At 73.6% G+C, this 115,343-nt stretch carries 96 protein-coding genes, 1 tRNA gene and 1 pseudogene (2 of these 98 running past the window's edge); 49 read left to right on the forward strand and 49 right to left on the reverse strand.

The window, feature by feature from the left end:
- Nucleotides 1-865, reverse strand: partial view of a serine/threonine-protein kinase gene (locus tag JOE68_RS18300; RefSeq protein ID WP_204843531.1) — the 5' portion only. It extends 662 nt beyond the left edge of the window; the window shows 865 of its 1,527 coding nt (coding positions 1-865); it begins with the start codon at nucleotides 863-865; its stop codon lies beyond the left edge, outside the window.
- 28 nt (nucleotides 866-893) lie between these two features.
- Complete coding sequence (locus JOE68_RS18305; RefSeq protein WP_204843532.1) at nucleotides 894-1,463, reverse strand: HhH-GPD-type base excision DNA repair protein; 570 nt, start codon at nucleotides 1,461-1,463, stop codon at nucleotides 894-896.
- A 165-nt stretch (nucleotides 1,464-1,628) separates the two neighbouring features.
- Between JOE68_RS18305 and JOE68_RS18310 the strand changes: the two genes are divergently transcribed.
- Together JOE68_RS18310 and JOE68_RS18315 are read left to right on the forward strand one after the other, a co-directional pair.
- Nucleotides 1,629-2,678: a type IV toxin-antitoxin system AbiEi family antitoxin gene (locus tag JOE68_RS18310; protein ID WP_204843533.1), complete on the forward strand. Its 1,050-nt coding sequence runs from the start codon at nucleotides 1,629-1,631 to the stop codon at nucleotides 2,676-2,678.
- Nucleotides 2,644-3,465 carry a nucleotidyl transferase AbiEii/AbiGii toxin family protein gene (locus JOE68_RS18315; RefSeq protein ID WP_204843534.1) on the forward strand — a complete coding sequence of 274 codons (822 nt, stop codon included), beginning with the start codon at nucleotides 2,644-2,646 and terminating at the stop codon, nucleotides 3,463-3,465. Before JOE68_RS18310 ends, JOE68_RS18315 begins: the two co-directional genes overlap by 35 nt.
- A gap of 45 nt (nucleotides 3,466-3,510) precedes the next feature.
- On the opposite strand, the gene JOE68_RS18320 is transcribed toward JOE68_RS18315, so the two are convergent.
- Together JOE68_RS18320 and JOE68_RS18325 are read right to left on the reverse strand one after the other, a co-directional pair.
- The gene (locus JOE68_RS18320) at nucleotides 3,511-3,843 is read right to left on the reverse strand and encodes a hypothetical protein (RefSeq protein WP_204843535.1); all 333 of its coding nucleotides are present in this window, start codon (nucleotides 3,841-3,843) and stop codon (nucleotides 3,511-3,513) included.
- 149 nt (nucleotides 3,844-3,992) lie between these two features.
- The gene (locus tag JOE68_RS18325; RefSeq protein ID WP_204843536.1) at nucleotides 3,993-5,096 is read right to left on the reverse strand and encodes a J domain-containing protein; all 1,104 of its coding nucleotides are present in this window, start codon (nucleotides 5,094-5,096) and stop codon (nucleotides 3,993-3,995) included.
- A gap of 146 nt (nucleotides 5,097-5,242) precedes the next feature.
- On the opposite strand from JOE68_RS18325, the gene JOE68_RS18330 reads away from it, so the two are divergent.
- A tRNA-OTHER gene (locus tag JOE68_RS18330) sits at nucleotides 5,243-5,316 on the forward strand.
- A 53-nt stretch (nucleotides 5,317-5,369) separates the two neighbouring features.
- Nucleotides 5,370-5,627, forward strand: coding sequence for a metallothionein (locus tag JOE68_RS18335; RefSeq protein WP_204843537.1), 258 nt, complete (start codon nucleotides 5,370-5,372; stop codon nucleotides 5,625-5,627).
- Here JOE68_RS18335 and JOE68_RS18340 read toward each other — a convergent pair.
- Both JOE68_RS18340 and JOE68_RS18345 read right to left on the reverse strand, forming a co-directional pair.
- Entirely contained in the window at nucleotides 5,624-6,109 is a 486-nt protein-coding gene (locus JOE68_RS18340) for a hypothetical protein (RefSeq protein ID WP_204843538.1), read from the reverse strand. The two genes, JOE68_RS18335 and JOE68_RS18340, sit on opposite strands and share 4 nt — an antisense overlap.
- Nucleotides 6,110-6,310: 201 nt before the next feature.
- Nucleotides 6,311-7,117 (reverse strand): metal-dependent hydrolase, encoded by an 807-nt coding sequence (locus JOE68_RS18345; protein WP_204843539.1) that lies wholly within the window; start codon nucleotides 7,115-7,117, stop codon nucleotides 6,311-6,313.
- A 137-nt stretch (nucleotides 7,118-7,254) separates the two neighbouring features.
- Here JOE68_RS18345 and JOE68_RS18350 point away from each other — a divergent pair, with 137 nt between their 5' ends.
- The 13 genes from JOE68_RS18350 to yhjD all read left to right on the forward strand — a co-directional run bounded on the left by JOE68_RS18350 (nucleotide 7,255) and on the right by yhjD (nucleotide 18,809).
- Nucleotides 7,255-8,475, forward strand: coding sequence for an NADP-dependent isocitrate dehydrogenase (locus JOE68_RS18350; RefSeq protein ID WP_204843540.1), 1,221 nt, complete (start codon nucleotides 7,255-7,257; stop codon nucleotides 8,473-8,475).
- A 290-nt stretch (nucleotides 8,476-8,765) separates the two neighbouring features.
- Entirely contained in the window at nucleotides 8,766-9,080 is a 315-nt protein-coding gene (locus tag JOE68_RS18355; RefSeq protein WP_204843541.1) for an SH3 domain-containing protein, read from the forward strand.
- Nucleotides 9,081-9,151: 71 nt separating this feature from the next.
- Entirely contained in the window at nucleotides 9,152-10,468 is a 1,317-nt protein-coding gene (locus JOE68_RS18360) for a cytochrome P450 (protein ID WP_204843542.1), read from the forward strand.
- 8 nt (nucleotides 10,469-10,476) lie between these two features.
- Nucleotides 10,477-10,698: a hypothetical protein gene (locus JOE68_RS18365; RefSeq protein WP_204843543.1), complete on the forward strand. Its 222-nt coding sequence runs from the start codon at nucleotides 10,477-10,479 to the stop codon at nucleotides 10,696-10,698.
- An 11-nt stretch (nucleotides 10,699-10,709) separates the two neighbouring features.
- Entirely contained in the window at nucleotides 10,710-11,531 is an 822-nt protein-coding gene (locus JOE68_RS18370; RefSeq protein ID WP_204843544.1) for an exodeoxyribonuclease III, read from the forward strand.
- Between the two features lie 16 nt (nucleotides 11,532-11,547).
- On the forward strand, nucleotides 11,548-11,856 hold the full coding sequence (locus tag JOE68_RS18375; RefSeq protein ID WP_204843545.1) for a nucleotidyltransferase family protein: 309 nt from the start codon (nucleotides 11,548-11,550) through the stop codon (nucleotides 11,854-11,856).
- Nucleotides 11,846-12,193, forward strand: coding sequence for a HepT-like ribonuclease domain-containing protein (locus JOE68_RS18380; protein WP_204843546.1), 348 nt, complete (start codon nucleotides 11,846-11,848; stop codon nucleotides 12,191-12,193). The genes JOE68_RS18375 and JOE68_RS18380 overlap by 11 nt, the downstream gene beginning before the upstream one ends.
- A 196-nt stretch (nucleotides 12,194-12,389) precedes the next feature.
- A complete protein-coding gene (locus JOE68_RS18390; RefSeq protein WP_204843547.1) occupies nucleotides 12,390-12,686 on the forward strand; it encodes a hypothetical protein in 297 nt (98 codons plus the stop codon).
- Between the two features lie 120 nt (nucleotides 12,687-12,806).
- A complete protein-coding gene (locus JOE68_RS18395) occupies nucleotides 12,807-13,115 on the forward strand; it encodes a hypothetical protein (RefSeq protein WP_204843548.1) in 309 nt (102 codons plus the stop codon).
- Between the two features lie 59 nt (nucleotides 13,116-13,174).
- Entirely contained in the window at nucleotides 13,175-15,730 is a 2,556-nt protein-coding gene (locus JOE68_RS18400) for a bifunctional FO biosynthesis protein CofGH (RefSeq protein WP_204843549.1), read from the forward strand.
- 125 nt (nucleotides 15,731-15,855) lie between these two features.
- Nucleotides 15,856-16,224, forward strand: a complete 369-nt coding sequence (locus JOE68_RS18405) for a hypothetical protein (protein ID WP_204843550.1) — start codon at nucleotides 15,856-15,858, stop codon at nucleotides 16,222-16,224.
- A 292-nt stretch (nucleotides 16,225-16,516) separates the two neighbouring features.
- Entirely contained in the window at nucleotides 16,517-17,575 is a 1,059-nt protein-coding gene (trpS, locus tag JOE68_RS18410) for a tryptophan--tRNA ligase (RefSeq protein WP_307819735.1), read from the forward strand.
- Between the two features lie 262 nt (nucleotides 17,576-17,837).
- Nucleotides 17,838-18,809 carry an inner membrane protein YhjD gene (gene yhjD / locus JOE68_RS18415; RefSeq protein ID WP_204846165.1) on the forward strand — a complete coding sequence of 324 codons (972 nt, stop codon included), beginning with the start codon at nucleotides 17,838-17,840 and terminating at the stop codon, nucleotides 18,807-18,809.
- Between the two features lie 7 nt (nucleotides 18,810-18,816).
- Here yhjD and JOE68_RS18420 read toward each other — a convergent pair whose 3' ends face one another.
- A complete protein-coding gene (locus JOE68_RS18420) occupies nucleotides 18,817-20,007 on the reverse strand; it encodes a D-alanyl-D-alanine carboxypeptidase family protein (protein ID WP_307819736.1) in 1,191 nt (396 codons plus the stop codon).
- Between the two features lie 181 nt (nucleotides 20,008-20,188).
- Here JOE68_RS18420 and JOE68_RS18425 point away from each other — a divergent pair, with 181 nt between their 5' ends.
- Complete coding sequence (locus JOE68_RS18425) at nucleotides 20,189-20,416, forward strand: SCO4848 family membrane protein (RefSeq protein WP_204843552.1); 228 nt, start codon at nucleotides 20,189-20,191, stop codon at nucleotides 20,414-20,416.
- 27 nt (nucleotides 20,417-20,443) lie between these two features.
- Entirely contained in the window at nucleotides 20,444-20,791 is a 348-nt protein-coding gene (locus JOE68_RS18430; RefSeq protein ID WP_204843553.1) for a hypothetical protein, read from the forward strand.
- A gap of 33 nt (nucleotides 20,792-20,824) precedes the next feature.
- On the opposite strand, the gene JOE68_RS18435 is transcribed toward JOE68_RS18430, so the two are convergent.
- From JOE68_RS18435 to JOE68_RS18485, 11 genes are all read right to left on the reverse strand, one after another.
- Nucleotides 20,825-22,291, reverse strand: coding sequence for a hypothetical protein (locus JOE68_RS18435; RefSeq protein ID WP_204843554.1), 1,467 nt, complete (start codon nucleotides 22,289-22,291; stop codon nucleotides 20,825-20,827).
- Nucleotides 22,291-23,592 (reverse strand): KGGVGR-motif variant AAA ATPase, encoded by a 1,302-nt coding sequence (locus JOE68_RS18440; RefSeq protein ID WP_204843555.1) that lies wholly within the window; start codon nucleotides 23,590-23,592, stop codon nucleotides 22,291-22,293. Before JOE68_RS18440 ends, JOE68_RS18435 begins: the two co-directional genes overlap by 1 nt.
- On the reverse strand, nucleotides 23,589-24,032 hold the full coding sequence (locus JOE68_RS18445; protein WP_204843556.1) for a hypothetical protein: 444 nt from the start codon (nucleotides 24,030-24,032) through the stop codon (nucleotides 23,589-23,591). The genes JOE68_RS18440 and JOE68_RS18445 overlap by 4 nt, the downstream gene beginning before the upstream one ends.
- Before the next feature lie 186 nt (nucleotides 24,033-24,218).
- Nucleotides 24,219-25,001 (reverse strand): succinate dehydrogenase iron-sulfur subunit, encoded by a 783-nt coding sequence (locus tag JOE68_RS18450; protein ID WP_204843557.1) that lies wholly within the window; start codon nucleotides 24,999-25,001, stop codon nucleotides 24,219-24,221.
- A complete protein-coding gene (gene sdhA, locus JOE68_RS18455; protein ID WP_204843558.1) occupies nucleotides 25,001-26,752 on the reverse strand; it encodes a succinate dehydrogenase flavoprotein subunit in 1,752 nt (583 codons plus the stop codon). Before sdhA ends, JOE68_RS18450 begins: the two co-directional genes overlap by 1 nt.
- Nucleotides 26,753-26,775: 23 nt before the next feature.
- A complete protein-coding gene (locus JOE68_RS18460; protein WP_204843559.1) occupies nucleotides 26,776-27,186 on the reverse strand; it encodes a succinate dehydrogenase hydrophobic membrane anchor subunit in 411 nt (136 codons plus the stop codon).
- A gap of 2 nt (nucleotides 27,187-27,188) precedes the next feature.
- Nucleotides 27,189-27,611 carry a succinate dehydrogenase, cytochrome b556 subunit gene (gene sdhC / locus JOE68_RS18465; RefSeq protein WP_204843560.1) on the reverse strand — a complete coding sequence of 141 codons (423 nt, stop codon included), beginning with the start codon at nucleotides 27,609-27,611 and terminating at the stop codon, nucleotides 27,189-27,191.
- A gap of 383 nt (nucleotides 27,612-27,994) precedes the next feature.
- Nucleotides 27,995-29,263, reverse strand: a complete 1,269-nt coding sequence (locus JOE68_RS31880; protein WP_307819737.1) for a toxin glutamine deamidase domain-containing protein — start codon at nucleotides 29,261-29,263, stop codon at nucleotides 27,995-27,997.
- 40 nt (nucleotides 29,264-29,303) lie between these two features.
- Nucleotides 29,304-48,491, reverse strand: coding sequence for a toxin glutamine deamidase domain-containing protein (locus tag JOE68_RS18475; protein ID WP_204843561.1), 19,188 nt, complete (start codon nucleotides 48,489-48,491; stop codon nucleotides 29,304-29,306).
- Between the two features lie 174 nt (nucleotides 48,492-48,665).
- The gene (locus JOE68_RS18480; RefSeq protein ID WP_204843562.1) at nucleotides 48,666-50,330 is read right to left on the reverse strand and encodes a WXG100 family type VII secretion target; all 1,665 of its coding nucleotides are present in this window, start codon (nucleotides 50,328-50,330) and stop codon (nucleotides 48,666-48,668) included.
- Nucleotides 50,331-50,347: 17 nt separating this feature from the next.
- Nucleotides 50,348-50,842, reverse strand: coding sequence for a YbaB/EbfC family nucleoid-associated protein (locus JOE68_RS18485; protein ID WP_204843563.1), 495 nt, complete (start codon nucleotides 50,840-50,842; stop codon nucleotides 50,348-50,350).
- A 452-nt stretch (nucleotides 50,843-51,294) separates the two neighbouring features.
- Here JOE68_RS18485 and JOE68_RS18490 point away from each other — a divergent pair, with 452 nt between their 5' ends.
- From JOE68_RS18490 to JOE68_RS18515, 6 genes are all read left to right on the forward strand, one after another.
- On the forward strand, nucleotides 51,295-52,428 hold the full coding sequence (locus tag JOE68_RS18490) for a BMP family lipoprotein (protein WP_204843564.1): 1,134 nt from the start codon (nucleotides 51,295-51,297) through the stop codon (nucleotides 52,426-52,428).
- A 97-nt stretch (nucleotides 52,429-52,525) separates the two neighbouring features.
- Nucleotides 52,526-54,082, forward strand: coding sequence for an ABC transporter ATP-binding protein (locus JOE68_RS18495; protein WP_204843565.1), 1,557 nt, complete (start codon nucleotides 52,526-52,528; stop codon nucleotides 54,080-54,082).
- A complete protein-coding gene (locus tag JOE68_RS18500; RefSeq protein ID WP_204843566.1) occupies nucleotides 54,082-55,149 on the forward strand; it encodes an ABC transporter permease in 1,068 nt (355 codons plus the stop codon). Before JOE68_RS18495 ends, JOE68_RS18500 begins: the two co-directional genes overlap by 1 nt.
- The gene (locus tag JOE68_RS18505; RefSeq protein ID WP_204843567.1) at nucleotides 55,146-56,411 is read left to right on the forward strand and encodes an ABC transporter permease; all 1,266 of its coding nucleotides are present in this window, start codon (nucleotides 55,146-55,148) and stop codon (nucleotides 56,409-56,411) included. The genes JOE68_RS18500 and JOE68_RS18505 overlap by 4 nt, the downstream gene beginning before the upstream one ends.
- The gene (locus JOE68_RS18510; protein ID WP_204843568.1) at nucleotides 56,404-56,787 is read left to right on the forward strand and encodes a cytidine deaminase; all 384 of its coding nucleotides are present in this window, start codon (nucleotides 56,404-56,406) and stop codon (nucleotides 56,785-56,787) included. Before JOE68_RS18505 ends, JOE68_RS18510 begins: the two co-directional genes overlap by 8 nt.
- Complete coding sequence (locus tag JOE68_RS18515; protein ID WP_204843569.1) at nucleotides 56,784-58,055, forward strand: thymidine phosphorylase; 1,272 nt, start codon at nucleotides 56,784-56,786, stop codon at nucleotides 58,053-58,055. The genes JOE68_RS18510 and JOE68_RS18515 overlap by 4 nt, the downstream gene beginning before the upstream one ends.
- A 254-nt stretch (nucleotides 58,056-58,309) precedes the next feature.
- On the opposite strand, the gene JOE68_RS18520 is transcribed toward JOE68_RS18515, so the two are convergent.
- Nucleotides 58,310-59,566, reverse strand: coding sequence for a hypothetical protein (locus tag JOE68_RS18520; protein WP_372443361.1), 1,257 nt, complete (start codon nucleotides 59,564-59,566; stop codon nucleotides 58,310-58,312).
- A gap of 415 nt (nucleotides 59,567-59,981) precedes the next feature.
- Here JOE68_RS18520 and JOE68_RS18525 point away from each other — a divergent pair, with 415 nt between their 5' ends.
- Nucleotides 59,982-61,046, forward strand: a complete 1,065-nt coding sequence (locus JOE68_RS18525; protein WP_204843571.1) for an adenosine deaminase — start codon at nucleotides 59,982-59,984, stop codon at nucleotides 61,044-61,046.
- Between the two features lie 732 nt (nucleotides 61,047-61,778).
- Here the strand turns inward: JOE68_RS18525 and JOE68_RS18530 are convergent.
- The 5 genes from JOE68_RS18530 to JOE68_RS18550 all read right to left on the reverse strand — a co-directional run bounded on the left by JOE68_RS18530 (nucleotide 61,779) and on the right by JOE68_RS18550 (nucleotide 65,689).
- Nucleotides 61,779-62,990 carry a SatS C-terminal domain-containing protein gene (locus tag JOE68_RS18530; protein ID WP_204843572.1) on the reverse strand — a complete coding sequence of 404 codons (1,212 nt, stop codon included), beginning with the start codon at nucleotides 62,988-62,990 and terminating at the stop codon, nucleotides 61,779-61,781.
- Between the two features lie 65 nt (nucleotides 62,991-63,055).
- Nucleotides 63,056-63,811 carry a YbaB/EbfC family nucleoid-associated protein gene (locus JOE68_RS18535; RefSeq protein WP_204843573.1) on the reverse strand — a complete coding sequence of 252 codons (756 nt, stop codon included), beginning with the start codon at nucleotides 63,809-63,811 and terminating at the stop codon, nucleotides 63,056-63,058.
- Complete coding sequence (locus JOE68_RS18540) at nucleotides 63,808-64,182, reverse strand: hypothetical protein (RefSeq protein ID WP_307819738.1); 375 nt, start codon at nucleotides 64,180-64,182, stop codon at nucleotides 63,808-63,810. The genes JOE68_RS18535 and JOE68_RS18540 overlap by 4 nt, the downstream gene beginning before the upstream one ends.
- 4 nt (nucleotides 64,183-64,186) lie before the next feature.
- A complete protein-coding gene (locus JOE68_RS18545) occupies nucleotides 64,187-65,362 on the reverse strand; it encodes a C40 family peptidase (protein WP_204843574.1) in 1,176 nt (391 codons plus the stop codon).
- A gap of 3 nt (nucleotides 65,363-65,365) precedes the next feature.
- A complete protein-coding gene (locus JOE68_RS18550; RefSeq protein ID WP_204843575.1) occupies nucleotides 65,366-65,689 on the reverse strand; it encodes a hypothetical protein in 324 nt (107 codons plus the stop codon).
- A 128-nt stretch (nucleotides 65,690-65,817) separates the two neighbouring features.
- Here JOE68_RS18550 and JOE68_RS18555 point away from each other — a divergent pair, with 128 nt between their 5' ends.
- Both JOE68_RS18555 and JOE68_RS18560 read left to right on the forward strand, forming a co-directional pair.
- Nucleotides 65,818-66,384 (forward strand): SMI1/KNR4 family protein, encoded by a 567-nt coding sequence (locus JOE68_RS18555; RefSeq protein WP_204843576.1) that lies wholly within the window; start codon nucleotides 65,818-65,820, stop codon nucleotides 66,382-66,384.
- A 726-nt stretch (nucleotides 66,385-67,110) separates the two neighbouring features.
- On the forward strand, nucleotides 67,111-67,962 hold the full coding sequence (locus JOE68_RS18560; RefSeq protein ID WP_204843577.1) for a carbohydrate kinase family protein: 852 nt from the start codon (nucleotides 67,111-67,113) through the stop codon (nucleotides 67,960-67,962).
- A 5-nt stretch (nucleotides 67,963-67,967) separates the two neighbouring features.
- On the opposite strand, the gene JOE68_RS18565 is transcribed toward JOE68_RS18560, so the two are convergent.
- From JOE68_RS18565 to JOE68_RS18590, 6 genes are all read right to left on the reverse strand, one after another.
- Nucleotides 67,968-68,858 carry an aldehyde dehydrogenase family protein gene (locus JOE68_RS18565; RefSeq protein ID WP_204843578.1) on the reverse strand — a complete coding sequence of 297 codons (891 nt, stop codon included), beginning with the start codon at nucleotides 68,856-68,858 and terminating at the stop codon, nucleotides 67,968-67,970.
- On the reverse strand, nucleotides 68,851-70,278 hold the full coding sequence (locus JOE68_RS18570) for an aldehyde dehydrogenase family protein (RefSeq protein ID WP_204843579.1): 1,428 nt from the start codon (nucleotides 70,276-70,278) through the stop codon (nucleotides 68,851-68,853). Before JOE68_RS18570 ends, JOE68_RS18565 begins: the two co-directional genes overlap by 8 nt.
- Before the next feature lies 1 nt (nucleotide 70,279).
- Nucleotides 70,280-71,245: a deoxyribose-phosphate aldolase gene (gene deoC / locus JOE68_RS18575; RefSeq protein ID WP_204843580.1), complete on the reverse strand. Its 966-nt coding sequence runs from the start codon at nucleotides 71,243-71,245 to the stop codon at nucleotides 70,280-70,282.
- A 93-nt stretch (nucleotides 71,246-71,338) separates the two neighbouring features.
- Entirely contained in the window at nucleotides 71,339-71,989 is a 651-nt protein-coding gene (locus tag JOE68_RS18580) for a DUF1707 SHOCT-like domain-containing protein (RefSeq protein WP_204843581.1), read from the reverse strand.
- A gap of 54 nt (nucleotides 71,990-72,043) precedes the next feature.
- Entirely contained in the window at nucleotides 72,044-72,196 is a 153-nt protein-coding gene (locus JOE68_RS18585; RefSeq protein ID WP_204843582.1) for a DUF397 domain-containing protein, read from the reverse strand.
- 17 nt (nucleotides 72,197-72,213) lie between these two features.
- Nucleotides 72,214-73,050: a helix-turn-helix domain-containing protein gene (locus JOE68_RS18590; RefSeq protein WP_204843583.1), complete on the reverse strand. Its 837-nt coding sequence runs from the start codon at nucleotides 73,048-73,050 to the stop codon at nucleotides 72,214-72,216.
- 96 nt (nucleotides 73,051-73,146) lie between these two features.
- Between JOE68_RS18590 and JOE68_RS18595 the strand changes: the two genes are divergently transcribed.
- From JOE68_RS18595 to JOE68_RS18615, 5 genes are all read left to right on the forward strand, one after another.
- Nucleotides 73,147-73,350, forward strand: coding sequence for a hypothetical protein (locus JOE68_RS18595; protein ID WP_204843584.1), 204 nt, complete (start codon nucleotides 73,147-73,149; stop codon nucleotides 73,348-73,350).
- Between the two features lie 123 nt (nucleotides 73,351-73,473).
- Nucleotides 73,474-74,097, forward strand: a complete 624-nt coding sequence (gene upp / locus JOE68_RS18600) for a uracil phosphoribosyltransferase (protein WP_204843585.1) — start codon at nucleotides 73,474-73,476, stop codon at nucleotides 74,095-74,097.
- Between the two features lie 308 nt (nucleotides 74,098-74,405).
- Nucleotides 74,406-74,897, forward strand: a complete 492-nt coding sequence (locus tag JOE68_RS18605; protein WP_204840485.1) for a winged helix-turn-helix domain-containing protein — start codon at nucleotides 74,406-74,408, stop codon at nucleotides 74,895-74,897.
- A complete protein-coding gene (locus JOE68_RS18610) occupies nucleotides 74,876-75,487 on the forward strand; it encodes a transposase (RefSeq protein ID WP_307819415.1) in 612 nt (203 codons plus the stop codon). The genes JOE68_RS18605 and JOE68_RS18610 overlap by 22 nt, the downstream gene beginning before the upstream one ends.
- A gap of 155 nt (nucleotides 75,488-75,642) precedes the next feature.
- Nucleotides 75,643-78,291, forward strand: a complete 2,649-nt coding sequence (locus JOE68_RS18615) for an ATP-binding protein (protein WP_204843586.1) — start codon at nucleotides 75,643-75,645, stop codon at nucleotides 78,289-78,291.
- Between the two features lie 55 nt (nucleotides 78,292-78,346).
- Here the strand turns inward: JOE68_RS18615 and JOE68_RS18620 are convergent, their stop codons facing one another.
- Nucleotides 78,347-79,195, reverse strand: coding sequence for an SDR family oxidoreductase (locus tag JOE68_RS18620; protein WP_204843587.1), 849 nt, complete (start codon nucleotides 79,193-79,195; stop codon nucleotides 78,347-78,349).
- A 219-nt stretch (nucleotides 79,196-79,414) separates the two neighbouring features.
- On the opposite strand from JOE68_RS18620, the gene JOE68_RS18625 reads away from it, so the two are divergent.
- Nucleotides 79,415-80,695, forward strand: coding sequence for a glycoside hydrolase family 18 protein (locus JOE68_RS18625; RefSeq protein WP_204843588.1), 1,281 nt, complete (start codon nucleotides 79,415-79,417; stop codon nucleotides 80,693-80,695).
- Nucleotides 80,696-80,760: 65 nt separating this feature from the next.
- On the opposite strand, the gene JOE68_RS18630 is transcribed toward JOE68_RS18625, so the two are convergent.
- Nucleotides 80,761-81,354, reverse strand: a complete 594-nt coding sequence (locus tag JOE68_RS18630; protein ID WP_204843589.1) for a TetR/AcrR family transcriptional regulator — start codon at nucleotides 81,352-81,354, stop codon at nucleotides 80,761-80,763.
- Nucleotides 81,355-81,428: 74 nt separating this feature from the next.
- Between JOE68_RS18630 and JOE68_RS18635 the strand changes: the two genes are divergently transcribed.
- The 3 genes from JOE68_RS18635 (at nucleotide 81,429) to JOE68_RS18645 (ending at nucleotide 83,569) form a co-directional block, all read left to right on the forward strand.
- The gene (locus JOE68_RS18635; RefSeq protein ID WP_015105038.1) at nucleotides 81,429-81,635 is read left to right on the forward strand and encodes a type II toxin-antitoxin system VapB family antitoxin; all 207 of its coding nucleotides are present in this window, start codon (nucleotides 81,429-81,431) and stop codon (nucleotides 81,633-81,635) included.
- 381 nt (nucleotides 81,636-82,016) lie between these two features.
- On the forward strand, nucleotides 82,017-82,400 hold the full coding sequence (locus JOE68_RS18640) for a type II toxin-antitoxin system death-on-curing family toxin (RefSeq protein WP_204843590.1): 384 nt from the start codon (nucleotides 82,017-82,019) through the stop codon (nucleotides 82,398-82,400).
- Between the two features lie 194 nt (nucleotides 82,401-82,594).
- Complete coding sequence (locus JOE68_RS18645) at nucleotides 82,595-83,569, forward strand: aldo/keto reductase (protein WP_204843591.1); 975 nt, start codon at nucleotides 82,595-82,597, stop codon at nucleotides 83,567-83,569.
- A gap of 10 nt (nucleotides 83,570-83,579) precedes the next feature.
- Here JOE68_RS18645 and JOE68_RS18650 read toward each other — a convergent pair whose 3' ends face one another.
- Both JOE68_RS18650 and JOE68_RS18655 read right to left on the reverse strand, forming a co-directional pair.
- Nucleotides 83,580-84,038 carry a TM2 domain-containing protein gene (locus tag JOE68_RS18650; RefSeq protein ID WP_204843592.1) on the reverse strand — a complete coding sequence of 153 codons (459 nt, stop codon included), beginning with the start codon at nucleotides 84,036-84,038 and terminating at the stop codon, nucleotides 83,580-83,582.
- Between the two features lie 72 nt (nucleotides 84,039-84,110).
- Nucleotides 84,111-84,251, reverse strand: a complete 141-nt coding sequence (locus JOE68_RS18655; RefSeq protein WP_346039112.1) for a hypothetical protein — start codon at nucleotides 84,249-84,251, stop codon at nucleotides 84,111-84,113.
- A 306-nt stretch (nucleotides 84,252-84,557) separates the two neighbouring features.
- Between JOE68_RS18655 and JOE68_RS18660 the strand changes: the two genes are divergently transcribed.
- Nucleotides 84,558-84,857: a hypothetical protein gene (locus tag JOE68_RS18660; RefSeq protein WP_239562282.1), complete on the forward strand. Its 300-nt coding sequence runs from the start codon at nucleotides 84,558-84,560 to the stop codon at nucleotides 84,855-84,857.
- A 58-nt stretch (nucleotides 84,858-84,915) separates the two neighbouring features.
- Here JOE68_RS18660 and JOE68_RS18665 read toward each other — a convergent pair whose 3' ends face one another.
- The 3 genes from JOE68_RS18665 to JOE68_RS18675 all read right to left on the reverse strand — a co-directional run bounded on the left by JOE68_RS18665 (nucleotide 84,916) and on the right by JOE68_RS18675 (nucleotide 89,139).
- Nucleotides 84,916-86,529 (reverse strand): phospho-sugar mutase, encoded by a 1,614-nt coding sequence (locus JOE68_RS18665; RefSeq protein ID WP_204843594.1) that lies wholly within the window; start codon nucleotides 86,527-86,529, stop codon nucleotides 84,916-84,918.
- The gene (locus JOE68_RS18670) at nucleotides 86,526-87,329 is read right to left on the reverse strand and encodes a purine-nucleoside phosphorylase (protein WP_346039113.1); all 804 of its coding nucleotides are present in this window, start codon (nucleotides 87,327-87,329) and stop codon (nucleotides 86,526-86,528) included. The genes JOE68_RS18665 and JOE68_RS18670 overlap by 4 nt, the downstream gene beginning before the upstream one ends.
- 76 nt (nucleotides 87,330-87,405) lie before the next feature.
- Nucleotides 87,406-89,139: a serine/threonine-protein kinase gene (locus JOE68_RS18675; protein ID WP_204843595.1), complete on the reverse strand. Its 1,734-nt coding sequence runs from the start codon at nucleotides 89,137-89,139 to the stop codon at nucleotides 87,406-87,408.
- Nucleotides 89,140-89,230: 91 nt separating this feature from the next.
- On the opposite strand from JOE68_RS18675, the gene JOE68_RS18680 reads away from it, so the two are divergent.
- The 6 genes and pseudogenes from JOE68_RS18680 to JOE68_RS18705 all read left to right on the forward strand — a co-directional run bounded on the left by JOE68_RS18680 (nucleotide 89,231) and on the right by JOE68_RS18705 (nucleotide 97,390).
- Entirely contained in the window at nucleotides 89,231-91,003 is a 1,773-nt protein-coding gene (locus tag JOE68_RS18680) for a methylmalonyl-CoA mutase family protein (RefSeq protein WP_204846169.1), read from the forward strand.
- Nucleotides 91,000-93,171: pseudogene (gene scpA / locus JOE68_RS18685) on the forward strand (methylmalonyl-CoA mutase); the annotation flags it as partial. The gene JOE68_RS18680 and the pseudogene scpA, both read left to right, overlap by 4 nt.
- 217 nt (nucleotides 93,172-93,388) lie before the next feature.
- On the forward strand, nucleotides 93,389-94,402 hold the full coding sequence (gene meaB / locus JOE68_RS18690; RefSeq protein WP_204843596.1) for a methylmalonyl Co-A mutase-associated GTPase MeaB: 1,014 nt from the start codon (nucleotides 93,389-93,391) through the stop codon (nucleotides 94,400-94,402).
- A 40-nt stretch (nucleotides 94,403-94,442) separates the two neighbouring features.
- On the forward strand, nucleotides 94,443-94,745 hold the full coding sequence (locus tag JOE68_RS18695) for a hypothetical protein (RefSeq protein ID WP_204843597.1): 303 nt from the start codon (nucleotides 94,443-94,445) through the stop codon (nucleotides 94,743-94,745).
- A 210-nt stretch (nucleotides 94,746-94,955) separates the two neighbouring features.
- Nucleotides 94,956-96,122: a M20 family metallopeptidase gene (locus JOE68_RS18700; protein ID WP_204843598.1), complete on the forward strand. Its 1,167-nt coding sequence runs from the start codon at nucleotides 94,956-94,958 to the stop codon at nucleotides 96,120-96,122.
- The gene (locus JOE68_RS18705) at nucleotides 96,119-97,390 is read left to right on the forward strand and encodes an amidohydrolase (protein ID WP_204843599.1); all 1,272 of its coding nucleotides are present in this window, start codon (nucleotides 96,119-96,121) and stop codon (nucleotides 97,388-97,390) included. The genes JOE68_RS18700 and JOE68_RS18705 overlap by 4 nt, the downstream gene beginning before the upstream one ends.
- Nucleotides 97,391-97,990: 600 nt before the next feature.
- Here the strand turns inward: JOE68_RS18705 and JOE68_RS18710 are convergent.
- Nucleotides 97,991-99,727 (reverse strand): glycerol-3-phosphate dehydrogenase/oxidase, encoded by a 1,737-nt coding sequence (locus tag JOE68_RS18710; protein WP_204843600.1) that lies wholly within the window; start codon nucleotides 99,725-99,727, stop codon nucleotides 97,991-97,993.
- Nucleotides 99,728-99,896: 169 nt separating this feature from the next.
- Between JOE68_RS18710 and JOE68_RS18715 the strand changes: the two genes are divergently transcribed.
- Both JOE68_RS18715 and glpK read left to right on the forward strand, forming a co-directional pair.
- A complete protein-coding gene (locus JOE68_RS18715) occupies nucleotides 99,897-100,637 on the forward strand; it encodes an MIP/aquaporin family protein (protein WP_204843601.1) in 741 nt (246 codons plus the stop codon).
- A 32-nt stretch (nucleotides 100,638-100,669) separates the two neighbouring features.
- Nucleotides 100,670-102,178: a glycerol kinase GlpK gene (gene glpK / locus JOE68_RS18720; protein ID WP_204843602.1), complete on the forward strand. Its 1,509-nt coding sequence runs from the start codon at nucleotides 100,670-100,672 to the stop codon at nucleotides 102,176-102,178.
- Nucleotides 102,179-102,830: 652 nt separating this feature from the next.
- Here the strand turns inward: glpK and JOE68_RS18725 are convergent.
- Nucleotides 102,831-104,234: an NAD(P)H-quinone dehydrogenase gene (locus tag JOE68_RS18725; RefSeq protein ID WP_204843603.1), complete on the reverse strand. Its 1,404-nt coding sequence runs from the start codon at nucleotides 104,232-104,234 to the stop codon at nucleotides 102,831-102,833.
- 116 nt (nucleotides 104,235-104,350) lie between these two features.
- Here JOE68_RS18725 and JOE68_RS18730 point away from each other — a divergent pair, with 116 nt between their 5' ends.
- Both JOE68_RS18730 and JOE68_RS18735 read left to right on the forward strand, forming a co-directional pair.
- Nucleotides 104,351-104,800, forward strand: coding sequence for a gamma-glutamylcyclotransferase family protein (locus JOE68_RS18730; protein WP_184689715.1), 450 nt, complete (start codon nucleotides 104,351-104,353; stop codon nucleotides 104,798-104,800).
- 202 nt (nucleotides 104,801-105,002) lie between these two features.
- Nucleotides 105,003-107,183, forward strand: coding sequence for an ATP-binding protein (locus JOE68_RS18735; protein ID WP_204843604.1), 2,181 nt, complete (start codon nucleotides 105,003-105,005; stop codon nucleotides 107,181-107,183).
- Nucleotides 107,184-107,325: 142 nt separating this feature from the next.
- On the opposite strand, the gene JOE68_RS18740 is transcribed toward JOE68_RS18735, so the two are convergent.
- From JOE68_RS18740 to JOE68_RS18780, 9 genes are all read right to left on the reverse strand, one after another.
- On the reverse strand, nucleotides 107,326-108,126 hold the full coding sequence (locus JOE68_RS18740; protein ID WP_204843605.1) for an ESX secretion-associated protein EspG: 801 nt from the start codon (nucleotides 108,124-108,126) through the stop codon (nucleotides 107,326-107,328).
- Nucleotides 108,126-109,418 carry a PPE domain-containing protein gene (locus JOE68_RS18745; protein WP_204843606.1) on the reverse strand — a complete coding sequence of 431 codons (1,293 nt, stop codon included), beginning with the start codon at nucleotides 109,416-109,418 and terminating at the stop codon, nucleotides 108,126-108,128. The genes JOE68_RS18740 and JOE68_RS18745 overlap by 1 nt, the downstream gene beginning before the upstream one ends.
- A gap of 26 nt (nucleotides 109,419-109,444) precedes the next feature.
- Nucleotides 109,445-109,753, reverse strand: coding sequence for a transcriptional regulator (locus JOE68_RS18750; protein ID WP_307819739.1), 309 nt, complete (start codon nucleotides 109,751-109,753; stop codon nucleotides 109,445-109,447).
- Between the two features lie 191 nt (nucleotides 109,754-109,944).
- Nucleotides 109,945-110,529: a DUF3558 domain-containing protein gene (locus JOE68_RS18755; protein WP_239562284.1), complete on the reverse strand. Its 585-nt coding sequence runs from the start codon at nucleotides 110,527-110,529 to the stop codon at nucleotides 109,945-109,947.
- Between the two features lie 6 nt (nucleotides 110,530-110,535).
- Nucleotides 110,536-110,976 carry a GNAT family N-acetyltransferase gene (locus JOE68_RS18760; RefSeq protein WP_204843608.1) on the reverse strand — a complete coding sequence of 147 codons (441 nt, stop codon included), beginning with the start codon at nucleotides 110,974-110,976 and terminating at the stop codon, nucleotides 110,536-110,538.
- Nucleotides 110,977-111,157: 181 nt separating this feature from the next.
- Entirely contained in the window at nucleotides 111,158-111,403 is a 246-nt protein-coding gene (locus JOE68_RS18765; RefSeq protein ID WP_204843609.1) for a hypothetical protein, read from the reverse strand.
- On the reverse strand, nucleotides 111,396-111,989 hold the full coding sequence (locus JOE68_RS18770; RefSeq protein WP_204843610.1) for an HAD family hydrolase: 594 nt from the start codon (nucleotides 111,987-111,989) through the stop codon (nucleotides 111,396-111,398). Before JOE68_RS18770 ends, JOE68_RS18765 begins: the two co-directional genes overlap by 8 nt.
- Nucleotides 111,986-112,378: a DUF1707 SHOCT-like domain-containing protein gene (locus JOE68_RS18775; protein ID WP_204843611.1), complete on the reverse strand. Its 393-nt coding sequence runs from the start codon at nucleotides 112,376-112,378 to the stop codon at nucleotides 111,986-111,988. Before JOE68_RS18775 ends, JOE68_RS18770 begins: the two co-directional genes overlap by 4 nt.
- 10 nt (nucleotides 112,379-112,388) lie before the next feature.
- Nucleotides 112,389-114,152: an acetyl/propionyl/methylcrotonyl-CoA carboxylase subunit alpha gene (locus tag JOE68_RS18780; RefSeq protein WP_204843612.1), complete on the reverse strand. Its 1,764-nt coding sequence runs from the start codon at nucleotides 114,150-114,152 to the stop codon at nucleotides 112,389-112,391.
- 119 nt (nucleotides 114,153-114,271) lie between these two features.
- On the opposite strand from JOE68_RS18780, the gene JOE68_RS18785 reads away from it, so the two are divergent.
- Nucleotides 114,272-114,943, forward strand: coding sequence for a hypothetical protein (locus tag JOE68_RS18785; RefSeq protein ID WP_204843613.1), 672 nt, complete (start codon nucleotides 114,272-114,274; stop codon nucleotides 114,941-114,943).
- A 93-nt stretch (nucleotides 114,944-115,036) separates the two neighbouring features.
- Here JOE68_RS18785 and JOE68_RS18790 read toward each other — a convergent pair whose 3' ends face one another.
- A protein-coding gene (locus JOE68_RS18790) for a dicarboxylate/amino acid:cation symporter (RefSeq protein WP_204843614.1) crosses the window boundary here: on the reverse strand, nucleotides 115,037-115,343 show its final stretch. It continues 1,013 nt past the right edge of the window; 307 of the gene's 1,320 nt are visible here — the last part of the coding sequence; its start codon lies off the right edge, out of view; it ends in the stop codon at nucleotides 115,037-115,039.

The raw sequence follows: 115,343 nt of genomic DNA on the forward strand, positions 1-115,343 counted from the left end.
GGCCGGGGTTCGGGTCCGGGCTCCGATCGGGGAAGAACGCGAGCGGGGCGGGCGCGGGGGCGCCTCCGGCGATTCCCCTCAACTCGTCGCGCAGCCGGGCGGCGGAGGGCGTCCGGTAGGCGATGTCCGGGGTGAGCGCGCGGACCAGCGCCTCGTGCAGGTCGAGCGGCGTCCCGGCCACCGGGGGAACCGGCGACCGCAGCACCTCGCCGAGGTGGTCGAACGACTCCACCGGCCACGGCACGGGCCGCGGTGGGCGGCCCGCCAGCAGGTCGTACAGGGTGGCGGCGAGCGCGTAGACGTCGGCGGCGGGCGTCGGTCGGGCCATCGCGAACGCCTCGGGCGGCGCGTAGCTGGGGCTGAGGGCGTCCCGCGTGACCGTGGAGCCGCCCTCGGCGTCCAGCAGGGCGGCCAGCCCGAAGTCGGCGAGCTTCACCGTGCCGTAGCGGTCGAGCAGGATGTTGCCGGGCTTGATGTCGCGGTGCAGCACGCCCTCCGCGTGCGCGGCGGCCAGCGCGTCGGCGAGCTGGACCCCGAGCTGCCGCACCCGCTCGGCCGGCAGCGGCCCGTCACGCCGGACGAGGTCGGCCAGCGACCCGCCCGTGCACAGCTCCATCACCAGGTACGGGGTGCCCTGCGGGGTGAAGTCGGCGTCGTGCACGGACACGACGTGCGGGTGCCCGGACAACCGCGCGGCGGCGTGCGCCTCCCGCAGGAACCGTCGCCGGTCCCGCTCGGTCTGCAGCACCCGGTTGTCGACCTTGACGGCGACGTCCCGGCCGAGCTGGACCTGCCGCGCGCGGTAGACGGTGGCGAACCCGCCCTGACCCAACGGCGTGAGATCGGCCAACCCCGGCAGCTGCACGCCGGGACTCTAACCCGGACGTCCGACATCACCCCCGCGCAGCCTTGGCGGCCTTCTTGAACGCCCGCACCTCCGCCAGCGAGGCCGGGTCGCGGACATCGGCCACGCTCCGTCGCGCCCCGTCCTCCCCGTAAGCGCCGGCCGCCTCCCGCCAGCCCTCGGGCCGCACGCCGAGCTGCTTGCCGAGCAGGGCGAGGAAGATCCGGGCCTTCTGGTCCCCGAACCCGGGCAACGCCTCGAGCCGCCCCAACACCTCCGCACCGCCCGGCTGCCCCCGCGTCCAGATGCCGGCCGGGTCGCCGTCGTAGTGCTCGACCAGGTAGCGGGCGAGGTCCTGGAGCCGCTTGGCCATCGAGCCGGGGAAGCGGTGCACGGCGGGCTTGTCGGCCACGACGGCGGCGAACTCGGCGGCGTCCGCCTCGGCAACCCGGTACACACTGAGCCCACCCATCCGGTCGGCGATGTCCTTCGGCCCCCGGAACGCCTTCTCCATCGGGATCTGCTGGTCGAGTGCCATGCCAAAGAGCAAGGCCAGGGGGTTGGTGGACAGCAGGTCGTCGGCGTCCGGGTCCTGGGCGAGGCACAGCTTGGGGTTCACGGGCGGAAGGGTTGCACACGGCTGTGGCACCGAGACGGACAGCACGCAGGGGACGGGGCTGTCGGCATGAGGTGGGGATGTGACTTGCCTCTCTACTCCCTGTAGTCACCGGACTCTGAGCAGGCAAATCTTGCGGCGCACCGTCGTAGCGTTCAATATTGGTGCATGTTCAGCACAGATGAACATGGCGGAATTTTGAACGAACGTGTCCGCTTGGTCGAGCTGGGGGAGTGGCTGCGCCCCCTTGGCCTCGAGGTCGACGTGCGGCCGGGCGAGCACGCGGTGGGCCAGGGGGTTGACGCGATAGCCCGTGTCAGTCGAGCGTCGGGCGCGGCCCGGACGTACGCCGTTGTGATCAAGCGAGCTGTGCCGTCCGAACTCGCGACGGCCCTCCACCCGCACGCTTCGCTGCCCACACTGGTCATCGCGCGCTCGATCACCGAGCAGGCCGCGGGTCTGCTGCGCGAGCGGGGCATCGATTACGTCGACGAAGCGGGCAATGCCCACATCGCCTGGGATGACGTGCTGATCGACATCCGAGGACGCCGCAAGAGGAGTGGGCGCGGTAGCGCTTCCTCGTCGCGCGGGAGCAAGGCGTTCAGCCGCGCGGGTCTGCAGGTCGGGTTCGTCCTGCTCAGTTGGCCTTCGATGGCTGGGAAGCCGCTGCGCGAACTCGCGAGCGCCAGCAGGGTCTCGCTCGGCACGGCCCAAGCGGTGGTCCACGACCTTACCGGGGCTGGGTACCTGTACGAGGTGGCGGGTGAACGCAGGTTGGGAAGGGCTGGGGAACTGCTCAACAGGTGGTCGGAAGCTTATTCGACCAGGCTCTCGCCAACGCTGTCCCTCGGCGACTTCGATGCCTCCGACATCTCGTGGTGGCGAAGTTCGGAAGACGAGTTGACGCGGTTCGACGTCCAGGTGGGTGGTGAAACCGGTGCGAGTGTCCTCGACCCGCACCTGGTGCCGGCCGGCCTCACCCTCTACGCCGATGAGCGACCGCGATCCCTGATCGGCAGGCACCGGCTGGCGCGTGCCGAACAAGCGGGCAACGTCCACGTGAGAAGACGGTTCTGGACAATGGCGCGGCAGACGTGGATCGTGCCGCCCACGTTGATCTACGCTGACCTCCTTGCCTCTGGCGACCCTCGCCAACGTGAGCACGCGGACAGGATCAGGACCAGTGACGATCGACTTGCGGGCCTCGACCGACTATGAGGTCTGGCGCGCGGCCAAGGTGCTGGCGCGAATCGATGAAGTGGCTCGCGAAGCCCGGGTCGATTACCTGGTCGTTGGGGCGACCGCCCGCTCGCTGATCTCGATCGACCTGTTGGGGCGACGTCCCGAGCGCCAGACCAGGGACATCGACATCGCAGCCGAGGTCGATTCCTGGGCTGAATTCGACAGCCTGGTCCGGAAACTCGACCGATACGACAACAGCGTGCACAGGTTCATCGTCGAGGGTACTGAGGTCGATGTGGTGCCCTACGGTGGCATCGAACAAGAGGACCGGAAGATCCTGTGGCCCGATGACCACGCGATGAACGTCCTCGGTTTTCGCGAAGCAGTTCGCACTGCGCAGACGGTGCTGTTGCCGGGTGGAATCATCAAGATCCCATCGATCCCCGCTCTCGCACTCCTGAAGACCTTGGCTTGGGCGGATCGCCACTACAGCGACACGCGTGACGCGCTCGATCTGGCGACGGTGATCGATTGGTACTCGTCCGGAAGGTACCAGGAGCAACTCTACGGCGAGGATCTCCACGTGCTCGAAAGGTTCGACTACGACCCGCCGTCGGCAGGGGCCTGGGTCCTGGGATCACGAATACCGGCTTTGCTCGACAGCGGCGGCATCGCCGAGTTGCTCCGCATCCTGGACGACGACGAGTTGATGGGGAAGTTGACCAGGGACATGAAGTCACCTCGTGCCGGACGCGTGCTCCAGGCCATGAGCCAGGGTGTTCGCGATGCCATCGGCGAGGCCAAGCGGGCACCATCCACGTGATCGGCAACTCGCACCGGCTGGGATGGGCTTGAGGTCGAGGGGTGCTCAGGCTTGCCCCACGAAAGCGGCTTTGTCGGCTCCGTCGAGTCGGCCTACGGCGGCCGTCTGGGCCGTCACGGTGGCGACGAGTGCGAGCACGCAGAGCGTCACCCCGATCGCGGCGAGTGTTTTTCTGGTGCCGAAAAGCGCGATGACGCCGAGCACGAGCCCGACGCCCGCGATGATGGCGGTCAGGTTGTTGAAGAAGGCGATCGATGAGCCGACGAGCCCCACGACGCCCAGGATGGACGCGGTCCACGCCAGGGCGCCGAACCGGCTCTGCCCCACCGGGGCGCGGGTGGGCGCCTGTTGCTGGTGAGCGCCTTGCGGATAAGTCATGGCGCACGTCCTCGGATTCGATGTGCCGGAACACCGAGACTGCGCCCCCGATTGCGGGTGGTGGCCTCAATTCACTCGTTCGAGTGGTGACCGGTAACGTGCGAAAACTTCGGCGCGATAACGCGCCCGGCCCGCCCCGGGTGAGTGGATCAGCGGGTCACCGGGACGACCTGGGCGAGCAGCAGGCGGTAAGCCTCGCGGTCCACGGTGGCCGGGTCCTCGGACAGCCAGTCGCCGATCTCCGCCACGAACTGAGCCGGCGTCATCGGCGGGACCAGGGTGTCGGCCGGCTGGTCGGTGGTGATCTCGCCCGACCTGCTCGGGTAGACCAGCAGGGCGGAGCGGATGTCGAGCCACGGCAGGAGTTGCCGGTACGCCGCCAGCGTCCGGTGCAGGCGCGTGCCGCCGCCGCGGAACGGGTGGCCGTTGCGCCACAGGACGCCGTCGTCCCCCGCCGCGTAGTGGCCGGGCAGCCACGACTTCGACTCGACCAGCACCAGCCGCCGCCCGCACAGGACGGCGTGGTCCACGTCGGCGAAGACCGAACCCGGCCAGGCCAGGCCGTGGAACACGCGCGCGCCCGGCAGGCGGGTCAGGTAGCGGCCGAGCAGGTCCGCGGTCAGGCGCTCGCACACCCGGTCGTCGGTGGCGCCGTGGACGACCTCCGCGTCCACCTCGGCGGCGAAGCGGCGGTCCTCCCGCACGGCCCCGAGGTAGCGGCGCACCAGGCGGAACGCCACCGCCGCCGCGGCGGCCACCACCAGCAGCCACAGCGCCAGGGTCAGCGGGGTGAAGTCCACCGCCACCACCGGCAGCAGGAGGAAGAACCAGCCGCACAGGGCGGCCAGCGCCGGGGCGTGGCCGGGGCCCGCCGCCGGCGCGTAGCGCACCCGCTGGGCCACGTCGACCAGGTGCCACCACGGCACGTCGTCGGGGTCGACGACCGGCTTCGGGGGCACGAAGTCGGGGTCCTCGCCGAAGTTGCGCAGCCGGCCGGTCCGGCCGGTGCGCCGCGGGCGGGACGGGGCGGTGGGCGACTGGGGCCGGGTGAACGACCAGCCGCGGTCGTAGTCGCGGCGCCGCGACGGGTCGCGGAGGGTGTCGTAAGCCTCCTGGAGCACCCGGAACGTCAGCGACGAGCCGCCCGCGTCGGGGTGCATGACCTTGGCCAGCGAGCGGTACGCGGACTTGATCTCCGCGGGGGACGCGTCGCGGCCCACCCCGAGCAACTCGTAGTAGTCGACCCCGCGCACGCGGAGACCTTAGCGGCACGGCCCGCCGTGATCGGTTCGGCACCGGTTAGGCACTGTTTTCCGGGGCGTGCTCCTGGTTAGGGTGGGCGGAGCCCGGCGGGCGGCGCACCCCTCGCCGCGCCGGAGGAGCCCCGCCCGGCTCCGGAGGACCTGTAGCGCAGTGGTTGACGCGCCCCCGACCCGTCGGGGGAGGACGCCGGTTCGAATCCGGCCTGGTCCGCCGCACCCCGCCCCCGAGTTGCCGGGCGCCCGGGGGTGTCGCACGCTGCGCGCATGGCGACCTGTGACGTCTGCGGCAACGACTACTGGATGGCGTTCGAGGTGCGCACCGTCGGCGGCGGGGTGCACACGTTCGACAGCTTCGAGTGCGCGATCCAGCGACTGGCGCCCCGGTGCGAGCGCTGCGACTGCCGGATCCTCGGGCACGGCGTGGAGGTGGAGGGGCGGTTCTTCTGCTGCGCCCACTGCGCCCGCAACGCCGAGCGGCTCGGCGACCAGATCCGCGACACCGTCGGCGCCCACCCCGACTAGCGCGGCGGGCAGGTGAGGACCAGTCGGCCGCCGACGAAGGACGGCTGCAGGTCGCCCCGCGCGTCCACGCTCTTGAGTCCGGGCGGCAGGACCTCCTCGATCGCGCTGAACGCCAGGACGTCCGACACCCCGTGCCTGCCCCGCAGGGACCGCTGCCCCGGGAAGCGCAGGGCCCGGCCCTCCCGGCGGTCCCGGTGGGCGAGCGCGGCCCGCAGCGCCCCGCGCGTGAGGTGCTCCGGACCCGCCAGCCGCTGCAGCCTGCCGTTGTGCACGGCGACGCCGTAGCCGCGTTCCAGCAGCGTCGAGAGGGTGTTCTCGGACGGGGCGTCGGTGAGGCGGAAGGACATCGCGTGGCGGTCCTCCACCACGTGCACGCACACCACGTGCGCGTGGAACAGCAGCGACTCGTACAGGGCCACGGCTGCCACGTCCGCCGCGCGCGGGTCCTCGTGCCCCGCGTTCAGGCCGAGCCAGGTTGTCATCGCACGTCCACGAAAGTCGATGCCGATCCCTTCCGCGAGGTCGGAACGAGCCTGCCGCGCCGGCCCCGGCTCCCGGCGAGGCTAGTCCGATCGGGTGAGATTCGGGTAGCCATCGGCTGTCGGTTTTCCGAAATCGCGGTGCGCCGGGGCGCGGGTAGCCCGAACGGACCACACCCGAAGGGACAACCCGAACCGGCGGCCCTAGCCGGGCAGCAGGTCGATGCCCCCCAGGAACGGCAGCGCGCCGGCCTGCTGGAGGGCCGCCGCGGACAGCCACACCGACAGCAGCGTGATCAGCGGCCCCACCACCGTCATCTCCACCTTGCCGCCGGTCTGCATCCGCAGGACCTTGGGCGGGGCGACGGGGAACCAGGTCTTGCCCGCCAGCGGGATCGGCCACAGGATCGGGCAGCCCTGCTCGGTGATCGCGTCGCCGAGGTAGTGCGCCACGCACCCGACGCCCACCGCCACCCCGCACGCCGCCGCGCTCGCCGCGGTCTGGGCCGTCCACGCCAGGCACACGCCGGTGATCACGGCGGAGACCACCGTGATCAGCAGGGCGTCCTTCTTCGGGCACCAGTCGTTCATGATCCCGCGCACGGCCAGGCCCGCGAACACGAACATCAGCACCGGCAGCGCCCACTTCTGCGACTGCTGCACGACGGCGGTCGTGCCCACGGCGGCGGCCACGGCGAACGCCAGGGTGTGGGTCAGGCCCCGGTGCCCGCCGTCGCGGTTGGAGTCCTTGCGGGTGCGCGTGGTGCGGTAGACGAACGAGCTGATGGAGTTGATCAGGGCCGACGCGCCCCCGCTGATCGGCCCGAACGTGCGCGAGATCGTCGACGACGGGTGGTCGAGGTCGGGCAGCAGCGCCGCACCGGTCGCCAGCACCGCCCCGACGGCCCAGCTCTGCGGCGTGAGCTGGCCGATGGGGTGGTGGTCGGCGAGCGCGGTCACCGCCGCCCAGGCCAGCAAACCGCTCATGGCGTGCGTCGGTCCGGTCGACACGGTGCCCCCCTCCAAGATCGTGAGTGGAGGCTAAGGCATTGTGACCCCGTTCCCATTTGAGTCGGGTGGGTCACCTGCAGCCGGACATAGCAGTACGCTTGTCTTGCTTGCACTGTCGCGAGAGGAGCGCCCTGAGTATGGGCAAGATCAAGGTTCAGGGGACCGTCGTCGAACTCGACGGCGACGAGATGACCCGGATCATCTGGCAGTTCATCAAGGACAAGCTGATCCACCCGTACCTGGACGTCAACCTGGAGTACTACGACCTGGGCATCGAGCACCGGGACGCCACCGACGACCAGGTGACCGTCGACTCGGCGCACGCCATCAAGAAGCACGGCGTGGGCGTCAAGTGCGCGACCATCACGCCCGACGAGGCCCGGGTCGAGGAGTTCGGCCTGAAGAAGATGTGGGTCTCGCCGAACGGCACGATCCGCAACATCCTCGGCGGCGTGGTGTTCCGCGAGCCGATCATCATCTCGAACATCCCGCGGCTGGTGCCGGGCTGGTCCAAGCCGATCATCATCGGCCGCCACGCCCACGGCGACCAGTACAAGGCCACCAACTTCAAGGTGCCGGGCGCGGGCGAGCTGACCATCACGTTCACGCCCGAGGACGGCTCCGAGCCGATCCAGCACGTCGTGGCCAACTACGGCCCCGACGGCGGCGTGGCGCTGGGCATGTACAACTTCAACAAGTCCATCGAAGACTTCGCGCGCGCCTCGTTCTCCTACGGGTTGCAGCGGAACTACCCGGTGTACATGTCCACCAAGAACACGATCCTCAAGGCTTACGACGGCGCGTTCAAGGACATCTTCCAGGCGGTCTTCGAGTCCGAGTTCAAGGACAAGTTCGACGCCGCCGGCCTCACCTACGAGCACCGCCTGATCGACGACATGGTCGCGGCGGCGCTGAAGTGGGAGGGCGGCTACGTCTGGGCGTGCAAGAACTACGACGGCGACGTCCAGTCCGACACGGTGGCGCAGGGCTTCGGCTCGCTGGGCCTGATGACGTCGGTCCTGATGACGCCGGACGGCCGGACCGTCGAGGCGGAGGCGGCGCACGGCACCGTGACCCGCCACTTCCGCCAGCACCAGGCCGGCAAGCCGACCTCCACCAACCCGATCGCGTCGATCTACGCGTGGACCGGTGGCCTGAAGCACCGCGGCAAGCTGGACGGCACGCCCGAGGTGACCGGCTTCGCGGAGACGCTGGAGAAGGTCATCATCGAGACCGTCGAGAGCGGCCGGATGACCAAGGACCTGGCCCTGCTCGTCGGGCCGGACCAGGAGTGGCTGACCACCGAGGACTTCCTCGGCACGCTGGACGAGAACCTGCAGAAGCGCATGGCCGGCTGACACCGGGGCTCGTTCGCCGGAGGGGACCGCTCGGGGGCGGTCCCCTCCGCCGTCTCCCGGGTCCGCCTCCCGGCGCCACCTTCCGGGCACGTCTTCCGGGTCCGTCTTCCGGGTCCGTCTCCCGGGTCCGTCTCCCGGGTCCGCCTCCCGGGGGCCGCGCGCGTGACCCGCGGGCAGCCGCGGTCACCCGTTCGGTTCCCCTGCGGAGTGGAATCGGCCCGGCGGCGCCCGCCGCGCCCGCCCGCCGCGCTATATCTGCACCTCGGGAGCGGTTTTCCGGGAGGCGTGGCATGTTCGGTATTCCTGTGCGCGGGTTGGTCGTGGTGGGCGTGCTGGCGGCGGCCGGCGTGCTCTACGCCGCGAACGGCGGCAAGCCGATGGGCGCCGGGCAGTTCGCGCCCGGGGGGTGCGAGGTCACCGTGACGGCCGACGTCCTCAACGTGCGGGCCGGGCCGGCGGACACCCAGCCGATCGTCTCGACCCTGCGGCGGGACGCGGTGGTCAAGGCCGACCGGACGGTGCAGAACGGGTTCCGGCTGCTCGCCGACGGGAACTGGGTGAACGACGACTTCGTCGAGCCGACCTCGACCAGTGACTGCGGGTGACCGCCGGTGACGGGCGCGGGTCGCTCGGGGAGCGGTGTCGCCGCACGGGCCCGCGGTGCCACGGTGGCAGCGTGGACCGCTTACCCCCGCAGGTGTCCGGCGCGCTGCCCGTGCTGGGACACGTGGTCGAGTTCGTCCGCGAACCGGTCCGGCTGATCGAGCGCGGCCACCGGGAGGTCGGGGAGGTGTTCTCCGTCCGCCTGCCCGGCCGGCGGGCGGTCGTGCTGCTGGGGTCGCGGCACAACCGGTTCTTCTTCGCCGAGACCGACCGGAAGCTGTCGATCCGCACCGCCTACCCGTTCTTCGAGCGCATGTTCTCGCCCGAGTTCTACTTCTTCGCCGGCCCGGAGGAGTACCGGCGGCAGCGCGAGATCGTCGTGCCGCGCTTCCAGGGGCGGCAGCTCGACGGCTACGTGGAGGTCATGCGGGAGGAGACCGCCGCGTTCGAGGACCACCTCGGCGAGTCGGGCGAGTTCGACCTGACCGCGGAGTTCGGCCCGCTCGTCCTGCGCATCGCGGCGCACTGCTTCCTCGGCCCCGACTTCGGCGCCCGGATGGACCGGGACTTCTTCGCCGAGTTCCGCCGGTTCTCCGCCGGCATGAACCCCGCCGCGCCGCAGGGGCTCCCGCTGCCGTCGGTGATCCGCAGCAACCGGGCCCGCGACCGGCTGCGCGCCGCGCTCGGCGGCATGATCCGGCAGCGCCGGGCGAACCCCGTCACGCCGCCCGACTTCCTTCAGACCCTCGCCGGGGCGACCTACGCCGACGGCGCCCCCGTGCCGGACCCGGTGCTGGTCAACATGATCCTGCTGTTCACGTGGGCCGGCCACGAGACCACGACCGGGCACGTGTCGTGGGCGCTGGTCGACCTGCTGAGCCACCCCGAGCACGTCGAACGGGTGCGGGCGGAGATCGGCCCGCTGGACCTCGCGGGCGTGAAGCGCCTGGCGCACCTGGACGACTGCCTGCACGAGACCGAGCGCCTGCACCCGGTCGCGCACGTGCTGGTGCGCCAGGCGGCGGAGGAGTTCGAGGTCGACGGCCACGTCGTCCCGGAGGGCACGATGGTGGTCGCCGCGCCGTCGGTGTCCCACCGGCTGCCCGCGGAGCACGCGCGGCCGGACGAGTTCCGGCCCGACCGGTTCACCGAGGGCCGGGAGGGCAGGCTGGAGCGCCAGGCCCTGATCGGCTTCGGCGGCGGCCTGCACCGCTGCACGGGCGTGCACTTCGCGTACCTGGAGATGAAGGTGGTCCTGGCGCGGCTGCTGGACCGCTACGACTTCACGCTGCTCGACCGCGACCCGAAGCCCGTGCCGGGCGCGCACACCAAGTGGCCGGCCTCCCCGTGCCGGGTCCGGTACGCCAGGCGGGCGCCTGCGGTGGTGTGATGGTCCCCATGTTCTTCAGGTGGCGCTCCTGGCGTCGGGACGCGGTGACGACGTGCGCGTGCGAGCCCGAGTGGCCGGGGCTGCGGGCCGAGCTGGACGGCCACGAGGTGCGCGGCGTGCCGTCGCCGGACGGCGACAGCCCGATGGTGGCGATGCTGGGCCTCCGAGCGCGGTGCGCAGGCTGCGGGGCGCACTACCCGCACGGCTGGGCCGTCGCCGACCGCCACTAGGCTGTCCCGCCGTGCTCACCGTGTCGACCGTCAACGTCAACGGCCTGCGCGCCGCCGCCAGGAAGGGCTACCTGGAGTGGCTGGCCGCGACGCCCGCCGACGTGGTGTGCCTGCAGGAGGTCCGCGCCGAGCCGGGGCAGCTGGCCGAGGAGGTGCGCTCGCCGGAGGGCTGGCACGTGGCGCACGCGCACTCGGAGGTCAAGGGGCGCAACGGCGTCGCCGTGCTGACCCGGCAGGCGCCCGGGGCGGTCCGGGTCGGCTTCGGCGCGCCCGAGTTCGAGCGCTCCGGGCGGTACGTGGAGGTGGAGCTGCCGTCGGTGGTAGTGGCGAGCCTGTACCTGCCCAGCGGTGACGCGGGCACGCCCCGGCAGGACGAGAAGGAGCGGTTCATGGCCGCGTTCCTGCCGTACCTGGTGGAGCTGCGGGAGAAGGCGGCGGCCGACGGGCGCGAGGTCGTGGTGTGCGGCGACTGGAACATCGCGCACCGCGAGGCGGACCTGAAGGCGTGGAGGACCAACCGGAACTCCGCGGGGTTCCTGCCGTCGGAACGGGCCTGGCTGTCGCAGGTGTACTCGTCCGGGTACGTGGACGTCGTGCGCGCGCTGCACCCGGACGTCGAGGGGCCGTACACGTGGTGGTCCTACCGGGGGAAGGCGTTCGACAACGACTCGGGGTGGCGGATCGACCTGGTCTGCGCGACCGAGGGCATCGCGGCCAGGGCGACCAGCGCGGTGGTCGAGCGCGCGGCCACCTACGCCGAGCGCTGGTCCGACCACGCGCCGGTGACGGTGGGCTTCGACTGGCCGGCGGGCGTGGATCCGGCACAATCGTGACCGGGAGGTGGGGACCGTGCACGAGGTGATCGCGGCCAGGCTGCCCGAGGTGGAGGAGCTGTGCCGGGCGCTGGGCGTCCGCCGCCTCGACGTGTTCGGCTCCGCCGTCGGCGACTCGTTCGACCCGGTGTCGAGCGACGTGGACGTCCTGGTGGAGTTCGACGCCCGGCCGGGCTTCGACCACTTCGGCAGCTACTTCGCCCTGAAGGAGGGGCTGGAGCGGATCTTCGGTCGGCCGGTCGACCTGGTGAGCGGTTCCGGCATCCGCAACCCGTACTTCCGGCGGCGCGTGATGGAGACCAGGGAACAGCTGTATGCGGCCTGACCCCCGCGCTTACCTCTGGGACGCGTCGTACGCGGTCGGCCTGCTGCGCCAGTTCAGCGCGGGCAAGTCGGCCGCCGACTACGAGTCGGACGCCATGCTCAGGTCGGCGGTCGAGCGGCAGTTCGAGATCATCGGCGAAGCGCTGAACCAGCTCCGGAAGGCGGACGCCGAACTCGCGTCGGCGATCCCGGACGTCAACCGGATCATCGCGTTCCGCAACATCCTGATCCACGGGTATGCGTCAGTCGACGACGCCCTGGTGTGGCAGACACTCACCGACAAGGTGCCCGAGTTGGAGCGGGTCCTCCGCCGACTGCTCGATCAGACGGAGGACTGATGGGACCGACAACGCAGTCGCCGGTGATCGATCGGCGGTGGTCGAGCGCGCGGCCACCTACGCCGAGCGCTGGTCCGACCACGCGCCGGTGACGGTGGGCTTCGACTGGCCGGCGGGCGCGGGTCGGTCCTGACGGTGGTGGGGCGCCGGTCCTGCGGCCGGCGCTGGGTGAGCGGAGGGTTCTTCGGTGGTTGTCGTGGAGCGTTGTCCCCGGTGCGACCTGTTGGTCGGCCAGTGCGAGCACACCCGCGCCGCGCCGGTGCGGCGCGCCGCCGGCCACGACCTGGTCCTGGTCAGCCCGGCGCAACTCGCGCACCTGCCCGGGTGCTTCCACAACGACGAGGAGGACTTCTCCCGCAACTGGGGCGAGATCACCGGCGACCCGAACGCGTGGGAGCGGATCGGCAACGGCATCCCGGTCCCGGTCAACGGGGGCGCCGACCGGCGGTTGGTCGCGAAGGGGCGCTGCAAGGACTGCGTCGGCCGCGGCTGAGGTCCGCCGGGGCGCCCTCGCCGACCCCGCCGACGCGGCGGCGACGCCCCCGTCGCGCTGCTCCAGCGGTTCCCGAACGTCGTCTCCCGGGTCGACGGCCACACCCGCGAGAACCGGATCGTGCCGCACGGCGCCGGCGACCGGGCCTTCCGGGAGATCGACACCGCCGCCCACGTCGACCACCCGCAGCACGCCCGGGTCATCGGGCCGGCAGACAACGGCGACGGCACGCTGTCGCTGCTCACCACCCTGGTGGAGGGCGACGCGCCGCACGCCGCGGACTACGACGACCGCACGCCGCGCGGCCTGGCGTCGCCGGCCGGGGAGCCCGCGTTCGACGACCCGCACGCCGACCTGGGCGCGGTGGGCGCCCCCACCGACCGCAACGCGGAACCGGTGGTGGCAGGGCGCTCGCCCGCCCTCGCCTGATCGTGCGACATGTCACTCCCGACAACAGCGCGGAATCCCCGCCGCCTACTGTCGTTGACGTGGCAGTGGACATCCCGATCACCCCGCCCGAACCCCGCCCGAGCCCGGCCTCGACGAGGCGGGCGCTGCGCCGCGCCGCCGACGGCGCGGTCCTGGACGCCACCGAGGCCGCCGTGCTGCTGCACGCTCGCGGTGACGACCTGGAGGCCCTGCTGGCGGTCGCGGGCCGGGTGCGCGACGCCCACCTGCTGGCCGAGGGCCGTCCCGGCGTGGTGACCTACAGCCGCAACGCGTTCATCCCGCTGACCCGGCTGTGCCGCGACCGCTGCCACTACTGCACGTTCGCGACCGTCCCGCACCGGCTGCCGGCGGCGTTCCTGGAGCGCGACGAGGTGCTGGACATCGCGCGCCGCGCCGCCGCCCAGGGGTGCAAGGAGGCCCTGTTCACGCTCGGCGACCGCCCCGAGGAGCGCTGGCCCCAGGCCCGGGAGTGGCTGGAGGCGCGCGGGTACTCCTCGACGCTGGACTACGTCCGCGCCTGCGCCATCGCCGTCCTGGAGGAGACCGGCCTGCTGCCGCACCTCAACCCCGGCGTGCTGAGCTGGGAGGAGCTGCAGCGGCTGCGGCCGGTGGCGGCCAGCATGGGCATGATGCTGGAGACCACCGCCGAGCGGCTGTGGAGCGAGCGGGGCGGCCCCCACCACGGCAGCCCGGACAAGGAGCCGGCCGTCCGGCTGCGGGTGCTCACCGACGCGGGCCGGGTGAACGTCCCGTTCACCACCGGCATCCTGATCGGGATCGGCGAGACGCTCGCCGAGCGCGCCGAGAGCCTGCTCGCCCTGCGCGGCGTGGCCCGGCAGTACGGGCACGTGCAGGAGGTGATCGTCCAGAACTTCCGCGCCAAGCCGGACACCGCCATGCGCGGGATGCCCGACGCCGACCTGCGCGAGCTGGCCGCCACGATCGCCGTCGCCCGCCTGGTGCTGCCCCCGTCCACCAGCGTCCAGGCCCCGCCGAACCTGGTCGGCGACGAGTTCGGGCTGATGCTGCGCGCCGGGGTCGACGACTGGGGCGGCGTGTCGCCGGTGACCCCCGACCACGTCAACCCCGAGCGCCCGTGGCCGCGGGTCGACCGCCTCGCCGAGGTCACCGCCGCCGCCGGGTTCGAGCTGCGCGAGCGCCTGGCGGTCTACCCGCGCTACGTCCGCTCGGCGCCCGGCCAGTGGCTCGACACCCGGCTGGCCGCCCACGTCGGCGCGCTGGCCCGGCCCGACGGGCTGGCCGACCCGGACGCGCCCGCGGTGGGCCGCGAGTGGCAGGAGCCCGACGGCGGCCTGGACACCTACGGCCGCGCCGATCTGCACACCGCCGTCGACACCGAGGGCCGCACCGGCGACCGGCGGGGCGACTTCGACTCCGTCTACGGCGACTGGGGCTCGCTGACCGTCCCGAAGGCCCTCGAGCGGCTGCCCGAGGACACCGCCCGCGCGCTGCGGCTGGCCGCCGACGACCCGGCGGCCCTGCTGGGCGACACCGACGCCGCCATGGCCCTGCTGACCGCCGACGGCGAGGCGCTGGAGGCGGTGGTCCGGCTGGCTGACGACCTGCGCGCGGACGTGGTGGGCGACGACGTCACCTACGTCGTCAACCGCAACATCAACTTCTCCAACGTCTGCTACGTGGGCTGCCGGTTCTGCGCGTTCGCCCAGCGCGAGCGCGACGCCGACGCGTTCCGGCTGGGCATCGACGAGGTGGCCGACCGCGCGCAGGAGGCGTGGGACGCGGGCGCCACCGAGGTCTGCATGCAGGGCGGCATCGACCCCAAGCTGCCGGTCACCTACTACGCCGACGTCGTGCGGGCGATCAAGGCCAGGGTGCCCGGGATGCACGTCCACGCGTTCAGCCCCATGGAGGTCGTCAGCGCGGCGGCCAAGGCGGGCGTGGGCGTGCGGGAGTGGCTGACCGAGCTGAAGCAGGCCGGCCTGGACACCATCCCGGGCACGGCGGCGGAGATCCTCGACGACGACGTCCGCTGGGTGCTCACCAAGGGCAAGCTGCCCGCCGCCACCTGGCTGGAGGTCGTCGCCACCGCGCACGAGGTGGGCCTGCGGTCCTCGTCCACCATGATGTACGGCCACGTCGACCACCCCGCCCACTGGCTCGGGCACTTCCGGGCCCTGGCGGCGCTGCAGGACCGGACGGGCGGGCTGACCGAGTTCGTCGGCCTGCCGTTCGTGCACCGCAACGCCCCCATCTACCTCGCGGGCGTGGCCCGGCCGGGACCGACGCGGCGGGACAACCGGGCCGTCCACGCGTTCGCCCGGCTGGCGCTGCACGGCCGGGTCGACAACATCCAGTGCTCCTGGGTCAAGCTCGGCGACGAGGGCACCGCCGAGGTGCTCAACGGCGGCGCGAACGACCTGGGCGGGACGCTGATGGAGGAGACCATCAGCCGCATGGCGGGCTCCGAGCACGGCTCCGCGCGGACCGTCCGGCAGCTGCACGCCACCGCCGCCCTGGCCGGGCGGCCGGCGCGCCAGCGGACTACGACGTACGGCCGGGTCGAGGCGGCCGGACGCACCCCCGTGGATGAGCCCGTCGTCCGACGCGGATAGTCTGCCGCCGGTCGCGTTTTCACCCGAACTCCGCGCCGGAGCCCAACAGCTTCGGTAGGTTCGCGGCCGTCCGTCAACAGGGTTCACCCGCAGCGGTGACGCGGTGGTGGTGAGGAGGCTCGGCTGTGCGCGGTCGCAGTGCAGCGCTGGGTGTCGTCGTGGGCACGGCTTCGGCCCTGGCCACGGCAGGGGTGGCGAGCGCGGGCACCGGCGCGGTCGCCGCGGGCGCGTCGGCGGTCGAGGCGCCGGTCGGCGTCGCCGCCGTGGCGCTCGGCGCGGTCGGCCTCGTCGCGGGGCTGGTCCGCCGCCGCCGGGCGGCCGTCGCGCGGGCCCGGACCGAGGCGGAGGCCGCGGCGCTGCCCGAGGCGGGCCCGCTGGCCGAGGCCGCCGCGACGCTCACCGGCGCCGCCGCCACGCTGACCGAGGCGGCCACGACGCTGACCGAGGCCGCCGCCGCGCAGGCCGCGACCCGGCCCGCCGCCACCGGCGCCTGACCCGGCCCGCCCACGCTCACCCCGGCGCGAGGCCGCCCGGCGGGCGCGCTCGGCCCCGGCCCGCTGCCGCCGGCGCGCTCGACCCCGGCCCGTTGGCACCGGCGCGCACGGCCCCGGCCCGCTGCCGCCGGCGCGCTCGACCCCGATCCGCTGCCACGAGCGCGTCCGGCCCCGGTCCGCCCCGCTCGTTCGCGAGCCGCCCCACCAGCGCGCTCCGCGAGGCCGCGGTCGCGGGCGCGGCTTGATCCGGGGCCGCTCCACCGGCTCCCGACCCGCCTGGGACAATCTGGCCGTGGCAGCCGAGAACACCGCCCAGAACACCGCCGGGAGCACCACCGGGGCCGGCGACGCGCCGGCGGGCCGTCCCAGGGTCCTGTCCGGCATCCAGCCGACGGCGGGCTCGTTCCACCTCGGCAACTACCTCGGCGCGCTGCGGCAGTGGGTGGCCCTCCAGGAGACCCACGACGCGTTCTACTGCGTGGTCGACCTGCACGCCATCACCGTCGAGCAGGACCCGAAGGTCCTGCGGCAGAACACCCGCGCGTCGGTGGCGCAGCTGCTGGCGCTGGGCATCGACCCGGACCACGCCACGCTGTTCGTGCAGAGCCACGTGCCCGAGCACGCCCAGCTCGCCTGGGTGCTCCAGTGCCTGACCGGGTTCGGCGAGGCCGGCCGGATGACCCAGTTCAAGGACAAGTCCGCGCGGCAGGAGACCCAGGTCGGCGTCGGCCTGTTCACCTACCCGATCCTGCAGGCCGCGGACATCCTGCTGTACCAGGCGCACCACGTGCCGGTCGGCGAGGACCAGCGCCAGCACCTGGAGCTGACCCGCGACCTCGCGCAGCGCTTCAACTCCCGCTACGGCCGGACGTTCCGGCTGCCCGAGGTCTACATCGTCAAGGACACGGCCAAGATCTACGACCTGCAGGACCCGACGTCGAAGATGAGCAAGTCCGTGCCGGCCGGCGTGGTGGAGCTGCTGGAGGACCCCAAGCGGGGTGCGAAGAAGATCCGGTCGGCGGTGACCGACACCGGCCGCGAGATCACCTACGACCCGGCGGCCAAGGCCGGGGTCAGCAACCTGCTGGTGATCTACTCGGCGCTGTCCGGGCGGACCGTGGACGAGCTGGTGGCCGCGTACGAGGGCAAGGGCTACGGGGACCTGAAGAAGGACCTCGGCGAGGTCTACATCGACTTCGTGACGCCGGTGCAGGAGCGCGTCCGGCAGTACCTGGCCGACCCGGCCGAGCTGGACAAGGTGCTCGCCCGCGGCGCGGAGCGGGCCCGCGAGGTGGCGGCCAGGACGCTGGCGCGGGCCTACGACCGCATCGGGTTCCTGCCCGCGGGCTGATCGCTCACCCCGTCGAGTGGCGGGTGATCATCGGACGCCTTAACGTTTCCCCGTGGCGGAACAGCCGGGGCGCGGGTCCGGGTCCGAGCGCGCGCACCACCCGAACGGGGTGGGACTCGCGGAGAGGCCCTCCGGGGCGCCGGAGCGGGCCGGGAAGGCCGCCCAGAGGGGTGCAGTCCAGAGGGGTGCAGTCCCGAGGAGCGCCGGCGGGAAGTCCGCGCAAGACCCCGCCGGGGAGCCGGCGGAGTCCAAGCTCGACCGGCTGCGCCGCGAGCGCCCCTGGCTGGACCACCTGCTCCGCGCGGCCCAGCGCTACAGCGAGCAGTACGGCGCGCACTACGCCGCCGCGGTCACCTACTTCAGCGTCCTGTCGCTGGTCCCGATGCTGATGATCGGGTTCGCCGTCGCCGGTTTCGTGCTGTCCTCGCAGCCGGGGCTGCTCGACGAGCTGAAGGGCGGCATCGCCGAGGCCGTGCCGGGCTCGCTGGGCGCCACCATCAACGAGGTGGTCAACAAGGCCATCGAGTCCAAGGGCACCGTCGGCGTGTTCGGCCTGCTCGGCGCGGCCTACTCGGGCCTGGGGTGGATGAGCAACCTGCGCGACGCGCTGACCGCGCAGTGGGGCCACGCCAAGGCGGACCTGCCGTTCCTCAAGACGGCGCTGAAGGACCTGCTGGCGCTGGTGAGCCTCGGGCTGGCGCTGGTGGTCTCGTTCGGCCTGACCGCCCTGGGCAGCGGGTTCGCGAACCTGGTGCTGGAGTTCGTCGGCCTGGACGGCGCGTGGTGGGCCGAGGCGCTGCTCAAGCTCGGCACGATCGTCCTGGCGCTGGTGGCGAACTGGCTGGTGTTCCTGTGGGTCCTGGCGAAGCTGCCGCGCAAGCCCGTCGGGTGGCGCAGCGCGGTGAAGGGCGCCGCCGCCGCCGCGCTCGGGTTCGAGGTGCTCAAGCTGGCCGGGACGATCTACCTGTCGACCGTGACGACCTCGCCGGCCGGCGCGGCGTTCGGCCCGGTGATCGGCGTGCTGGTGTTCGCGAACCTGGTGGCGCAGTTCCTGCTGTTCATCACGGCGTGGACGGCCACCGCGCGGGAGAACCTGCTCCGGGACCTGCCCGCGCCGCCGCCGCCGGCGGTGATCCGACCGGTCGTGGAGGTCCACCGGGCGCCCAGCCCCCGCGCCGCCGCCGGTCTGGTCGGCGCGGGGCTGCTGCTGGGCGCGTTGTTCCGGCGGCGCTGACGCGGCTTCAGTCGGTCTGCTGGGCCGCCTTGGCGGCCTGCGCCGCCTGCACTGCCTGCGCCGCGCGGGCCGCCCGCGCGGCCTTGGCCCGCCGGTTCCGCAGGTACATCACGAACGCCAGCACCAGCCCCAGGCCGGCCACCGCCGTGATGGGGCCGCCGACGTTGCCGAACGCCGCCGACATGGCGGTGTCGCCGGTGCCCCGTGACTCGGCCACCTCGCCCACCGCCGCGCTCGTGGGCGTCGGCTTGGTCTCCACGGTCTTCTTCTTCGCCTGCGGCGCGCCGTCCACCAGCCGGCCCACGGGCTCCACGTCGGGCAGCGCGAAGCCGTAGTCCAGCAGGTTCGCCGCCTGGTCGGTCATCCGCACCGGCTGCTGCTGGCCGCGCAGCAGCACCACGACCAGCCGCCGCCCGTTGCGCTGCGCCGCGCCGACGTAGGTGTGCTGGGCGTCGTCGGTGAACCCGGACTTGCCGCCCAGCGCGCCGTCGTAGGTGCTGAGCAACCGGTTGTCGTTGACCAGGGGCACCGTGCCGACGCCGTTCGCGGCCGGGAAGTCGACGCGCTGCGTCACGACCGCCTTGGCGAAGTCCGGGTACTTCATCGCCGCCCGGAAGATCAGCGCCACGTCGTAGGCCGACGTGCTGGTGCCCGGCGCGTCCAGCCCGGACGGCGTCACCGCGCGGGTGTCCAGGGCGCCGAGCTCCATCGCCAGCGCGTTCATCTTGCGGATCGCGCTGGGCAGGCCGCCCAGCCGCCGCGCCAGCGCGTGGGCCACGTCGTTGCCCGACGCCATGACCAGCGCCTGGAGCAGCTGCTCGACGGTGTACTCCGCGCCTTCGCGCAGGCCCACGCACGTGCACTCCTGCGCGAGGTCGTCGGCGGTCGCCGTGACGGTCGCGTCGGGGGCCAGCTCCTTCGCCACGACCATCGCCAGCAGCACCTTGATCACCGACGCGGGCCGCTGGCGGCCGTGCGGGTCGTAGGCCGCGAGCACCGCCCCGGAGTCCATGTCGGCGATCAGCCAGCTGCGGGCCGAGATGTCGTCGGGCAGCTTCCGGGCGTTGGCGGGCAGCACGAGGCCGCACTCGCCGAGCCGGTCGCCGCCGATCGGGTTCTCCGGCACCTCCAGCGGTGAGGGCGGCTTGGCGCCGGGCGGGACCTCTTCGGACGTGTCGACCGCCGGGGGAGGTGACACCCGGTTGTCGCACGGCGCCGGCTGAGCCCGTGCGGCCGAGGCACCGAACACAGCGGTGGCCATCAGCGTGCAGGCAGCCAGCACGAGGGCGACGGGCCGTCGGGACGCGGGGGAACGCACCCACCCAGGCTAACCACCCCGGTTGAGTGACGTGCACCCGCCACGTCCGATACTGCACCCCGTGAAGCTCTCCCGTGGCGCGTCCCTGTTCCTGATGGCCTTCGGGGTGTGGTCCTGGGTGATCTGGCCTACCTTCCTGCGCAACATCTGGAAGGACCCCCGTTCGTGGGACGCCGGCCCGACCGCGTTCTTCACCGTGCACCTGGTGCTCGTCGTCGCTTCCCTCACGTTCGGCACGGTCATCGGCGTGCTGGGCGTGCGCGGCTTCCTGGCAAGCCGCCGCAAGTAACCCACCACACCCCTTGGAGGCCCCGCTGTGGAGTTCGTGCGCCTGTTGCTGGTGTTCCTGCACCTGCTCGGCATGGGAATGCTCGTCGCCATGTTCTTCGTCCAGAACCGGGTGGGCCGCGACGGGCCGTTGAACAAGGGCTGGCTGCACGGCGCGGCGCTGCAGCTGCTGACCGGTGTGGCGCTGGTCGGCCTGGCGCCGCTGACCGACAAGGAGTACGACCACGTCAAGATCGGGGTGAAGCTGCTGGTGGTCGTGCTGATCGCGGGCCTGGTGGCGGCGAACCTGAACAAGTCGAAGGTCGCGTCCTGGCTGACGCCGACCCTGGCGGGCCTGGTGGTCCTCAACGTCGGCGTCGCGGTCTTCTGGACCTGAGGTACCGGTGGGTGGCCGCTGCCCGGCGGCCACCTACGGCCGGATTCGCGGCACGCCGCCCTTGCGCCCGAGGTCGAACGCGATCCGATAGACGTCCGGCAGGTCCAGCTTCCCGTTGGCCCGCCTGCTCATGACGCCCAACTCGATCAGCTCTCCGATCAGCGCCGAGTAGTCGGTCGTCAGCGGGCCGGTGGGTGCAGCCATCTTCTCGGCGTCGTTCTGGGCAGTCGACTCCGACAGGCGGTCGAGCTCGTCGCGCAGGTCCCGCTCGGTCCACCGCTGGATGACCTCGGCCTGTTCGATGGGAACCTGGAGGCCCGCCAGCGGCTCGATCGCCGTGGACACCCAGGGGATGTCCTCGCGAATCTCCGTCACACGGATCCCCGAGGCCGTCTGCACACCCTGTCGGATGCCGTCCCAGTGCAGTGCGGTCGCATGAGCGTGGTACTTCTCCCGCGTCACCTCCGTTGCGGTGGTCAGAGCGCTGAGGAAGCTCCTCGGGCTGACCTGGCCCAGGCCGTCGGTGAGGTGGTTGGGCAGCCAGGTGTAGGTGATGCCCTTGCGGTGGTCTTTGCCCATGTAAGGGCCGGCGATGTCGGCGAACAGCTTCCGCTGCTCCTCGTGGTCGGCGATCAGGGACCGCGCCGGTGTGTTTCGCAGGGGGTTCCGGTTCCACTGCCCAGTCGACCTGGTCGACTCGATGAACATCTCGGACAGCGGGGTGCCGCTGTTGCCGAGCTGGTGGAACAGCAGACCGTACAGACTGGTCGGCGACCAGGTCAGGTCGGCCGCGTTGGCGGTCAGCTTGGAGGCGTCGGGGAAGTTCAGCTTGACGCTGTCGAACATGTCATGGCGGATGAAGACCTTGGCGCGCAGGTTGCGGGTCCGGGTACGCAGGTCGAGGGCCACCTTGAGGATGCCTCCCACCAACCGGTCGGCGATGTCCCGTCTGCTGTGCAACCGGTCGAGAGCGTCGAACAGGAACAGCACCGTGAACCCCCTGGCGCCGGCTTCCTCGTCCGCCTTCGCCAGGGCGCGTTCCACCGGCTCGGGGTTGTCCAACACCCACTGCACGCGGTCCGACCAGTCCGCCAGTCGGCTGGTCTCGGCGTAACCGAACGAATGCAGCACCACGGCGGTCCAGATGTCCTCGGTGTGCTGGAACCTCGTGACGAGGTGCCCCAGCGTGCGCTGACTGGGGTACTTGCCGGGAACCAGTTCGGTGCCGTAACCCGCGCGCGGTTCGATCGCGTTGAGCCTCGTGAGGTGGTACTCCTCCGCGGCCAGTCGCCTCAGCGCGTCGTCCTGGAGCGCCTTGAACCAGACGGTCTTCCCAACTCCTCGGCCGCCCTGCACGACGGTCGCGTCCGGGTCCAGCGCACGGCGGTGCGTGGTCGGTGTGAACAGCGTGCGGACATCGGGTTCTATGGTGTCCGAGTCGACTGCGTGCGAAAGTGCGGTCGACAGGAGGTCGCGGTACTCGTGCGGGCTCAGCCCCATCAGAAGTCCTGTCCGATCAGCAGTTCGGTCGCACCGAGCAGGAAGTTCCGGTAGGAAGCCATGACGAGCGGCTGTTCGTGCCAGTCCGCGTGCAGTGCGGGGTCGAGCCCCACCAGGTCCGAGTTGAAGAGAATCGGCAGCGGGAAGTGGGGTGCCTCGGAATCCTGTGGCGCGAAGTTGAACGAATCCAGGTCGTCCGCGTCGGTGTTGTCGTCGTAGAGGGTTTCCGCGAAGCACTGCTGGGCGTTGTCGCGGAACCTCTCCAGGTGTTCGGTGGGGTCGACCGACGGGACCATGGACGCCACCATCCGCAACCTGCGGCGGAGTTTGTCCAAGCTCTCCGGCGGCAAGTTCCTCTGCCACTGGCGGAACAGAATTCTGTAACCCTCCCAGGTGTGCGGGTTGTCCACGGCGAACAACAGGCTCAGGTCGCTGAGCCGGGTTATCGCGACAGCGGCGATGTCGTGGATGCCCGCCCTGCTGTCCAAGAGCACGACATCGGGGCGGCGGCTCCGCCGGGCGACCTCCTCTTCACACGCGATGATTGCCTGGTCGAGTCGGTCACCGAATCGCCGGGCATTGCCGTGGACATCGGGTGGCAGGTCGCTGTAGACGCGGTTCAGCTTCGCCAAGTAGTCGTAACCCGGGGCGGGGCGGCCGCTCGCCGGTGCCACCCAGACTTCCCCGTTGCCGGCACCGGCGACCACTCTGCTCTGGCTCACCAGTTCCAGGTCGTCCGCGTTGTTCACCGCTGCCTCGACCAGGTGGTCCACCAGGCCGTGCGGAGGGGAGTTCTCGAGTTGTTGCAGGAGCGCGCTGACCCCCGGCGACTCCAAGTCCAGGTCGACGACGAGGACGCACTTTCCGAGTTCTGCGACGTGCTTGGCCAGCAGCATCGTCGCGGTCGACCGGCCAACGCCACCTTTGAACCCGTAAAGCGTCGTGCGCCGGCCGGGTGGTGCGCCCCCGAGGCGTGCCCAATCGGCTCCCACCACGCTGCGTTCCAGCACGGCCAGCCGGCCGGCCCCGTCAACCGGTTCACGGTGCACGAAGAGGTCCGGTGACTCCAGGATCGATCCCGGGTCGAAGAGATCGCCGGCGCGGACCACCGGCGTGTGCCCGACGAACGCGCCCACCGCGCTGCGAAACCGGTCGGCTGTGTCGGCTGGGAATTCCCCGTCCACCACGAGGGTCAACCGACCGACCAGGTCGCGGATCAGGATGACGTCCACGCCGGTCCGGCAGATCTGCTCGGCGACCACTTGGGCGCGTTCCCGAGCCTGGTCGAAGTGGACGGTCACGGGAGCACTCCATCGATGACCGCCTGCTCGTGGACCGCGATGACGCGAGCAGCTTCGGCAATGTGGTCGGCAGCCCGGTTCGAGGTGATGTGGGCGCCGTCGCTGTACCGCTCGGAAACCTCCCACTCGGAGAATGGGTTCGCCGTCAGGATCAGCGCGCTGAACTGCGCGCCCGACCGGCCGTCAGCCGCGAGTGCGATCTGACCCCACAACTCCGGCAGGTGTCCGAGTGGTTTGGTGGCCGCCGGGTGGCCGGGAAAGCCTTTTGCGTTGACTGCGCCGCCCAGGAAACCGACGAGGATGGCCTTCAGGCCGCACTCAGCCGCTACTCCGGCGAGGTGGTCGGCGTTGCCGTGCCTTCCGACCCGGGCCAGCACCTCCGCATCGGCGTGATGACGCTTTGCGGCCGCTCCGAATGCGGTCCAAGGTGCTCCCGACACCGCCACAGACTACAGCCGACGTCGGACGGCGCAACGTATCGGACACGAGACCTGCCGCTGCCGCATTCACCGGTGTCCGGTGGGATCCGCAAGGAGGTGAAGCGGCCCGGGAAGCCGCCCGCCGAGGGTCGGAACGACGGAGGAGGGCGGGGCCGCCGGCCCCGCCCTCCTCCGTCGTTCGCCGGGTCAGACGCGCTTGAACAGCAGCGCGCGCTTGACCTCCTGGATGGCCTTGGTGACCTGGATGCCGCGCGGGCAGGCGTCGGTGCAGTTGAACGTGGTCCGGCAGCGCCACACGCCGTCGACGTCGTTGAGGATGTCCAGCCGCTCCTCCGCGCCCTCGTCGCGCGAGTCGAAGATGAAGCGGTGGGCGTTGACGATCGACGCCGGGCCGAAGTACGAGCCCTCGGTCCAGTACACCGGGCACGAGGTGGTGCAGCAGGCGCACAGGATGCACTTCGTGGTGTCGTCGAAGCGCTCGCGGTCGGCCACCGACTGCACGCGCTCGCGGGTCGGCTCGTTGCCGTAGGTGATCAGGTACGGCTTGACCGCCCGGAACGCCTCGAAGAACGGCTCCATGTCGACCAGCAGGTCCTTGTTCACCGGCAGGCCCTTGATCGGCTCGACGGTGATCGTGGTCTGCTTGCCGCCGGCGGCCAGCAGGTCCTTGAGCAGCACCTTGCAGGCCAGGCGGTTCACGCCGTTGATGCGCATCGCGTCCGAGCCGCAGATGCCGTGCGCGCACGACCGGCGGAACGTGAGCGTCCCGTCCAGGTACCACTTCACGTAGTGCAGCAGGTTCAGCACGCGGTCCGACGGCAGGGCCGGGATCTCGAACGAGTCCCAGCGCGGCTCGTCGTCGACCTCCGGGTTGAACCGGCGGACCTTCAGGGTGACGGTGATCGCGCCGTCCGGCACCGGGGGCTGCGAGCCCCGCGAACCCGTCGACGCTTCAGCGGTAGCGGTCATCAGTACTTGCGCTCCATCGGCTGGTACCGGGTGAACGTCACGGGCTTGTAGTCCAGGCGGATGTCCGCAGACAGGCCCTCACCCTGCTTGTAGTACATGCTGTGGCGCATGAAGTTGGTGTCGTCGCGGTTGGGGTAGTCCTCGCGGGCGTGACCGCCGCGGGACTCCTTGCGCGCCAGCGCGCCGACGACCAGGACCTCGGCCAGTTCCAGCAGGAAGCCCAGCTCCACGGCTTCCAGGAGGTCGGTGTTGAACCGCTTCCCCTTGTCCTGCACGGTGATCCGCTGGTAGCGCTCCTTGAGCGCCTGCACGTCGTGCAGGGCCTGCTTGAGCGTGTCCTCGGTGCGGTACACCGACGCGTTGGCGTCCATCGTGGCCTGCAGCTCGGTGCGGATGTCCGCCACGCGCTCCTGGCCGTGCTCGGACAGCACCAGCGCGACCTGCGCCTCGACCTGCGCGGCCGGGTTCTCCGGCAGCTCGACGTGCTCGTGGGAGTTGGCGTACTCCGCGGCGGCGATGCCGGCGCGGCGGCCGAACACGTTGATGTCCAGCAGCGAGTTGGTGCCCAGGCGGTTCGCGCCGTGCACCGACACGCAGGCGCACTCGCCCGCCGCGTACAGGCCGGGCAGGACGTGGTCGTTGTCCCGCAGCACCTCGCCGTGCACGTTGGTCGGGATGCCGCCCATCGCGTAGTGCGCGGTCGGGTACACCGGCACCGGCTCCTTCACCGGGTCGACCGCCAGGTACGTGCGGGCGAACTCGGTGATGTCCGGGAGCTTGGTCTCCAGCACCTCGGCGCCCAGGTGCGTGCAGTCCAGCAGCACGTAGTCCTTGTTCGGGCCGGCGCCGCGGCCCTCCAGCACCTCCAGCGCCATCGACCGGGCCACGATGTCGCGCGGCGCCAGGTCCTTGATGGTGGGGGCGTAGCGCTCCATGAACCGCTCGCCGGAGGCGTTGCGCAGGATCGCGCCCTCGCCGCGCGCGCCCTCGGTGAGCAGGATGCCCAGGCCCGCGAGACCGGTCGGGTGGAACTGGTAGAACTCCATGTCCTCCAGCGGCAGGCCCTTGCGGAACACGATGCCCATGCCGTCGCCGGTCAGCGTGTGGGCGTTCGACGTGGTCTTGAAGACCTTGCCGAAACCGCCGGTGGCGAACACGACGGACTTGGCCTGGAAGACGTGGATCTCGCCGGTGGCCAGCTCGTAGGCCACCGCGCCGGTGCACACCGGGCCGTCGGCGGTCTCGGTCAGGCAGATGTCGAGCACGTAGAACTCGTTGAAGAACTCGATGCCGTGCTTGACGCAGTTCTGGTAGAGCGTCTGGAGGATCATGTGGCCGGTGCGGTCGGCCGCGTAGCAGGCCCGGCGCACGGCGGCCTCGCCGTGGTTGCGGGTGTGGCCGCCGAACCGCCGCTGGTCGATCCTGCCCTCGGGCGTGCGGTTGAACGGCAGGCCCATCTTCTCCAGGTCGAGGACCGCGTCGATGGCCTCCTTCGCCATGATCTCGGCGGCGTCCTGGTCGACCAGGTAGTCGCCGCCCTTGATCGTGTCGAAGGTGTGCCACTCCCAGTTGTCCTCCTCCACGTTCGCCAGCGCGGCGCACATGCCGCCCTGCGCGGCGCCCGTGTGGGAACGCGTGGGGTAGAGCTTGGTGAGGACCGCCGTGCGGGCGCGCTGGCCGGACTCGATCGCCGCGCGCATCCCGGCGCCGCCTGCGCCGATGATCACGACGTCGTACTTGTGGAACTGCATGTCGGACTACTCCCCGCAGCGGGTCAGGAGGTGATGTTCGGGTCGAAGGTGAAGATCACGTACGTGCCGAGGGCGATGATCAGCACCATCGACGCGTAGAGCAGCACCTTGAGCCAGAACCGGGTGGCGTCCTTGCGGGCGTAGTCGTTGATGACCGTGCGCAGGCCGTTGCCGCCGTGGATCTGCGCCAGCCACAGCATCGCCAGGTCCCAGAACTGCCAGAACGGCGAGGCCCAGCGGCCCGCCACGAACCCGAAGTTGATGCGGTGCACGCCGCCGTCGAGGATGTTCATGATGAACAGGTGCCCGAGCACCAGCACCACCAGCGCCACACCGGAGATGCGCATGAACAGCCAGCTGTACAGCTCGCCGTTGCCGCGCCGGGCGGCGGGGCGGCGGGGGGAGCGGGGCTTGTCGAGGATCAGCTCGCTCATGGTCAGTGACCCCCGAACATGTCGGACACCGTGCGGACCATCATGAAGTAGGTGCCCGGGATCATCACGGCGACCCAGACGCCCAGGATCGCCCAGAGCATCTGCCGCTGGTACTTCGTGCCCTTGGACCAGAAGTCGACGAGCATCACGCGGATGCCGTTGAGCGCGTGGTAGAGCACGGCGCCGACGAGGCCGACCTCGAACAGGTTGACGATCGGGTTCTTGTAGGTCTCGATGACCTTGTCGTACGCGTCCGGTGACACGCGCACCAGGGCGGTGTCCAGGACGTGCGCGAACAGGAAGAAGAACGTCAACACACCGGTGATGCGGTGGGCGACCCAGGACCACATGCCCAGATCGCCACGGTAGAGCGTGCCGCCTCCTCGGGAGGTGCCCGACCGCTCGGTTGCGGTGGTGCCGGCCATGCGCAACGGCCTCCAGCGTCAGTGGTGGACTGGTCTCCCCGTGCTGAAGGGGACCTTGACCCTCGGATGCTAGACCCGCGTGGTACGCACGACCCAATGGCCGCGTGCGTCTGTGAGCGATAGAACAGTGCTGGATTGCCCCTCCTCCGCCGGGGCGGCTCGGTCGCCGGGAGTCGGCAGGTCGGGTCCGATTTCCCTTCGATCCAAAAGCGTGATCGAAGGGAAATGGGACCCGACCTCCCGACGCGACCTCGCGGGGGGCGCGTGCAAGGGGGCTGGATTGATTCAGGGGTGGGATTGGCTGGATTGATTCAGGTGGGTAGGGGAGAAGGGGGAGGTCCACCCGTTCGGGTGGGGTGGGCGGGGGTCGTCAGCGCGCGGGGTCATTGGTAGTGGATGACGTGCAGGGCCAGCACGCCCTCGTCGGACGGGGTGGGCGGGGTGTCGGTCGTGCCGTCGGCCAGTTCCAGGCCGTCCTCGGCGCGGCGGGCGTTGAGGAGGTGGCCGACGCTCTCGCGGGCCCGCCGGTCGTGGCGGCGGATCCAGATCAGGGCCGCCGAGCCGACCGGGAGGCCGGCGAACTCGGCGAAGACCTCGGTCCAGCGCGTGTGGGTGGAGGTGCCGGTCACCCGGCCGAGCCGGGCGAGGGTGGGGGCGAACCAGGACGCCGGGCCCGGCGCGGGCGGTGGCGGGAGGTCGGTCGCGCCCGCGTCCCAGCGGGCCAGCCACCGCCACGGGTCGGCGTTGGGCAGGGCGAACGGCGCCTCGGCGGGGTGCTTGGGCACCACCAGGGCGGCGTCGAGCAGCTGGTCGTGGAAGTCGCCGGAGGCCAGGTAGGCGCGGGTGGTGCAGGCGAACAGCCAGCCGCGCTCCAGCTCGTCGGCCGGCCCGGGGGAGACCAGCACCACCTCCTCGCCGTAGGCCCCGGCGAGGTGCCGCTCGGCCCGGCGGACGGCGCTGCCCAGGTCGGCCGGCTCCGGGGCGGGGCGCGGGCGGTGGAACCTGGCCAGCACCAGGCCGCTCACGGTGGCCGTCTCCAGGTCGGCGGGCGCGCCGGTCATGCCGTCCAGCACGGCCACCCGGCCGTCGTCGTCGTGGTGCGCGTAGAGCAGGTGGCCGGTGACCTCGACGCCGGCCAGCTCGCGGCGCACCCAGACCACGCCCCTGGTGTCCGGGCCGCCGTCGCGGACGGCGGCGAGCACCTCGTCCCAGCCGCCGCAGGCCGCGACCTCGGCCTGCGGGAAGTGGCCGGCGCGCAGCCGGTCCCACCAGCCGGGGCGCTCGTCGGCGGGCTGCCAGGGCAGCGCGGACGCCGGGGCGCGGTCCACCGCCGCGTCGGCGGCGACCACGCAGTTGCGGGCGTTGACCCGCCACACCCAGTCCCGCTCGGCCGGGGCGCGCCAGTCGCCGGGGTGCTCCTCGCCGATGCCCAGGTCGCCGAACGGGCGGTCGTTGGGCAGCGGGTAGGGCGCGTCGCCGTTGGCCGGCACCGCGATCGCGCCGGCCAGCATGGGTTCGGCCGCGCCCCGGAAGCGGCAGCCGAACACCGCCAGGCGCGGTGTCTCCAGCAGGGCGTACCGGGTCGGCTCGGCCGAACCGCCGCCGTAGGCCCGGTCGAGCCACTGCTGGGCGACGTCCCGTGTCCGTGTCACGCGCACCTCGTGGGTTCGAGTCATGGTTGTGCTTACCCGCTCAGGGCGCCCGGGTCGCAGGCGGTGTCCAGGCGGGTACGGGGATGGGTGGGGTCGCCCCGGCGGGCGTCCCTGTGGGTGCTGCGGTGGGCGCCGTGGTGGGCGGCAGGTTGGGCAGGCCGGGCAGGTTCGGCAGCGGGATCAGCTCGATCTTCGCGGCGGTCCGCTCCAGCTTCGCCGGTCGGTGGCTCTGGGCGTCGAAGAAGGTGATGCCCCGGCCGTCGTTCCAGGCGTTGAACACGTGGCCGCTGCCGTCGGTGCGGGTGATGCCCACACCGACGTGCCTGCCCGGTTCGGCGGCCAGGTGGTCGACCACGTGGTGGTAGTTGGGCACCACCCGGAAGTTGGCGTTGAACGTCTGCTCCAGGTAGCTGCCCGGCGCGGGGCCGGGCAGCGGGGGCGCGGCCACCGGCCTGCCGTGCAGCGTCTCGTGGGTGGCGATGACGCAGTTCGTGCAGTTGACGTTGTGGCCGGGGACGCCCGCCTCGAACGGCTTGCGGTTGACCGCGGCGAGACCGGGGTAGGCGTCGTCGGCCCACTTCGCGGCGGTCGCGTCGTCGGCGAACGCGCCGTGGTGCCGGGTGCCGGGCGGCAGCCACTCGCGCAGCCCGGCGTCGTGCGCGAGGTCCAGGCGGTGGTCGACGAACCGCTTCGACACGGTGCGCACCACCTCCTGCCCGGTGGCGGTCTCCCGTTCCACCCGCTCGCGCTCCTGCCGCTGCCGGTCGGCCAGTTCCTGCTCGGCCGCGCGGCGGTGGGCGTCCCGCTCGGCCGCCAGGTGCTGCAGGAACGCCACCCGCTCGTCCTGCTGGCGGACCAGGAACCGCTGCTCCTCGGCCCGCGCCTCCCGCTCCAGCCGGTCGCGCGCCTCGGCCTCCACCCGCTGCCGCTCGGCCGCCAGGTCGCCGTCGAGCTGCCGGAGGGCGTTGTCCCGGGTGGCGGCCTGGTGGGCGAGCAGCGAGTTCCAGGCCGCGTTCGGGTCGAACGAGCCCGGCGCGCGGGCGAGCCGGTCGCGGATCTGCGCCTCGGCCTGCCGGCGCTCCAGGTCCTGGTCGAGCGTCAGCTGCTCGACCAGCCGCTGCCGGCGCGGCGACTGGGCGAACACCAGCTCCTGGGCCAGTCGGTCCAGCTCGGCGCGCTGCACCCCGGCGAGCCGGGCCCGCTCGGCGGCGAGGGCCCGGTCCTGATCGGCGGTGAAGGCGCGCTCGGCCTCGCGGTGCTCCCGCTCCAACCGGGTCCGGATGGCCTCCACCCCGGCCACGTGGTCGGCGTACTGCCGCAGCTCCAGCTCCCGCAGCTTCTCCTCCCACGCGGCCCGCTGCGCCTCGGCCAGGTGGTTGCTCTCGGCGGTCTGCTCGGCGAGCAGCTTGGCCGACAGGTCGGCGGCGGCCCTGTCCCGCTCGGCTTTGCGCTGGTCGGGGCTGATCGGCGCCGGCGGTGCCGCGGGTGCCGCCGGCGTGGCCGGTGCCGCGGGTGCCGGCGGTGCTGCGGGTGCCGGCGGCGTGGCCGCCGGCGCCGGCGCGGGGGTGGTGGGGGCGGCGGCCGGCGCGCCGAACGTCCCGGTGGTCGGCGTCCCGCCGTCGGCCGGTGTCACGACGATGACCGGTGGGGCGGCCGTGGTCGACGTCGGGGTCTCGGCGGGCGGGGTCCCGGCGGTGACCGGTGCGGGGGGTGGGGCTTCGGCGGTGACCGGCGTCGGCGGGGTTTCGGGAGCGACCGGTGCGGGTGGTGCTTCGGCGGTGGTCGGTGTGGGGGGTGTTTCGGCGGTGGTCGGTGTGGGTGGGGTGCTGGGCGGGTTCGGGGCCGGGGCGAACTCCCCGATCAGGCGGTCGGCGGTCTTCTTCGCGTCCCACCAGGTCCGCTGCGCGGTGTCGGCCGCGGTCTGCCTGTCGCGCAGGTCCGCCTTGGCCGCTTCGATCAGCGCGGGGAACCCGGCCGCCGCGGCGCGGGCGTCTTCCAGCTGCTGCCGCACGTCCGCCAGGGTCGCCGCCGAGCGCGCGGCCCTGGCCCGTGCCGCCCGCTCCTGCGCGCGCTCGTGCTCCAGGCGTGGCTCCACCTCGGCGCGGGTGGTCTCCAGCCGCCGGGTGAGCCGGTCGATGCCGTCCGCGTGTTCCCGGGCGGTCCGCCGCGCGTCGTCCAGCGCGGTGGCGGCGTCCCGGGCCCGGCGCCGCTCGGGCACGAGGTCCGCGTCGATCTCGGCCAGCCGCGCCGTCACCTGGTCCAGCTCGGCGGTCAGCGGGGCGGTCCGCGCGGCGAGGTCGCCGCCGGGGGTGCTCTCCGCCGGGGTGTTGTCCGCCGGGGTGTTGTCCGCCGGGGTGTCGGACGCGGTGTCGGACGCGGTGTCGAGTGCGGGTCCGGACGTGGGGCCGGGTGCGGGTCCGGACGTGGGGCCGGGCGCGGGTCCGGACGTGGTGCCGGGTGCGGTGTCGGGTGCGGCCCGGTGGCTGCCGGCTGCGCGGATCACGGCGTCGCGGATCTCGGCGTCGTGGATCTCGGCCAGCCGCTCCCGGAGCCGCCGGCTCCGCTCGGCGAGGTCCGCGGACTCGGCTTCCAGCAGCTCGACGGCGGACCGGGTGTCGCGGGCCGTGCCCTCCAGGCCGGGCAGGAGGCCCTCGGTGTGGGACCGGGCCTGGCCCAGCGCGTCGATCCGCGGGGGCAGGTCGGTCAGCGCGGGGTGCGCGGCCAGGACGGCGTCGTGCCGCCGGCGGGCGGCTGCGACGTCGCCCTGCGCGGCCCCCAGGTCCGCCTGCGCCCGGCCTTCCCGGTCCGCCAGGCGGGCGACGTCCTGCTGCGCCGCGACCTGGTCGATGAGCAGCCGCTGGGCGTGGTGCCGGGCGCGGTCGGCGAGGGCCTGCGCGTCCCGCCAGGTCTTCGCGGCGGCCTGCACGGCGTCCTGCGCGGCGGCCAGGTCGGCGTCGACGGTGCGGCCGAGCACCGGCTCCAGGTCGGCCACCGGCATCCGCAGGTCCGCCGACCTCGGCACCCGGAGGTCGAAGGTGACCTCCCTGCCGTCGACCTCCGCGACGAACCGGTACTCGACGTCGAACTCGACCAGCGCGGTCCGGCCGGACGGCTTGAGGTTCTGCGCGGTGCCGCTGGTGGGCCGGCCCGCGCCGGTGGTGGAGTCCTCGGCGGAGTGCTTCCACTCGGGGCCGGTGGAGGCCGAGTTGACCGAGCGCGGCAGGTCCGGCTCGCCCTGGCCGTCCACCGCCTTGCGGTTGTAGCCGAAGGCGGGCAGGCCGACCGTGACGTCGCCGGAGTCGGAGTGCTTGACCTCGGTCCCGGTGGTCTGCGTCCTCGAGGTGGGGTTCTCCAGCTTCACGCCGTCGGTCAGCGAGTCGAGCCGCGGGTCGAGCAGCCGCGCGTACACCTTGAGGTTCGCGCGCTGGGCGTTGACCAGCGCCGCTTCGTGCAGGCCCGGCACCTCCAGCGGGCCCGTGGTCATGCCCGGCAGCATCGACTGGAGGGTCTCCGAGCTGAGCGCGGCCAGCAGGGCGTTCCGCGCCCCGGTGCCCTTGCCGGTGAGCCCCTTGCGCGCGCCCGCCTCGGCGAGCGCCCGCAGCGCCGCCTCCCGGACGGCCTCCGCGCCGCGCATCCCCTCCACGGACGCGCCGGGCGGCACGGCGACCGGGCGGGCGGGTGGCGTCGCAGGGGCCGCGGCCGGGACCTCCGGCGCGGCTTGGGCCCCCGGCGCGGTGGGGGCCTGCGGCGTGGTCGGGGTCTGCGGCGCGGTGGGGGTCTGCGGCGCGGTGGGGGTCTGCGGCGCGGTGGGGGTCTGCGGCGCGGGCGGGACCTCGGGGGCGACGGGTGCGGTGGTGGTCGGCGGGGTGGGCGCGGGGGTCCCGCCCACGGGCGGGGCGGGGCGCTGCCAGGCCCGCACGTCCCCGGCGTCCGGGCGGGGCACGGGCGTCGGCTCCCGGTAGGGCTGCCGGGCGTCGGCGTCGGTCCCCGTCTCGACCCGCACGTTGTCGGCGTGCAGGCGGACGGTCATCGGGGACTTGTCCGCGCTGGACGCCTCGGCGACCTTCCGCGTCCCCTTCTCCACCACCAGCTCGAACCCGATCGGCACGCGGTAGCGCACGGCGGGACCGGTGGCGGTGTGCTTGTGGCCGAACTGCTCGACCGAGGCGCCGGTGGTCGTCCTGCTCCGCCCGTGGCCCAGCGCCGCGCCGGCGGAGCCGCCGACCGAGGGCGACCCGCCGTCCTTCACGTCCGGCAGGTGCAGCCCCAGGGCCTTGGCCCCGGCGCCGACCGACCAGCCCTTGGTGGACGACTCGGTGCTCTTCGCGGAGCCGGTGAGGATGTGCTCGATGTCGTGGCCGTCGTTGACCGCGCCGAGGAACTCCGGCGAGCCGGCCTTCGCCTTGAGGGTCACCTGGTAGGTGTCCTTGCCCATCAGCGCGCCCGGCTGGTGCAGCAGCAGCGGCACGCCGCCGTCCAGGGCGCTGTCGATGAGCGCCTTCACGCTGGTGGGCGAGGTGAGGTCGACCAGCCGCCGCAGGTTGCGCATCGAGTCCTTCAGCACCGACCCCGGGACGAGGCCGGGGCCGACCCTGCCCTTGGTGTCGGCGTTGACCTTCCCGACGAGGTCGGTGACGACGGCGGACAGGTCCGGCACGTCCTCCACCAGGCTCAGGCCCAGCGAACTCGGCTGGTCCGGGGTGAGCCGCTTCGGCGGGAGCATCCGGTCGGGCGCCGGCGCGGGGGCCACCCCGACGTCCTGCAGCAGCCCCATGTCGCGCGCCATCTGCTCGCTGACCCGGACGAACACGCCGCCCTCCAGCCGCACGCCCGCCGCCTCGGCCCGCGGCGTGCCCGGGACCACGGCGTTGCCGGACCTGGTCTCGCCGACCACCGTGAACGTCGCGTCCAGCCGCACCAGCGCGGTCCGCTCGCCGGCCGGCCGGACCAGCTTGCGGTCGACGTTGCCGCCGATCTCGGTGGCCTTGGCCGAGGACTCCGACCAGGGCGTGACCTTGGCGTTGGCGGTGAACGAGCCGGCCCCGCGCGGGGTGTTGCCGTCGGGCTTGCCGCTGAGGCCGGCGGCGGCGGTGAACTCCACCGACGTGCCCTCGGCGTCGCTCCCGCCGGCCTTGAAGCCGCCGCCGGTCCACACCTCGGTGGGCGTGGTGTCCGAGAGGGACACCAGTTCGGCCCGGTCGAAGCGCACGGCGACGCCGACCGCGCCGGTCCGGTCGGTGACCCGGCGGTCGAACCGCAGGCCGTCCTCGACGAGGCCGTTCTCGTGCATCCGGCGCAGGTTGGCCTTCAGGCCCTCCGGGCTGAACAGCTGGTCGATCCGGTTGCGCGAGACCGTGCCGGGCACGGTCAGCGACGAGTCCCGGCCCGCGGCCCGGGTCAGCACCTCGATCGCCCGGTCCCGCAGCGCCGACGAGTGCGCCACGGCCTCGACGTGCAGCCAGTCGTAGGAGTCGGGGCGGCTGGAGATCGGGAACCGCGGGGCCGCGGCGTCCGGCCCGACCACCGCGGGCGCGGCGCCGGGGACCGCGGGGGCGGTCTTCTTCAGCAGCGAGTCGATCGTGGTCGGGGGCACGTCGACGGACACCGGGGCCTCGGGCTCGAAACCGGTCGTGCCCACGGGCAGGGTCGAGCCGTCCGGGACCCACAGGTGGACCTCGCCGGTGATCGGCTCGACGGTCCGCACGGCCTTCGGGTCGGTCCCCGGGGCAGCCGCGCCGCCGGCGGCGGGCGATCCGGTCCGCACGACCGTCTTCGCGTCCGGGACCTGCAGCTGCGGCGCGCCCGGCAGGACCCGCTGCACCCACGTGCGCGGCCGGCTGAACCGGGTGACCTCGATCTCGAACCGGATGTCGTGCGCGAAGACCTGCGCCTTCGCGTCGCCGACGTTGAGCGCCACGTCGTTGACGGTCGGGCCCGCGGCGGTCTTCACCGACGAGGTCCACGACTTCTTCACGCCCGCGCTCGCGGTGGGCGTCAGGATCGCGCCGCCGGGCTTCTTGAGGTTGGGCCCGCCGCGCACCTCGAGGCCGAGGCTGCTGCCCTTCGCGGTGGTCGTGGCGCTGTCCAGCTTGGGCGCGGCCGACGACAGGGAGCGGACCTGGCGGTTGTCCGCCTCGCCGAGGTGCGTCGGCCCGGCCAGCGTCGCCTTGACGGTGACGTTGACGAAGTCGTTGTGCACCAGGCCGCGGCGCTTGAGCTGCACCTGCACGCCCGGCCCGAGCAGGCTGTCCAGCTTCGCCCGCAGCGCCGTCGGCGACAGCTCCGCGTCCAGCCTGCGCTGGTTGTCCGCCTGCTCCGCCGCGTCGGCGTGGTTCCTGCCGCTGGAGATCGGGTGGCCGGCGGCCCCCCACGTCGGCAGGAACCCGGCGAAGCCCGGCAGGTCCCGGAGGGCGTCCTCCACCTGCGCCCGCACCCGGTCGGCGTTGGCGAGCCGGCCGACGCGGACGTTGCCCGCGGCCAGGCCGGCGGACAGGTAGGGCGGTTCGACGCGGGTGCCGCCGGTGCCCGGCCTGACGACGTCCTGCTGCGTGCCGGGCGGCACCGGCAGGCCGTGGGCGGCGGCCTCCGGCAGGCCCAGCCGCACGTACGCGACGACCTCCTGCTTGACCGTCGTCGGCCGGTCGCCGGGCGCGACCGCGCCGTCCGCCTTCGCGGGCGGGGCGAACGGCGTGCGCACCTCGACCTCGACACCGACCCGGTACAGCCCGGTGTTCCCGCCGACCTGCACACCCGCCCGGTTGACCGTCGTGACGCCGGCGGACGAGCTGTCGGTCGTCTTCCGCGACACCGAGCCGGTGACGCCACCGGTCACGACCATCGGGCCGGGGGTGCCGACGCCGCCGCCTACCGCGCCGCCGACCTCGACGCCCTTGCCGGTCGAGGAGGTGACGCCGGTGTTCGCGGTGGCGGTGTCGTGCAGCCGGAACTGGGCGCTGCCGTGCACGCCGACCAGTTCGGCGTCCACCAGCTTCGCCCTCATCTGCACGGTCGCGCCGTAGCTCGCGTTGGGGCTGGCCAGGAGGGGCGAGGTGACCCAGCCGTTGAGCAGCACGTGCAGGTTGTCGCGGATGGAGGTGGGGCTGAGGAAGTCCCGCAGGTCGGTGCGGCCGTCCGCGCCCGGCTTGACCACCGAGGGGTGCAGGCCCGCGGCGACCGCCCGGAACAGCGCGTCGCCGTCGACGTCCGAGACCGCCTCGGGCACCAGGAACTCCACCGCCGCGCCGGCCTCCCGCAGGTCGGTCTTCCGGCCGAGCGCGTTGTCGGTGTGCGTGAGCCTGCTCAGGTCGTCGGGGACCTGGAGGGAGGCGGTGTGCGGGTCGCCCGGATCGGCCGGCACCTCGTGGGAGGTGGTCGTGCCGGTCCGCGGGTCGGTGAGGGTGAGGGTGTAGGAGACCGGGACGTCGTACCCGGTGGAGGCGTTGCCGCCGCGCACCTCCCGGTCGTCCGCGGCGGACGAGGTGCTGTTCGCGGAGGTGGCCGGGGTGGAGGTCCGGCCCTTCACGCCGACCGTCAGGTAGGCGCCGCCGCCTTGGCTCACCGTCCCGCCGAAGGCCAGTTCGTTGTCGGTGGACAGGTTCGTGGTGGTGGAGGCGGTCGCGCCGCTGTCGACGCGGCTGTCGACCTTGGCGGGTGACGCGACGCCGGGCGCGGTGACCTGGCCGAGCCGGGCCTGGACGGTGGCGTCGTACCAGCGGTTGCCGACCCTGACCTGGAACGTGCGGCCGTCGCCGAGGAACGACTCGAAGTTCGCGCCCAGCTGGTGGCCGATGCGGTCGACGCCCACGGGCGTCGCGCCGTCGACCTTCGGCAGCAGCCCGGTGATCGCCCCCACCACGTGCTCCACGCCTCGCACGCCGGTGACCGCGATGGTGCCCAGGGCCTTGTTCTCCTGGAAGAACGCGGGCAGGGGGACGTTCGGCAGGACCCCCTGCGGAGCGGTGTTCGGCTCGGGTGCGGGTGCGGTCGCGTCGGTGGCCGTCTCGACCGCCGTTTCGACCGCCGGGGCGGGGGCCGGGGTGGGGTTGATGGTGGCGTCGGTCGGCGTGGTGGGGGTGGCGGTGTTGTCGGTCGGTGGGGTGGTGCCGGTGGCGGTGTCGGTCGGCGGGGTGGTGCCGGTGGCGGTCGGTGGGGCGGGGGTGGTGGTGCTGTTGTCGGTCGGTGGAGCGGGGCGGGTTGCCGGGGCGTCGGGTCCCGGGGCGTCGGCGGACCGGCCGGTCGCGGCGCCGACCGGGGTCGGGGGAGCCTGGCGCGGCGAGTTCGGGTCGTTCAGCGTGGCGTGGTCGCCGTCGGGCACCATGACCTGGCTGTCGGTGGTGCGCTCGATCAGCCACAGGTGCCGCGGCTTCAGCTCCGGGTCGCGGTGCACCCCGGCGCCCATCAGGCCGTTGTCGGGCACCACCAGGTTGGCCGGCGCGTGCCCGGCCGGGAGGCGCCTGCCGTCGCTGTTGAACACGCGGGCGCCCGGTCCCGCCTTGTCCCGGTACTCGTCGGGCAGGCCGAAGTAGTGCGCGACCTCGTGGGCGAGCACGTTCGGCGAGGTCCGCCCGCCCCAGTGGAGCTGGTCGGCGGTGGCGGAACCGGTCACCTCGACCGTGGTGTGCGCGTCCTTCGGGTCGTCGACGAACTCGACCCGGGCGTGGAACTGGTCCCCGGAGGGCAGCCGGTGACCCCGGTTCAGCAACCGGTCGACGCCCTCGACGGCCTTGCGCCGCACGTCGGCCAGGTCGGACGCCGACGCGCCGGCGCCCTGCTCCAGGTGCACCCGCAGCGTGTACTCCTTCACCCACCGCCCCGGCTCGACCTCCATCCGGCGCACGTCGTGCCGGATCAGCCCGGTCACCGAGTCGAGGCGGCCCGGGGTGCTCGACCGCCGCACGTCGGCGACCTCGGTGTCCACCGTGCGCACGGGCGCCTTGTCCCGCACCGACTCCCACTGCGACGCGGGCTTCGGGTCCTGCGGCGCGAACCAGTCCGCGGTGTCGGCGGTGCTGTGCCGCCACGACGGGTCGTCCGCGACGGCGAGCCGCGAGGGACCCGGCCGCTGCGCCTCCGCGGTGCCCGGCGCCGGTCGCGTCGCCGGGTCCGGGCGCAGCTCGGCGCGCAGGAGGTCGACGTACTGCCGGGTCACCTTCTGCGCCTGCTGGACCGCGGCGATCTCCTGCTTGTCGAGCACGTAGGTCTTGTCGCCCGGCGCGCGGTACCCGGTCAGCTTCTCCATGGTGGTGGGCAGGCGGAAGGTGTCCTTCTCGACGCCGTAGTGCCCGTGCAGCTTCTGCCGGAGCCCCTGCAGGTCCTCGACGGTCCTGCGCAGGTCCTGGGCCTGCCCGGGGCTCAGCGTGCCCTTCTGCTCCAGGACGTCGATGCGCCCGGCGGTGCTGTTCTGGTTGGTGATCAGCTCCGCCACGGCCAGCCACCTGGTGCCCAGGGTGAGCGGGCGCAGGAAGGCGTCCTTGAGGTTGGTCTCGCCCTTCGGGTTGACGACGGGGTCGGCGGTGTGGAGGAGCGCGCTGCCCGCCTGCCTCGCCTCGGCGGTCCTGTCCTGGAAGGCGTAGGTCTCGCGGAACCGGTCGAAGACCGGGGAGTCCGCGGAGTTGTCGGCGTTGGCGAGGCCGTCGACCGGGACCAGCCTGGAGTCGTAGACGACGCCGTAGTTCGGGAACGACGGGTCCGACGGCGGGTCGCGGTGCGGGTCGTCCGGGTCCGGCTCGGTCCGGAGGTTGTTCGCGGCCAGCTCGTCGGGCCGCGCGGTCCGGTCGGTCCGGAGCCAGAGCGCGTCCGGCTCGAACAGCACCTTGGCCGCGGGGTCGCCCAGCCGGTGCTGGAGGTCGGCGCGGGCGAACTCGATCAGGTCGGTGGTCAGGTCCTGCAGCAGCAGCAGGTGGTGGTGGTCGACCGAGCCCCGGTCGACGTCGCCGATCACCGCGAAGTCCAGGTCGCTGGCCGGGGCCGGCTCCGCCCGGCCGTAGCCGCCCAGCGCCACCACGGCCCACGGGCGCGCCGGCGTGCCGACCAGCCCGGTGGCGATCCGGACCGCGTCGGCGACGACGCTGTCCGCGCGCCTGACCACCAGGTCGGTCGCCTCGGCGGTCGTCAGCCCGGTGTCGGCCCGCGACTCGCGGCGGAACAGGTCCATCCGCTCGGCGAGGTCGCCCGTGCTGTCGAGGGTGTCCGCCAGGCGGCGCTCGAAGACGCGGGCCGCCAGCTCCCGGGCGGCCCCGTCGCGGGCGGTCGCCGGGTCCTGCCCGTTCAGCCGCTCGGCGAGGTCCGCCACGGCGGGGTCGTCCGGGATCGTGGCCGCGATCCGGCTCGCGAGCGCTCCACCGGTGTCCCCGGCGAGCCTGTCGCCGAGCGCCTCCACGGCGCGGTCGAGCAGCCGCTGCTGCTTGGGGGAGTACCGGTCCCCCAAGCCCGCGCGGTCGGAGAAGGACGGGGTGTCCGGGGCGGGGCGGGTCCGCGGGGTCGGGTCGGCCGCCGGTGGGGCGGGGTCCGGTTCGGGCGCGGGTGGCGCCGGCCGGGTGGCCGGGGTCGGGACCTGCGGGGTGCCGTCCTGCGGGGTGGTGCCTTGCGGGGTGGTGCCTTGCGGGGTGGTGGTGTCGGCCGTGGTGGTGTCGGCGGTGGCGCCGGCCGGGCTGGGGGCCTGCGTGGTGGTGCCGGCCGGGCTGGGGATCTGCGGAGTGGTGTCGGCCGGGCTGGGGCTCTGGGGTGTGGTGCCGGCCGGGCTGGGGGCCTGCGTGGTGGTGTCGGTGGGGTTGGGGCCTTGCGGGGTGGTGTTGGTGGGGCTGGGGGCCTGGGGTGTGGTGGTGCCGGGGTTCGGGCCCTGGGGCGTCGGGTCCTGGGGCGTCGGGTCGGGGTTGCCGGGCGCGGCGGTCGGGGCCTGCGGCGCGGGGGCGGGCGCGGCGGGGTCGCGCGGCGGGGTCGGCCGCTGGGCGAACTCGGTGTTGAAGTCGCCGATCCGCCGGTCGACGGCCGACTTGGCCGCCAACCACTCCCGCTTCCGGGCGTCGGCGTCGGCGCGCAGGCCGGGCAGGGCCGTCCGCAGCTCCTCCGCCACGCGCTGCGCCCGGCCCTCGACCTCGGCCTTGGCGGCGTGCGCGGCGGCCAGCCCCTGCTGCGCCCGCGCGAGCGCCTCCCGGGCGGGCGCGATGGCGCCCTGGTGCCGCTCGACCTCCTGGTCGCGCGTCGCCAGTTCGGCGAGCGCCTCGTCGTGCCGCCGGGTCCGCTCCTCGACCGCGTTCCGGGTGTCCTGCACCTCCTGGTCGGCGGCGGCCAGCTCCCGGCGCGCGGACCCCGCCCTGCTGTCGGCGTCGGCGAGGTCCTGCGCGGCGGCGGGCAGGCGGGCCTGGCGGCCGGCGTCGGGGTTCGCGGTCAGCTCGGTCACCAGGTCCTTGAGGTCCTGGGTGGCCTTCTCGGAGTCGAGCAGCGCCGTGTCGAGCGCGGCCTGCGCCGCGACCCGGCGCTGCTCGGCGCGGATGAGGTCCGCGCGCGCCGCGTCGAGCTGCCGGCCGGCCTCCGCGAGGTCGGTCTCCGCGGCGCGGGCCCGGTTTTCCAGGGTGCTCTGCTCCGCCAGCCTGAGGTCGAGGTCCGCGGTCGCCGCGGTGTGGGCGCCCTGCGCCCTGCCGAGGTCGATGTCGGCCTGGCGGCGGTCCGCCGGGATCGCGAGGACGGCGTCCTGCGCCCGGTGCCGGGCGGTCTCGATGGCGACCTCCGCGCTCCGCCACGAGTCGGCGGCGGTCTTCACGCCCTTCTGCGCGGTGGCCAGGTCCCCGAACCGCGTGTCCAGCGCGGGCTTGGCGGTCGGCCCGACCTGGTTCCCCAGCACGTCCAGGGCCTGCGCCTCGGGCATCCGCACCTGCGCGGACCCGGGCAGCGGCAGGTCGACCACGCCGACCCGGCCGCCGCCGAGGTCGGCGACGACCCGGTACTCGACGTCGAACTCGACCAGGCCGCTCAGGCCGTCCCGCTTGAGGTCGTTGACCTGGTTGTTCTGCGTGCCGCCGGTGTCGGCGTCGGTGACCTCGCCGCCGTGCTTGAACTCCAGGCCGGGCGTGCTGAAGATCGTGGCCGGGCTCTCGGACTTGAACCCGCCCGTGGCGCCGCCCACGACGACGTCGTTGCCCTCGGTCCTGCGGACGTCGGCCGAGGTCGAGGTCGAGGTGCTGGTCGGGTTCTCCATCTTCACGCCCGTGCTCAGCCCGGCGAGCTTCGGGTTGACCAGCTTCGCGTACACCTTGACGTCGGCGTGCTGACCGCTGGTCAGCGACGCCTCGTGCAGGCCCGGCACGGTCAGCGGGCCGGACACCATGCCCGGCAGGTGCGGCTGGAGGGTCTCCGAGCTGAGCGCCGAGTGCAGCGCGTTGAGCGAGCCGGTGCCCTTGCCGGTCAGGCCGGCCTTCGCGCCCGCCTCCCGCAAGGCGGTGACCGCGGCCTCGCGCAGCTCCTTCGCGCCGCGGAAGGTCTCCACCGACGCGGACGGCGGCAGCACGGCCGGGTTGCCGGACCGCTGCCACTGCTCGATCCGGCTGCCCGCGGCCTCGCTCCGGGGTTGCCTGCTCGGGCCGGGGTCGGCGGGCGGCGCTGTGGGTGGTGCGGGCGGTGCGGTGGGCGCTGCGGGCGGTGCTGCGGGCGGTGCTGCGGGCGGTGCGGTGGGTGGCGCTGCGGTGGGCGCGGCGGGGTTGTTCCCGGCAGGCGCCGGGGCGGGTGCGATCTTCAGGTTGTCGGCGTGCAGCCGCACGGACACGTCGCCGGTGACCGAGCCCTGCGCGAGGGGTGCGCCGCCGGTGCCCCTCTCCACCACCAGCTCGAACTTCACGGGCACGTCGAACCTGGCCACCGGACCGGTGCCGACCCGCTTGTGCCCGACCTGGCTCGTCGTGGCGTCGGTGACGTTCGTGGTGGTCGAGCTGCCGGTGTTGACCGCGACGGAGACGCCCGCCGACGTGCCGGACAGGTTCGGGTCGGTGTTCTGCGGCAGGCCCGCACCGGGCAGCTTGAGCCCCGCGCCCCAGCCGCTGCCGCGGCCGGACCCGGTGGTGCTCCTGGTGCTGCCCGCGATGATGTGCTCGACGTCGATGCCGTCGTTGGCCACGCCGGTGAACTTCGGCGAGCCGTCGATGTTCGCCTTCAGGGTCACCTGGTAGGTGTCCTTGCCGAACGTGTTGGGCTTGTGCACCAGCAGCGGCACACCACCGTCGAGCGCGCTGTCCATCAGGGACCTGACGCTGGTCGGGGACCCGAGGTCCAGCAGGCGCCGGAGGTTGTTCATCGAGTCGTCCAGCACCGAGTCCGGCACCAGGTCGAGGCCCTTGGCCTTCAGGTCGGTCAGCAGGTTCGGCACCAGCCGCGACAGGGTCGGCGGCATCGCCTCGACCATGCCCAGGCCCATCGAGCCGGGCTTCGCCGGGTCGAAGGTCTTCGGCGGCAGGACCTCCGCGTCGGGGGCCGGGGACGACGGCGGCTCCGGGGCCGGCGTGACGGCGTCCGGGTCGGCGGGGGTGATGGCGTCCGGGTCGGCCGGCGCGGGTGCGGTCTGCGTGTCGGGGTTCGGCGTGGCACCGGTCGGCGGGGTGCCGGTCGGCGGGGTGCCGGTCGGCGTGGCACCGGTCGGCGTGGCGTCGGTTTGCGGGGTGCCGGTCGGCGTGGCACCGGTCGGCGGGGTGCCGGTCGGTGCGGCACCGGTCGGCGTGGCGTCGGTTTGCGGGGCGCCGGTCGGCGGGGTGGTCTGCGGGGTGGGGGAGGGCGTGGCCGAGGGGTCGGCCAGGGCTCCCAGCTCGATCGCCGTCTGCTCGCTGACCCGCGCGAACAGGCCGCCCGGCAGGTGCACGGCGCCCGCGGCGGTCGACGGCGCGCCCTTGTGCGCGGTGTTGCCGGCGCGGCTCTCGGCGACCACGGTGACCGTCGGGTTGAACCGCAGCAGCACGGTGCGCACGCCCGAGGGCGTGTTCTTGACCCGGTCCACGTTCCCGGCGACCTCCGCGCCGGACGCCTCAGACTTGGACCACAGCGTCTTCTTGGCCACGACGCCGATCCCGCCCTGACCGGTGGCGTTCGCGACCGGCTTCGCGGGGACGGTGACGCCGGCCTGCGCCTCCCACGACACGCCGCCGACCCGGTTGTCCCCGGTCCGGAACCCGCCGCTGGTGGTGTTCTCGGTGCTGGTCCTGTCCGCGACCGCCACCAGCTCGGGCGTGCCCAGCTCGACCTTGACCCCGATCGCGCCGGTCCGGTCGTTGATCCGGCGGCCGTACTTCAGGCCGCCCTCCTGCACGCCGGTCTCGACCATCCTGGTCAGGTTGGCCTTCATGGCCTCCGGGCTGAACATCCGGTCGATCTGGTTGCGCGCGGGCGTGCCCGGCACGGTCAGCGACGAGTCGCCGCCGGCGGCCCTGTCGAGCACCTCGATCGCCTGCTGCTTGACCGCGTGCGCGTTGGTCAGCGCCTCGACGTGCAGGATCTCCGGCGCGGCCTTGCCGGGCGCGTCGGTGAGCCAGTCCCTGAGGCTCGCTGGCGGGGTGACGTCCGGGACCACCACCGGGTCCTTCGGCCGCAGCTCGGCGGCCCGCTCGGGGGTCAGCCTGCTCTTGTCGATCGTGGAGCTGTCCGACGCCCACAGCTGCACGGTGCCGGAGATGTCGTCGATCCGCCCGATCCCGGTCGGGTTGACCGCCGGCGGCGGCCCGGTCCGCGCGACGACCTGCGGCACCGGCACCTGGAGCTGCGGCATCCCCGGCGTGATCCGCTTGACCCACGCGCGGTTGCGGCTGAACCGGGTGATCTCGACCTCGAACTCGACCCGGTAGTCGAAGACCTGGGCGTTGGCGCCGCCCGCGTTCAGCCCGGAGCTGTTCACCGCCGGGCCCGCGGTGGTCCGCACCGCGGTGTTGGAGCTGCGCTTGACGCCCACGGCGCCGGTGGGCGTGAGGGTGGCGGCGCCCACGTCGGACTTGCCGCCGAGCTTGCCCTCGACGCCCGCGTTCCAGCCCTTCTGGGTGGTGGTCGAGCTGTCCAGCCGGGGGCCGCTGCCCGACCAGCCGCGCACGTTGTGGTCGTCCACCTGCCCCAGGTGGGTCCCGCCGGTCAGCTTGGCCTTGACGTTGATGTTGACGAAGTCGTTGGTGAAGCGCCCCCGGTGCTTGAGCTGCACGTCGACGCCGGGGCCGACCAGGCTGTCCAACCTGGCCCGCAGCGCGGTCGGCGACAGCTCGGCGTCCAGCTTGCGCTGGTTCTCCAGCTGCGCCACGACGTCGGCGAAGTTCTTGGGGCCCTTGCCCCGCACGGGCGTGCCCGCGCGCTCGTCCCACTCCGGCAGGAAGCCCGCCAGCTCGGGCACCTTCCGCAGCTGCGACTCGACCTGCTGCTGCACCCGGTGGGCGGGCGCGAACTCGCCGACCTTGACGTTGCCCGCCGCCAGCGCGGCGCCCAGGTAGGGCGGCGCGACCCTGGTGTCGGGGGAGCCGGCCTTGAAGTCCGCGGACCCCTCCGGCGTGGGCAGCTTCTGCAGCTGCGCCTCCGGCAGGCCCACCCGCACGTAGGTGGTGACCGGGATCCGGTCGACCTTGCCGTTGGCGGTGCGGACTTCCAGGTCCGCCTTCACCTCGTACAGGCCGATGTCGCTCTTGACCTGCACGCCGGCCCGGTTGCCGACGTTGGTGCCGGTGTTCGACGTCTCGGTCACCTTGGCCCCGATGCCACCCACGGCCGCGATCGAGCCGGTCACCCCCACGGGCGGGTTCGCGCCGAAACCGACGGAGGCCGTGACGTCGACACCGCTCTTGGTGTTGGCCGTGACCCCGGTGTTGGTGGTGGCGATGTCGTGCAGGCGCAGCTGCGCCCCGCTGTTGGTGCCGATCAACCGCACGTCGGTGGGCGTGGCCTTCATCTGCACCGCGCCCGCGTAGGAGGCGTTGGGGCTCACCAGGTTCGGCGAGGTGACCCAGCCGTTGAGCATCGCGCCGAAGTTGTCGCGGATCGTCGTGGGGCTCAGGAAGTCCTGCAACGCGGTGCGACCCGGCGCGCCGATCTTGACCACCGACGGCGGCAGCAGCCTGGCGACCCGGTCGAAAGCCTGCTTCGGGTCGTCGACCGTGACGGCCTCGGGCCCGTGGTGCTCGATCCTGGAGACCACCGCGGCGTCCGGGTCGTTCTGCACCGGGCCGGGCGGGGCCAGCTCGACCAGCTCGTTCGGGATCCGGAGGGTGGCCGTCCCGGTCGGCGGGGTCGCCGGCTTGCGCGGGTCGGCGTTCGGGGCGTTGGCGTCGGTCAGCGAGAGGTCGAAGGTGACCGGGACGACGACGGTCGTGGACTTGCCGCCCGCCCGGATGGCGCGCTGGTCCTGCGCGGTCGCCTGGACGGTGGTCGACACGGCCGGCCGGGCGAGGCCGACCTTGACCGCCACCGAGCCGAACGCGCCGACGAGCTGGCCGCCGGTGGCGCTGACGCCCACCTCGCCGTTGGTGGACAGGGAGTTGGCGGTGGTCGCCGAGGCCGTGCTGTTGGCGGTGAAGTCGACCTTCGTGGAGACGTTCGGGGTGGTCGCGGCGGCGGGGTCGGGCGGGGACTCCAGCTTCGCCTCGACGGTGACCTCGAACCACCGGTTGCCCGCCTTGAGCGGGAACCTGCGGCCACCGCCGAGGAAGGTCTCGAAGTTCCCGGTCAGCGCCGCCCCGATCCGGGCGAGCCCGTCCGGGTCGACGTTCGCGTCGGCCGGCAGCAGGGCCCGGACGCCGGCGGTGACCTCCGCCGCGCCGGTCACGTCGGTGACCGCGGCGGTGCCCAGCGCCCTGCCTCGGCGGAGGAAGTCCGGGAGGCGGGGCAGGGAGGACAGGACGTCGGGCGTGCCGGCGGCCGGGTCGGGGTTCCCGCCCGGGTCCGGGCTGCCGCTCCCGCTCGGGTCCGGGTTCCCGTTCGGGCCTCCACCCGGGGTCCGGTCGGGGGTACGGTCCGGCGTCCGGTCGGGGGCCGGGGTCCTGCTGCTGCTCGCCTCGGCGTTGCCGGTCGGCATCAGCTCGATGTCGTCGGGCCCGGTCCTGCCGTCGGGCTGCCGGGTGTCGGGCTGCCGGGTGTCGGGCTGCGGGGTGTCGGGCTCGGCCTTCTGCTTGCCCTTGTTCGAGGTGGGGGCGGGGCGCGGGGCGTCCGGGGTGATCGCCACGGGCGGTGGCGTGACCACGATGGCCGGGACCTCGGCGCTCGCCCTGCCGTCGGGGCGGTCGGTGTCGGTGTCGTCGGCGGCCTTGTCCCGGGGGTTCCTGGTGTCGGGCGCCGGCGGCTGCACCGGGGGCGTCGGCTGGGCGAGCGCCGGTGGCTGGACGGGAGGCGTCGGCCGGCCCGGCGACGTCGGCTGGACCGGCGTCGGCTGACCCGGTGACGTCGGCTGGACCGGCGTCGGCGGCTGGACCGGCGACGTCGGCTGGAGCGGGGGCGTCGGCTTGGGCGCGGGCGGTGGTGTGGACGGTGAGGACGGCGGGGCCTTGTCGACGGTGCCGTCGCCGGCCTTCGGCGAGGGCGCGTCGAAAACGCCCTTGCCGGGGCCCGCGGCGAACCTGCTCGACCGGTCGGAGCCGCCGGGCGCGGGTGCGGTGGGTGCGCCGACCGGCGGTGCGACCGGTGGCACGGCGGCCTGCGGCACACCGCCCGGCTGCGCCGCGGCGGGCGTCGGGGTCCTGCCCGCCGGGGAGGTGCTGGCGTGCTGCGCCGGCGGGGTGTCGACCTTCGCCGCCGGGGTATCGACCTTCGCGGGTGGGGCGTCGACCTTCGCGGGTGGGAGGTCGACCTTCGCCGCCGGGGCGCCGCCCCTCGCGGGAGGGACGTCGACCTTCGCCGCCGGGGTGTCGACCCTCGGCGTTCCCGGCGCGTCGGACCTCGGCGCCGGGAACGGCTGGGCCGAAGGCGCGCCGGGTTTCGGCGCGGGCGCGCCGTCACCGGGCAGCGTCGGCTTGGGCGCGGGCGGCGGTGTGGACGCCGAGGTCGCCGGGGCCTTGTTGATCGTGCCGTTGCCGGGCGGCGGCGTGGGCGCGTCGAAGACGCCCTTGCCGGGACCGCCCGCGAACCTGCTCGACCGCTCGGACGCGCCCGCCCCGCCGGGCGCGCCGGCGCCGCCCATCGGGCCGCCGGCCATCGGGGGCGCCGCCGGGCTGCCCGGCGCCACCGACCCACCACCGACCGGAGGGGCCGTCGCGGGGGCACCGCCCACGGCGGTCCTCGGACCCGATGCCGGGTTCGCCCCGCCCGCAACACCGCCGCCGGGCACACCACCGGGAACACCGCCGCCGGGAACACCACCGGGCAGCCCACCGGAAGCACCGCCGGGCAGCCCACCGGGAACGCCGCCCTTCGCCCCGGGCGGCAGGCCCGCCCCGGCGGGCGGCTGGACGCCCGGCCCGCCGGACGACGGCGCGCCACCGGCCTTCGCCCCGCCCGGCGTCGCGCCCGGACCGCCCTGCGGCCCGCTGATCGGCCCGACCCCCGGCCCGCCCGGCAGCCCCTTGGACCCGCCGGGCAGCCCGCCGCCACCCCCGGGCGCGGTGATCGGCCCGACACCGGGCCCGCCGCCCTTCGACGGCCCGCCGGACGGCCCGGTGCCGGCCCCGCCCTTCGGCCCGCTGATCGACCCGACACCCGGTCCACCGGCGCCGCCCTTCGACGACCCGCTCGGCGTCGCGCCCGGACCGCCCTGCGGCCCGGTGATCGGCCCGACACCCGGCCCGCCGGCGCCGCCCTTGGCGCCCGCCGGTCCGGTGCCCGCGCCGCCCTTCGGCCCCTGGACCGGGTTGACCGCCGGTCCACCGCCGCCCTTCGGCCCGCCGGGCGCGGTCGGTCCGCCGCCGCCCTTCGGCCCGGTCGCCCCGCTGACCTTCGGACCGCCCGCCCTCGGCCCGCCCGAGGGCCCGCCGGAGGGCCCGCCGGGCGGGCGCTGGGCGCCCGAGTCCGGGATGATCCTGCCGAACTCCTTGGAGCTGTTGGCGTCGGTGAGGACGTGCGTCTGCTGGGTCGCCCTCAGCCCCGCCTGGACGTTCCCGAACGTCGTGGCCGCCCGGTCCACCTGCTCGACCGAGTTGGTGGTCGAGCTGTTCAGCCCCGACACCGTGAACATGCCGATCGGGCCCAGCGCGCTCGGCCCCAGCTGCAGGCCGCGCAGCCCGGTGGAGATGCCGCCCAGCCTGGACTGGAGCTCGGCGGCCTTGGCCTGGAGCCGCTCCATGGCGCTGCCGCTCATGCCGAAACCGGAGCCGGAGCCGCCCGTCGGCCCGCCCGCGGGGGGCGGCGGCGGGGTGGGACCCGGCGTCGGGCCCGGCGCGGGCGGCGGCGGGCTCGGCGGCGGGGTCGTCTCCGGGCTCGGGTTACCGCCACCGGAGTTCTTGGGGGCCATGAGCAGCTCTCTCCGAGTGGGTCAGACCTGGGCGGAAGGGCTCTTGGTCTTCTCGCCCCCACCGGTGTTCGAGTACTTGGCCTGGTAGTCCTCGTAGGCCCGCTTCGCCGAGTCGCCGGCGGACTTGGCCTGCGTCGCCGCCTCGTCGACCCGCTCGCGCGCCGCCTCGGCCTCGGCGGCGGCGCGCTCGGCCGCCCTGATGTCGGCCTCGCTGCCGGTCGCGAACGCCCGCGCGTTGGCCTCGGCCGCCTTCGCGTTGGCCTCGGTGAACGCCGCGTTGGCGTCCTCGTACCGGGCGTTGGCCTGCTTGGCCGCGTCGTTCTTGCTCGACAGGTCGCTCTCCGCCGCCGACCGCGCCGGGTCCTGCTGACCGCCGGGGTTGTTCTGCTTGTACTCGTCGTAGGCCCGCTCCCGGGCCTCGTCGGAGGGCTTGGTGTCGGCCAGCGCCCGGGCCGACTGCTTCGACGCGTCGGCCAGGTCGCGCGCCTCATCGGCGGCGGTCTCCGCCGCCTCGGCCGCCTCGGCGCGGGCCGCGTCCGCCGCGGCCTTCGCGGCGTCGAACTTCGCCCGTGCCCGGTCGTAGGCCGCCTGGTCGCCGGACCGGGCCGCCCGGTCGACCTCCTCGGCGGCCTCGTTCGCCCGCCGGTTCGCCTCGGCCGCCCGGTCCGACTTCTCCTTCAGCGCGTCGTTGGCCGCCTTCAGCTCGTCGCCCTGCTTCTTCTCCTCCTCCTTGGCGTCGGTGTACCGCTTGTTCGCCTCCTCGGCGTCCCGGTCGGCCTTGTCGAGCTTGTCCTTCTCGTCGTCCTCCTTGCGGCCCTTCTCGATGTCCTTGTCGACGTCCTTGACGGACTTGTAGCCCTCCCAGCCGATCTCGCCGACGTCGGCGATGTTCTCGAACCGGTCCCAGCCGTCCTTGATCTTCTTGACGATGTCGTCCAGCTTGCCCAGCCGCGCGACCTGCCTGGCCAGCGCGGGGATCAGCCGCGCGATGCGGGCCGCGATGTTGGTGCCCAGCGCGACGGCCTTGCCGACGGCGAAGCCGATGAACGCCGCGATGGACGCGCCCAGGGTGGGGATCGCGAGGGCGGCGGCGGTGATCGCGCCGCCGATCAGGCTGCCGAGGAGCTGGGCGATCAGGTCGCGCACGATGTCGCGCAGGACCTGCACGAGCATCCCGCACACCGCGACGATCTTGGCCTTGGTCTCCAGCGTGCCGGCCAGGTCGTCGAGGTTCTGGGCCACGCCCGTCATGCTGTGCTTGAACTTCTCGGCCGCCGGGCCGGTCCAGCCCTCGGCCGGGGCCAGCCCCTGCTTGTGGTCGTCGGCGAGCACCCGCATGTCGACGGCCTGCTTCTTGGTGGCGTCGACGTGGGCCTGGATCTCCTCCGGGTTGCCCATCAGCTTGTCCAGGCCCTCGCGGAGGAACGAGACGTGCTCGATGAGCCAGCCGATGCCCGCGCCGATGAGGCTGCCGAGCGGGTCGCTCGCGAACATCACCACCGAGGACGCCGCGCCGATCGCGTTGAACGTGATGTCCAGCACGCGCTCGGTCTCGGTCTCGGCGTCCTTGTTGATGGAGTCGATCAAGCCGTCGAACGCCTCGATGAACAGCGTGCCCTTGAGCTTGTTCTCCTCGGTGATCTTCATGCCGGGGGGCGAGGCGATCGGCGTTTCGGGGGCGGTCATCGCAGGGCCTTCCTAGCTCACCAGGGCTGGTTGTCGTCGTCGTCTTCGTCGTCGCGCCGGGCCGGGCGGGCCGCCGTCCGGGGCCGGGCCGGCGGCTGCGGCGGCGCGGGCGGGCGCGGCGGCTCGGGCTCCGGGTCCGGGTCGGGGTCGTGGTCGTCGGGCGCGACGTCGTCCGGGTCGTCGGGCAGCGCGTCCATGTACATCCGCATCGCCTCGGTGCCCGTGCCGATCGGCTCGAACGCCTCCATCACCTTCTGCGCGGCCTGCTTCTGCGCGGCGCGCGCGGTGCCCAGGATCAGCGCGGTCAGCCGGGCCGGGCCCAGCTCGCACGCGCGGTGGCCGAGTTCGAGGTCCAGCAGCCCGCCGTTGGGCCCGACCGTGACGGTGACCGCGCCGTCCCGGCTGGTGGCCCGGCCGTTCGCGGCGGCGACGCTCTCCTGGAGGTCGGCCGACTTCTGCGTCAGGTCGGCCAGGCGCGACTCGTAGTCGTCCAGCCACTGCCGGGGGTCCAAGGCTGCCTCCTGCTGGCGGATACCGGTGCAGCCTGCAGTCCACCGAAAGTCACCAACGCGCCCCCAACGCCCCGCCAACGGGTGATTCGCAACACTGTGTCGAAACCGACCACTACCACCGTCGCACCGCGACCGGTGGTAGCGGGAGCACCACGGTCCGCACCCGGCCGGCCGGTCGGCGTGACCGGCCGGGCGCGAGCCGTGACGCGCGGGCGCGGCCCCGCGGGACCCGGTGACCGGGCGGTGACGGCGCGGATCGGCTCGGCGACGGGCGCGCCGCCCTCCGACGGCGGGGCGGGTGGGCGATCCCGCACCATTTAGGTCACGCGCGGACCGGTGCGTGGGCGGTCGTCGTTACCACGGGGTACGGTTCGCCACTCGGAGCCCGACAACGCCGTCGGGGGAGTGTCTGCTCGCTGAGCAGGGAGGGAGACGAAGCCGTGCGTCGTCGAATGCGTGGCATCGCGGTGACCGCGATCGCGCTGACCAGCGTTCTGTCGATGGCCGCCTGTGCCAAGGACGGCGGTGGGGCCGACTCCGGTTCGACCGACAACGCCTCGGGCGGGTGCAAGCTGGCGCCCAAGCCGCCGGCCGCCGCCGCGGCCACCAGCAGCTCCTCGGCCGGCGAGAAGGTGGACGGCAGCGCTCTCAAGGTGGGCCTGGCCTACGACATCGGCGGCCGGGGCGACGCGTCGTTCAACGACTCCGCCGCCGCCGGGCTGGACAAGGCGAAGGCCGACTTCGGCGTCGCCGAGGTCAAGGAGCTGACCGCCGCCCCGAACGAGGCGGAGGACGCCAAGCAGACCCGCCTGCGCCAGCTCGCGAGCGAGGGCTACAACCCGATCATCGGCGTCGGCTTCGCCTACGCCGAGTCGCTGAAGGTCGTCGCGCCGGAGTTCCCGAACGTCAAGTTCGCCATCGTGGACGGCGCGGTCGAGGGCGCGGCGAACGTCACGCCGCTGGTGTTCGCCGAGGAGCAGGGCTCCTTCCTGGCCGGCGTGATCGCCGCCTACCAGTCCGAGAGCTGCCGCGTCGGCTTCATCGGCGGGGTGAAGATCCCGCTGATCCAGAAGTTCGACGCCGGCTTCGAGCAGGGCGCCAAGGCCGCCGCGCCGGACATCAAGGTCGAGAAGAAGTACCTGACCCCGGCGGGCGACTTCACCGGCTTCCAGGAGCCGACCAAGGGCCAGGAGGCCGCCAAGGGCCAGATCGAGGCGGGCGCGGACGTGCTCTACCACGCCGCCGGCGCGTCCGGGAAGGGCGTCTTCTCCGCCGCGAAGACCGCGAACGTCAAGGCCATCGGCGTCGACTCCGACCAGTACAACCAGGCCACCGTCGCCGAGTCCAAGGACGTGATCATCTCGTCCATGCTCAAGCGCGTCGACGTCGCGGTGTACGACTTCGTCAAGGCCGTCGCCAAGAACGACCTGGCGAACCTGCCGAAGGTGTTCGACCTGAAGGTGGACGGCGTCGGCTACTCCACCTCCGGCGGCAAGATCGACGACGAGCTGAAGGCGGTGCTGGACGGCTACAAGGCCCAGATCGTCGAGGGCGCGATCAAGGTCTCGGACAAGCCCTCCAGCTGATCCGCACCGCACCGCACCGGGCCTCGCGAGCCGCCTCGCGAGGCCCGCTGCGTGGTTTCGACCCCCGGCGCGAGCCGGAACGCAGACGGAGCCCCGAATGAGCACCAGCACCCCTGCCGACGCCCCGGCCGTGGTCCTGTCCGGGATCACCAAGCGGTTCCCCGGCGTGGTCGCCAACAGCGACGTGCACCTGACCGTGCGGGCGGGCGAAGTGCACGCGCTGTGCGGCGAGAACGGCGCGGGCAAGTCCACGCTGATGAAGATCCTCTACGGGATGCAGCAGCCCGACGAGGGCACCATCGAGGTCGCCGGCAGGCAGGTCCGGTTCAGGACACCGGCCGACGCCATCCGGGCCGGCATCGGCATGGTGCACCAGCACTTCATGCTCGCCGACAACCTGACCGTGCAGGAGAACGTCGTGCTGGGCGCCGAGGCGCTGCACGGCATCGGCGGCCGGGCCCGCAAGGTCATCCGGGAGCTGGCCGCGTCGACCGGCCTGGCCGTCGACCCCGGCGTGCTGGTCGAGCGCCTCGGCGTCGCCGACCGCCAGCGCGTGGAGATCCTCAAGGTGCTCTACCGGGGCGCCCGGGTGATCATCCTGGACGAGCCGACGGCGGTGCTGGTGCCGCAGGAGGTGGACGAGCTGTTCGCCACCCTGCGCGGGATGCGGGAGCGGGGCTTCACGTTCCTGTTCATCTCGCACAAGCTCGACGAGGTGCGCGCGATCGCGGACTCGGTGACGGTGATCCGGCGCGGCACCACGGTGGGCACCGCCGACCCGAAGGCCGTCAGCTCCCGCCAGCTGGCGGAGATGATGGTGGGCAGCGAGCTGCCCAGCCCGGAGACCCGCGAGTCCACCGTCACCGACCGCGTCGTGCTGCGGGTGCAGGGCCTGGGCCTGGTGACCGCGGGGGGCGCCCGCCCGGTGCTCGACGGCATCGACCTGACCGTGCGGTCCGGCGAGGTCGTCGGCATCGCGGGCGTGGAGGGCAACGGCCAGACCGAGCTGGTCGAGACGATCATGGGGATGCGCCGGGCGACGCACGGCCGCGTGCTGCTCGGCGACCGCGACCTGACCCGGCTGGGCACGCTGGCCCGGCGCGAGGCGGGCATCGGCTACGTGCCGGAGGACCGCCACCGGCAGGGGCTGCTGCTGACGCAGCCGCTGTGGGTCAACCGCATCCTCGGCCACCAGACGCGCGAGCCGGTCTCCGGCGGCCGGTGGCTGAACCTGCCCGGCGCCAAGGAGGACACCCGGCGCATCGTCGCCGACTTCGACGTGCGCACGCCCGGCATCGACGTGCCCGCCGCCGCGCTGTCCGGCGGCAACCAGCAGAAGCTGGTGGTGGGGCGGGAGCTGTCCGGCGACCCGGTGCTGCTGATCGCCTCGCACCCCACGCGCGGCGTCGACGTGGGCGCGCAGGCGCTGATCTGGGACGAGATCAAGCGCGCGCGGGCCCGCGGGCTGGCCGTGCTGCTGGTCTCGGCCGACCTCGACGAGCTGATCGGCCTGTCCGACACGATCAAGGTCATGCTGCGCGGCAGGCTGGTCGCCGACGCCGACCCGGCTTCGGTCACCCCGGAGGACCTGGGCAGCGCGATGACCGGCGCGGGCGCCACGGGCGCCGCCGACGCGGAACCGGAAGGCGAGTAATGGGAATCCTGCGCGGCAAGCTGCTGCCGCCCGCACTGGCGATCCTGTTCTCCGCACTGCTGTGCGGCATCGCGCTGGCGGTGTCCGGCGCCAACCCGTTCGAGGCGTTCGGGGTGATGGTGTCGCAGGTCGGCGAGGGCACGACCGCCGTGGACATCGTCAACAGCACCGGCACGTACTACATCGCGGCGCTCGCGGTGGCCATCGGGTTCCAGATGAACCTGTTCAACATCGGCGTGGAGGGCCAGTACCGGGTGGCGGCCGTGGTCGCCGCCGTCGTCGGCGGCTCGATCGCGCTGCCGCCGGGCCTGCACGCGCTGGCGGTGATCGCGGTGGCCGCGCTGGTCGGCGCGCTGTGGGCGGCGGTGCCCGCGGTCCTCAAGGTCACCCGCGGCGTGAACGAGGTCATCTCCACGATCATGATGAACGGCCTGGCGCTCGGCCTGGCCGCCTACCTGATCCGCGAGGACGTGTTCGGCGAGCTGCGGGGCAACAACATCCGCACGCCGGAGATCCCGGAGACCGGCTGGGTGCCCGGCATCCCGTTCGGGTCCTCCGGCACGGTGTTCGGCCTGGTGTTCCTGGCCGCGCTGTTGGGCGTCGGCTACTGGGTGATGATGAACCGCACGCGGTTCGGCTTCGAGCTCAAGGCGTCCGGCGAGTCCTCGACGGCCGCGGCGGCGGGCGGTGTCAGCGCGAAGAAGATGGTGCTGGTCGCGATGCTGCTCTCCGGCGGCATCGCGGGCCTGGTGTCGATGCCGGAGATCCTCGGCCGCGACCACACCTACAACCTGAACTTCCCGGCGGGCATCGGGTTCTCCGGCATCGCGATCGCCCTGCTCGGCCGCAACCACCCCGGCGGCATCGCGTTCGGCGCGCTGCTGTGGGCGTTCCTGGACAAGTCGGGGCTGGCGCTGGACAACGTCGGCGTGCCGAGGGAGATCGTGACGATCATGCAGGGTGCGATCGTGCTGTCGGTGGTCGTCGCCTACGAGGTGGTCCGCCGGTTCGAGCTGGCCGCCGAGCAGCGCCGGGTCGGCCGGCAGCTGGGGACGGTGGCGGCATGAGCACGTCCCTGATGAACCCCTCCGAGGCGCCGGTGACCGTCCCGCCGCCCCGGAAGTCCCGCCGCCTGCCCGGCTGGGCGGTCGGCGTGCTCGGCGTGGTCGGCGCGGTGGTGCTGCTGTCGACCACCTCCTACCTGACCGACGTGCCGCAGCTGACCTCCACCGGCACGATCCAGACCGCCGTGCGGCTGGCGCTGCCGATCCTGCTGGCCGCGCTGGGCGGCCTGTGGGCGGAGCGCGCGGGCGTGGTGAACATCGGCCTCGAAGGCATGATGATCATGGGCACGTGGGGCGCGGCGTGGGCCGGCTACCAGTGGGGCCCGTGGGCGGCGCTGCTGTCCGCCGCGGTGTTCGGCGCGCTGGGCGGCCTGCTGCACGCGATCGCCACGGTGTCCTTCGGCGTCAACCACATCGTCTCCGGCGTGGCGATCAACCTGCTCGGCGCGGGCCTGACGAAGTACCTGTCGACGCTGGTCTTCTTCCCGCTGTCGAACAACCCGCGCGAGTCGCCCGCCGTGCCGAAGTTCGACACCTACTCCGCGCCCGGCCTGTCCGATCGGCTGGCCGACCTCGAAGCGCAGCAGCGGGTCGGGCTGTCGGACGTGGCGGGCATCCTGCGCGGTCTGATCACCGGCGTGTCCCCGCTGACGATGCTGGCGATCGCGCTGGTCGTCGGCAGCTACCTGGTGCTGTGGCGCACGCGGTTCGGCCTGCGCCTGCGCTCCTGCGGCGAGAACCCGGTCGCGGCGGAGTCGCTGGGCGTCAACGTCTACCGGCACAAGTACGTCGCGGTGATCGCCTCCGGCGCGCTGGCCGGCATCGGCGGCGCGGCCCTGGTGCTCAACCCCGGCCAGCCTGGCTACCTGGAGGGCCAGACCAACGGCCGCGGCTTCATCGGCCTGGCGGCGATGATCTTCGGCAACTGGCGGCCCGGCGGCCTGCTGGGCGGCGCGGCGCTGTTCGGCTACGCCGACGGGCTCCAGCTGCGCAGCGGCGGCAAGACGTTCCTCGCGCTGATCTACGGCGCGGTGCTGCTGCTGGCGGTCATCGTGGTCTGGCAGCTGGTCCGCCGGCGCTGGTTCGCGGCGGCCGGCGGGATCGTCGCGGCGGCGGCCCTGTACGCGGTGTACTACAGCGTCGACGAGGTGCCCAGCGAGCTGACCACGTACGCGCCGCACCTGGTGACGCTGATCGTGCTCGCCGTCGCGTCCCAGCGGTTGCGGATGCCCGCCGCCGACGGGGTGGTGTACCGCCGTGGTTGAGTGGGACGACCTGCGCGCGCGGGCGGTCGAGGCCGCCCGCTCGGCCTACGCGCCGTACTCGGGCCTGCGCGTCGGCTCGGCCGCCGTGTGCGACGACGGGCGGGTCGTCGTCGGCTGCAACGTGGAGAACGCCTCCTACGGCGTGGGCCTGTGCGCGGAGTGCACGATGGCCGGGCAGCTGCGGCTGACCGGCGGCGGGCGGTTCGTGGCGGTCGCCTGCCGCGGCGGCGACGGCGAGCTGCTCATGCCGTGCGGCCGGTGCCGGCAGGTGCTCTACGAGCTGGGCGGCCCGGACTGCCTGCTCGACACGCCGTCCGGGGTGCTGCCCATGAGCCGCGTGCTGCCCGACGCCTTCGGACCGGGGGACCTGCCGTGAGCCACGCCGTGGACGTCATCAGGGCCAAGCGGGACGGCCGGCGGCTGTCCGACGCCCAGGTCGACTGGGTGGTCGACGCCTACACCAGGGGCCTGGTCGCCGACGAGCAGATGGCGGCGCTGGCCATGGCCATCTACCTCAACGGCATGGACGACGCCGAGACGGCCCGCTGGACCCGCGCCATGGTGCGCTCCGGCACGACGCTGTCCCTGGACGTCGGCAGGCCCACCGTCGACAAGCACTCGACGGGCGGCGTGGGCGACAAGATCACGCTGCCGCTCGCGCCCCTGGTGGCGGCGTGCGGCGCGGCCGTGCCGCAGCTGTCCGGCCGGGGCCTCGGGCACACCGGCGGCACGCTGGACAAGCTGGAGTCCGTCCCCGGCTGGCGGGCGCGGCTGTCGGAGGACGAGGTGACCGCGCAGCTGCGCGACGTCGGCGCGGTGGTCTGCGCGGCGACCGAGGGCCTGGCCCCGGCGGACCGCAAGCTCTACGCGCTGCGGGACGTGACCGGGACCGTCGAGTCCGTCCCGCTCATCGCCAGCTCGATCATGTCGAAGAAGATCGCCGAGGGCGCGCGGGCGCTGGTGCTGGACGTCAAGGTCGGCTCCGGCGCGTTCATGAAGACCGAGGAGCGGGCGCGGGAGCTGGCGCGGGCCCTGGTGTCGATCGGCGTCGACCACGGCCTGGAGGTCTCGGCGCTGCTGACCGACATGTCCGTGCCGCTGGGCCGCGCGGTGGGCAACGCGGTGGAGGTCGCCGAGTCCGTGGACGTGCTGCGCGGCGGCGGCCCCGCGGACGTCGTGGAGCTGACCGTCGCCCTGGCCGCCGAGATGCTGTCCCGCGCGGGGATCACCGCCGACCCGGCGGCCGTGCTGGCGAGCGGCGAGGCGTACGAGACGTGGGCGCGCATGATCCGCGCGCAGGGCGGCGACCCGGAGGCCCCGCTGCCCGAGGGCGCGCACCGGCACGTGGTGGAGGCGGCCGAGGACGGCGTGCTCACCGGCCTGGACGCCTACGCGGTGGGCGTCGCGGCGTGGCGGCTGGGCGCGGGCCGGGCGCGCAAGGAGGACCCGGTGCAGGCCGGGGCGGGCGTGCTGTGCCTGGCCAAACCCGGCGACGAGGTGCGCCGGGGCCAGCCGCTGCTGGAGCTGCGCACCGACACGCCCGACGCGGTCGCCGGCGCGCTGGAGGCGCTGGAGGGCGCGTACGGCATCGGCGGGTCCGCCCCGGCCCGCCCGCCGCTGGTGATCGACACCATCCGGGGCTGAGCCGGCCGGTCGCGTCGCGGGCGCTCCGCCGCAGCGGTGGCCCCCCGAGGGTTCACCGCGCGCCGCCCCGGTGGCTCCTGCTCCGACCCCGCCGCGTGGCGTAGCGGGAAACCGACCGCGGCGCTGCGGGCGCCGGTCCGCACGGGCGCGGGGAACCGGCCCTGCGGCGCTCCGGGCGGTCGGGTCGCGGCGCTTCGGGAAGCCGAAGAGCCCGGCCCCGTGAACGGGACCGGGCTCTTCGCCGTGCGCGGTGGTCAGGCGCCCTCGGCGGCGAGGTCGTCGTCGTCCACGTTCCGGTTGTCGTTCTTGGGGCCGTTCTTCCGGGTGCGCCGCTGCGGGCGGGGCAGCGCGGTGGGCGGCGGGGGAGGCGTCGGCGAGCCGCCGCCGAGGATCAGCTCCGCGAACGTCGCCATGGCCTCGTCCAGCTGGCCGCCGATGCGGAGCTCGGACTCCTGGTTGCTCCGGCGCACCATGGAGGCCAGGGAGTCGGCGTCGGGCCGGGCGGCCAGCGTGCCCTCCACCTTCGCGATGCCCCGCTCCACGACGCCGGTCAGGTCGCCGAGGCGGGTCGCGAAGTCGTCCTCCACCGAGTCCAGGCGGGTGGTCATCGTGTCCAGGCGCGAGGTGACCTGCTCCAGGCGCTGCGCCAGCGCTTCGAGGCGGTCGGTCGCGTCGACCTGCTCGCGGGTCTCGTCCAGCGCCGCGTGCAGCGCCTCGCGGGCCTCGTCCAGCTTGCCGTGCACGGTGCTGCGCGTGTCGGCCAGGGACGCCGAGAGGGTCTCGCGGGTGTCGGTGATCGAGCCGGCGAGGGCGTCGCGGGTCTCGGCCAGCGAACCGGTCAGCTTCTCGCGGGCGTCCGCCAGCGAGGAGGCCAGCGCGTCGCGCGTGCCGTTGAGGTTGTCGCGGGTCTCGTCCAGCCGGCCGTGCAGGCCCGACGCCGAGTCGGACACGGTGCGCTGCAACGCCTCGCGGGTGCCGTCGAGGTGCTCGTGCACGCCCTCGTCGACCTCGTCGAGGCGACCGCGCAGCGCGGCCTCCAGCGTCTCGATGCGCTCCCGCAGCGGTGCGGTCACCGCGGCCGGCACGGCGTCGACCTTGCCGTCCTGCTTGTCCAGGTGCAGTTCCAGGTCGTCCAGCCGCTTGTGGATGTGGGAGAGCTTGTCCTCCAGGCCGTCCATCCGCCCGGCGACGCCCTCGAAGCGGCCGGCGACGCCGTCCAGCCTCCCGTCGAGCTGGGCGAACGGCGTGGCGAGCCGGTCGACCAGCCCGTCGACCGCCCGGCCGATGCCCTGGACCGCGGTGTCCTGCGCCTCCAGCCGCGCCAGCGCCTCGTCCAGCCGCTCGGCCAGCACGCTGACCTCGGTCCGGTCGGGCAGCTCGGACAGGCGCTTGCGAACGGAACCCAGCGACTCCAGCGGGGACATCCGCGCGTGGATCTCGTCCAGTGCATCGAAGATCTGCTGCTGTTCGCTCTCACGGATCTCCGCGGCGCGCGTCAGCATGTTGCGCATCCGATCGAAGGACATCGTGGAGTTGTTGTTCTCGTTCACGGCTTGAATGCCTTCGTCCAGGGGAGGGGAGACCTCCGGCAGCCTAATCCGGTCGGGGCCCGGGGCTGTACCACCCCCCGGCGCGCATCGCCTGTCCTGCGCTTGCTTCTGCTCCATTCGGGTTACCCCACTCGACGCTACCCGAAGGTAACACTCGGCGCGGCCTTGAGTGCTCAAGGTGACCATCGCCCGAGCGAGTGACCGCGTTCCGGTGATCGGTTGCGGAAAGTTGTGCATCACGAGTCCACAACGGGACCGGGTGCGCCCGAGGGGTGGTCGTGGTCACACGCGGGAGCGCCCGGGGTGATCCTACCGGGTTGTGGATCATCCGTTCGCGCGCCCGATCCCGCCGGGCCGCCGGTATACCGTGACGACCATGCCTACCCCGCTTTCCCCGGAGGCCGTCCGCAGCGCGCCGAAGGTGCTGCTGCACGACCACCTCGACGGTGGACTCCGCCCCCAGACGGTGATCGAACTCGCCGACGCCTGCGGGTACCAGGGCCTGCCCACGACCGACCCCGTCGTGCTGGGCGCCTGGTTCCGCGACAACGCCAACTCCGGCTCCCTGGTCCGCTACCTGGAGGGCTTCGCCCACACCTGCGGCGTCATGCAGGACGAGGCCGCGCTCGTGCGCGTCGCCTCCGAGGCCGTGCAGGACCTGGCGGCCGACGGCGTCGTGTACGCCGAGATCCGCTACGCGCCCGAGCTGTTCACCGAGAAGGGGTTGAGCCTGGAGCAGGCCGTCGAGGCCGTGCAGGAGGGCTTCCGGCAGGGCGTGGCCGCCGCCGACGGCCGGATCGCGGTCGGCACGCTGCTGTGCGCCATGCGGCAGAACGACGGCTGGCAGCGCATCGCCGACCTGGTGGTCCGCTACCGCGACGCGGGCGTCGTCGGCTTCGACATCGCCGGCCCGGAGCTGGGCTTCCCGGCCACCCGCGAGCTGTCGGCGTTCGAGTACCTGCGCCGGCAGAACGCCCACTTCACCATCCACGCGGGCGAGGCGGACGGCCCCGAGTCGATCTGGCGCGCCGTGCAGTTCTGCGGCGCAGAGCGGCTCGGGCACGGCGTGCGCATCGTCGAGGACATCGAGGGCGACGAGGTCGGCCACCTCGCGGCTTACGTGCGGGACCGGCGGATCGCGCTGGAGATGTGCCCGACGTCCAACGTCCAGACCGGCGCCGTCGCCTCGCTCGACGAGCACCCGATCAAGCGGCTGGACGACCTGGGCTTCCGGATCACGGTCAACACCGACAACCGGTTGATGAGCGACTGCTCGATGTCCGGGGAGTTCCAGACGGTGGTGGACCGGTTCGGCTTCGGCTGGGACGACCTGCGCCGCTTCACGGTGAACGCGGCGGAGGCCGCCTTCCTGCCGCTGCCGCAGCGCAGGGCCCTGATCCGGGACGTCATCGAGCCCGGCTACGCCGGGTTGGCGGGATAGGCATCCGCTTTGGACGGGGGCGCTCCGCCGGAGCGCCCCCGTTGCGCTGTCACGGGGGTTCGGCGCTGCTTTCCGGGCAGGAGCGGCACACCTTTGCGCTCTGCCCGCAGCCGTGGCGCACCTCGTGCGCTTTGTCCGCAGCCGTGGCGCACTTCGTGCGCACACCGGTGTCTTCGTGTTCTCCTCCCCGTACGGCCTGGGCGCAGCCCGATCGCATTTGTCGGGGGGTGTCAAGCACGCTCTTCGCTTGACACCCCCCGACAAATGCGATTGCCTTCGGCAGGCCGTGCGGGGAGGAGAACACGACCGCCCTTTCTTTTCCTCCTCCTTGGGGGCCTCTCGGCCGCTCTTCATACTTCTGTCGCGCACGGATCCGGGTAAGAACTGGTGCGGTACGGACCTAATCGGTGCTGTACCGCCCGAGGCTGAAGAGCTTAAAAGAGTCCTCGCCGGACGGGCAGGCCGCCAAGGAGGAGGAAAAGAAACAGCGGTCGTGTTCCCCCCGCATGGCCTGTCAAAGACAACCATGCTTTCTCGGGGGGTGCAAGCGAAAAGCGTGCTTGCACCCCCCGAGAAAGCATGGTAGCCCTCCGGGCAGGCCATACGGGGAGAACACGAGGGCACCGGACTGCACGGGGTGTGCGGGAAAGGGCGAAGCCGAAAGCGGAAAGCCGGTCCGCGTGGCGAGGTGCCTTTGCGCGGACCGGCTTTCCGGTGGTGGGTCGGCTCGTCCTAGTGGACCTTGAGGCGGTCCTCGAAGGCTGCCACGAGGGTTCGCCACGCGGCGACCTCGGCGTCGTAAGGCGCGCTGGGCGCGAGACGCGTCGGGTCGGGCTTCAGCACGTAGGACACCAGCCAGCCCAGGGATTCGGACTGGTTGAGGGCGACCTTGACCGCGTCGTCGCCCGCCCACTCGCCGGCGTCCTCCAGCAGCTCCACCGCGAGGTCGAGCTGCGTCGGGTCGATGCCGTCCGGGCCGTCGGCGATGTCCTCGTCGAGCCCGGTCAGCACGTAGACGTTGTCCGGGTCGACCTCGACCTCCAAGTCGCCGCCGGTCGCCTTGACCACCAGCTCGCCCCAGGTGGACACCTCGGCGAGGTCGTTGTCGTCGGCCTCCACGATGAACCGGGACAGCGCGCGCGGCGAGCCGAACACGTCGATCCGGCCCTTGCGGCCGAGGAACAGCGGCTGGTCGTCCAGGTAGCAGCGCAGCGTGTAGTACTCGCCGGCGCCGGTGATGACCTTGATCGGGTCGATGCCGACCTCGCCCCAGAAGCCGACCGGCGCGTCGCCGTCGTCGTCGCCGGCCTCGTCCTCACCCGGCTCGACGGCGGCGGTCTCCTTCTCGAAGGCCGCCAGCTCCTCCTGCGCGACCGCCAGCGCGCCCTCGTCGACCTCGGGGGTGGTGACCACCTCGTCGATCGCGTCGAGCACCTCGTCCCACTTCTCGGAGACGACCTCGGCGATCTCGGTCCACAGGGCCTGGCCCTCGCGCCCGGTGAACGGCAGGGTGCCCTGCGGCAGCAGGGCGAAGCCCTCCGCCGAGTCCAGCACCTCGTGCACCTTCTCCAGGTCGCACACGTCGGCCAGCGAGCGCACGATCGCCACCACGTCGGCGAGTTCGCCGATGACCCAGGTGTCGGGCTCCTCGGCGACCAGCTCCGGCACGCCCACCAGGTCGAACTGGTGGTTGTCGTCCGGGGACAGCTCGCCGACGGACAACCCCGGCACGACGTGCCACGCGGGGTGGTCGGTCAGGTCGTGCTCCTCGGCCTTGCGCACGAACGCCGCCAAGTGCGCGGCGTCCGGGAATGCGTACAGGTCCTCCTCGTGGCCGAGGAATGCCTCCCACTCCTCGCCCTCTTCCCGCCAGCGCGGAGCCCACAGGGTGACGACATCACCCTGGGTGAGCCCCAGCTCGATCGGGACGATGTCCTGTGCCATCCGACCTCCCGGTCACGCCATGCCCCTTTGCGATGCGGGGGAAAGAGTACGGGGTGGATCTCCGGCTACCGCCGTTGACCACGGAAAGGGTCCGCGAAGAAGTCGTCCTCGTCGTCGTCGGCCGGTGGGCGGGGGCGCTGCGCGGGCTTCGCCGGCTGCGCCGACCACGGCCGGGAGGCCGCCGGGGGCTCCTGCGGCCCGGGTGGTGGCCGGTGCGCGGGCGCGCTCCCGGGCGCGGGGTGGTGCGGGAACGCGGCCCCGGTGGCGGGCGGTTGCGCCGGTGGCGCGCCGAACGGGGGCCGCTGCGCCGGACGGCCGCCGGCCGCCGGTGACCGCGCCGGGCCCGCGCCGAACGCGCCCGGCCGCGCGGGAGCACCGCCGAACCCGTCCGGTCGGGGCGGGGCGTCGCCGAACGCGCCCGGTCGGGCGTGGGCGCCGCCGTGGGGGGCTGACCTGGCCGAAGTGCCGGCGGGCGCCCCCGCGGAGGCGTCGGCCGGGGGCTCCTGCCGGTGCAGCGGCGGCGGGCCGGCGAAGTCCTCGAACGCCATCGCCATGCCGTCGCCCAGGGTCTTCGCCAGCTCGTTGTACCCGGTCTGCACCGCGGCGTCGGTGGCCAGCCGCGCGGTCTCGGCGACCAGGCGGCCCACCGCGTCCGGGCCGTGCCCGAGCGCCGCCGGCCGGATGCGCACCGACTCCAGCGCGCCCACGGCCGACGCCGTGACGGTCACCAGCCCGCTGGGGTGCGACGCCGTCCCGGTGACCCGCGCCAGCACCTCGGCCAGCCGGTCGGCGGCGGCCAGCCGCTCCTCCTGCGCGCTCATCGCGGCCCCCTCAGGTACGAGGTCCCGAAGTCGTCCTCCTCGACGCCCTCCGGGAAACCGATCTCGGTGAGCGCCCGCGCGGTCGCCGGGTCCACCACCCGCGCCAGCGACCGGTGCAGCCGCGCCGCCGCGTCGGCCGCGGCCCGCGCGGCGACGCGCACGATCTCGTCACCCAGCGCGTCCGCGCCCATGTTCAGCGCCGCCGCGGAGACCCGGACCTCGCTCGGCGGCGCGCCCGGCGCGCTCACCACGGTCACCGCGCCGTCCGGGGAGGTCGCCCGGCCGAGCACCGGTCCGGTGCGCGCCAGGTGGTCGGCGACCCGCGCCCCCACGTCGGCGACCCGCTCGGCCGCCCGTGCCGTCTCGTCCACGCCCTCAGCCCGTCGGTCGGTAGAAGCCCAGGAAACCCATGCCGATGTTGTCCGTGCGGATCGGGTTCACCTGCACCGGGTCGCCCGCCTCCACCATCTGCCCGTTGCCGATCACCATCGCCACGTGGCCGTCCCACACCACGAGGTCGCCGGGCAGCAGCTGGCCGGGCGGCACGGACGCGCCCATCGCCTGCGACGACGCGGGCCGCGGGACGTCGAAGCCCGCCCCCTTGTACGCCCACTGCGTCAGGCCGGAGCAGTCCGTGCCCTGCGGCGGGTTCGCGCCACCCCACACGTACGGCGTGCCCAGGGCGGACAGCGCGTTGCGCACGGCCTGCGCGGCGGTCTCGTTGGGCGCTTCGGCGGAGCTGCCGTCCGGCAGGTTCACGCCCACGCCCGTGCCCGGCTGCGGCGGGATGGCCACCGGCAGGCGAGGCCCGCTCGCACCGCCGCCACCGGAGCCGCCGCCGCCCGAACCGCCGCCGCCCCCGGAACCCCCGGAGCCACCGCCCGGGCTGCCGCCGGAACCGCCGCCGGGACCGCCGGGCGACGAGGGCTCGCGCCCGCCGCCGTCCTCGGCGGCCGAGGTCGACGTGCTCCCGCCGGAATCGGCGCCCAGCGGGTCGCCCAGGCCCGTGAAGTCGGGTTTCGGCAGGCCGTTCAGCTGCGTCACGAGGGCGGTCAGCTCGGTGCGCACGCGGTCCAGCTCCTGCTTCGACCGGCCCTCGTACTCGCGGGCCCTGGCCGTCACGTCGGCGGCCACCGCGAGCACCGCGCCGAGCCCGCCGACCAGCGACGCCGCGACCGCGGCGGCCAGCCGGGGCTGCGCCCACCCGGTGAAGTCGTCGATGAGGCCCTGGATGGCGCTCCTGCCGCCGGTCACCGCGTCCACGGCCGCCGTCGCGGCGGTCCGGGTGGCGGTCGCGTTGCCCGCCAGCGTGCCCACCCCGCCGGAGAACGCCGCCACCCGCTGCTGGAACGAGTTCGCCCGCTCGCCGTACCAGGTGCCCAGCACCGCGTTGGCGGCCCCGGTGTGCCGCCCGTCGATCTCGGTCAGCGCCGTGGCGGCCCGCCCGAAGGCGTCCGCCGCGCGCGTCGCGCCGCCGGTGTCGCCCTCCAGCCGGGCCAGGTCGTCCTCCATGGGCCGCACGAGGGCGGCCAGGAACCCCGCGACGTCCACCGGCTAGACCTGGTAGGCCCGGGTGAAGTCGGCGCCGTGCTGCGCCTCCTGCTCGGCGTAGGCGGTGCCCGTCCGGGACACGGCCGCGGCGAACGCCGACAGCCCGGCCGCCGCGGCGGCCACCCCGTCCACCTGGGCCTGCGCCGCCTGCCGGAACGCCGCGCCGAGGCCGACCTCGTCCCCGATCCGGCCGAAGCTGCCCGCCGCGAGCGACGTGGCGCCCGCCAGCGTCGACGTGCCGACCGAGCCCACCTCGCCGGCCAGACCCGACGCCGTGCCGCTGTACGTCGACAGCGCGGCGAGGTCGACGCCGAAACCCCGTTCCACTGCTTCCCCCCTCTGGTGCCCGACAGGGGCGATCCTGCCCCATCGGGCGGCGGTCCGGGTGGCCTTTGGCGCAGATCCTCCCCTGATGGGCGGTACCCCGCGAGGCTTGCTCACGTGATCATGTCCACGTGGGTGTTCTGCGCCATTGGGAGCGGATCCTGGCGTGGCTGGAGGACCACGCGCCCTCGACCTGTTCGGCCTTCGTCCCCGGTGAGGACGTCGCGGCGGTCGAGGCGCTGGCGGCCGGGAGCGGCCTGGAACCGCCGGCGGACCTGCGCGCGTGGTGGTCGGTCTGCGGCGGCACGGCCAACCTGGCGTTCGCCGAGGTGCTGCCGCCGTTCTACACGCCGCTGGGGCCGAGCAACGCCCTGCGGTCCTGGCGGCTCAAGAAGCACTTCTGGCCGGCCGACCCGGCCTCCGAGGCGGGCACCCCGACGTCGGGCTTCCACCCGAGGTGGCTGCCCATCGCGTTCGACGGCTGCGGCGACGCGCTGGCGGTGGACCTGCGGCCGGGCGTGCTGTCGGGTTGCGTGGTCGAGTGGGACCGGGAGCGCGGCGAGATGCTCAAACCGGAGTGGACCGGCCTGGACGAGATGCTCGACCAGGTCGCCACGGTCCTCGAACACCGCGGCCGGCTCGGCCACTGCGAGCCACTGGTCACCACCGACGGCCGACTCGGGTGGCGCACCGACTGACTCCCGAGCCGCGCCTCGCGCAGCGGCTCTTCAACTCCCGTAGGCCGCGCCCCGCGCGGTGGCGCTCAGCTCTCGCCTCAGGCCGCGCTACGCGCGGCGGCGCTTCAGCGCAGCCGTGTGCCTCGTGTTCTCCCCGTACGGCCTGGGCGCAGCCCAATCATCTTTGTCGGGGGGTGTCAAGCACGCCCTTCGCTTGACACCCCCCGACAAAGATGATTGCCTCCGGCAGGCCGTACGGGGAGAACACGACGCACTTCCCTCCTCCTTGGGGGCCTCCCGGCCGCTCTTCATACCAAGATCGCGCACCGATCCAGGAAATATCAGGTGCCGCACCGATCCAAGATCAAAAACCAAAAGAGTCCTCGCCGGACAGGCAGGCCGCCAAGGAGAATGAAAAGAAACGGCGGTCGTGTTCCCCCCGTATGGCCTGTCAAAGACGACCATGCTTTCTTGGGGGGTGCAAGCGAAAAGCGTGCTTGCACCCCCCAAGAAAGCATGGTAGCCCTCCGGGCAGGCCATACGGGGAGAACACGAGAGCACCGGACTGCACGGGGCGTGCAGTCCTGAAGCGCAAGCTGCGAGTCGGGTGTTCATCGGAGCGTGGTGCTGTGCTCGTCGGCAGGAGGTGGGGGCAGGCGGTGGTGTGAGGGCGGTTGGTGAGCGGGTCGACACGCTGGGTGAGGCGGTCCGGGGTGATCGGCCGTTCGGACCAGCACAATGGCCGTCATGACTCAGGTGTTCGTGGCGGGGCCGGTGGCGTGGAATCGCCTGGTGCAGTTGGAGCGGTTGCCGGACCCGAAGCCGCACACGGTCTTCGCGAGGGGGCACCGGGCGGTGCTGGGCGGGACGTCGGCGGGCAAGGCGCTCAACCTCGCGGCGCTCGGCGCCGCGGTCACCCTGCGCACCGTCATCGGGGGTGACGAGGCCGGGCGGGCGATCGCCGGCGCGCTCGCGGTCCCGGGGGTGGAGGTGATCGCCGAGGTCGTGCCGGGCGCCAGTGAGCAGCACCTGAACCTGATGTCGGCGGACGGCGGCCGGGTGTCGATCTACCTCGACCTGCCCGAGCTGGGCTACCCGCAGCACGACGACCGGGCGCTGGCGGCGCTCGCGGCGGCGGACGCGGCGGTGATCGACCTGGCCGAGCACTCCCGGCCGCTGCTGGCCGCCGCCCGCCGGGCGGGTGTGCCGGTGTGGTGCGACGTGCACGACTACGACGGCGCGGCCGAGTACCACCGCGACTTCGTCGAAGCGGCGGACTACCTGTTCCTCAACGACGACGGCATGGCGGAGCCGGACCTGCTCGCGTTCCTCATCGCGCGCGTGGCCGCCGGGTCGCGCGCGGCCGTGGCGACGCTGGGCGCGCAGGGCGCGGTGGCCGTCGTGGGCGGCGAGCTGCACCGCGTCCCGGCCGTGCCGGTGGACGGGGTCGTGGACGCGAACGGGGCCGGTGACGCGTTCTTCTCCGGGTTCCTGGTGGCGCACCTCGGCGGAGCGGACGCGCCCGGCGCGCTGGCGGCGGGCGCCGCCCAGGCCGCGCGGTGCCTCGCCTCCCCGGGCCTCGCGCCGGGGAGGCCGTGACGCCCTCAGACCCCGATCGGGTGCCAGACCGTCTTCGACTCCAGGAACGCCCGCAGCCGCGCCAGGTCCGGTTCGCGGCCGAAGTCCTCCGCCGGCCGCGCCCGCAGCACGCGCTTCACGGTGCCCGCCGCCGAGCGCTCCAGGTCGGTCCGCAGCTCCGCCGGCGCGCCGGTCAGGTCCAGCGCGTTCACGTCGGCGTGCGAGGCCAGCCACGGCGCGATCTCCGCGGTCCGCCCGGTCAGGACGTTGACCACCCCGCCCGGCACGTCCGAGGTCGCCAGCACCTCCGCCAGCGTGATCGCGGGCAGCGGCCGGTCCTGCGAGGCCACCACCACGGCGGTGTTGCCCGTCGCGATCACCGGGGCGAGCACGCTGACCAGGCCGAGCAGCGAGGACTGCTGCGGCGCGAGCACCGCCACCACCCCGGTCGGCTCCGGCACCGAGAACGAGAAGTACGGGCCCGCGACGGGGTTCGACGCGCCCAGCACGGAGGCGACCTTGTCGGTCCACCCGGCGTACCAGACCCAGCGGTCGACCGCCGCGTCCACCAGCGCCTGCGCCTTCTTCGCCGCGACGCCCTCGGCCGCGCCGACCTCGGCGGTGAACTGCTCGCGCCGGCCCTCCAGCACCTCGGCCACCCGGTAGAGCACCTGGCCGCGGTTGTAGGCCGTCGCGCCGGACCACCCGGCGAACGCCTTGCGCGCCGCCGCGACGGCGTCGCGCGCGTCCTTGCGCGACCCCTGCGCGGCGTTGGCGAGGAACCCGCCCTTCGCGTCCGCCACCGGGTAGGACCGGCCCGACTCCGAGCGCGGGAACGCCCCGCCGACGTAGAGCTTGTACGTCTTCGCCACCGCGACCCGGCTCTCGGCCCGGCCGAGGGAGACCCGATCAGACATCGAGGTACGCCTCCAGTCCCGCGCGACCGCCCTCGCGGCCGAACCCCGACTCCCGGTACCCGCCGAACGGCGCGGTCGGGTCGAACCGGTTGAAGGTGTTCGCCCACACCACCCCGGCGCGCATCTTCTGCGCCGCCCACAGGATGCGGGAGCCCTTCTCGGTCCAGACACCCGCCGACAGCCCGTACGGCGTGTTGTTCGCCTTCGCCACGGCCTCGTCGGGTGTGCGGAAGGTCAGCACCGACAGCACCGGGCCGAAGATCTCCTCGCGCGCGATCCGCATCGCCTGCGACACGTTGGAGAACACCGTCGGCGCGAAGTAGAAACCCTTGTCCGGCAACGGGCACGACGACGTCCACCGCTGCGCGCCTTCGGCCTCGCCGGACTCGGTCAGCTCCCGGATCCGCACCAGCTGCTCGCGCGAGTTGATCGCGCCGACGTCGGTGTTCTTGTCCAGCGGGTCGCCGACCCGCAGCGTCGAGATCCGCGCCCGCAGCTTCTCCAGCAGCTCCTCGGCCACCGACTCCTGCACCAGCAGGCGCGAGCCGGCGCAGCACACGTGGCCCTGGTTGAAGAAGATGCCGTTGACGATGCCCTCGACGGCCTGGTCCAGCGGCGCGTCGTCGAAGACGATGTTGGCGGCCTTGCCGCCCAGCTCCAGGGTCAGCCTGCGCCCGCTGCCCGCGAGCTGCCGCTGGATGACCTTGCCGACCTCGGTGGACCCGGTGAACGCGACCTTGTCCACGTCCGGGTGCGACACGACGGCCGCGCCCACGTCACCGGCGCCCGGCAGGACGTTGACCACGCCGGGCGGCAGGTCGGCCTGCTGGATGATCTCCGCCAGCACCAGCGCGGTCAGCGGCGTGGTCTCGGCGGGCTTGAGCACGACGGTGTTGCCGCACGCCAGCGCGGGCGCGATCTTCCACGCCGCCATCATGATCGGGAAGTTCCACGGGATCACCTGGCCCGCGACGCCCAGCGGGCGCGGCGCGGGCCCGAACCCGGCGTAGCCGAGCTTGTCCGCCCACCCCGCGTGGTAGAAGAAGTGCGCCGCGGCCGTCGGCACGTCGACGTCGCGCGACTCCTTGATCGGCTTGCCGTTGTCCAGCGACTCGAGCACGGCCAGCTCCCGCGCGCGCTCCTGGACCAGCCGCGCGATGCGGAAGATGTACTTGGCGCGCTCGGCGCCGGGCATCCGGCCCCACACCCGTTCGTAGGCCCGGCGGGCGGCCTTCACGGCGCGGTCCACGTCGGCGGGCGCGGCGGTGGAGACCTCCGCCAGGACCTCCTCCGTGCCGGGGTCGACGGACTTGAGCGGTTCGCCGGAACCCTCGACGAACTGGCCGTCCACGAACATCCGGTAGGTCGGCTTGAGGTTCGCGATGTCCCGCGACTCGGGCGCGGGAGCGTATTCCCACATGTCAGTCCACCGTCACGTAATCGGGGCCGCTGTAGTGGCCCTCCAACTGGGTGCGCCGCTGCATCAGCAGGTCGTTGAGCAGCGTCGACGCGCCGAACCGGAACAGCGCGGGGGTCAGCCACTCGGGGCCGGCCACCTCGTGCACCGCCACCAGGTACTTGATGGCGTCCTTGGTGCTGCGGATGCCGCCGGCGGGCTTGACCCCGCGCAGGTCGCCGGTCCGGTCGCGCCAGTCGCGCACGGCCTGGAGCATCACGTGCGCCACCGGCAGCGTCGCGGCCGGCGACACCTTGCCGGTGGAGGTCTTGATGAAGTCGCCGCCCGCGAGCAGCGCCAGCCAGGACGCCCGTCGCACGTTGTCGTAGGTCGCGAGTTCGCCGGTCTCCAGGATCACCTTGAGGTGCGCGTCCCCGCAGGCGTGCCGGACCTGCACGATCTCGTCGAACACCTGCCCGTACCGGCCGGACAGGAAGGCGCCCCGGTCGATCACCATGTCGACCTCGGTGGCGCCCGCGTCGACCGCGAACGCGGTGTCGGCCAGCTTGACCTTCAGCGACGACCGCCCGGACGGGAACGCGGTCGCGACCGAGGCGACGCCGACCCCGGTGCCCCGCAGCTCGTCCGCCGCGGTCTCGACCATGTCCGGGTAGACGCACACCGCCGCGACCCTGGGCACGTCCGGCCGCTCCGGGTCGGGCCGGCGCGCCTTGGCCGCCAGCGAGCGGACCTTGCCGGGCGTGTCCGCGCCCTCCAGCGTGGTGAGGTCGACCATCGAGATCGCGGTGTCGATGGCCCACCGCTTGGCGTCCTTCTTGATGCTGCGCGTGCCCAGGCCGGCCGCGCGCTGCTCCACCCCGACCTGGTCGACACCGGGCAGCCCGTGCAGGAACCGGCGCAGCGACGCGTCGTCGCGCACCGCGTCCGCGAGCGCCGGCGGCAACGACGGCGCAGTCGATGTGGCAGCCATGCGACCGAGTCTAGGCGGAGTGGGACACCCGTCCCAAGTGAGCGCATCCGCGCAGGTCAGGCGGCTTGCGGGTCCGATCGGGACGGCCGCCGGTCAGCTTTCCAGCTCGTCTCGCTTGGAGCCCTTGACCTTCTTGCGCTTGGGGCGGCGCACCTCGACGCCGCCCATGATCGCGACGCCGGTGACCCGCACGACCGGCCCGCCGGGGATCGTCGGGGTCTTGTGCGTGGCGTCGTCGAACGCGCCCATGATCCCGGCGCCGTCGACCCGCACGGTGATGTCCTCGGGCACGTAGATCTCCACGCCGCCCCAGAACGCGAACACGTTGATCGTCGTCTCGGCCTGTTCGAAGCGGGCCTTGGACAGGTCCAGCAACACCCCGCCCATGATCGCCACCACGGTGTGGTTCGCCGGCACGACCCAGTCGCCCTTGCGGTCGACCCCGGACCAGAACGCGATGGACGTCGTGGGGCCCGGCGTGCCGCCGATGCGCGACGCCGGCAGGTTCTGCCGGGAAGGCATGGGCGAGGGCAGGTTGGTGGTGGTCGGCAGCCCGAGGTCGGCGGTGAGCGGGGCCAGGTCGCCGTAGGTCTTGGCGGCGTACACCGCCCCCAGCCGCTCGTCCAGCTCGTGCAGGTCGAGCCTGCCCTCGCCGTGGGCCTGCTGGAGCACCTTCGCGACGGTCTCGCGGTCGGCGTCCGAGGCTCGCATCCGACTGGGGTCCGGCACCAACTCGTCGCTCACACGGGTGAGTTTAGGAGGGCTGGGGTCGTTTGACGACCGAATCGGGGGTACGGCCTAGCGGGCGAGCGCCCGCCAGTCGACCCGCGGGAAGACCAGCACCGGACCGTCGGGGTTCTTCGAGTCGCGGACGGCGACGGCCGGGCCGAGGCGCCGGACCTCGACGCAGTTCGCCTGGCTGCTGCTGTGGCTGCTCTTGCGCCAAGTCATCGCGTGCACTCCTCGGGTCATGTCAAGCCGCCGGCGGCCTCGGCGATCAACCCCACCGACTCGTCGGGTGGCAAGGCCAAGGTACGGAGCCGTTCCCAGGTGTCCCTAGCGCCTTCCAGGTGGACTTCCTCCTCCAGGAAGGCGCTGGTGTGCCGGCTTTCGACGTAGAGCAGGCCCGGTTGGTCGGCGAAGTCCAGGAGCAGGAACGGCCCTTCCAGCCCGGCGTGCGCCCTGCTCGTGAACGGGACGACCTGGACCTCGACGTTCTGCCGGTCGGACAGCGCGACCAGGTGCCGGAGCTGCCGGCGCATCATGGTCGGCTCACCCAGCGGTCGTCGGATCACCGCCTCGTCGACGATCAGGTGCACGTGCGTTCGGCCGAGGATCACCTGACGCCCCATGCGGGTGGCCACCAGCGCGTCCAGTTCGGCCTCGGTCAGCCCGGGGTTGCCGCCTCGGATGATCGTCCGCGCGTAGTCCGGGGTTTGCGCGAGCCCCGGCACCAACAGCGGTTCGTAGTTGTGCAGCGCGCAGGTCTGCCCCTCGAAGTCGATGAGGTTCTTCCAGTTGCCGGGCAGCTTCCCGTGGATGGTGTGCCAGTTCCGGTCCTCTCCGGCGCGCACCAGCGCGACCAGGTCTTGCCGCAACTTGGCGGGCGCCTGCAGGAAACCGAGGATCGCGGCGACCTCGTCCGCGTACAGCCCCCGGTTCGCCGTCTCCATCCGACTGATCTTGCTCTCCGAGCAGCCGATGGCGCCGGCCACCTCGGCGCAGCTCAACCCCCTGGCCAAGCGCAGCGCCCGCAATTCCGTCGATACCCGTCGCTGCCGGACGGATGCCCCCTTGCGCGTCATGGCCAGAGAATCCCTCCTTGCCACCGGGGCAAGAAAGGGCTGTCACCCGAAGGTGCGCGTTGCAGGACCCGCTCGCAAGGCGGGACCGTATTCCGCATGGAGCAGAGCTGGCAGATCACCGGGACCTACGCCGACTGGCGGTTGACCGTCGACGTCCTCCCGCCGGAGGGGGAATTCTCCGGCGCGCCGCTGCCCGCGCCGGACTTCGCGTCGCTGGCCGAGCACTTCCGGGTGGTGGTGGAAATGACCGAGGCCCACCGGGAACTGGACCGGATCACCGCGCGGAATGGTTGCGCGTGAGCAACGGGCGGTCGGGTGGAAAGGGTTGGCGGTGTGCCTGCCGCCGGAGGGACCGGGCCGACCGCGCGGCGCGGGGGAGCGAGCCGCCGGGCATCGCCGGCTCGTGCCACATACTGTTCGACCATGGACGTCGTCGTTGTCGACCACCCCCTCGCGCGTGCGCGGCTCACCACGATGCGCGACGCGCGCACCGACAACGCGGCTTTCCGCGCCGCGCTGCACGAGCTGACCGTGATGCTGGTGTACGAGGCCACCCGCGACGCCCCGGTCGCCGAGGAGCGCGTGCACACCCCGATCGCCCGCACCACCGGCTACCGGCTGGCCAACCCGCCCCTGCTGGTGCCCGTGCTGCGCGCCGGCCTGGGGATGGCCGACCAGGCGCACCGGCTGATCCCGGACGCGCAGATGGGTTTCGTCGGCCTGGCGCGCGACGAGGAGACCCTGCTGCCGACGCCGTACATGGAATCGCTGCCCGAGTCGTTGGACGGCCGCCCGGTGCTGGTGCTGGACCCGATGCTGGCGACCGGCGGTTCGATGGCGCACACGATCCGGCTGCTGACCGACCGCGGGGCGACCGACGTGACGGCGGTGTGCGCGCTGGCCGCGCCGGAAGGCATCCGGCACCTGGCGGACTCGGGTTTGCCGGTGCGGTTGGTGACGGCCAGCGTGGACGAGCGGTTGAACGACTCGGGGTTCATCGTCCCGGGGCTCGGTGATGCCGGTGACCGCCAGTACGGTGCGGTTTAGGGTTTGTACGGGTTGGTTGTTGCGGTGCGGGTTGGTTGTTGCGGTGCGGATCTCGGTGGAAAAGATTAAAGAGTCCTCGCCGGACGGGCAGGCCGCCAAGGAGGAGGAAGAGCAAGAGCGGTCGTGTTCTCCCCGCATGGCCTGTCTAAAGACGACCATGCTTTCTTGGGGGGTGCAAGCGAAAAGCGTGCTTGCACCCCCCAAGAAAGCATGGCAGCCCTCCGGGCAGGCCATACTGATCTTCAATTGTTGGGGTCTGTGGTGGCTTGTGTCGGTGGGTGGGGCTGTCCCGGGGGTACCCGTGGGGTATGCGCTATCCCGATGGTGGTGGCCTGACCGGACGGGAACGGGCCCGACGTGAGGCGGTGCGGATGCAGGCCGCCGACTGGTTCGAGCGTGGTGTGGGCGCCTGCGAGGTCGCTCGTGGTCTGCGGGTGTCGACCAAGTCCGCCTATGCCTGGCGGCGTTTGTGGCGTGCCGGGGGCCGGCAGGCCCTGCGCTCCAGGGGGCCGGGCGGGCCGGACTGCCGTCTGGACCGGGCCCGGCTCGACCGGCTGGTCCAGGCCCTGGAGCAGGGGCCGGCCGCCCACGGGTACACCGAGGATCGACGCTGGACCCTGGCCAGGGTCGCGGAGCTGGTCGCGCGGTTGTTCGCGGTGCGCTACACCCCGGCCGGGATGTCGCTGGTGCTGCACCGCATCGGTTACAGCCCCCAGGTGCCGGCCCGGCGGGCCGACCGCCGTGACGAGGCCGCGGTCACCGCCTGGCGGCGGGAGTCGTGGGCGCGGGGAAAACCCTAGCCGCGGACCTGGGCGCCTGGTTGTGCTTCGAGGACGAGACCGGCTGCAACACCCGCCCGCACAAGGCCCGCACCTGGGCAAGGCGCGGCCACACCCCGGTCCTGCCCTACTGGGCCGGTTCCCAGGGTCGGATCTCGGTGGCCGGCCTGCTCTGCGTCAAACCCGGCGAACGCACCCGGCTGCTGCACCGGGTGCTCGTGCACCACCGCCGCCGCAGCCCGCCGGCCCCGCGCAGCTTCCTCGAGCGGCACTACCTCGCGCTGCTGGACGACGCCCACCGTCGCCTGGGCGGCCCGATCGTGCTGATCTGGGACAACCTCGACCGGCACATCAGCGCCCGGATACGGCCCGCCCTCGCCGCCCGGGACTGGCTGCACGTGATCCGACTACCCGCCTACGCCCCGGAACTCAACCCGGTGGAAGGGGTGTGGTCACACCTCAAACGCGGTCTGGCCAACCTCGCCCCCGTCGGTCTGAACGACCTGGTCCCGATCGTGCGCCGCCGACTCCGCCTCATCCGGAACCGGCCCGACCTGCTCGACGGATTCCTCGCCCACACCGGCCTGACCCTCACCCCCGAACCAACCTGACCCCAACAATTGAAGATCAGTACGGGGAGAACACGAGGACATCGGTCTGCACGGCGCGTGCCGAGGCTTTCGGGCTGTGCTGCGGTGTTGGGCCGAACGAGTGGCTGTGGTGGGTTGTCCGCAGTGGTCGGCGGGGGGTGATCCAGGGTGTGGGGATGCGCGAGCGGGACGCCGAGAACCACCTCACGATCAACTGCGCCGGGAATGTCACGGGCAACGCGGTGCAGGCCGGGGTCATCCACGGCGGTGTGCACTTCCACCCCTCTCCGGCCCCACCTCCTCCGGTGGCGCGTGTGGACCCGGTGCGCCCGGAGACCACGGTCGGGGAGGTGTTCGTCGGCCGTGAGGAGGAGTTGGCCCGGGTGCTGGCGATCCTCGACCCGGATGCCGGCGCCGGGGTGGGGGCGGTGGTGTCGGCGGTGGCCGGGATGGGCGGGGTGGGCAAGACCGCCCTGGCCCGGCACGCCGCCGTCGAGGCGCTGCGCCGGGGCTGGTTCGGCGGTGGGGTGTTCTGGGTGGACCTGCGCGGCTACGACCACGAGGGGCCGGTACCCGACGCGGCGGTGTTCGGGCCGTTGCTGCGCCGGCTCGGAGTGCCGGACGAACGGATCCCGGACGACCCCGTGGAGCAGGCTGCCGCCTATGACCAGGTCCTGACCCAACTGGGCGAGCAGGGGCGGGCGGTGCTGCTGGTGTGCGACAACGCCGGAGCCGGCCGGCAGGTGCGGGGGCTGGTGCCGGGGTCGGGTCCGCACCGGGTGCTGGTGACCACCCGCGACACCCTGGACCTGCCCCGCGCCCGCCGCCTGTCCCTGGACGTCCTCGACACCGGGGCCGCCGTCGCCCTGCTCGACCGGGTGCTGGACGAGCAGGAGCCCGACGACCGGCGCCTGCGCGCCGACCCGCCCGGCGCCGAGGCGCTGGCCCGGGCGTGCGGGAGGTTGCCGTTGGCGCTGCGCATCGCCGGGGCGCTGCTGGCCGACGAACCCCACCTGCGGCCGGGGGAGTTGGCCGACCAGTTGCGCAGCGCTCCCGGGGTGGAGGGCTACGCCCACGGTGAGCAGGCCGTGGCCGCCGTCTTCGACCTGTCCTGGCAGCGCCTGCTAGGCGACCACCCGGAGTGGGCGGGGCTGCTGCGGCTGCTCTGTCTGAACCCGGGGCCCGACACCTCCACCGACGCGGCGGCGGCCCTCGCCGACGAACCCCCGGAACGGGTGCGGGTCGGGCTGCGCGGTCTGCGCCAGGCCCACCTGCTGCGCTCCACCGGCCCGGACCGGTGGGGGTTGCACGACCTGATCCGGGCCCACACCGGCAGCCACTCGGCCGGGCTCGACCCCGACCGGTTGGCGGCGGCCGAGCTGCGGGTGCTCGGCTACTACGCCACCACCGCCGACCAGGCCGACGACCACCTGCGGGCACTGCCCGGGCAGCCGGCGCCCGACCGCTTCGCCGGGCGGGCCGACGCCCTGGAGTGGCTCGACGCCGAGCGCGCCACCCTCGTCGCCGCCGTCGTCCACGCCACCACCAGCGGCCACCACGACCACGCCGTGCGACTGGGCGCCGCCCTGGCCCAATACCTGGACTGGCGGCACTACCTCGCCGACGCGGTCACCGTGGCGGACCGCACCCACACCAGCGCCACCCACCTGTCCGCCCGCGACCAGGCCATGACCGCCAACAACCTGGGCGTGGCCCTGGGGAAAGTCCGGCGGTTCGAGGAGGCCGTCGCCGCTCACGAGCGCGCCGGTGATCTGTACCGGGAGTTGGGTGACCGGTGCGGTGAAGCCATGGTGTGGAACAACCTGGGCGTGGTGCTGCGGGAGTTGCGGCGGTTCGAGGAGGCCGTCGTCGCTCATGAGCGCGCCGGTGAGCTGCACGGGGAGGTGGGGAACCGGAGCGGCGAGGCCACGGTGTGGAACAACCTGGGTCTGGTGCTGCGGGAGTTGCGGCGGTTCGAGGAGGCCATCGTCGCTCACGAGCGCGCCGGTGATCTGTACCGGGAGTTGGGTGACCGGCGCGGTGAAGCCATGGTGTGGAACAACCTGGGCGTGGTGCTGCAGCAGTTGCGGCGGTTCGAGGAGGCCGTCACCGCTCACGAGCGCGCCGGTGAGCTGCACGGGGAGGTGGGGAACCGGCACGGCGAAGCCGGGGTGTGGAACAACCTGGGCATGGCGCTGCGGGAGTTGCGGCGGTTCGAGGAAGCCATCGCCGCTCACGAGCGCGCCGGTGAGCGGTGCTGGGAGATGGGTGATCGGCACGGCGAAGCCATGGCGTGGAACAGCATCGGCTTGGCGCTGCGGGAGACTCGGCGTTTCGCCGAGGCCGCCGCCACCCACCGGCGCGCCGGCGACCTGTTCCGGGAAGTGGGTGACCGGCAGGGCGAGGCCACGGCGTGGGGCAACCTGGGCATGGCGCTGCGGGAGTTGCGGCGGTTCGAGGAGGCTGCCACCGCTCACCGCCGCGACCTGGCCATCTGCCGGGAGCTGGGCGACCGGTACGGCGAGGCCCAGGCGTGGAGCAACCTGGGCGCGGCGCTGTCGGAGTTGCGGCGGTTCGAGGAGGCCGTCACCGCCTACCGGCGCGCCGGTGACCTGTTCCGGGGGTTGGGCGACCGGTACGGGGAGGCCAGGGCGTGGGCCGGCTCGGGCTTGGTGCTGCTGGAAGCGGGGCGGCGCGAGGAGGCGACCCGGTGCGGGGACCGGGCGTGGGAGATCTTCACCGCCGTCGGTGACGCCGAGCGCGCCGACGCCGTCGACCGCCTGCTGAGGACCCCCGACGTCCTCGGCGGGACCGCTTCGCCCTGACCCGGCGGTGCTCCCCGTGCGGCCCGGACCGCACGGGGAGGCGGGGAGCCCGGGTTCAGCGCAGGACGGACAGCTCGTCGGCGTGCTCGGCGGCCCACTGGGCGAGGGTCCGCCCGCGCCTGCCGGTGATCTCCTCGAACGTGGGCAGCAGTTCCGCCGGCTCCTCGTTGAACTGGGCCTGGTAGCCGAGCAGGTACTCGGCGATGTTCCACGGCAGGCCCACGTCCCGGATGAGCGCGGCGCGCGCCTGGCCGTAGGTCAGCCGCTCGTAGGCGATCTCCCGGCCGAGGCCCTCGGCGAACGCGGCCACCTGCTGCCGCGTCGTCAGCGCCTCCGGGCCGCTCAGCCGGTACGCCCGGCCCGCGTGCCCGTCCTCCAGCAGCGCGCGCACGGCGACCTCCGCGATGTCGGCCTCGTGGATCGGCGTCCCGACCGCGTCGGGGTAGGGAGCGCGCACGACGTTCTCCCGCCTGATCGTCTCCGCCCAGACCTGCTTGTTCGCCATGAACTCGCCGGGGCGCAGGTGCGTCCACTCGACGCCGCTCTCCTCGATGGCCCGTTCCACCGCCTGGTGCGTCTCGTAGCTGCCCGGCCGCTGCACCGCCACGGCGTCGGTGGACAGGAAGACCACCCGCCGGACGTCCTTCGCCAGCTCGAGGAAAGCGCTTGCGAGGTCGGCCGGCCGCTCGGCGTCGAGCACCGCGAGCAGGTACACGGCGGTCACGCCGTCGAGCGGGAGCGCGTCGGGCCGGGTGAGGTCGCCTTTCACAGTCTCGACGCCTTCGGGCAAGCCCGCTTTGTCCGGGTCGCGGGTCAGCGCGCGCACCTCCGCACCGCGCGCCACGAGCTGCTCCACCACGTGCCTGCCGACGTTGCCGGTCGCCCCGGTCACCAGGATCGTCACGGTTTCCCCTTGTGGATAGGTGTTCAAACTTGAACAACAACACGCTAGCGCGGCCCCGGGACACCGCGCACATGCAAACTTTTGCAAGGTCTGTGAACGGTCAGCCGAAGCAGAACTCGCCGGTATGACGGGATTCGGCCGTTCGGGCGTAGTGGTGGTCTAGACCTCACGCCTACCGTGGTCTGGACCACAGAGCACGCCGCCACCGCGAGGAGAAGCATGACGAGCAGGAGATGGGTGCTCCCCGCCCTCCTGGTTTCCGCCCTCACCGTGTCCCTGGCCCCGCAGGCCCAGGCGCACGGTGGCCGCGATCAACCTCGCACGGTCGGCTACTACACCAACTGGAGCGGCTACGACCGCAACTTCCTGGTGAGCGACCTGGTCAAGAACGGGTCCGCGAAGCGGCTCACGCACGTGAACTACGCGTTCGGCTTCCTCGACGAGAGCGGCAAGTGCGTCAGCTCCGACCCGTGGGCCGACTACCAGCGGCCCTTCGGCGCGGAGCAGAGCGTCAGCGGCAGGGCCGACGACCCGAACCAGCCGCTGCGGGGCAACCTCAACCAGCTCAAGCAGCTCAAGGCCAAGCACCCGAAGCTCAAGGTCTACATCTCGCTCGGCGGCTGGAGCGGCTCGAAGTACTTCTCCGACGCGGCGCTCACCCCCGCCTCCCGCGCGGCGCACGTGAAGTCGTGCATCGACCTGTGGCTCAAGGGCAACCTGGTCGACGCGCCGCCCGGCGCGGCGGCGGGCCTGTTCGACGGCATCGACCTGGACTGGGAGTGGCCCTCCAGCGAGGGCGCGCCGGGCAACGTGATCCGCGCCGAGGACCGCGAGAACTTCACCGCCCTGCTGCGCGAGTACCGCAAGCAGCTGGGCAAGCTGACCTGGCAGACCGGGCGGCGCTACGACCTGACGGCGTACCTGTCCGCGAACCCGGCGTTCATCGACCGCGGCTTCGAGGTCTCGAAGGTGTTCGACCTGCTGACCTTCGCGACGGTGCAGGGCTACGACTTCCACGGCTCGTGGGACCCGACGACCAACCAGCAGTCCTCGCTGCGGACGCCGGCGGCGGACCCGACGTCGCCGAAGTACAGCTCGCAGGTCGCGATCGACCACTACCTGCGCAAGGGCGTCGACCGGGACAAGATCGTGCTGGGCGTGCCGTTCTTCAGCCGCGGCTGGACCGGCGTGCGCAACGAGAACAACGGGCTGTTCCAGCCCGCCACCGGGCCCGCGCCGGGCACCTTCGAGCCCGGGTTCGAGGAGTACCGGACCCTCAAGCCGCAGGCGGGCGGGTTCACCGTGCACCGCGACCCCAAGGCCGGGCACGCGTGGCTGTTCGACGGCAAGACGTTCTGGACCTGGGACGACCCGACCGAGATGAAGCGCAAGGGTCGCTACGTGGCGGAACGCAGGCTGGGCGGAGCGATGATCTGGTCGCTGGACGGCGACACCGCCGACGGCGAGCTCATCCGCGCCCTCCGAGACGGGCTGTCCTGACAGGGACGGTCCACCGGGGTCCGGGGAGGTTTCGCGGCGGCCGCCTCCCCGGGCTCCACCCCTTCCTACCGCCGGCGCCAGCCCTCGGCCTGCGCCCGGATCGCCTGCTCGTAGGCGGGCGCGATCTCGACGCCGGGCGGCAGGTGGCCGTTGAGCTCCAGGCTCACCAGGCCGTGCACCACGCCCCACAGGGCCACCGCGACGTGCTCGCGGGGCGCGTCGACGAACCGGCCGGACTCGATGGCGCGGCCGACGCTCTCGACCAGCGGCACGAAGGTCTCCGCCGCGGAGGCCCGCACCTCCTCCGAGGGCTCGAAGCCGGGGTCGACCACGCTGAACATCACCAGGTAGAACTGCGGGTCGGCGAGCGCGCTGGCCCGGTAGGTCAGGCCGATGCGGATGATGTCCTCCACCGGGTCGTCGGTCCGGGGCAGGGCCGCGAGCCGGACGCCGAACCGGCGGAAGCCCTCCTCGTAGAGGGCGTCGAGCAGGGCGGGCTTGCCGCCGAACAGCGAGTACACGGCCGTAGTCGAGGTGTTGACATCCGCCGCCAGCCTGCGCAAGCTCAGAGCGGCCGGCCCCTCGGCGGACAGCAGTTCACCGGCGCGGTCGAGCAGGCGCACCCGCAGCGCGTCGTCGTGGGTCCTGGGTCTCGGCACCCGCGCAGCTTATCGCAACACTGTTATAAAACGAGGTCTGGTCACCGTGGTACCAAGTTGGTACCGTCCTGGGCATGGCGATGACCCTGCGTCTGAGCGATGAGGAGAACCGGCGGCTCGACGAGCTGGCGGCGGCCGAGGGGCGCTCCAAGCAGGAGGTCGTCCGGCTCGCGCTCGCCGAGCGGTGGGCCCGCCTCCAGAAGGAGGAGCAGCTCTCCGAGGTCCTCGGGAGGGTGCTGCCGAAGTACCGCGGGCTGCTCGACCGGCTCGGCTCCGCCTGACCGCCCGTCGTCGCACCGCGCTCCTGCGTCCGGTGGAATGTGACTGCTCCACACGTTCCAACGGGTGACACTGCCGTTCGAACTTTTGTTCGATAGTCTGGATCAGTGCAGCTCAATCGCCGTAACGCGCCCCTGCCCCGCGTTCACCGGTGCGAACGCCCGCGCCTACTCCCGGCGCCCGGGTATGGTGCGCCGTTGAAAATCGGGCCGAGCAGGGAGCGCACCGCCGTGGTGCCCCGCGAGGTGGACAACGTCCTCACCGCCGGCTGGGCGGTCAGGCGATACAGACCCGAGGTGGTGGGCAGTGGTGCCGAAGGCATCCCGGACTCGGCGTGGCCGCGCCGCAGGCCCCGCCGCCAGGGACAGGGAGCGCGTCAAGCAGTGGTCAACTACCTCGACGCCGGCGACTTGCTCGTGCTGGCGACCGCCGTCACCGGTGGGGATCTGGTCGTGCGCGACTTAGGGCTCCTCGACTCCGCAGCGCACCGGCCCAGGGCCGCGGTGCTGGGCGTCGAGGCGTACGAGACGCTCTGGCTGAAAGCCGCAGCCCTGCTGGACTCGATCGTGCGCACCCGCCCGCTGGTCGAGGGCAACTGGCGGCTGGGCTGGGTCGCGGCCGTCACGCTGTGCGACATCAACGGCTGGTGGGTCGACGCGGACGAGGACGACGCGCTCGACCTGGTCCGGGCGCTGGGCCGCGAGCAGGTCGACGTGGCCGGCATGGCCACCCGCCTGGAAGCGTGGGCCACCCCCAAGCACGACTAGCCCCCCACTCCGGTTCCCCTGGTTCGAGCGCCCACGACACCCCGACCCGGCCCCCCTGCGTGGCCGCGTCGGTGTGTCGTGGTCTGATTCGATCGATCACGCTCTTCGATCGACCGAATCAGACCACGACGCGCCGACTACCAGGCGGCCACGCCGCGCCGCCGAAGGCGGCGCAATTGAACACAGGACACCGCATGACACCGCTGGGCAAGGCACTCCTGGGCACGGGGCTCGAAGTCGGCCGGCAAGGGCTCGGCTGCATGGGCATGAGCCAGTCCTACGGCAAGAGCGACGACGCGGAGTCGATCGCGACGATCCACCGCGCGCTGGACCTCGGCGTGACGCTGCTGGACACCGCCGACGCCTACGGCTCGGGCGCGAACGAGGAGCTGGTGGGCCGCGCCATCGCCGACCGCCGCGACCGGGTCGTGCTGGCCACCAAGTTCGGCCTCGGCGACCCGGAGCGCCGCCCGCGCGGTGACGCCGCCTACGTGCGCCGGGCGTGCGAGGCTTCGCTGCGCCGGCTCGGCGTGGACCACATCGACCTGTACTACCTGCACCGCGTCGACCCCACCGTGCCGATCGAGGAGACCGTCGGCGCGATGGCGGAGCTGGTGCGGGAGGGCAAGGTCCGCCACCTGGGGCTGTCCGAGGCCGGCGCGGGGTCCATCCGCCGGGCGCACGCCGTGCACCCCATCACCGCGCTGCAGAGCGAGTGGTCGCTGTGGACGCGGGACATCGAGGACGCCATCGCGCCCACGTGCGCGGAGCTGGGCATCGGCATCGTGCCGTTCTCGCCGCTGGGCCGGGGCTTCCTGACCGGCCGGGTGACCTCGACCGCCGAGCTGGCCGAGGACGACACCCGCCGCACCATGCCGCGCTTCTCCGAGGAGAACCTCGCGCGCAACCTGGCGATCGTCGCGGCCCTGGAGGCGCAGGCCGCGCGGCACGGCGTCACGCCCGGTCAGCTCGCGCTGGCGTGGGTGCACCACCGGGGCCCGCACGTGGTCCCGATCCCCGGCACCAAGCGGGTGCGGTACCTGGAGGAGAACGTCGCCGCCGCGGGCCTGGCGCTGTCGGCCGACGACCTGCGGGCGATCGAGGAGGCGGCCCCGCCCGCCGCCGGCGACCGGTACCCGCCGCAGATGCTGCGCCTGCTCAACGGGTGACGCGCGCCGGCTACCGGACCACGATCCCGTTGCGGAGGTTGAAGTCCTTCGCGCCCTGCGCGGCCAGCACCATCCCCACGATCGCCAGGACGACCCAGACGGGGAACGCGATGATCATCCCGATGAACGTCAGCGCGAAGATCCACAGCGGGAAGTTCACGAGGATCAGGACGATGCCGAGCGCGGTCTGCCCGGCGTAGAGGTTGCCCGCGCCCAGCCACAGGAACGACAGCAGCACCGCGACGCCCGGCGACTTCGCGGTGACCACGCCGCCCATCGGCGCCGGCGGGCCGTAGCCGGGCTGCGCGTACTGGGCGGGGTGGCCGGTCGCCGGCGGGGCGTGCGGGATGTAGACGGGCGGCTGCTGGGGCCACTGGCTCTTGCCGCACACCGCGCAGTTGGTGTTCGGAGGTTGTAAGTACGCGCCACACGACCCGCACATCGGCGGCGGTCCGGCGGGGGTGGTCATCTGGCGCCTCCGTCTGCGTTCGTCACACCACTACGGGTGATCAATCGCAACCGGAGGGATCCGTGTTACCCATCACACGGGCGTCGCCGTGACCGTCGCGCCCGGTTCGGCCTTGCCCGGCTTGCCCGCGACGAGCACGTGGTCGGCGACCTGCCGCCACCCCATGCCCCCGGCGATGCCCTGAACGCCCCGCACGTTGTCGCCGTGCTGCACGTACAGGCCGAACGGCCGCCCCGGCGACCGCCGCCTCGAACATCGCCTGGAGGGTGGGCGACGGCGTGTGGTGGGCGATCAGCAGCCTCGGGACGCCCGCCGGGCTTCCGCGGGGTCCGCCCGCAACCGCTCGCTACGCTTGACGGGTGCGCGGGGCGACGCCGTCGGGGGTCGGAGGCCCGGCCGGTGCGGCGGAACCGGTGTCGGTTCACCCGGTTGCCGGTGTCGCGGCCGGAACCGGAGCGGCGCCCGCACGTCTGTCTAAGTGACCGGGAGGGAGACATGGACACTCGCAGCATCGCCACGATGTCACGGAATCGGCGGATCACCTGGGGTGGCGGCGTCGGGATCGGGCTGGGGCTCATCGGGTTGCCGCTGGTGTTCGTCTCGGTGTGGCCGGGGGTCGACCACAGCCCCTGGGACGTCAACACGATGATCCTCGCGACCGGCGTGGCGCTGTCGGCGGTGAGCTACATCGCCGGGCGGATCGCGGTCGCCGCCGCCACGGGGGACCGGGTGAGCCCGCCCACCAGGCGGCCCTGGCTGGTCGCGGGCGGCGCCCTGGTGGTCGCGGTCCTCTGCCTGCTGATCGCCGTCGCGTCCTGAGCCGCCGGCCGGGCGCGGCGACGCCGCGCCCGCCGCTCGCCGCCGCTCGCCCGGAACCCTAGGGCGCGAGCAGGGCGGAGACCCGGTCCCGCAGTTGCGCCAGGCGCCGGGCGCCGCGCGCGCGGGCCGCGGCGAGGTCGTCGACCGGCTCGACGACCTCCAGGTACGCCTTGAGCTTCGGCTCGGTGCCGGACGGCCGCACCACGACGCGCACGCCGTCGGCGGTCAGCCGCACGACGTCCGCGGCCGGCAGCAGGTCCTCGAACGCGAAGCCCTCCGGCGGGTCGGCGCGCAGCCGGGCCATCAGGGCGCCGATGCGGCTCAGGTCGGTGAACCGCAGCGACACCTGGTCGGTCAGGTGCAGCCCGTGGTCCAGCGCGAGCTGGTCCAGGGCGTCGGGCAGCGACCGGCCGGCGGCCTTGAGGCCCGCCGCCAGGTCGCAGGCCACGACCGCCGCCGAGATGCCGTCCTTGTCGCTGACGTGCCGCGGGTCGACGCAGACGCCCAGCGCCTCCTCGTAGGCGAACACCAGGCCCTCGCCCGCGCGCACCAGCCACTTGAAGCCGGTCAGCGTCTCGGCGTACCGGGCGCCGTGCGCGGCGGCGATCGACTTCAGCAGCGACGACGACACGATCGTCGTGGCCACCAGCGGATCCGGTTCGTCCACAGTGGACAGCACGAGGGAGCCCAGCAGCACGCCGGTCTCGTCGCCGCGCAGCATCCGCCACGACCCGTCGCGGTCCCGCACGCCCAGCGCGCACCGGTCGGCGTCCGGGTCCAGCGCGATCGCCAGGTCGGCGTCCTCGGCGGCGGCCAGCTCCAGCAGCCGGTCGGCCGCGCCGGGCTCCTCGGGGTTGGGGAACGCCACGGTCGGGAACGCCGGGTCCGGCACGGCCTGCTCGCGCACCACCCGCACGTCGGTGAAACCGGCGCGCCGCAACGCCTCCACGGCCGTCCGCCCGCCCACGCCGTGCATCGGGGTCAGCGCCACGCGCAGGTCGCGGGACGTGCCGCGGGGCAGCGAGGCCACGCGCTCCACGTACTCGTCGACCTCGGCGTCGCCCACCGGCAGCCAGTCGTCGGACAGCGGCACGGACACCGCCGCCGGCACCCGCGCGATCGCGGCCTCGATCTCCCGGTCGGCGGGCGGCACGATCTGCCCGCCGCCCGCGAGGTAGAGCTTGTAGCCGTTGTCGGCGGGCGGGTTGTGCGACGCGGTGATCTGCACGCCGGCGACCGCGCCGTGCCGCCGCACCAGGAACGCCAGCACGGGCGTCGGCAGCGGCTCGGGCAGCACCCGCACCGCGAAGCCCGCGCCCGCCAGCACCGACGCGGCGGCGGCGCAGAACTCCTCCGAGCCGTGCCGGGCGTCGCGCCCGACGAACACCGCGCCGGTCTCGCCCTTCGCCTTCAGCCACGCCGCCAGCCCCGCCGTGGTGCGCACGACCACGGCCCGGTTCATGCCGTTGGGGCCGGCCCGCACCGGCCCGCGCAGCCCGGCGGTGCCGAACGCCAGCGGGCCCGCCATCCGGTCGGCCAGGTCGGCCGCGGCCGCCGCGTCGCCGCCCATGGCCCGCGCCAGCACGCCCTGCAGCTCGGCGCGCGCCTCGGGCGACGGGTCGTCGGCGATCCAGCGGAACGCCGCGTCCCGCAGCGAAGGGGTCAGCGTCATGCCCTGGTCACCAGCTCCCGCAGCAGCGAGCCCATCCGGTTGGCCGCCGCCGCGCCGGCCTCCAGCACCTCCACGTGGTTCAGCGGCGCGCCGGTGATGCCCGCCGCGAGGTTGGTCACCAGCGACAGCCCGAACACCTCGACGCCCTCGGCGCGCGCTGCGATGGCCTCCAGCACGGTCGACATGCCGACCAGGTCCGCGCCCACCGCGCGCAGCATCCGGATCTCGGCGGGCGTCTCGAAGTGCGGGCCGGGCAGGCCCGCGTAGACGCCCTCCTCCAGCGAGGGGTCGATCTCCCGGGCGAGGTCGCGCAGCCGCGGCGAGTACAGGTCGGTCAGGTCCACGAACCGCGCGCCGACCAGCGGCGACGTGGCGGTCAGGTTCAGGTGGTCGCTGATCAGCACCGGCTGGCCGACCGACATGCCCTGGCGCAGCCCGCCGGCGGCGTTGGTGAGCACCACCGTCCGCACCCCGGCGGCGGCGGCCGTCCGCACGCCGTGCACGACCTTCGGCACGCCCTTGCCCTCGTACCCGTGCGTGCGGCCGAGCAGCACCAGGACGTTCCGGCCGCCGACCGGGACCGACCGGATGGTCCCGCCGTGGCCGACCGCGGTGGGCGGCTCGAACCCGGGCAGCTCGCCCATCGGCACCTCGGCGGCGGGCTCGCCGATGACGTCGGCGGCGGGCCGCCAGCCGGAGCCGAGCACCACGGCGATGTCGTGCCGTTCCACACCCGTCCGCTCGGCGAGGGCGGCGGCGGCCTGCGCTTCGAGCGCGCTGTCTTCACTGATGGCGGTCACGGTCGCGAGCCTAATCTCCGCCCGCGACCCCCGCCCGCGCCCGCTGCCGGTGTCCGCCGCCGGTGTCCGCCGCCGGTCAGCCCACCACCGCGAACGTGCCCGCGATGGTGTCGAACAGCCTGCTGCGCCCCATCTCCTCCTGCTCGGTGGGGAACACCACCTCCACCACCCACAGGTCCGCACCGCGCGGCAGCACCCGCGAGTACCGCGACCGCCGCAGGTCCCGGCCGCCGGCGTCGGCGGCGCGGCCCAGCTCGGTGGCCTTCTCCACGGTCCGGTAGCTGAACTGCACGGGCGGTTCGGGCGCCGCCGGGTCCAGCGGGTCGGTGACGTCGGTGGCCTCGCCGAAGTACTGGCCCTTCGGCCAGCGCGACCGGACCAGCGAGAGGTAGTCCTCGACCGAGTGCCGCGGGTAGTAGTCGGCGAACCGCTGCACGCTCACCTCGTAGCCGCCGGTCGGCGCGACCAGGTGCACGACGGTGCTGGGCGCGAGCCCCCGGTTGGCCCGCTGCTCCAGGAAGCTCGTCCAGTCCGCGCCCACCTCGATGGTGAACTCCGCGCCCTGCTCGCCGTTCGCGGTGGCGGCGGACGCCGTCGTCACGCGCGCCGGGGCCTCGTCGGTGATCGCGGGCAGCGACGGCGCGCCGGCCGACGGCGGCGGCAGCAGGGACGCGCCGGCCAGCGCCCTGGTCAGGGCGAAACCGGCGCCGCCGCCGACGGCGAACAGGACCAGGGCGGCCACGACCACGGCGGCGGTCAGCGCCCGGCCGCGCCGCGCGGGGGCGGCGACCGGGAACGGCAGCGGGCCGGGGTCGGCGGCCAGCGGGGTGTCGGGCGGGACGGTTGCCTTGACCGGCGCCGACCCGCCCGCCGACCCCGCCGCCGACCGGGCTGCCGACCCGCCCGCCGGCCCGGCGCCGGCCCGGACCGCCGACAGGGCAGGCCGGGTGTCGGCCTCGCCGTCGGCGGGGAAGACGTCGGTCCCCGGCTCCGGCAGCAGCGGGCGCACCCGGCGGCGGACCTCGGCCGGCGACAGCCGCGCGAGCGGGTCCTTGGCCATCAGCCCCGCCACCACCGGCTCCAGCGCGCCGCACTCGGCGGCCGGCGGCGGGTCGCCGTGGACCACCAGGTTGATGGTCCGCATGACGTTCTCGCCCTCGTAGGGCTGCCGGCCGGTCATGGCCGCGAACAGGGTCGCGCCCAGCGACCACCGGTCCGCCGCGGCCGACACCGCGCCGCCCGCCGCCACCTCCGGCGCGATGAACGCGGGCGTGCCCAGGGCGGTGCCCCGGCCGGTGAGGGTGGCCTCGGCGACGTTGCGCGCGATGCCGAAGTCGGTCAGCTTGACCCGGCCGTCGTCGGCGACCAGGACGTTGCCGGGCTTGACGTCGCGGTGGGTGATGCCGGCCCGGTGGGCGGCCTCCAGGGCGGCGGCCACCGCGTCGGCGACGACCGCGCCCTGCTCGGCGGTCAGCGGGCCGCGCCGCCGCACGAGGTCGGCCAGCGACTCCGAGGGCACCAGCTCCAGCACCACGTACGGGTCGCCGTCGACCTGCGCGACGTCGTACAGCGTCACGACGTTGGGGTGGGTCAGCTGGGCGACCGAGCGGGCCTCGCGCAGGGTGCGCTCGCGCAGCAGGTCGGCCTCCGCGTCGGGCGTGCCCGGCGGGACCAGGACCTCCTTGACCGCGACCGCCCGGCGCAGCACCTCGTCGTGCGCGGCCCACACCGTGCCCATGGAACCCCGCCCCAGGACGTGCCGCAGGCGGTAGCGGCCCGCGATCAGCCGGTCGGTGTCCACCCGCGCCATTGTTCACGAAGGTGGAAGACTGGCTGCATCGTTCACGGCGGTGAAACTCACATAGCCGCCCTACTACTAGTGGGTAACACTGCGGAGCATGATGGAGCCGACTGGCGAACCGGCGCTGGCCGCCGAATTCCCCGCGCCCGACCGCGAGCAGTGGCTGGAACTGGTCCGGGGAGTGCTCCGCAAGTCCGGCGCGGACTTCGAGTCGCTGGTGACCACCACCTACGACGGCATCCGCGTCCAACCGCTCTACACCGCCGCGGACACCGCGCCGCCGAGCGGCTTCCCCGGCCTCGCGCCGTTCACCAGGGCCGGCCGGCCGCAGGGCGGCGCCGGCGGCTGGGACGTCCGCCAGCAGCACGTCGTCGCCGACCGGGAGGCGGTGCTGGCGGACCTGGAGAACGGCGTCACCTCGCTGTGGCTGCGCAACATCCCCGCGGACCGCCTGGACGACGTGCTCGCCGACGTCCACCTGGACCTCGCGCCGGTCGTGGTCGACGCGGGCCCGGGGTTCCACGCCGCCGGCCTGGCGGTGCTGGAGGTCTGGGGCCGGCGGCCGGCGCCCGCCGGCGAGGTCCGGGGCAACGTGGGCGCCGACCCGCTCGGCGTCCGGGCGCGCACCGGCGCCGACGCCGACTTCGCGGCCCTGCTCGACCTGGTGGACCGGGCGCGGGCGTTCCCGGCGCTGCGCGCGGTCGTGGTCGACGGGCTGCCGTTCCACGAGGCCGGCGGCTCGGACGCGCAGGAGCTGGGCGCGTCCCTCGCGGCGGGCGTCGCCTACCTGCGGGTGCTCACCGGGCACGGCCTGTCGGCGCGGGAGGCGGTGCGGCTGCTGGAGTTCCGGTACGCGGCGACCGCCGACCAGTTCCTGACCACCGCGAAGTTCCGCGCGGCGCGGCGGTTGTGGGCCCGGGTCACCGAGGTCGCGGGGGCGTCGGGCCCGCAGGTCCAGCACGCCGTCACGTCGCCCGCGATGATGACCCGCCGCGACCCGTGGGTGAACATGCTGCGCACCACCGTGGCGTGCCTCGGCGCGGGCCTGGGCGGCGCGGACGCGGTGACGGTGCTGCCGTTCGACCACGCGATCGGCCTGCCGGACGCGTTCTCCCGCCGCATCGCGCGCAACACGCAGTCGCTGCTGCTGGAGGAGTCGAGGCTGGCGGGCGTGATCGACCCGGCGGGCGGCTCCTGGTACGTGGAGCGGCTGACCGACGACCTGGCGCGCGCCGCCTGGGCGTGGTTCCAGGAGATCGAGGCGGCGGGCGGCCTGCCGGGCGCGTTCGACCTGGTGGCCGACGGGATCGCGGCCACCTGGGAGCGCCGCGCCGCGAACCTCGCCGACCGCACCGACGCCATCACCGGCGTGAGCGAGTTCCCGGACCTCGCCGAAGCGCCCGTGGTGCGCGAGCCCGCGCCGCCGGAGCCGTCGGGCGGGCTGCCGCGCATCCGCTACGCGCAGGCGTTCGAGGCGCTGCGGGACGCGGCCGACGCCGCGCCCGAGCGGCCCGAGGTCTTCCTCGCCACGCTCGGCCCGGTCGCCGCGCACACCGCGCGGGCCGCGTTCGCCGCGAACCTGTTCCAGGCGGGCGGGATCGCCACGCCGCAGGCCGGCGCGACCGCGACCGTCGAGGACGTCGTCGCGGCCTACCGGCGCAGCGGCGCGCGGGTCGTGTGCCTGTGCGGCAGCGACAGCGGCTACGCCGAGCTGGCCGCGCCGGTCGCCGACGCCCTGCGCGCGGCGGGCGCGCGGCGCGTGCTGCTGGCGGGCCGGGAGTCGCCCGCGCGGGTCGACGGGCACGTGTTCGCCGGCTGCCCCGCGCTGGCCGTCCTCGAAGAGACCTTCGAGTTCCTCGGAGTGGAGCGATGATCCCCAACTTCGCCTCGATCGACCTCGGCGAGCCGCCCGCCGGCACGGCCGCGCAGTGGCAGGAGGCCCTGCAGGAGGCCACCGGCAAGGGCCCCGACGCGCTGGCGTGGGAGACCCCGGAGGGCATCGGCGTCAAACCGGTCTACACCGCCGCCGACACCGAGGGCCTGGACTTCCTGGGCACCTACCCGGGCATCGCGCCGTTCCTGCGCGGCCCGTACCCGACGATGTACGTCAACCAGCCGTGGACCATCCGCCAGTACGCGGGTTTCTCCACCGCCGAGGAGTCCAACGCCTTCTACCGCCGCAACCTCGCGGCCGGGCAGAAGGGCCTGTCGGTGGCGTTCGACCTGGCGACGCACCGCGGCTACGACTCCGACCACCCGCGCGTCGCGGGCGACGTCGGCATGGCGGGCGTGGCGATCGACTCGATCTACGACATGCGGCAGCTGTTCGACGGCATCCCGCTGGACCGGATGTCGGTGTCCATGACCATGAACGGCGCGGTGCTGCCGATCCTCGCGCTCTACGTGGTGGCGGCCGAGGAGCAGGGCGTCGCGCCGGAGCAGCTCGCGGGGACCATCCAGAACGACATCCTCAAGGAGTTCATGGTCCGCAACACCTACATCTACCCGCCGGGTCCGTCGATGCGGATCATCTCCGACATCTTCTCGTTCACCTCGCGGCGGATGCCGAAGTTCAACTCGATCTCCATCTCCGGCTACCACATGCAGGAGGCGGGCGCGACGGCCGACCTGGAGCTGGCCTACACGCTGGCCGACGGCGTCGAGTACCTGCGGGCGGGCCGGGACGCGGGGCTGGACGTCGACGCGTTCGCGCCGCGCCTGTCGTTCTTCTGGGCCGTGGGCATGAACTTCTTCATGGAGGTGGCCAAGCTGCGCGCCGCGCGGCTGCTGTGGGCGAAGCTGGTCAAGGGCTTCGGCCCGAAGTCGCCCAAGTCGCTGTCGCTGCGCACGCACTGCCAGACGTCGGGCTGGTCGCTGACCGCGCAGGACGTGTTCAACAACGTGGCGCGCACCTGCGTGGAGGCGATGGCCGCGACGCAGGGGCACACGCAGTCGTTGCACACCAACGCGCTGGACGAGGCGCTGGCGCTGCCGACGGACTTCTCCGCCCGCATCGCCCGCAACACCCAGCTGCTGCTGCAGCAGGAGTCGGGCACCACGCGGGTGATCGACCCGTGGGGCGGCAGCGCGTTCGTCGAGCGGCTGACCCACGACCTCGCGCACCGCGCGTGGGCGCACATCACCGAGGTCGAGTCGGCCGGCGGGATGGCGCGCGCGATCGACGAGGGCATCCCGAAGCTGCGCATCGAGGAGGCCGCCGCGCGCACCCAGGCCCGCATCGACTCCGGCCGCCAGCCGGTGATCGGCGTGAACAAGTACCGGGTGGAGGCCGACGAGCGGATCGACGTCCTCAAGGTGGACAACGCCGGCGTGCGGGCCCGGCAGCTCGCGAAGCTGGCGCGGCTGCGCGCGGAGCGCGACCCGGCCCGGGTGGACGCCGCGCTGACCGCGCTGACCGCCGCCGCGGGCGGTGGCGGCAACCTGCTCGAACTCGCCGTCGACGCGGCGCGCGCCAAGGCGACCGTGGGGGAGATCTCCGAGGCGCTGGGCAGGGTGTGGGGCCGGCACTCGGCGCGGATCCGCACCATCACCGGCGTCTACCGGCAGGAGGTGGGCGCGGCCCCACCGGGGAAGGGGTCGGCCGTGGAGGCCACGCAGGAGGCCGTCGCGGCGTTCGCGGAGCAGGAGGGCCGCCGGCCCCGGATCCTGGTGGCGAAGATGGGCCAGGACGGGCACGACCGCGGGCAGAAGGTGATCGCCACGGCGTTCGCCGACCTCGGCTTCGACGTGGACGTCGGCCCGCTGTTCCAGACGCCGGACGAGGTGGCGCGCCAGGCGGTGGAGGCCGACGTGCACATCGTCGGCGTGTCGTCGCTGGCCGCCGGGCACCTCACGCTGGTGCCCGCGCTGCGGGCGGCGCTGGCCGGGCTGGACCGCGCGGACATCATGATCGTGGTGGGCGGCGTCATCCCGCCGCAGGACTTCGACGCGCTGCGCGCGGCGGGCGCGGCGGCGATCTTCCCGCCCGGCACGGTCATCGCGGACGCGGCGGGCGACCTGCTGCGCAGGCTGTCGGCGCAGTTGGGCCACGACGAGCCGGGATCCGACGAGCCGGGATCCGACGAGCCGGGATCCGACGAGCCGGGGCCCGACGGGCAGGGCGCCGACGGGCAGAGCCCTGGCGAGCAGGGCCCCGGCGAGCAGGGCCCCGGCGAGCAGGGCCCCGGCGAGTTCGGGTCCGCGGACTTCGCGTCCGGCGAGTTCGCGTCCGGCGCGCCGGAGCGCGGCGAGCCCGGCCGTGGCTAGGGCGGTCGACGTCGGCGAGTACGCGAAGGGCGTGCTCGCCGGAAACCGGAGCGCGCTGGCGCGGGCCATCACGCTGGTCGAGTCGACCCGCGCGGACCACCGCGCGCTGGCGCAGCGGCTGCTGGTCGAGCTGCTGCCGCACTCGGGCGGCGCGCACCGGATCGGGGTCACCGGCGTGCCCGGCGTGGGCAAGTCGACGTTCATCGACGCGCTCGGCACGATGCTGACCGCGCGGGGGCACCGGGTGGCGGTGCTGGCGGTCGACCCGTCCTCCACCCGCACCGGCGGCTCGATCCTGGGCGACAAGACGCGGATGGCCCGCCTCGCGGTGGACCCGGCGGCGTTCATCCGGCCCTCGCCGACCTCCGGCACGCTCGGCGGCGTCGCCGGGGCCACCCGCGAGTCGATCGTGCTGGTGGAGGCGGCCGGCCACGACGTGGTGCTGGTGGAGACCGTCGGCGTGGGGCAGTCCGAGGTCGCGGTGGCGAACATGACGGACTGCTCGCTCCTCCTGGCGCTCGCGCGCACCGGGGACCAGCTCCAGGGGATCAAGAAGGGCGTCCTGGAACTGGCGGACGTGATCGCGGTGAACAAGGCCGACGGCCCGCACGAGCGGGACGCGCGCAGAGCGGCGCGGGAGCTCGCGGGCGCGCTGCGCCTGCTGCGCCCGCCGGACGCCCTGTGGCACCCGCCGGTGCTGACGTGCAGCGGGTTGAGCGGCGACGGGTTGGACGCCCTGTGGCAGCAGGTCCAGCGGCACCGGGCCGCCCTGCGCGACGCGGGCGAGCTGGCCGAGCGCCGCCGCCGCCAGCAGGTCGACTGGACGTGGACCATGGTCAACGACCGGCTGCTGGCCGGTCTGCGCGCCGACCGCGCCGTGCGCGCCCTGGTGCCCGAGGTGGAGCGCCAGGTGCGCGAAGGCGAGCTGACCGCGACGCTGGCCGCGGAGCGCATCCTCGCCGCCTTTACCCGCCGTGAAGAAGCCACCGGTTTGGGTGACCACTGACAGTGGTATCCGGAGTGGGCGATGACTAGTGTTGACGACCGTGACTCTGTGGCGATCCCTGCTCGCGGCGTGCTTCCTCGTGCTGGTCGGCGCGCTCGGCGTGACCGGTGTGGCGAACGCCACCACCCCGGGGCAGGCCGGTCCGGTCGCCGCCGCCCAGCCGACTGAATCGGTCCCACCTGGGCCGCAGCTCGACGCGCCGCAGCAGACCGATCCGGGCGTGACCGACGAGACCAAGAGGAAGTTGTGGATCGGCGGTATCGCGCTGGTGCTGTTCGCCCTCGTTTACTGGCGTAACAAGAAGCGCTGGGACAAGTGGCGCAAGGGCAGGAAAGCCGGCTGAGCGGTCGTGGGGGCGACCCGGGTCGTGGGGGCGACCCGACCAGTACGTGAGGTTTCCTAATAAAGGGTGTCCTCCTGCAGCGGATTCTGCACGCACTTGATCGGTCTGACCGAAATTCGTGCACCGCTTGGCGCAGCCGTTCGACCGGCCGGCGGTTGATCAACGGGACCGGCGACGGGGCCGGTCGGGCTTCATGCAGGATGGACGCAAATGGGTACCGACTTCAAGATGAGGACGCGCTCGGCCGTCGAGCGGTACTCCGCTGCGCTGGTAGGGCTCTCGCGCAGCATCCACGCGGAGCCGGAGCAGGCTTTCGCGGAGCACCGCAGCGCGGCGAAGGTCGCCGACCTGCTGGCCGCCGAGGGCTTCGCGGTCCAGCGGGGCGTCGCGGACCTGGAGACGGCGTTCACCGCCTCCTACGGGTCCGGTGACCTGGTCCTGGGGCTGTGCGCGGAGTACGACGCGCTGCCCGAGGTGGGGCACGCCTGCGGGCACAACGTCATCGCCGCGGCCTCCGCCGGCGCCGCCCTCGCCCTGCGGGACCTGGCCGACGACCTCGGCCTCACCGTGCGGGTGATCGGCACGCCGGCCGAGGAAGTGGGCGGCGGCAAGGTGCTCATGCTCGAACGCGGGGTATTCGACGACGTGTCCCTGTCGATGATGGTGCACCCCGCGCCGTACGAGGCGGTCGCCGCCCGCTCGCTGGCGATCACCGACGTCGAGGTGCGCTACACCGGCAAGCCCTCGCACGCCGCCGCCGCGCCGCACCTGGGTGTGAACGCGGCGGACGCCATCACCGTCGCCCAGGTCGCCATCGGCCTGGCGCGCCAGCACCTGGAGCCCGGCCAGATGGTCAGCGGCATCGTCACGCGCGGCGGCACCGTGCCCAACGTGGTGCCCGACCGCACGTCGGCGATGTTCGACCTGCGCGCCGAGGACCTGGAGTCGCTGGGCCGGCTGGAGGAGCGGGTCGCCCGCTGCTTCGCGGCCGGCGCGCTCGCCACCGGCTGCACGCACGAGGTCGTCAAGGTCTCGCCCGTCTACGCCGAACTGACCCCCGACCCGTGGCTCGCCGACGCCTACCGGCGTGCGATCACCGAGTTGGGGCGCACACCCCTGGAGCCCGCCGAGGAGCGGACCAGGCGGCTGGGCAGCACCGACATGGGGAACGTGACCCGGGCGCTGCCGGCCATCCACCCGACCATCGCCATCGACTGCGGAGACGCGGTGAACCACCAAATCGAGTTCGCGACCGCCTGTGCGTCGGCTTCGGCCGACCGAGCTGTGCTCGACGGGGCGCTCGCCCTGGCCTGGACGACCATCGCCGCCGCCTGCGACGACGCGCAGCGCGCCCGGCTGGTGGGCGGTGCGGCATGACGGTTCTCGACTCACGACCCGAGCTGCCGGGGGAGGAGGATCCCGAAGTGCTGTTGACCGAACACGGGGTGAGCATTGCCCCTGTGGACGATCCGGGTGAGGGGCGCGGCCCCTCCTGGCTGGACGACTGGCTGACCGCCAACGCATCCGAGGTGGTCGCCTGGCGCCGGCACATCCACGCCCACCCGGAGCTGTCCCGCCACGAGCACGCCACCACCGAGTTGATCGCGGAGCTGCTGCGCGGGGCCGGCCTGAAGCCGCGGGTGCTGCCCGGCGGCACCGGGCTGGTCTGCGACGTGGGCAGCGGCCCCCGGTGCGTGGCGCTGCGCGCCGACATCGACGCCCTGCCGCTGCACGAGGCCACCGGCGCGCCGTACGCGTCCACTGTGGATGGTGTGTCGCACGCCTGCGGGCACGACGCGCACACCACCGTCCTGCTGGGCGCGGCGCTGGCGCTGGCGTCGGCCACGGAGCTGCCCGGCCGGGTGCGGCTGGTGTTCCAGCCGGCCGAGGAGGTCATGCCCGGCGGGGCGCTGGACGTGCTCGCCGCCGGCGGGCTGGACGGCGTCGAGCGGATCTTCGGCCTGCACTGCGACCCCCGGCTGCCGGTCGGGCGGATCGGCACGCGGGTCGGCGCCATCACGTCGGCCAGCGACATGCTCGAACTGCGCCTGACCTCGCCCGGCGGGCACACCTCGCGGCCCCACCTGACGGCCGACCTGGTGCACGCGCTGGGCACGGTGATCACCGGCCTGCCCACGCTGCTGTCGCGGCGGGTGGACCCGCGCTCGGGGACGGTGCTGGTGTGGGGCGCGGTCCACGCGGGCGAGGCCGCCAACGCGGTGCCGCAGGACGGCGTGCTGCGGGGCACGCTGCGCACCGGCGACCGCGACATCTGGGCGGAGATGGAGCCGCTGATCAAGGAGTTGGTGGGCGCGCTGCTGGCGCCGACCGGGGTCGGCTTCGACCTGCACCACCGCCGCGGCGTGCCGCCGGTGGTCAACGACCGCGAGAGCACGGTGCTGCTGCGCGCCGGCATCGAGGCCGCGCTGGGCGAGGACGCGCTGGCCGGCACCGAGCAGTCGTCGGGCGGCGAGGACTTCGGCTGGTACCTGGAGCACGTGCCCGGCTCGTTCGCCCGGCTGGGCGTGTGGGACGGCGTGGGCAAGCCCCGCGACCTGCACCAGCCCGGGTTCGACCTGGACGAGCGGGCGCTGCTGGTGGGCGTGCGCGTGATGGTGCACGCGGCGCTGGCCTCGCTGGCGTAGGGCGGTCGTGCGCGTTCCGGGGTCGCTGCTGGGGGCGGTTCCCGGAGGTGCTCTGGGGGTTGACGAGGGCGCTGTCGGGGGCGCGTCCTCAGCTTTGATCACGTGGAGTGTCGTACCCCTCTGGTCGGATGTGCGTCGGGGGCGCCTCGTCCGAGGGGACCCTTGCGAAGCCTGCCGGTGGATTCCCGGGGTGGGTCGTTGAGCGGCTGGGGGCTGGCTGAGCGGCTGGGGGTCGTTGAGCGGCTGGGGGTCGTTGAGCGGCTGGGGGTCGTTGAGCGGCTGGGGGTCGGCTGAGCGGCTGAGGGGTTGTCGCCCCGGTCGGGGTTTGCCGGGCCCCGACCGGCCGGTGCGCCCGTCGGACGGCGGCGCGGTCGCGGCGGCCCGGAGCGCGGTTGTCGGTCGGGTCTGCGCCGGTTGAGCAGCCGGAGGCGGGGCGGAGTGCGGTCTGCGCCGGTTGAGCAGCCGGAGGCGGGGCGGAGCGTCGTCCCCGCGCGGGGCGGCCCACGCCCGTACCGCGCCGGAGGACGGGCGCGACCCGCCGAGGGCGGGCCTGCTACCGGTGAAACCCTCCGGCCTCGCCCGGACCGGCGGCGGAAGGGCTCAGCTCACCGGTTCGACCAGGTGCGGGCGGGCTTCCGGGGCGGCGGCGCGGACCGCGTCGGCGGCCGGGTCGTCCGGCTCGGTCTGGGAGGCGCGCTCCGCCTCGACCCGCGAGGTGTAGACCTCGACCTCCCGGGCGATCCGGGCCTCGTCCCAGCCGTGGACCCGCGCGACCAGTTCCGCGACCTCCCGCGCGCAGGCCACGCCCCGGTGCGGGTACTCGATCGAGATCCTGGTGCGGCGGGTCAGCACGTCGTCCAGGTGCAGCGCGCCCTCGTGGGACGCCGCGTAGACCACCTCCACCTGCAGGTAGTCCGGGGCGTGGGGCACCGGCCTGAGCAGCTCCGGGTCCGCCGTCGCCAGCACCTCGTGGACCAGGGAGCCGTAGCGGTCCAGGAGGTGGCGCACGCGGTAGGGGTGCAGGCCGTAGCGGGACGCGAGCTGGTCCGCCTGGTTCACCAGGGCGTGGTAGCCGTCCGCGCCGACCAGCGGCACCTTGTCGGTGATCGACGGCTGGATGCGGCCCGGCAGGTCGACGGCCGCCGCGTCCACCGCGTCGGCGCCCATGACGCGGTAGGTGGTGTACTTGCCGCCCGCGATCGCGACCAGCCCCGGCGCGACGCGCGCGACCGCGTGCTCCCGGGACAGCTTGGACGTCGACTCGCTCTCGCCCGCCAGCAGCGGGCGCAGGCCGGCGTAGACGCCCTCGATGTCGTCGTGGGTCAGCGGCGTCGCCAGGACTTCGTTGACGTGGTCCAGGACGTAGTCGATGTCGCTCCTGGTGGCCGCGGGGTGGGCCAGGTCCAGGTTCCAGTCGGTGTCGGTGGTGCCCACGATCCAGTGGTTGCGCCACGGGATGACGAACAGGACCGACTTCTCCGTCCGCAGGATCAGGCCCGACTCGGAGACGATCCGGTCCCTCGGCACGACGATGTGCACGCCCTTGCTGGCCCGCACCCGGAAGCGGCCCCGGCTGCCGGACAGGCGCTGCAGCTCGTCGGTCCACACGCCGGTCGCGTTGATCACCGCGTGGGCGCGGACGTCGGTCTCCCGGCCGTCCTCCACGTCCCGCACGCGCACGCCCGAGACCCGGTCCGCCTCCCGCAGGAACCCCACGACCTGCGTCGACGTGCGCACCACCGCCCCGTAGTGGGCGGCCGTGCGGCCGACCGCCAGGGTGTGCCGGGCGTCGTCGGCCTGCGCGTCGTAGTACCGGATGCCGCCGATCAGGGCGTCCCGCTTCAGGGCGGGCACCATGCGCAGCGCGCCGGCCCGGGTCAGGTGCTTCTGGCCGGGCACCGAGCGCGCGCCGCCCATGGTGTCGTAGAGCAGCAGGCCCGCCGCCGTGTACGGGCGCTCCCAGACCCGGTGCGTCAGCGGGTACAGGAAGCTCACCGGTTTCACCAGGTGGGGCGCGATCCGGGTCAGCATCAGCTCGCGCTCCCGCAGCGCTTCGCGGACCAGGCCGAACTCCAGCTGCTCCAGGTAGCGCAGGCCGCCGTGGAACAGCTTGGACGAGCGGCTCGACGTGCCGGAGGCGAGGTCGCGGGCCTCGACCAGGGCCACCCGCAGGCCGCGGGTGGCGGCGTCCAGGGCGGCGCCGACGCCCACCACCCCGCCGCCGACGACCACCAGGTCGAACGTCTCCGCGCCCAGGCGCGCCCAGGCCACCTCGCGGTCCTCGGGACCCAGGCGGGCCGTGGTGGCGGGGTTCGACGGCGGCTTGCGCGTGGCCACGGGTGAACGCCTCCCTGATACTGACGAGTGGTCCGACCAGGACTGACTGGACCACGCTACCGGTCGGTACGCCACCGTGGACAACCGATCGACTCCGGAACTAGCGTCAGGTCGCGTCGGGTGGGCAGCGCCCGCGTCGCCGCCCGCCCACCGGACGAGGAGGTCGGCGATGGGCAACGGCTCGATCTTCGTGTGGGAGGCGCTCGGCACCGCGGTCCTGGTCCTCATGGGAGCCGGTGTCGTCGCGAACGTCACCCTGAAGGACTCGCTGGGCAACGGCGGCGGGTGGCTGCTGATCAACTTCGGCTGGGGTTTCGCGGTGTTCGCGGGCGCCAGCGTGGCCGCGCCCAGCGGCGCGCACATCAACCCCGCGGTGACGCTGGGCCTCGCGATCGCCGACAAGGTCGGCTGGGACCGCGTGCCGGTCTACTTCGCCGCGCAACTGCTCGGCGCGTTCGTCGGCGCGGTGCTCGCGTGGGCGACCTACAAGCTCCAGTTCGACACCCACGACGACCCCGGCCGCACCCGCGGCATCTTCTGCACCGCGCCGACCGTCCCGAATGCCGGCTGGAACCTCGTCAGCGAGGTCGTCGGCACGTTCGTGCTGGTCCTGTGGATCCTGCTCAGCCCCGGCGCCAAGGCCGCCGAGGACGGCACCCCGCAGTTCGGCAACTCCGCGCTGGGCTACGCGGCGGTGGCGTTCCTCGTCATCGGCCTGGGCAACTCCCTCGGCGGCCCCACCGGCTACGCGATCAACCCCGCCCGCGACCTCGGGCCGCGCATCGCCTACGCCGTCCTGCCCATCCGCGGCAAGGGCGGCGCGGAGTGGGGCTACGCGTGGGTCCCGGTCGTCGGCCCGCTGCTCGGCGGCGCGCTCGCGGCGCTGCTCCACCGGGTCCTCCCGGTCTGACCTCCGCGCCCGCGGACGAGAAAGGACGCAGCATGACCAAGTACGTGGCCGCGATCGACCAGGGCACGACCTCGACCCGCTGCATGGTGTTCGACCACTCCGGCCGCGTGGTCTCGGTCGACCAGAAGGAGCACCGGCAGATCCTCCCGAAGGCGGGCTGGGTCGAGCACGACCCCGTGGAGGTGTGGGCCAACACCCGGCAGGTCGCGGCCGGCGCGCTGGCCAAGGCGGACCTGGCGACCTCGGACATCGCCGCCGTCGGCATCACCAACCAGCGCGAGACCGCGGTCGTGTGGGACCGCGCCACCGGGGAGCCGGTCCACAACGCGATCGTCTGGCAGGACACCCGCACCGACCGGATCTGCCGGGAACTGGCCGGGGCCGCCGAGGACGGCCAGGAGCGGTACCGGGCGAAGACGGGGTTGCCGCTCGCGACCTACTTCTCGGGGCCGAAGGTGCGCTGGATCCTCGACAACGTCGAGGGCGCGCGGGAGCGCGCCGAGGCGGGCGACCTGCTGTTCGGCAACATGGACACCTGGGTGCTGTGGAACCTGACCGGCGGCGTCCGCGGCGGCGTGCACGTCACCGACCCGACCAACGCGTCCCGCACGCTGCTGATGGACCTGGACACCCTGGCCTGGGACGCCGACATCGCCGCCGACCTGGGCATCCCGCTGTCCATGCTGCCGGAGATCAGGTCGTCCTCCGAGGTGTACGGCAAGGCGCGGGAGCGCGGCGCGCTGGCCGGCGTGCGGATCGCCGGCATCCTCGGCGACCAGCAGGCGGCGACGTTCGGGCAGGCGTGCCTGTCGCCGGGCGAGGCCAAGAACACCTACGGAACGGGCAACTTCGTCCTGCTCAACACCGGCACGGACAAGGTGATGAGCGAGAACGGCCTGCTCACCACGGTGTGCTACAAGATCGGCTCGGCGGACCCGGTGTACGCGCTGGAGGGCTCCATCGCCGTCACCGGTTCGCTGGTGCAGTGGCTGCGGGACAACCTCGGCATGATCGGCACGGCGGCGGAGGTCGAGCGCCACGCGCGGACCGTCGAGGACAACGGCGGCGCGTACTTCGTGCCCGCGTTCTCCGGGCTGTTCGCGCCTTACTGGCGCTCGGACGCGCGCGGCGCGATCGTCGGCCTGACCCGGTTCGTCAACAAGGGGCACCTGGCGCGGGCGGTGCTGGAGGCCACGGCGTTCCAGACGCGCGAGGTGATCGACGCGATGAACGCCGATTCGGGGGTGGCGCTGACGTCGTTGAAGGTCGACGGCGGCATGGTGGTCAACGAACTGCTCATGCAGTTCCAGGCCGACATCCTCGGTGTTCCGGTGATCCGCCCGGTGGTCAACGAGACGACGGCGCTGGGCGCGGCGTACGCGGCGGGGCTCGCCGTCGGGTTCTGGGAGTCCGAGGACGACATCCGGCAGAACTGGGCGCTGGACAAGCAGTGGGAACCGGAACTGGACGAGGAGACGCGGGAGCGCCAGTACCACTTCTGGAAGAAAGCGGTGACGCGAACCTTCGACTGGGAGGAGTGAGGCAGCTCCGGCGCAAGCCGCGCGACCACAAGCCGCGACCCGCCCCTGAGCACGGCCCGCGCAGCACGGCCAGCCCTGTCCAGGCTTTGGGTTTTCGGCACGCCCCGTGCAGAACCGTGTCCTCGTGTTCTCCCCGTATGGCCTGCCCGGAGGGCTACCATGCTTTCTCGGGGGGTGCAAGCACGCTTTTCGCTTGCACCCCCCGAGAAAGCATGGTTGTCTTTGACAGGTCATGCGGGGGGAACACGACCGCTCTTGTTTTTCATTCTCCTTGGCGGCCTGCCTGTCCGGCGAGGACTCTTTTATTTTTTCAGCTTCGGGCGGTACAGCACCTGATATTTCTCGGATCGGTGCAGGATATAAGTATGAAGGGCGGCCAGGAGGCCCCCAAGGAGGAGGGAAGTGCGTCGTGTTCTCCCCGCACGACCTGCCAGAGGCAATCATGTTTGTCTGGGGGTGTCAAGCGAAAAGCGTGCTTGACACCCCCAGACAAACATGATTGGGCTGCGCCCAGGCCGTACGGGGAGAACACGAGGCACGAGGCTGCGCTGAAGCGCCGCCGCGCGGGGCGCGGCTTGCGACGAGAGCGAAGCGCCGCCGCGCGGAGCGCGGCTTGCGGTGAGAGCTGTGCGGGGGTGTGAGGGCCTGGCTGCTAGTCCAAGTCGTCGTGGCGCATGAGTTGGCGGCCGGCCTCGGTGATCGAGCCGGTCAGCGACGGGTAGACGGAGAAGGTCGTCGCCAGGTCCTCCACGGTGAGCTGGTTCTGCACCGCGAGGGCGATGGGCAGGATCAGCTCGCTCGCGTTCGGCGAGACCACCACCCCGCCGATGACGACACCGGTCGCCGGGCGGCAGAACAGCTTCACGAAGCCCCGGCGCAGGCCCTCCATCTTGGCGCGCGGGTTGGTGGCCAGCGGCAGCATGATGGTCCGGGCGGGGACCTCGCCGGAGTCGATGGCCTGCTGGCTGATGCCGACCGACGCGATCTCCGGGTTGGTGAAGACGTTCGCGGCCACGGTCTTGAGCTTGATGGGGCTGACGCCCTCGCCCAGCGCGTGCCACATCGCGATGCGGCCCTGCATCGCGGCGACGCTGGCGAGCAGCAGGACGCCCGTGCAGTCACCGGCCGCGTAGACGCCGGAGATGTTGGTGCGCGACACCCGGTCGACCGGGATGTAGCCGCCGCGGCCCAGCTCGATGCCGATCTTGTCCAGGCCGATGCCGGAGGTGTTCGGGACCGAGCCGACGGTCATCAGGGCGTGGCTGGCTTCGATCGTGCGACCGTCTTCCAGGTGAATCAGGACGCCGTCGCCGACGTTCTCCACGCGGTCCGCGCGGGCGTGCTTGACGACGGCCGTGCCGCGTTCGGCGAACACGTCCTCCAGCACCACCGCGGCGTCCGCGTCCTCGTGCGGCAGCACCCGGTCCCGGCTGGACACCATGGTCACCTTCACGCCCAGCTCGGTGTAGGCGGAGGCGAACTCGACGCCGGTCACGCCCGAGCCGATCACGGCCAGGTGCTCGGGCAGCTCGGGCAGGTCGTAGATCTGCCGCCAGGTCAGCACGCGCTTGCCGTCCGGCTCCGCGCCCGGCAGCACGCGCGGGGTCGCGCCGGTCGCGATGAGGACCACGTCGGCCGGCAGCTCCTCCGTCGCGCCGTCGGCGGTGGTCGCCACGACCCGGTGCTGCGCGAGGCCGCGCTCGTCGTCGCGGAACTCCGCGGTGCCGTTGACGATCCGGACGCCCTCCCGCTGGAGGCGCGCGCGGACGTCGGAGGACTGCGCCAGCGCCAGGCCCTTCACCCGGCCGTGCACGACCGGGAGGTCGACCGCCGCTTCCGTGTCGTCGGTGCGAATGCCCAGCTCACCGGCGCCGCGGAAGGCGCTGCGACCGCCCGCCGAGGCGATGAAGGTCTTCGACGGCACGCAGTCGTAGAGCACGCACGCGCCACCCAGCCCCTCGCGCTCGACGATGGTCACGTCGGCGCCGTGCTGGGCCGCGACCAGTGCCGCCTCGTAACCTGCGGGACCGCCGCCCATGATGACGATGCGGGTCACGACACGTCCTCCTCAGCGTTTGCTCCGGGCCGGTCAACCGTACGCGGTCGGGTTAAGGGCGTGTCGTCCGGTCTTCTGGTTCCTCCGGGTGATCGCGAGGTCGCTAGGCTGTCGTCGTGCCGCTCTATGCCGCGTACGGGTCCAACATGGATCCGAACCAGATGATGGAGCGAGCCCCGTACTCCCCCATGGCGGGGACCGGATGGCTCGCCGGATGGCGACTGACGTTCGGTGGCGAGGACCTGGGCTGGGAGGGCGCGCTCGCGACGATCGTGGAAGACCCGGAGTCGCAGGTCTTCGCCGTCCTGTACGACGTGAGCCCGCGCGACGAGTCCCGCCTCGACCGGTGGGAGGGCGCGCTCGGCCTCTACAAGAAGATCCGGCTGCGCGTCCAGACCCTCGAAGGGTCGGTCACGGCCTGGCTGTACGTGCTCGACGCCTACGAGGGCGGGCTGCCCTCCGCCCGCTACATCGGCGTGGTGGCCGACGCGGCGGAAGCCGCCGGCGCGCCCGACGACTACGTGGCAGACCTGCGCACCCGCCCGTGCCGGGGTATCGGCCCCTGACCTGCGCGCACCGGCCGCCCATCGTCGAGCCGCCCGCCGCCGAGCCGCCCGCTGCCGAGCCGCCCGCGCGGGGGTGCCGGCCGCTGCGCCGTTCCGCGCCGGAGCGCTGACCCGTTCGTGTGGACGGGGCCGCTCCTCGACGCCGCCCGGACGGCAACCGGTGTGCGCGGGTGATCCGCTCGCTACCCTCGTCAGCGTCCGTGTGGCGGCGACGGGGGTCGGGCCGATGGCGGTCGAGGGCGAGCGGGACGACGCGGAGCCGGAGCCCGGCGGGGGCAACCGGGTGGTCGCCGACGCGGTCACCGGCCTGGTGGTGCAGGCCGGCACGGTCGCCGGCGGGATCACCGTCCACGTGCGCGAACCGCGCCTGCCCCTGCCGCGCCAACTGCCCTCCGCGCCCACCGCGTTCGTCGGCCGCGACCGGCACCTCGACCGGCTGACCGGGGCGCTCGGCGGTGGTCCGGCCCCGGCTCCGGCCCGGGTCGGCGCGCTGGCCGGCCCCGGCGGGATCGGCAAGACCTGGCTCGCGCTCGAGTGGGCGCACCGCAACCTGGACCGCTTCCCGGACGGGCAGCTCTTCGTCGACCTCCAGGGCTTCTCGCCCGCCGGCCGGCCGGTGGAGCCCGCCGTCGCCGTCCGCGGGTTCCTGGAGGCCCTGGACGTCGCGCCGGCCCGCATCCCGGCCGCCCCGGACGCGCAGGCCACCCTGTTCCGCAGCCTGGTCGCGGACAAGAAGATGCTGATCGTGCTGGACAACGCCGCCGACGCCGACCAGGTGCTCCCGCTGCTGCCGGGCGGCTCCTCCTGCACGGTGATGATCACCAGCCGCCGCCACCTCACCCGCCTGGTCGCCCGGCACAGCGCCCGCCACCTGCCGCTGGACGTGCTCACCGCCGCCGAGGCCCGCGCCCTGCTGGCCGACCGGCTGGGCGCGGACCGGGTCGCCGCCGAACCCGCCGCCGTCGACGAGCTGCTCGCCTGCTGCGCAGGGTTCCCGCTGGCCCTGGCGGTGGTGGCGGCCCGCGCCCACACCACGCCGGAGACGCCGCTGGCGGTGATCGCCGCCGAACTGCGCGACGCGACCACCCGCCTGGTCGCGCTGGACGACGACGACCCGGCCGCGGGCCTGCCCGCCGTGCTGTCCTGGTCCGTCCGCGCGCTGACCGACGAGCAGGCCGCGGTCTACGGCCTGCTCGGGGTGGCGCCCGGCCCGGACACCGGGCTGCCCGCCGCGGCCGCGCTGACCGGGCTGACCGCGTCCCGCGCGGCCGGCGTGCTGCGCGGCCTGGAGCAGGCGTCCCTGCTCGGCCGCGACCGCGCCGGCCGCTACCGGATGCACGACCTGATCCGCCTGCACGCCCGCGCCCACGCCGGCGAGGCCCTGCCCGAGGGCGCCCGGCGCGCGGCGCTGCACCGGGTGGTCGACTTCTACCTGCACACCGCCCACGCCGGCGACCGCCTGCTGACCCCCGTGAGCACGCTGTCCTTCGAGCTGCCACCGCCTGCGCCCGGCAGCCGGCCGCACCCGCTGCCCGACCTCGCGGCGGCGCTGGAGTGGTTCGAGGCCGAGCGCGCCTGCCTGCCCGCCGCCCAGCGGACCGCCCTCGACCTCGGCCGGGTCGACCTGGTGCCGAGCTTCGCGTGGGTGATGAACGCGTTCCAGCACCGCCGCGGCGACGTCCGGGGCTACCTCGCCGCGTGGCAGGAGGCGGCGGCCGTGGCCGACCGGCTGGACGACGCCACCCGGTCGCTGGTCCTGCGGACGGCGGCCCACGCCCTCGCGCTGTCCGGGCGGGCCGGCGAGGCGCTGACCCGGTTGAGCGAGGTGTTGGCCGCCGCGGTCGGGGCGGGCGACCGCGTGCAGCTGGGCTTGACCCACTACGTCGCGGGGCTGGTGGCCGAGCAGGCGGGCGACGCGGAGCTGGCGCTGGACAACGCCGGCCGCGCCCTGCGGGTGGCCGAGGAGCACGGCGACCCCGTGTGGATCGCGTTCGCCCTCGTCCTCGTCGCCCGGTGCACGGCCCTGACCGGCGACCACGACCGGGCGCGCGAGCGGGGCCGCGCGGCCCTGGCCGTGCACCGCGAGCGCGGCGACGGGTTCGGCGAGGCGGGCGCGCTGGACGCCCTCGGCCTGGTCGACCACCTGGCCGGGCGGCCCGCGGCGGCCGTGGAGTCCTACCGCCGGTCGTGCGACCTGTACCGGGGCGCGGGCTTCACCTACGAGACCGCCCTCGTCCTGGACCGGCTGGGGCAGTCGCACCTGGACCTCGGGCAGGTGGAGCAGGCCCGGGAGACCTGGCGGGAGGCGCTGGAGCTGCACCGGGCGCAGGGCCGCGAGGACGAGGCCGCGCGCCTGCAGCGCCGGTTCGACGACCTCGGGTGACGGGCGACCGGCGCAGCGCCGGACCGGCGCAACACCGGACCGGGGGACGTGGGGTCGGAGAGCGCCGGGCCGGGGAGCGTTGGGTCGGAGAGCTTTGGGCCGGTGGGCGCCGGGCCGGGGGACCCCGACCCGGCGCCCACCGTCACGAAGCGGGCGGCAGCAGGTCCGCCACGTGGGCGACCAGGCGGCGCGCGTCGGTGGGCGAGACGGTGCTCCACGGCTGCTGCCCCGGCGCGGCCCGGCGCAGCTGCACGTACCGGCCGTGCGGGTTGTCGAAGAACGCCACCACGTGGTCCGGCCGGACCCGCTTGCCCCACTTGTCGCGGGCCGCCGCGCCGAACTGGCCGCGGTTGCCCGCGTCGCGGTACATCGCGGTCAGGGTGCGCGCGTCCTCCTGCCGCACCCCGCGCGACCGCAGCGCGGCCTCCAGGCCGTCCGGGGAGCCCGCGGCGGCGGCCGCGGCGTCCAGGTCGGCGCTCGGCAGCGTCACCGAGTGACCCGGGCCCGCCGGCGCCGGCGGCAGCACGCCCAGCGCCTCGCGGGGCAGGCCCTCGCTGGACGCCGGGCGCAGCGTGAGCTGCTCGCCGTCCAGGACGGCCAGCACCGCCGACTGGCCCTTCGCCGCCGCCAGCACCCGCACGCTGCGGCCCAGCCACAGCCGGCCGTCGACCTCCTGCTGCGGCCGGTTCAGCAGGTGCAGGAGGTCTTCCAGCATCGGGTCCAGCGACACGGGGCGGCCGAGGCCGCGGCTGTCCAGCGCGGCCCAGGCGCGGCGCTCCACCTCCGCCCGCTCCGCGTGCGTCCTGCCGGGTGAGGGCACCTTGAGCACCAGCGGCATCGTCTCCAGGCGCAGGTGCTCCCAGAGGACGTCGAACTCCACCGCGGAGATCGTCACCGGCTCGCGCAGGTCGTTGGCGCCCAGGTCCAAACCGAAGGTCGTCATCAGCGGGTGGTGCTCTCCCCGATCACCGGTGGCGAGATGACCCCGCCGATGCCGTAGATGTCGTCGGTCTCCCGGAGGTAGTCGGCGCCGTCGTGCTCGGCGTCCTCCTCCTCGTCCGCCCGCTTGGCGCCCAGCCCGCCGAACGGGTCGAACGCCTGCTGCGGGGCGGGCGCGGCCACCGCGCGCTTGTGCACCGTGTCGCCGCCGCCCTGCTGCCCGGCGCCGAGCAGGCTGCCGGGCGCGCTCGGGTTGGCCGCCGCCGCGTGCTGCGCGCCGGCCGCCGCGAACGCGCCGAACTCCGCCGAGCTGGCCGTCGTCGTGCCGGGGCCGCGCGGCAGCAGCGGGTCGGCCGCGGCGCCCTGGTGCTGCTCGGCGGTCGTCGTGTCGGAGGTCTTGCGGCGGTCCTGCCCGCCCGCCCCGCCGCCGATCACGCCGCCCACGCCGTAGGCGGGCGGGTGGCCCGCGGTCGCGCCCGGCACGCCGGTGGCCGGCCTGGTCGCCGACCCCGGCTGGTCCGCGCCCACCGCGGTCGAGGGCGCGGTGGACCCGCCGGGCTGGAACGCGGGCCGCGGCTGCTGCCGCGCCGGCTGCGGTGACTGGTGCGCGGGCTGCTGCGGGTTCCAGCCGCCGCCGGCGCCCCGGCCGCCGCGACCGCGACCGCGCCCGCGGCCCCAGCCGTGCCCGCCGCGCGGGCCGCCGTGGAAGCCGGGCGGGCCGCCCACGCCGGTCGCCTCGTTGCGCACGACCTCCGTCGTGGTGATCACCAGCTGCGGTGGCTGGTGGAACTGGCCCAGGGTGCTGACGTTCGACGCCGTGGAGGACGCGTAGGTGCTCATCACCTCGCGGGCGCGCTGCTCGGCCGCGTTGTGCGCCTTCTCCTGCTTCTCGTAGTCGGTCTGGCCGCCCACCAGGTGCGTCAGGCCGGCTTCGAGCAGGCCGGGCTTCTCGGCCGTCACCGGGACCGGGGGCGGCATGTCCGCGCGGGCCTTGGCGATGTAGTCGGCCTGCAGCTCGGCGGACAGGCGCATGACCTCCGCGCCGCCGCGGGCGTCGTCCGCCCACGCGGCCAGCGGGTTCAGGCCCGAGCGGGCCTGGTCCGCCGCCGCTCCCTCCCAGCTCGCGCCGGACCGCAGCACGCCCGCGAGCAGCTCGGAGTTGATCTCGGCCAGCGCGGCCGAGACGCCCTCCCAGCGCTCCATCGAGGTGTGCGAGGCCCGCGGGCCGGGCCCGGAGTTGATCTGCGCGTAGAGCTCCTCGTGGCTGTACCCGCTCCAGCGGTGTCCATCGGGCATGAAGATTCCCCTTGCCTGCGGCGGGCTCAGCAGCCGCCTTGCTGCTCCATCAACCCGGTGTTGTCGTCCTCGATGGACCGGTACTGCCGCTCGACCAGCGTCAGCGCGTCCATGGCTCCCTTGAGCTGCTGCTGGTAGTTCTGCAGCGCGGTCAGCGCCGAGTCGCCCGATTCGACCGACCGGTCGTTGAACCGCTCGGCGGCGTCCGCGCTGACCGGGTCACCGGCCCAGGGGCGGACCCTGACCTCGGTGATGGCCTGCTCGATCTGCTGGTCCAGCTTCGTCAGCGCGCCTGCGAACGCGCTGCGGAGGCCGGGTATCGCTGCTGGGTCCACGCTCAGGGTGTGGGACACCGGTGGCGTGCCACCCGTGTCCGCACCACGACCGTGGTCTTCCGACGGCATGGAGGACCTCCCCGTCTTCCTTGGCCAATGGCCGGTTCCACCGGTGGGTTCCGTCAGCGAGGTCACTTTAACCACACGGTCCGACAGCGGGGAGTGGTTGGTGCCCACTTCCCCCGCGCGGGTCAGCCCCGTTGCAGCAAACCGGTCACGGCCGCTTCTGCCGCGCGTTGCGCGCCTTGGCACAGGACGTCCTGCGCCACCTTGGTCCGGTTGCCGCCGTCGCGGAACATCACGTCCAGGAACTGACCTTCCGACAAGTCCACTTCGACATTGCACACGTCGTCCAGGCCGGGCGTGCGCACGGTCAGCGCGGGGAATCCCGCCACCGCCGTGAGCCGCGCGTCGACCTGGGCGTTCTCCGACAGCCACACGCCGATCCCCTCCACGGTGACCAGCGCGAACCGCACCACGTTGCCGCTGGTGTTGCTGCGCATGGTGCACGCCTTCGCGTTGCCGAAGCCCCGCTCCACGTAGGCGCTGGGCGGGTTGTCCAGGCTCAGCAGGACCCGCTGGTCCGCCGACAGCACCCCGCACGGGTCCACCGAGTCCAGCGGGACCTCCCTGGGCCGCGGCGGGAGCGACAGCGTCGTGGTCGCGGTCGCGGCGAGCGGTTCGTCGACCCGGCCGTCGGCTTTGTGCTGCGGTGGGGGCGTGCACGCCACGAGCGCCGCCGCGGTGAGCGCGACGATCATGTGAGCTGCCCTCATGAGCACCTACCGTAGCCGTGTCCACACGCCCGGTGAACCGTCGGAGCGGAAACCGCATTTCTGCGCGACCCGCTCGCCCGCCGCGCCGGCGATTTCGGCGGTGATGCTGCCGAGGTCGAGGAAACCGAACCCGAAACCGGTCACCGCCTGCACCGCTTGCGTCGCTATTCCTTTTCCGCGCCGCGCCGGCGTGATCCAGCAGAACAGCTCGCCGGTGGTCGACACCGCGATCTCGCCGACCGCGGCGTTCGACAACTGTTCACACACCGCCCACGAGCAGGTCTCGTCCTCTTCCCACTGCCGTCGCCGCTCGGCGATGTGCGCGGCGGCGGCGCCCGGCGCGGCGAACCGGCCGCCGCCGACCAGGGCGGCCCGGTCGTCCACCCGGTCGTCCGACCGCAGTTGCCGCAGGTAGAACTCGCCCGCGTTGATGTCGACCGGCTCCATGGCCGGCGAGACTAGCCGGTCACCGGCCGGGACCACAGGAGCCGAACGCCGCACCGGGCCCGGCCGCCGCGGGCCGCGCCGGTCCCGCGGAGGCGGCCTGACCTGGCCCGGGACGCGCACCGGGCAGGGGCGGCGCGGGCCTCGGTGGTGGGAATGAGTTAACTCGGCCGGGTGAAACCGGTCAGTCGGTCACGAAGCCGTCGCGGGGTTCGGCCAGCGCCTCCAGCTCGGCGCGGCGGGCGCGGGCGGGGCCGCCGCCGGGCGCGGTGGTCACCTCGACCACCCAGTCGGCGTCCTCGGCGTCGTCCTCGCCGGCCAGCAGGTCCCGGTGCACGAGGCACGGCGCCCAGCCGGCGGCGCGCAGGTCGCGCGCCAGCTGCTCGGCCTCGTCCCGGTCGTGCAGGACCAGGAGCAGGAAGTCAGCCACCGAGCAGGCCCCGCTCGCGCAGGGCGGCGCGCAGCGCCGCCACGTCCGGCACGTGCACGCCGTCGATGCCCGCCGCCACGGCCCCGGCGGCGTTCTCGGCCTTGTCGTCGCAGAACACGGTCTCCTCGGCGGTCGCGCCGAGCTGGCCCAGCGCGCGCCGGAACGCGCTCGTGGTCGGCTTGACCGCCCCGATCAGCGCGGACGTGACGACGTCGTCCACCTCCCGGTCGAGCCCGAGCGCCCGCAGGTCCTCCGGCAGCCGGGTGGTGGCGTTGCTGAACAGCGCGACCCGGTGCCGCCGCCGGACCCGGCGCACCAGCTCCAGCGCCTCGGGCACGACCTCGCCCAGGCGGCTCCACGCGGCCATCGCGTCGCGCGCCACCTCCGGCCCCACGTCGTCGGCGAGCCGGTCGCGCACGGCGGTCCGCCACTCCTCGTCGGTGACCTCGCCGACCAGGGCCGGCCCGGCCAGCGAGAACGCCAGCGACGACAGCGTCCCGTGCGGCAGCCCGAAGTCGTCCTCGATGGCGTGGTCCGGGCCGAACGCGCGCAGCACGCCGTCCAGGTCGAGCAGCAGCAGCGTCACCGCCGGTTCCCCAGCCGACCGACCAGCAGCGCCACCGCCGGGACGAGCAGGAAGATCAGCGGCGTCTTCACCGCCACGAAGAACAGCACCACGCACAGGACGCCGACCGCGGGCACGAGGCCGGCGGCCAGCCGCGGGTCGAGCCGGGGCCGGGCCGCCGGACCGGCCGCCGGCGACGGCAGCGGCACGACCTGCGCGAACCGGGGGTGCGGCGCGGGCAGGTCGGCGAACAGCGCCAGCAGCTCGCCGCGGGTCCGCGCGGTGGCCACGCGCGCCGAGCGGTCGCCGTACTCGTCGACGTCCAGCCGGCCCTCGCCCAGGTGCTCGCCGAGCAGCCGGAGCGCCTGCTCGCGCTCCGCGTCACCCACCCGGATGTCCCGCTCGCCCACGTCGGTGAGCTTATTCCTCGATCTCGCACAGCACGGCGCCCTGGGTGACCGCCGTGCCGGGCTCGGCCGCCAGGCCCTTCACGGTGCCCGCCTTGTGCGCGGTCACCGGGTTCTCCATCTTCATGGCCTCCAGCACGACGACCAGCTCGCCCGCCTCGACCCGCTGCCCGTCGGTCACCGCGACCTTCACGACGGTGCCCTGCATCGGGGCGGTCACCGCGTCGCCGGACACCGGCGCGCCGCCCCTGCCGCCGGCGCGCCGGCGCGGCCTGGCCCGCGCCGCGCCGCCCGCGGGCGCCGCGCCCGCCGCCAGGTCGCCGGGCAGCGAGACCTCCAGCCGCCGGCCGCCGACCTCGACCACCACGGTCCGGCGCGGCTCGTCCGCCGCGGCCTGCGCGCCGCCGGTGAACGGCGCGATGGTGTTGTCGAACTCGGTCTCGATCCACCGGGTGTGCACGTCGAAGCCCTCGTCCGTGCCGACGAACGCCGGGTCGCGCACGACGCGCCGGTGGAACGGCAGCACGGTCGCCATGCCCTCGACGACCATCTCGTCCAGCGCCCGCCGCGCCCGCTCCAGGGCCTGCGCCCGGTCCTCGCCGGTCACGACCAGCTTGGCCAGCAGCGAGTCGAACTGGCCGCCGACGACCGTGCCGCTCTCCACGCCCGCGTCCACCCGGACGCCGGGGCCCGCCGGCGCGACGAACGCCGTGACGGCGCCGGGCGCGGGCAGGAAGTCGCGGCCGGCGTCCTCGCCGTTGATCCGGAACTCGATCGAGTGCCCGCGCGGGGCGGGGTCCGCGGTGAACCGCAGCGGCTCGCCGGCCGCGATGCGGAACTGCTCGCGCACCAGGTCGACGCCCGAGGTCTCCTCGCTGACCGGGTGCTCGACCTGGAGCCGGGTGTTGACCTCCAGGAACGAGATGGCGCCGTCCGGCGCGACCAGGTACTCCACGGTGCCCGCGCCGTGGTAGCCGGCCTCCTTGCAGATGGCGCGCGCGGAGGTGTGGATGGCCTCGCGCTGCGCGTCGGTGAGGAACGGCGCGGGCGCCTCCTCCACCAGCTTCTGGTGCCGCCGCTGGAGCGAGCAGTCGCGGGTGCCGACGACCACCACGTTGCCGTGCTGGTCGGCCAGCACCTGGGCCTCGACGTGCCGGGGCTTGTCCAGGTAGCGCTCCACGAAGCACTCGCCGCGCCCGAACGCCGCCACGGCCTCGCGCACCGCGCTGTCGAACAGCTCGGGGATCTCCTCCAGCGCGCGGGCCACCTTCAGCCCGCGCCCGCCGCCGCCGAAGGCCGCCTTGATCGCCACCGGCAGGCCGTGCTCGCGGGCGAACGCCACGACCTCGTCCGGACCGGACACGGGGTCCTTGGTTCCCGGCACCAGGGGCGCGCCGGCGCGCATCGCGATGTGCCGCGCGGTCACCTTGTCGCCCAGGTCCCGGATGGCCTGCGGGGTCGGCCCGATCCAGGTCAGGCCCGCGTCCAGGACGGCCTGCGCGAAGTCGGCGTTCTCGGACAGGAACCCGTAGCCGGGGTGCACCGAGTCGGCGCCCGAGCGCTTGGCCACGTCGAGCAGCCGGTCCACCGAGAGGTAGCTCTCGCCGGGCGTGTCGCCGCCCAGGGCGAACGCCTCGTCGGCCAGCCGGGCGAACGGGGCGTCGCGGTCGGAATCGGCGTAGACGGCGACGCTGGCCAGGCCGGCGTCCTTGCAGGCGCGGATGACGCGGACGGCGATCTCACCGCGGTTGGCGACGAGGACCTTGCGCAGCGACACGACGTCCTACCTCCTGGTAACGCTGGTCGACGGCTGTGGCGATGGACGGGGAGTTTAGTGACCCGCCGGTATCCCGTGGCCGAGAGACAGCTCACGTGCGAGTGGGACAATCGGCGACCGTGACCCGTCCGCCCGTGTCAGTGCTGCTCACCGCGTGCGCGGCCGTCGCCACCACCGTGGCGGGCATGGCCTTCGCCTGGTCCCTGCGGGTCCCCGCGCCCGCCGCGCGGGGCGTCGAGCCGCCGCCGGACGAGCTGCGCTGCGGCCCCGCCGCGTGCCGGCCGGTGGTGCAGCGGGAGGTGGGGCGCGACGCGGTGGAGCTGCTGGTCGGCCAGGGCTCGGGCCGCATCCGGACCAACGGGGAGTCCGGGCGCTACATCTTCGAGCTGACCATCGCCGAGTCCGGCGCCGCGATCACGGACCGGTCGCTGGAGTGCGCGGACGCCGAGGTGGCGGTGTGCCTGGCGCGCGGGTCGGTGGGCACCGAGGTCTGGGGTGAGGTGCTGGTGCGCCGGGCGGGCGCGTGGTCGCGGGCGCAGCTGCCCTACGTGGCCGGCGGTGGGTACCTGGGGCTGCACGACGTCAACGCCGACGGGGTGGCCGACGTGGTGGCCGCGCAGCAGGCGTGCGCGTCGGGGGTGACCTGCTCGCGCCGGTTCGCGCAGGTGTTCTCGCTGGTGGGCGCGAAGACCGAGCTGGGCTGCACGACCGTGGTGGCCGAGCAGGACCTGCTGCCCGGCTGGCCGCGGGTGGCCCCGGCGCCCGCGCAGCTGCACCCCTGCGGCTCCTGAGGGCGGCTCCTGGGGGCGGCCCCCGCGGACGACCGGGCCGCCGGGTCCCGGGTGGGACTCGGCGGCCCGGTGCGGCGTTCCGGGGTGGGGCGGTTACGCGGGCACGGCCTCGCGCGGCGCGTCCGGCAGCGGCGGAGCGGCGGGGGCGTCGAGCACCTCGTCGTCCAGCAGGCCCTCCGAGCGGGCGACCAGCACCGGGACGGTGATCTGCCCGGCCACGTTGGTGGCGGTGCGGACCATGTCCAGGATCGGGTCGATCGCGTAGACCACGGCGACACCGGTCGCGATGACCTCCGGCGGCAGGCCCACCGCGCCCAGGGTCAGGGTCAGCATGGTGAACCAGCCGGTCGTGCCGGCCGTCGCCAGCGCGCCGAACACGGCCACCGCGACGATCGCGACG

This window comes from Saccharothrix algeriensis (assembly GCF_016907655.1).
Lineage (GTDB): Bacteria > Actinomycetota > Actinomycetes > Mycobacteriales > Pseudonocardiaceae > Actinosynnema > Actinosynnema algeriense.

Bases quoted from the DNA above. Each gene is read 5' to 3' on its own strand.
- JOE68_RS18310 (WP_204843533.1), top strand. From the start codon at position 1,629: ATGTTCAGCACAGATGAACATGGCGGAATTTTGAACGAACGTGTCCGC.
- JOE68_RS18320 (WP_204843535.1), bottom strand. From the start codon at position 3,843: ATGACTTATCCGCAAGGCGCTCACCAGCAACAGGCGCCCACCCGCGCC.
- JOE68_RS18335 (WP_204843537.1), top strand. From the start codon at position 5,370: ATGGCGACCTGTGACGTCTGCGGCAACGACTACTGGATGGCGTTCGAG.
- JOE68_RS18340 (WP_204843538.1), bottom strand. From the start codon at position 6,109: ATGACAACCTGGCTCGGCCTGAACGCGGGGCACGAGGACCCGCGCGCG.
- JOE68_RS18350 (WP_204843540.1), top strand. From the start codon at position 7,255: ATGGGCAAGATCAAGGTTCAGGGGACCGTCGTCGAACTCGACGGCGAC.
- JOE68_RS18355 (WP_204843541.1), top strand. From the start codon at position 8,766: ATGTTCGGTATTCCTGTGCGCGGGTTGGTCGTGGTGGGCGTGCTGGCG.
- JOE68_RS18365 (WP_204843543.1), top strand. From the start codon at position 10,477: ATGTTCTTCAGGTGGCGCTCCTGGCGTCGGGACGCGGTGACGACGTGC.
- JOE68_RS18380 (WP_204843546.1), top strand. From the start codon at position 11,846: ATGCGGCCTGACCCCCGCGCTTACCTCTGGGACGCGTCGTACGCGGTC.
- JOE68_RS18435 (WP_204843554.1), bottom strand. From the start codon at position 22,291: ATGGGGCTGAGCCCGCACGAGTACCGCGACCTCCTGTCGACCGCACTT.
- JOE68_RS18450 (WP_204843557.1), bottom strand. From the start codon at position 25,001: ATGACCGCTACCGCTGAAGCGTCGACGGGTTCGCGGGGCTCGCAGCCC.
- sdhA (WP_204843558.1), bottom strand. From the start codon at position 26,752: ATGCAGTTCCACAAGTACGACGTCGTGATCATCGGCGCAGGCGGCGCC.
- JOE68_RS18460 (WP_204843559.1), bottom strand. From the start codon at position 27,186: ATGAGCGAGCTGATCCTCGACAAGCCCCGCTCCCCCCGCCGCCCCGCC.
- sdhC (WP_204843560.1), bottom strand. From the start codon at position 27,611: ATGGCCGGCACCACCGCAACCGAGCGGTCGGGCACCTCCCGAGGAGGC.
- JOE68_RS18475 (WP_204843561.1), bottom strand. From the start codon at position 48,491: ATGAGCGGCAGCGCCATGGAGCGGCTCCAGGCCAAGGCCGCCGAGCTC.
- JOE68_RS18480 (WP_204843562.1), bottom strand. From the start codon at position 50,330: ATGACCGCCCCCGAAACGCCGATCGCCTCGCCCCCCGGCATGAAGATC.
- JOE68_RS18490 (WP_204843564.1), top strand. From the start codon at position 51,295: ATGCGTGGCATCGCGGTGACCGCGATCGCGCTGACCAGCGTTCTGTCG.
- JOE68_RS18495 (WP_204843565.1), top strand. From the start codon at position 52,526: ATGAGCACCAGCACCCCTGCCGACGCCCCGGCCGTGGTCCTGTCCGGG.
- JOE68_RS18500 (WP_204843566.1), top strand. From the start codon at position 54,082: ATGGGAATCCTGCGCGGCAAGCTGCTGCCGCCCGCACTGGCGATCCTG.
- JOE68_RS18505 (WP_204843567.1), top strand. From the start codon at position 55,146: ATGAGCACGTCCCTGATGAACCCCTCCGAGGCGCCGGTGACCGTCCCG.
- JOE68_RS18520 (WP_372443361.1), bottom strand. From the start codon at position 59,566: ATGCGCAACATGCTGACGCGCGCCGCGGAGATCCGTGAGAGCGAACAG.
- JOE68_RS18525 (WP_204843571.1), top strand. From the start codon at position 59,982: ATGCCTACCCCGCTTTCCCCGGAGGCCGTCCGCAGCGCGCCGAAGGTG.
- JOE68_RS18530 (WP_204843572.1), bottom strand. From the start codon at position 62,990: ATGGCACAGGACATCGTCCCGATCGAGCTGGGGCTCACCCAGGGTGAT.
- JOE68_RS18535 (WP_204843573.1), bottom strand. From the start codon at position 63,811: ATGAGCGCGCAGGAGGAGCGGCTGGCCGCCGCCGACCGGCTGGCCGAG.
- JOE68_RS18560 (WP_204843577.1), top strand. From the start codon at position 67,111: ATGACTCAGGTGTTCGTGGCGGGGCCGGTGGCGTGGAATCGCCTGGTG.
- JOE68_RS18565 (WP_204843578.1), bottom strand. From the start codon at position 68,858: ATGTCTGATCGGGTCTCCCTCGGCCGGGCCGAGAGCCGGGTCGCGGTG.
- JOE68_RS18570 (WP_204843579.1), bottom strand. From the start codon at position 70,278: ATGTGGGAATACGCTCCCGCGCCCGAGTCGCGGGACATCGCGAACCTC.
- deoC (WP_204843580.1), bottom strand. From the start codon at position 71,245: ATGGCTGCCACATCGACTGCGCCGTCGTTGCCGCCGGCGCTCGCGGAC.
- JOE68_RS18585 (WP_204843582.1), bottom strand. From the start codon at position 72,196: ATGACTTGGCGCAAGAGCAGCCACAGCAGCAGCCAGGCGAACTGCGTC.
- JOE68_RS18590 (WP_204843583.1), bottom strand. From the start codon at position 73,050: ATGACGCGCAAGGGGGCATCCGTCCGGCAGCGACGGGTATCGACGGAA.
- JOE68_RS18595 (WP_204843584.1), top strand. From the start codon at position 73,147: ATGGAGCAGAGCTGGCAGATCACCGGGACCTACGCCGACTGGCGGTTG.
- upp (WP_204843585.1), top strand. From the start codon at position 73,474: ATGGACGTCGTCGTTGTCGACCACCCCCTCGCGCGTGCGCGGCTCACC.
- JOE68_RS18605 (WP_204840485.1), top strand. From the start codon at position 74,406: ATGCGCTATCCCGATGGTGGTGGCCTGACCGGACGGGAACGGGCCCGA.
- JOE68_RS18615 (WP_204843586.1), top strand. From the start codon at position 75,643: ATGCGCGAGCGGGACGCCGAGAACCACCTCACGATCAACTGCGCCGGG.
- JOE68_RS18625 (WP_204843588.1), top strand. From the start codon at position 79,415: ATGACGAGCAGGAGATGGGTGCTCCCCGCCCTCCTGGTTTCCGCCCTC.
- JOE68_RS18635 (WP_015105038.1), top strand. From the start codon at position 81,429: ATGGCGATGACCCTGCGTCTGAGCGATGAGGAGAACCGGCGGCTCGAC.
- JOE68_RS18645 (WP_204843591.1), top strand. From the start codon at position 82,595: ATGACACCGCTGGGCAAGGCACTCCTGGGCACGGGGCTCGAAGTCGGC.
- JOE68_RS18650 (WP_204843592.1), bottom strand. From the start codon at position 84,038: ATGACCACCCCCGCCGGACCGCCGCCGATGTGCGGGTCGTGTGGCGCG.
- JOE68_RS18660 (WP_239562282.1), top strand. From the start codon at position 84,558: ATGTCACGGAATCGGCGGATCACCTGGGGTGGCGGCGTCGGGATCGGG.
- JOE68_RS18665 (WP_204843594.1), bottom strand. From the start codon at position 86,529: ATGACGCTGACCCCTTCGCTGCGGGACGCGGCGTTCCGCTGGATCGCC.
- JOE68_RS18675 (WP_204843595.1), bottom strand. From the start codon at position 89,139: ATGGCGCGGGTGGACACCGACCGGCTGATCGCGGGCCGCTACCGCCTG.
- JOE68_RS18680 (WP_204846169.1), top strand. From the start codon at position 89,231: ATGGAGCCGACTGGCGAACCGGCGCTGGCCGCCGAATTCCCCGCGCCC.
- JOE68_RS18700 (WP_204843598.1), top strand. From the start codon at position 94,956: ATGGGTACCGACTTCAAGATGAGGACGCGCTCGGCCGTCGAGCGGTAC.
- JOE68_RS18705 (WP_204843599.1), top strand. From the start codon at position 96,119: ATGACGGTTCTCGACTCACGACCCGAGCTGCCGGGGGAGGAGGATCCC.
- JOE68_RS18715 (WP_204843601.1), top strand. From the start codon at position 99,897: ATGGGCAACGGCTCGATCTTCGTGTGGGAGGCGCTCGGCACCGCGGTC.
- glpK (WP_204843602.1), top strand. From the start codon at position 100,670: ATGACCAAGTACGTGGCCGCGATCGACCAGGGCACGACCTCGACCCGC.
- JOE68_RS18740 (WP_204843605.1), bottom strand. From the start codon at position 108,126: ATGACGACCTTCGGTTTGGACCTGGGCGCCAACGACCTGCGCGAGCCG.
- JOE68_RS18745 (WP_204843606.1), bottom strand. From the start codon at position 109,418: ATGCCCGATGGACACCGCTGGAGCGGGTACAGCCACGAGGAGCTCTAC.
- JOE68_RS18755 (WP_239562284.1), bottom strand. From the start codon at position 110,529: ATGAGGGCAGCTCACATGATCGTCGCGCTCACCGCGGCGGCGCTCGTG.
- JOE68_RS18760 (WP_204843608.1), bottom strand. From the start codon at position 110,976: ATGGAGCCGGTCGACATCAACGCGGGCGAGTTCTACCTGCGGCAACTG.